General features: G+C 62.9%; 103 protein-coding genes, 1 tRNA gene and 2 pseudogenes (2 of these 106 cut by a window edge). 54 read left to right on the forward strand and 52 right to left on the reverse strand.

Features of this window, described 5'->3' with window-relative positions:
- The 7 genes from pknB to ACFT1A_RS00545 all read right to left on the reverse strand — a co-directional run.
- Nucleotides 1-438, reverse strand: the 5' end (the start) of a protein-coding gene (gene pknB / locus ACFT1A_RS00515; protein ID WP_378445305.1) for a Stk1 family PASTA domain-containing Ser/Thr kinase. The gene continues 1,488 nt to the left of window position 1, outside the view; the window shows 438 of its 1,926 coding nt (coding positions 1-438); its start codon is at nucleotides 436-438; its stop codon lies beyond the left edge, outside the window.
- Nucleotides 435-1,793: a protein kinase gene (locus ACFT1A_RS00520; RefSeq protein ID WP_378445307.1), complete on the reverse strand. Its 1,359-nt coding sequence runs from the start codon at nucleotides 1,791-1,793 to the stop codon at nucleotides 435-437. Before ACFT1A_RS00520 ends, pknB begins: the two co-directional genes overlap by 4 nt.
- 3 nt (nucleotides 1,794-1,796) lie before the next feature.
- Entirely contained in the window at nucleotides 1,797-3,263 is a 1,467-nt protein-coding gene (locus tag ACFT1A_RS00525; protein WP_378445309.1) for a peptidoglycan D,D-transpeptidase FtsI family protein, read from the reverse strand.
- The gene (locus ACFT1A_RS00530; RefSeq protein WP_007735775.1) at nucleotides 3,260-4,711 is read right to left on the reverse strand and encodes an FtsW/RodA/SpoVE family cell cycle protein; all 1,452 of its coding nucleotides are present in this window, start codon (nucleotides 4,709-4,711) and stop codon (nucleotides 3,260-3,262) included. Before ACFT1A_RS00530 ends, ACFT1A_RS00525 begins: the two co-directional genes overlap by 4 nt.
- A complete protein-coding gene (locus ACFT1A_RS00535) occupies nucleotides 4,711-6,132 on the reverse strand; it encodes a protein phosphatase 2C domain-containing protein (RefSeq protein WP_378445311.1) in 1,422 nt (473 codons plus the stop codon). The genes ACFT1A_RS00530 and ACFT1A_RS00535 overlap by 1 nt, the downstream gene beginning before the upstream one ends.
- Nucleotides 6,129-6,593 (reverse strand): FHA domain-containing protein, encoded by a 465-nt coding sequence (locus ACFT1A_RS00540; protein ID WP_003943418.1) that lies wholly within the window; start codon nucleotides 6,591-6,593, stop codon nucleotides 6,129-6,131. Before ACFT1A_RS00540 ends, ACFT1A_RS00535 begins: the two co-directional genes overlap by 4 nt.
- Before the next feature lie 186 nt (nucleotides 6,594-6,779).
- Nucleotides 6,780-8,198, reverse strand: coding sequence for a DUF3662 and FHA domain-containing protein (locus tag ACFT1A_RS00545; RefSeq protein WP_020905627.1), 1,419 nt, complete (start codon nucleotides 8,196-8,198; stop codon nucleotides 6,780-6,782).
- A 253-nt stretch (nucleotides 8,199-8,451) separates the two neighbouring features.
- On the opposite strand from ACFT1A_RS00545, the gene ACFT1A_RS00550 reads away from it, so the two are divergent.
- A tRNA-Leu gene (locus tag ACFT1A_RS00550) sits at nucleotides 8,452-8,537 on the forward strand.
- A 53-nt stretch (nucleotides 8,538-8,590) separates the two neighbouring features.
- Here ACFT1A_RS00550 and ACFT1A_RS00555 read toward each other — a convergent pair.
- Nucleotides 8,591-8,932: a hypothetical protein gene (locus ACFT1A_RS00555; RefSeq protein WP_378445314.1), complete on the reverse strand. Its 342-nt coding sequence runs from the start codon at nucleotides 8,930-8,932 to the stop codon at nucleotides 8,591-8,593.
- A 495-nt stretch (nucleotides 8,933-9,427) separates the two neighbouring features.
- On the opposite strand from ACFT1A_RS00555, the gene ACFT1A_RS00560 reads away from it, so the two are divergent.
- Nucleotides 9,428-10,642 (forward strand): protein NO VEIN domain-containing protein, encoded by a 1,215-nt coding sequence (locus ACFT1A_RS00560; protein WP_378445316.1) that lies wholly within the window; start codon nucleotides 9,428-9,430, stop codon nucleotides 10,640-10,642.
- Between the two features lie 55 nt (nucleotides 10,643-10,697).
- Here the strand turns inward: ACFT1A_RS00560 and ACFT1A_RS00565 are convergent, their stop codons facing one another.
- The gene (locus tag ACFT1A_RS00565; protein ID WP_378445318.1) at nucleotides 10,698-11,597 is read right to left on the reverse strand and encodes a GIY-YIG nuclease family protein; all 900 of its coding nucleotides are present in this window, start codon (nucleotides 11,595-11,597) and stop codon (nucleotides 10,698-10,700) included.
- 83 nt (nucleotides 11,598-11,680) lie between these two features.
- Nucleotides 11,681-13,120: a phytoene desaturase family protein gene (locus ACFT1A_RS00570; RefSeq protein ID WP_378445320.1), complete on the reverse strand. Its 1,440-nt coding sequence runs from the start codon at nucleotides 13,118-13,120 to the stop codon at nucleotides 11,681-11,683.
- 556 nt (nucleotides 13,121-13,676) lie between these two features.
- Here ACFT1A_RS00570 and gltB point away from each other — a divergent pair.
- From gltB to ACFT1A_RS00585, 3 genes are all read left to right on the forward strand, one after another.
- Nucleotides 13,677-18,275: a glutamate synthase large subunit gene (gene gltB, locus ACFT1A_RS00575; protein ID WP_378445322.1), complete on the forward strand. Its 4,599-nt coding sequence runs from the start codon at nucleotides 13,677-13,679 to the stop codon at nucleotides 18,273-18,275.
- Nucleotides 18,268-19,719, forward strand: coding sequence for a glutamate synthase subunit beta (locus tag ACFT1A_RS00580; protein ID WP_378445324.1), 1,452 nt, complete (start codon nucleotides 18,268-18,270; stop codon nucleotides 19,717-19,719). The genes gltB and ACFT1A_RS00580 overlap by 8 nt, the downstream gene beginning before the upstream one ends.
- Nucleotides 19,720-19,902: 183 nt before the next feature.
- Nucleotides 19,903-20,799 (forward strand): cutinase family protein, encoded by an 897-nt coding sequence (locus ACFT1A_RS00585; RefSeq protein ID WP_378445326.1) that lies wholly within the window; start codon nucleotides 19,903-19,905, stop codon nucleotides 20,797-20,799.
- On the opposite strand, the gene ACFT1A_RS00590 is transcribed toward ACFT1A_RS00585, so the two are convergent.
- Entirely contained in the window at nucleotides 20,800-21,354 is a 555-nt protein-coding gene (locus ACFT1A_RS00590; protein WP_378445328.1) for a DUF732 domain-containing protein, read from the reverse strand.
- A 212-nt stretch (nucleotides 21,355-21,566) separates the two neighbouring features.
- On the opposite strand from ACFT1A_RS00590, the gene ACFT1A_RS00595 reads away from it, so the two are divergent.
- Together ACFT1A_RS00595 and ACFT1A_RS00600 are read left to right on the forward strand one after the other, a co-directional pair.
- Nucleotides 21,567-22,439, forward strand: coding sequence for a hypothetical protein (locus ACFT1A_RS00595; RefSeq protein ID WP_378445330.1), 873 nt, complete (start codon nucleotides 21,567-21,569; stop codon nucleotides 22,437-22,439).
- A gap of 150 nt (nucleotides 22,440-22,589) precedes the next feature.
- A complete protein-coding gene (locus tag ACFT1A_RS00600) occupies nucleotides 22,590-23,315 on the forward strand; it encodes a hypothetical protein (protein ID WP_378445332.1) in 726 nt (241 codons plus the stop codon).
- A gap of 1 nt (nucleotide 23,316) precedes the next feature.
- Here the strand turns inward: ACFT1A_RS00600 and ACFT1A_RS00605 are convergent, their stop codons facing one another.
- Nucleotides 23,317-24,219, reverse strand: coding sequence for an SDR family NAD(P)-dependent oxidoreductase (locus ACFT1A_RS00605; protein ID WP_378445334.1), 903 nt, complete (start codon nucleotides 24,217-24,219; stop codon nucleotides 23,317-23,319).
- A 71-nt stretch (nucleotides 24,220-24,290) separates the two neighbouring features.
- Here ACFT1A_RS00605 and ACFT1A_RS00610 point away from each other — a divergent pair, with 71 nt between their 5' ends.
- Complete coding sequence (locus tag ACFT1A_RS00610; protein ID WP_003943546.1) at nucleotides 24,291-24,581, forward strand: putative quinol monooxygenase; 291 nt, start codon at nucleotides 24,291-24,293, stop codon at nucleotides 24,579-24,581.
- Nucleotides 24,582-24,755: 174 nt separating this feature from the next.
- Nucleotides 24,756-26,375: an ABC transporter substrate-binding protein gene (locus ACFT1A_RS00615; RefSeq protein WP_378445336.1), complete on the forward strand. Its 1,620-nt coding sequence runs from the start codon at nucleotides 24,756-24,758 to the stop codon at nucleotides 26,373-26,375.
- A 57-nt stretch (nucleotides 26,376-26,432) separates the two neighbouring features.
- On the opposite strand, the gene ACFT1A_RS00620 is transcribed toward ACFT1A_RS00615, so the two are convergent.
- Nucleotides 26,433-28,745, reverse strand: a complete 2,313-nt coding sequence (locus ACFT1A_RS00620; RefSeq protein WP_378445338.1) for a pyruvate dehydrogenase — start codon at nucleotides 28,743-28,745, stop codon at nucleotides 26,433-26,435.
- A gap of 292 nt (nucleotides 28,746-29,037) precedes the next feature.
- On the reverse strand, nucleotides 29,038-29,358 hold the full coding sequence (locus ACFT1A_RS00625; RefSeq protein ID WP_378445340.1) for a UBP-type zinc finger domain-containing protein: 321 nt from the start codon (nucleotides 29,356-29,358) through the stop codon (nucleotides 29,038-29,040).
- Nucleotides 29,359-29,384: 26 nt separating this feature from the next.
- Between ACFT1A_RS00625 and ACFT1A_RS00630 the strand changes: the two genes are divergently transcribed.
- The 6 genes from ACFT1A_RS00630 (at nucleotide 29,385) to ACFT1A_RS00655 (ending at nucleotide 37,065) form a co-directional block, all read left to right on the forward strand.
- Nucleotides 29,385-30,980: a Na+/H+ antiporter gene (locus ACFT1A_RS00630; protein WP_378445342.1), complete on the forward strand. Its 1,596-nt coding sequence runs from the start codon at nucleotides 29,385-29,387 to the stop codon at nucleotides 30,978-30,980.
- 193 nt (nucleotides 30,981-31,173) lie between these two features.
- Nucleotides 31,174-32,793 carry an ABC transporter substrate-binding protein gene (locus ACFT1A_RS00635; protein WP_378445344.1) on the forward strand — a complete coding sequence of 540 codons (1,620 nt, stop codon included), beginning with the start codon at nucleotides 31,174-31,176 and terminating at the stop codon, nucleotides 32,791-32,793.
- A 145-nt stretch (nucleotides 32,794-32,938) separates the two neighbouring features.
- On the forward strand, nucleotides 32,939-33,895 hold the full coding sequence (locus ACFT1A_RS00640) for an ABC transporter permease (protein WP_283305698.1): 957 nt from the start codon (nucleotides 32,939-32,941) through the stop codon (nucleotides 33,893-33,895).
- Nucleotides 33,888-34,982 carry an ABC transporter permease gene (locus tag ACFT1A_RS00645; protein ID WP_378445764.1) on the forward strand — a complete coding sequence of 365 codons (1,095 nt, stop codon included), beginning with the start codon at nucleotides 33,888-33,890 and terminating at the stop codon, nucleotides 34,980-34,982. Before ACFT1A_RS00640 ends, ACFT1A_RS00645 begins: the two co-directional genes overlap by 8 nt.
- Complete coding sequence (locus tag ACFT1A_RS00650) at nucleotides 34,979-36,076, forward strand: ABC transporter ATP-binding protein (RefSeq protein WP_378445346.1); 1,098 nt, start codon at nucleotides 34,979-34,981, stop codon at nucleotides 36,074-36,076. The genes ACFT1A_RS00645 and ACFT1A_RS00650 overlap by 4 nt, the downstream gene beginning before the upstream one ends.
- Nucleotides 36,076-37,065: an ABC transporter ATP-binding protein gene (locus tag ACFT1A_RS00655; protein ID WP_378445348.1), complete on the forward strand. Its 990-nt coding sequence runs from the start codon at nucleotides 36,076-36,078 to the stop codon at nucleotides 37,063-37,065. Before ACFT1A_RS00650 ends, ACFT1A_RS00655 begins: the two co-directional genes overlap by 1 nt.
- 6 nt (nucleotides 37,066-37,071) lie before the next feature.
- On the opposite strand, the gene ACFT1A_RS00660 is transcribed toward ACFT1A_RS00655, so the two are convergent.
- The 4 genes from ACFT1A_RS00660 to lysX form a co-directional block, all read right to left on the reverse strand.
- Nucleotides 37,072-37,671, reverse strand: coding sequence for a histidine phosphatase family protein (locus ACFT1A_RS00660; protein ID WP_378445350.1), 600 nt, complete (start codon nucleotides 37,669-37,671; stop codon nucleotides 37,072-37,074).
- Nucleotides 37,672-37,676: 5 nt separating this feature from the next.
- Nucleotides 37,677-39,086 (reverse strand): diguanylate cyclase, encoded by a 1,410-nt coding sequence (locus ACFT1A_RS00665; protein WP_378445352.1) that lies wholly within the window; start codon nucleotides 39,084-39,086, stop codon nucleotides 37,677-37,679.
- 78 nt (nucleotides 39,087-39,164) lie between these two features.
- Nucleotides 39,165-40,055 (reverse strand): alpha/beta fold hydrolase, encoded by an 891-nt coding sequence (locus tag ACFT1A_RS00670; RefSeq protein WP_378445354.1) that lies wholly within the window; start codon nucleotides 40,053-40,055, stop codon nucleotides 39,165-39,167.
- A 13-nt stretch (nucleotides 40,056-40,068) separates the two neighbouring features.
- Entirely contained in the window at nucleotides 40,069-43,425 is a 3,357-nt protein-coding gene (gene lysX, locus ACFT1A_RS00675; RefSeq protein WP_378445356.1) for a bifunctional lysylphosphatidylglycerol synthetase/lysine--tRNA ligase LysX, read from the reverse strand.
- A gap of 88 nt (nucleotides 43,426-43,513) precedes the next feature.
- Between lysX and ACFT1A_RS00680 the strand changes: the two genes are divergently transcribed.
- Nucleotides 43,514-43,741, forward strand: a complete 228-nt coding sequence (locus ACFT1A_RS00680) for an RNA-binding S4 domain-containing protein (protein ID WP_003943569.1) — start codon at nucleotides 43,514-43,516, stop codon at nucleotides 43,739-43,741.
- A gap of 15 nt (nucleotides 43,742-43,756) precedes the next feature.
- On the opposite strand, the gene rraA is transcribed toward ACFT1A_RS00680, so the two are convergent.
- Nucleotides 43,757-44,233, reverse strand: coding sequence for a ribonuclease E activity regulator RraA (rraA, locus tag ACFT1A_RS00685; RefSeq protein WP_003943552.1), 477 nt, complete (start codon nucleotides 44,231-44,233; stop codon nucleotides 43,757-43,759).
- 72 nt (nucleotides 44,234-44,305) lie between these two features.
- On the opposite strand from rraA, the gene ACFT1A_RS00690 reads away from it, so the two are divergent.
- Nucleotides 44,306-45,292 (forward strand): DUF2332 domain-containing protein, encoded by a 987-nt coding sequence (locus ACFT1A_RS00690; protein WP_378445358.1) that lies wholly within the window; start codon nucleotides 44,306-44,308, stop codon nucleotides 45,290-45,292.
- On the opposite strand, the gene ACFT1A_RS00695 is transcribed toward ACFT1A_RS00690, so the two are convergent.
- A complete protein-coding gene (locus ACFT1A_RS00695) occupies nucleotides 45,289-45,909 on the reverse strand; it encodes a TetR/AcrR family transcriptional regulator (RefSeq protein ID WP_378445360.1) in 621 nt (206 codons plus the stop codon). The genes ACFT1A_RS00690 and ACFT1A_RS00695 overlap by 4 nt on opposite strands.
- Before the next feature lie 124 nt (nucleotides 45,910-46,033).
- Between ACFT1A_RS00695 and ACFT1A_RS00700 the strand changes: the two genes are divergently transcribed.
- From ACFT1A_RS00700 to ACFT1A_RS00710, 3 genes are read left to right on the forward strand one after another with little or no spacing between them, the layout of a single operon-like run.
- Complete coding sequence (locus ACFT1A_RS00700; protein ID WP_378445362.1) at nucleotides 46,034-47,242, forward strand: phosphotransferase family protein; 1,209 nt, start codon at nucleotides 46,034-46,036, stop codon at nucleotides 47,240-47,242.
- A complete protein-coding gene (locus ACFT1A_RS00705) occupies nucleotides 47,239-48,402 on the forward strand; it encodes a hypothetical protein (protein ID WP_378445364.1) in 1,164 nt (387 codons plus the stop codon). The genes ACFT1A_RS00700 and ACFT1A_RS00705 overlap by 4 nt, the downstream gene beginning before the upstream one ends.
- A 37-nt stretch (nucleotides 48,403-48,439) precedes the next feature.
- On the forward strand, nucleotides 48,440-49,384 hold the full coding sequence (locus tag ACFT1A_RS00710) for a tyrosine-protein phosphatase (protein ID WP_378445366.1): 945 nt from the start codon (nucleotides 48,440-48,442) through the stop codon (nucleotides 49,382-49,384).
- 10 nt (nucleotides 49,385-49,394) lie between these two features.
- Here ACFT1A_RS00710 and ACFT1A_RS00715 read toward each other — a convergent pair whose 3' ends face one another.
- Complete coding sequence (locus tag ACFT1A_RS00715) at nucleotides 49,395-49,970, reverse strand: hypothetical protein (protein ID WP_378445368.1); 576 nt, start codon at nucleotides 49,968-49,970, stop codon at nucleotides 49,395-49,397.
- A gap of 150 nt (nucleotides 49,971-50,120) precedes the next feature.
- Here ACFT1A_RS00715 and ACFT1A_RS00720 point away from each other — a divergent pair, with 150 nt between their 5' ends.
- Together ACFT1A_RS00720 and ACFT1A_RS00725 are read left to right on the forward strand one after the other, a co-directional pair.
- Nucleotides 50,121-50,585, forward strand: coding sequence for a GNAT family N-acetyltransferase (locus ACFT1A_RS00720; protein WP_378445370.1), 465 nt, complete (start codon nucleotides 50,121-50,123; stop codon nucleotides 50,583-50,585).
- A complete protein-coding gene (locus ACFT1A_RS00725) occupies nucleotides 50,582-50,719 on the forward strand; it encodes a hypothetical protein (RefSeq protein WP_378445372.1) in 138 nt (45 codons plus the stop codon). Before ACFT1A_RS00720 ends, ACFT1A_RS00725 begins: the two co-directional genes overlap by 4 nt.
- 48 nt (nucleotides 50,720-50,767) lie before the next feature.
- Here the strand turns inward: ACFT1A_RS00725 and ACFT1A_RS00730 are convergent, their stop codons facing one another.
- Nucleotides 50,768-51,664, reverse strand: a complete 897-nt coding sequence (locus tag ACFT1A_RS00730; protein WP_378445374.1) for an oxygenase MpaB family protein — start codon at nucleotides 51,662-51,664, stop codon at nucleotides 50,768-50,770.
- Nucleotides 51,665-51,835: 171 nt separating this feature from the next.
- Between ACFT1A_RS00730 and ACFT1A_RS00735 the strand changes: the two genes are divergently transcribed.
- Complete coding sequence (locus ACFT1A_RS00735; protein WP_230816135.1) at nucleotides 51,836-52,294, forward strand: hypothetical protein; 459 nt, start codon at nucleotides 51,836-51,838, stop codon at nucleotides 52,292-52,294.
- A 149-nt stretch (nucleotides 52,295-52,443) separates the two neighbouring features.
- Nucleotides 52,444-52,827 (forward strand): helix-turn-helix domain-containing protein, encoded by a 384-nt coding sequence (locus ACFT1A_RS00740; protein ID WP_378445376.1) that lies wholly within the window; start codon nucleotides 52,444-52,446, stop codon nucleotides 52,825-52,827.
- On the opposite strand, the gene ACFT1A_RS00745 is transcribed toward ACFT1A_RS00740, so the two are convergent.
- Together ACFT1A_RS00745 and ACFT1A_RS00750 are read right to left on the reverse strand one after the other, a co-directional pair.
- Entirely contained in the window at nucleotides 52,773-54,221 is a 1,449-nt protein-coding gene (locus tag ACFT1A_RS00745; protein WP_378445378.1) for a histidine-type phosphatase, read from the reverse strand. The two genes, ACFT1A_RS00740 and ACFT1A_RS00745, sit on opposite strands and share 55 nt — an antisense overlap.
- 379 nt (nucleotides 54,222-54,600) lie before the next feature.
- Nucleotides 54,601-54,916 (reverse strand): annotated as a pseudogene (locus ACFT1A_RS00750) (long-chain fatty acid--CoA ligase); the annotation flags it as partial.
- A 121-nt stretch (nucleotides 54,917-55,037) separates the two neighbouring features.
- Here ACFT1A_RS00750 and ACFT1A_RS00755 point away from each other — a divergent pair.
- Nucleotides 55,038-55,151 carry a hypothetical protein gene (locus ACFT1A_RS00755; protein ID WP_378445380.1) on the forward strand — a complete coding sequence of 38 codons (114 nt, stop codon included), beginning with the start codon at nucleotides 55,038-55,040 and terminating at the stop codon, nucleotides 55,149-55,151.
- A 94-nt stretch (nucleotides 55,152-55,245) separates the two neighbouring features.
- Complete coding sequence (locus ACFT1A_RS00760; RefSeq protein ID WP_378445382.1) at nucleotides 55,246-56,925, forward strand: oleate hydratase; 1,680 nt, start codon at nucleotides 55,246-55,248, stop codon at nucleotides 56,923-56,925.
- Between the two features lie 7 nt (nucleotides 56,926-56,932).
- On the opposite strand, the gene ACFT1A_RS00765 is transcribed toward ACFT1A_RS00760, so the two are convergent.
- Nucleotides 56,933-57,310 (reverse strand): DUF5313 family protein, encoded by a 378-nt coding sequence (locus ACFT1A_RS00765; protein ID WP_003943558.1) that lies wholly within the window; start codon nucleotides 57,308-57,310, stop codon nucleotides 56,933-56,935.
- Nucleotides 57,311-57,340: 30 nt separating this feature from the next.
- The gene (locus ACFT1A_RS00770) at nucleotides 57,341-58,312 is read right to left on the reverse strand and encodes a GlxA family transcriptional regulator (protein ID WP_378445384.1); all 972 of its coding nucleotides are present in this window, start codon (nucleotides 58,310-58,312) and stop codon (nucleotides 57,341-57,343) included.
- 71 nt (nucleotides 58,313-58,383) lie between these two features.
- On the opposite strand from ACFT1A_RS00770, the gene ACFT1A_RS00775 reads away from it, so the two are divergent.
- From ACFT1A_RS00775 to ACFT1A_RS00785, 3 genes are all read left to right on the forward strand, one after another.
- Nucleotides 58,384-59,700 carry an MFS transporter gene (locus ACFT1A_RS00775; protein ID WP_378445386.1) on the forward strand — a complete coding sequence of 439 codons (1,317 nt, stop codon included), beginning with the start codon at nucleotides 58,384-58,386 and terminating at the stop codon, nucleotides 59,698-59,700.
- 78 nt (nucleotides 59,701-59,778) lie between these two features.
- Nucleotides 59,779-61,332 carry a succinic semialdehyde dehydrogenase gene (locus ACFT1A_RS00780; RefSeq protein WP_378445388.1) on the forward strand — a complete coding sequence of 518 codons (1,554 nt, stop codon included), beginning with the start codon at nucleotides 59,779-59,781 and terminating at the stop codon, nucleotides 61,330-61,332.
- Between the two features lie 3 nt (nucleotides 61,333-61,335).
- On the forward strand, nucleotides 61,336-61,779 hold the full coding sequence (locus ACFT1A_RS00785) for an SRPBCC family protein (RefSeq protein WP_378445390.1): 444 nt from the start codon (nucleotides 61,336-61,338) through the stop codon (nucleotides 61,777-61,779).
- 61 nt (nucleotides 61,780-61,840) lie between these two features.
- Here ACFT1A_RS00785 and ACFT1A_RS00790 read toward each other — a convergent pair whose 3' ends face one another.
- A complete protein-coding gene (locus ACFT1A_RS00790) occupies nucleotides 61,841-62,797 on the reverse strand; it encodes a proline dehydrogenase family protein (protein WP_378445392.1) in 957 nt (318 codons plus the stop codon).
- A gap of 115 nt (nucleotides 62,798-62,912) precedes the next feature.
- Between ACFT1A_RS00790 and ACFT1A_RS00795 the strand changes: the two genes are divergently transcribed.
- Complete coding sequence (locus ACFT1A_RS00795) at nucleotides 62,913-63,404, forward strand: hypothetical protein (protein ID WP_378445394.1); 492 nt, start codon at nucleotides 62,913-62,915, stop codon at nucleotides 63,402-63,404.
- A gap of 9 nt (nucleotides 63,405-63,413) precedes the next feature.
- Here the strand turns inward: ACFT1A_RS00795 and ACFT1A_RS00800 are convergent, their stop codons facing one another.
- The 4 genes from ACFT1A_RS00800 to ACFT1A_RS00815 form a co-directional block, all read right to left on the reverse strand.
- A complete protein-coding gene (locus ACFT1A_RS00800; RefSeq protein ID WP_283305732.1) occupies nucleotides 63,414-64,229 on the reverse strand; it encodes a siderophore-interacting protein in 816 nt (271 codons plus the stop codon).
- A 144-nt stretch (nucleotides 64,230-64,373) separates the two neighbouring features.
- A complete protein-coding gene (locus ACFT1A_RS00805) occupies nucleotides 64,374-65,612 on the reverse strand; it encodes a DUF222 domain-containing protein (RefSeq protein WP_378445396.1) in 1,239 nt (412 codons plus the stop codon).
- A gap of 312 nt (nucleotides 65,613-65,924) precedes the next feature.
- Entirely contained in the window at nucleotides 65,925-66,542 is a 618-nt protein-coding gene (locus ACFT1A_RS00810; protein ID WP_003943536.1) for a response regulator transcription factor, read from the reverse strand.
- Nucleotides 66,539-67,741 (reverse strand): sensor histidine kinase, encoded by a 1,203-nt coding sequence (locus tag ACFT1A_RS00815; protein WP_378445399.1) that lies wholly within the window; start codon nucleotides 67,739-67,741, stop codon nucleotides 66,539-66,541. The genes ACFT1A_RS00810 and ACFT1A_RS00815 overlap by 4 nt, the downstream gene beginning before the upstream one ends.
- Before the next feature lie 114 nt (nucleotides 67,742-67,855).
- Here ACFT1A_RS00815 and ACFT1A_RS00820 point away from each other — a divergent pair, with 114 nt between their 5' ends.
- From ACFT1A_RS00820 to ACFT1A_RS00830, 3 genes are all read left to right on the forward strand, one after another.
- The gene (locus tag ACFT1A_RS00820; protein ID WP_378445401.1) at nucleotides 67,856-68,902 is read left to right on the forward strand and encodes an ABC transporter permease; all 1,047 of its coding nucleotides are present in this window, start codon (nucleotides 67,856-67,858) and stop codon (nucleotides 68,900-68,902) included.
- Nucleotides 68,899-69,639: an ABC transporter ATP-binding protein gene (locus tag ACFT1A_RS00825; RefSeq protein ID WP_214887181.1), complete on the forward strand. Its 741-nt coding sequence runs from the start codon at nucleotides 68,899-68,901 to the stop codon at nucleotides 69,637-69,639. The genes ACFT1A_RS00820 and ACFT1A_RS00825 overlap by 4 nt, the downstream gene beginning before the upstream one ends.
- Before the next feature lie 111 nt (nucleotides 69,640-69,750).
- The gene (locus ACFT1A_RS00830; protein WP_003943598.1) at nucleotides 69,751-70,191 is read left to right on the forward strand and encodes a PAS domain S-box protein; all 441 of its coding nucleotides are present in this window, start codon (nucleotides 69,751-69,753) and stop codon (nucleotides 70,189-70,191) included.
- Between the two features lie 6 nt (nucleotides 70,192-70,197).
- Here ACFT1A_RS00830 and ACFT1A_RS00835 read toward each other — a convergent pair whose 3' ends face one another.
- Nucleotides 70,198-70,824, reverse strand: a complete 627-nt coding sequence (locus ACFT1A_RS00835) for a TetR/AcrR family transcriptional regulator (RefSeq protein ID WP_283305739.1) — start codon at nucleotides 70,822-70,824, stop codon at nucleotides 70,198-70,200.
- 52 nt (nucleotides 70,825-70,876) lie between these two features.
- On the opposite strand from ACFT1A_RS00835, the gene ACFT1A_RS00840 reads away from it, so the two are divergent.
- Nucleotides 70,877-71,845, forward strand: coding sequence for a hypothetical protein (locus ACFT1A_RS00840; protein ID WP_378445404.1), 969 nt, complete (start codon nucleotides 70,877-70,879; stop codon nucleotides 71,843-71,845).
- Here ACFT1A_RS00840 and ACFT1A_RS00845 read toward each other — a convergent pair.
- The 5 genes from ACFT1A_RS00845 to ACFT1A_RS00865 all read right to left on the reverse strand — a co-directional run bounded on the left by ACFT1A_RS00845 (nucleotide 71,795) and on the right by ACFT1A_RS00865 (nucleotide 76,939).
- Nucleotides 71,795-73,087, reverse strand: coding sequence for a YcaO-like family protein (locus ACFT1A_RS00845; RefSeq protein WP_378445406.1), 1,293 nt, complete (start codon nucleotides 73,085-73,087; stop codon nucleotides 71,795-71,797). The genes ACFT1A_RS00840 and ACFT1A_RS00845 overlap by 51 nt on opposite strands.
- Complete coding sequence (locus tag ACFT1A_RS00850; RefSeq protein ID WP_378445408.1) at nucleotides 73,084-74,424, reverse strand: YcaO-like family protein; 1,341 nt, start codon at nucleotides 74,422-74,424, stop codon at nucleotides 73,084-73,086. The genes ACFT1A_RS00845 and ACFT1A_RS00850 overlap by 4 nt, the downstream gene beginning before the upstream one ends.
- Nucleotides 74,417-75,832 carry a CocE/NonD family hydrolase gene (locus ACFT1A_RS00855; protein WP_378445410.1) on the reverse strand — a complete coding sequence of 472 codons (1,416 nt, stop codon included), beginning with the start codon at nucleotides 75,830-75,832 and terminating at the stop codon, nucleotides 74,417-74,419. The genes ACFT1A_RS00850 and ACFT1A_RS00855 overlap by 8 nt, the downstream gene beginning before the upstream one ends.
- 11 nt (nucleotides 75,833-75,843) lie before the next feature.
- Nucleotides 75,844-76,656, reverse strand: coding sequence for a hypothetical protein (locus tag ACFT1A_RS00860; RefSeq protein WP_378445412.1), 813 nt, complete (start codon nucleotides 76,654-76,656; stop codon nucleotides 75,844-75,846).
- A gap of 94 nt (nucleotides 76,657-76,750) precedes the next feature.
- Nucleotides 76,751-76,939: a streptamidine-related RiPP repeat protein gene (locus ACFT1A_RS00865; protein WP_003943543.1), complete on the reverse strand. Its 189-nt coding sequence runs from the start codon at nucleotides 76,937-76,939 to the stop codon at nucleotides 76,751-76,753.
- A 92-nt stretch (nucleotides 76,940-77,031) separates the two neighbouring features.
- Between ACFT1A_RS00865 and ACFT1A_RS00870 the strand changes: the two genes are divergently transcribed.
- The 5 genes from ACFT1A_RS00870 (at nucleotide 77,032) to ACFT1A_RS00890 (ending at nucleotide 81,891) form a co-directional block, all read left to right on the forward strand.
- Nucleotides 77,032-78,291, forward strand: a complete 1,260-nt coding sequence (locus ACFT1A_RS00870; RefSeq protein WP_378445414.1) for an MFS transporter — start codon at nucleotides 77,032-77,034, stop codon at nucleotides 78,289-78,291.
- 84 nt (nucleotides 78,292-78,375) lie between these two features.
- Nucleotides 78,376-79,443 carry a FecCD family ABC transporter permease gene (locus ACFT1A_RS00875; protein ID WP_378445416.1) on the forward strand — a complete coding sequence of 356 codons (1,068 nt, stop codon included), beginning with the start codon at nucleotides 78,376-78,378 and terminating at the stop codon, nucleotides 79,441-79,443.
- Nucleotides 79,440-80,234, forward strand: a complete 795-nt coding sequence (locus ACFT1A_RS00880) for an ABC transporter ATP-binding protein (protein ID WP_378445419.1) — start codon at nucleotides 79,440-79,442, stop codon at nucleotides 80,232-80,234. The genes ACFT1A_RS00875 and ACFT1A_RS00880 overlap by 4 nt, the downstream gene beginning before the upstream one ends.
- A complete protein-coding gene (locus ACFT1A_RS00885) occupies nucleotides 80,231-81,211 on the forward strand; it encodes an ABC transporter substrate-binding protein (RefSeq protein WP_378445421.1) in 981 nt (326 codons plus the stop codon). The genes ACFT1A_RS00880 and ACFT1A_RS00885 overlap by 4 nt, the downstream gene beginning before the upstream one ends.
- Complete coding sequence (locus tag ACFT1A_RS00890) at nucleotides 81,208-81,891, forward strand: SagB family peptide dehydrogenase (RefSeq protein WP_378445423.1); 684 nt, start codon at nucleotides 81,208-81,210, stop codon at nucleotides 81,889-81,891. The genes ACFT1A_RS00885 and ACFT1A_RS00890 overlap by 4 nt, the downstream gene beginning before the upstream one ends.
- A 1-nt stretch (nucleotide 81,892) precedes the next feature.
- Here ACFT1A_RS00890 and ACFT1A_RS00895 read toward each other — a convergent pair whose 3' ends face one another.
- The 4 genes from ACFT1A_RS00895 to ACFT1A_RS00910 all read right to left on the reverse strand — a co-directional run bounded on the left by ACFT1A_RS00895 (nucleotide 81,893) and on the right by ACFT1A_RS00910 (nucleotide 85,445).
- Nucleotides 81,893-82,177 (reverse strand): SHOCT domain-containing protein, encoded by a 285-nt coding sequence (locus ACFT1A_RS00895; RefSeq protein WP_378445425.1) that lies wholly within the window; start codon nucleotides 82,175-82,177, stop codon nucleotides 81,893-81,895.
- A complete protein-coding gene (locus tag ACFT1A_RS00900) occupies nucleotides 82,174-82,611 on the reverse strand; it encodes a DUF6325 family protein (protein WP_378445427.1) in 438 nt (145 codons plus the stop codon). The genes ACFT1A_RS00895 and ACFT1A_RS00900 overlap by 4 nt, the downstream gene beginning before the upstream one ends.
- Nucleotides 82,612-82,614: 3 nt before the next feature.
- Nucleotides 82,615-84,261, reverse strand: coding sequence for an MFS transporter (locus ACFT1A_RS00905; protein WP_378445429.1), 1,647 nt, complete (start codon nucleotides 84,259-84,261; stop codon nucleotides 82,615-82,617).
- A 68-nt stretch (nucleotides 84,262-84,329) separates the two neighbouring features.
- The gene (locus ACFT1A_RS00910) at nucleotides 84,330-85,445 is read right to left on the reverse strand and encodes a hypothetical protein (RefSeq protein WP_378445431.1); all 1,116 of its coding nucleotides are present in this window, start codon (nucleotides 85,443-85,445) and stop codon (nucleotides 84,330-84,332) included.
- Nucleotides 85,446-85,473: 28 nt separating this feature from the next.
- On the opposite strand from ACFT1A_RS00910, the gene ACFT1A_RS00915 reads away from it, so the two are divergent.
- The gene (locus ACFT1A_RS00915) at nucleotides 85,474-86,061 is read left to right on the forward strand and encodes a DinB family protein (protein WP_378445433.1); all 588 of its coding nucleotides are present in this window, start codon (nucleotides 85,474-85,476) and stop codon (nucleotides 86,059-86,061) included.
- A 1-nt stretch (nucleotide 86,062) separates the two neighbouring features.
- Here the strand turns inward: ACFT1A_RS00915 and ACFT1A_RS00920 are convergent, their stop codons facing one another.
- Both ACFT1A_RS00920 and ACFT1A_RS00925 read right to left on the reverse strand, forming a co-directional pair.
- Nucleotides 86,063-87,625, reverse strand: coding sequence for a YfcC family protein (locus tag ACFT1A_RS00920; protein ID WP_378445435.1), 1,563 nt, complete (start codon nucleotides 87,623-87,625; stop codon nucleotides 86,063-86,065).
- Nucleotides 87,622-88,998, reverse strand: a complete 1,377-nt coding sequence (locus ACFT1A_RS00925) for a M20/M25/M40 family metallo-hydrolase (RefSeq protein ID WP_378445437.1) — start codon at nucleotides 88,996-88,998, stop codon at nucleotides 87,622-87,624. The genes ACFT1A_RS00920 and ACFT1A_RS00925 overlap by 4 nt, the downstream gene beginning before the upstream one ends.
- A gap of 150 nt (nucleotides 88,999-89,148) precedes the next feature.
- Between ACFT1A_RS00925 and ACFT1A_RS00930 the strand changes: the two genes are divergently transcribed.
- From ACFT1A_RS00930 to ACFT1A_RS00945, 4 genes are read left to right on the forward strand one after another with little or no spacing between them, the layout of a single operon-like run.
- Nucleotides 89,149-89,784 carry a TetR/AcrR family transcriptional regulator gene (locus ACFT1A_RS00930; protein ID WP_214887201.1) on the forward strand — a complete coding sequence of 212 codons (636 nt, stop codon included), beginning with the start codon at nucleotides 89,149-89,151 and terminating at the stop codon, nucleotides 89,782-89,784.
- A 25-nt stretch (nucleotides 89,785-89,809) separates the two neighbouring features.
- Nucleotides 89,810-91,507, forward strand: a complete 1,698-nt coding sequence (locus ACFT1A_RS00935) for an AMP-binding protein (protein ID WP_378445439.1) — start codon at nucleotides 89,810-89,812, stop codon at nucleotides 91,505-91,507.
- Nucleotides 91,504-94,701, forward strand: a complete 3,198-nt coding sequence (locus tag ACFT1A_RS00940; protein WP_378445441.1) for a carboxyl transferase domain-containing protein — start codon at nucleotides 91,504-91,506, stop codon at nucleotides 94,699-94,701. Before ACFT1A_RS00935 ends, ACFT1A_RS00940 begins: the two co-directional genes overlap by 4 nt.
- 56 nt (nucleotides 94,702-94,757) lie before the next feature.
- The gene (locus tag ACFT1A_RS00945; protein ID WP_378445443.1) at nucleotides 94,758-96,128 is read left to right on the forward strand and encodes a sulfatase; all 1,371 of its coding nucleotides are present in this window, start codon (nucleotides 94,758-94,760) and stop codon (nucleotides 96,126-96,128) included.
- Here the strand turns inward: ACFT1A_RS00945 and cysC are convergent.
- From cysC to ACFT1A_RS00985, 8 genes are all read right to left on the reverse strand, one after another.
- Nucleotides 96,125-98,005, reverse strand: coding sequence for an adenylyl-sulfate kinase (gene cysC, locus ACFT1A_RS00950; protein WP_378445445.1), 1,881 nt, complete (start codon nucleotides 98,003-98,005; stop codon nucleotides 96,125-96,127). The two genes, ACFT1A_RS00945 and cysC, sit on opposite strands and share 4 nt — an antisense overlap.
- Nucleotides 98,005-98,919 carry a sulfate adenylyltransferase subunit CysD gene (gene cysD / locus ACFT1A_RS00955; protein WP_378445447.1) on the reverse strand — a complete coding sequence of 305 codons (915 nt, stop codon included), beginning with the start codon at nucleotides 98,917-98,919 and terminating at the stop codon, nucleotides 98,005-98,007. The genes cysC and cysD overlap by 1 nt, the downstream gene beginning before the upstream one ends.
- Nucleotides 98,916-99,725 (reverse strand): Stf0 family sulfotransferase, encoded by an 810-nt coding sequence (locus tag ACFT1A_RS00960; protein WP_378445449.1) that lies wholly within the window; start codon nucleotides 99,723-99,725, stop codon nucleotides 98,916-98,918. Before ACFT1A_RS00960 ends, cysD begins: the two co-directional genes overlap by 4 nt.
- 122 nt (nucleotides 99,726-99,847) lie before the next feature.
- Complete coding sequence (locus tag ACFT1A_RS00965) at nucleotides 99,848-100,789, reverse strand: copper resistance D family protein (RefSeq protein WP_378445451.1); 942 nt, start codon at nucleotides 100,787-100,789, stop codon at nucleotides 99,848-99,850.
- 4 nt (nucleotides 100,790-100,793) lie between these two features.
- Nucleotides 100,794-101,312 carry a copper resistance CopC family protein gene (locus ACFT1A_RS00970; protein WP_283305760.1) on the reverse strand — a complete coding sequence of 173 codons (519 nt, stop codon included), beginning with the start codon at nucleotides 101,310-101,312 and terminating at the stop codon, nucleotides 100,794-100,796.
- The gene (locus ACFT1A_RS00975; protein ID WP_378445453.1) at nucleotides 101,312-101,980 is read right to left on the reverse strand and encodes a YcnI family protein; all 669 of its coding nucleotides are present in this window, start codon (nucleotides 101,978-101,980) and stop codon (nucleotides 101,312-101,314) included. The genes ACFT1A_RS00970 and ACFT1A_RS00975 overlap by 1 nt, the downstream gene beginning before the upstream one ends.
- 52 nt (nucleotides 101,981-102,032) lie before the next feature.
- Complete coding sequence (locus ACFT1A_RS00980) at nucleotides 102,033-102,548, reverse strand: hypothetical protein (RefSeq protein WP_378445455.1); 516 nt, start codon at nucleotides 102,546-102,548, stop codon at nucleotides 102,033-102,035.
- 14 nt (nucleotides 102,549-102,562) lie between these two features.
- Nucleotides 102,563-103,216: a DUF6474 family protein gene (locus ACFT1A_RS00985; RefSeq protein ID WP_378445457.1), complete on the reverse strand. Its 654-nt coding sequence runs from the start codon at nucleotides 103,214-103,216 to the stop codon at nucleotides 102,563-102,565.
- Between the two features lie 124 nt (nucleotides 103,217-103,340).
- On the opposite strand from ACFT1A_RS00985, the gene ACFT1A_RS00990 reads away from it, so the two are divergent.
- From ACFT1A_RS00990 to ACFT1A_RS01025, 8 genes and pseudogenes are all read left to right on the forward strand, one after another.
- Nucleotides 103,341-104,897, forward strand: coding sequence for a TM0106 family RecB-like putative nuclease (locus ACFT1A_RS00990; RefSeq protein ID WP_378445765.1), 1,557 nt, complete (start codon nucleotides 103,341-103,343; stop codon nucleotides 104,895-104,897).
- 346 nt (nucleotides 104,898-105,243) lie between these two features.
- On the forward strand, nucleotides 105,244-105,576 hold the full coding sequence (locus ACFT1A_RS00995) for a hypothetical protein (RefSeq protein ID WP_378445459.1): 333 nt from the start codon (nucleotides 105,244-105,246) through the stop codon (nucleotides 105,574-105,576).
- Between the two features lie 217 nt (nucleotides 105,577-105,793).
- Nucleotides 105,794-106,381, forward strand: a complete 588-nt coding sequence (locus tag ACFT1A_RS01000) for a hypothetical protein (RefSeq protein ID WP_378445461.1) — start codon at nucleotides 105,794-105,796, stop codon at nucleotides 106,379-106,381.
- 52 nt (nucleotides 106,382-106,433) lie between these two features.
- Nucleotides 106,434-106,670: pseudogene (locus tag ACFT1A_RS01005) on the forward strand (ribonuclease H-like domain-containing protein); the annotation flags it as partial.
- Nucleotides 106,671-106,897: 227 nt separating this feature from the next.
- Nucleotides 106,898-108,547 carry a hypothetical protein gene (locus ACFT1A_RS01010; RefSeq protein ID WP_378445463.1) on the forward strand — a complete coding sequence of 550 codons (1,650 nt, stop codon included), beginning with the start codon at nucleotides 106,898-106,900 and terminating at the stop codon, nucleotides 108,545-108,547.
- Between the two features lie 25 nt (nucleotides 108,548-108,572).
- On the forward strand, nucleotides 108,573-109,319 hold the full coding sequence (locus ACFT1A_RS01015) for a hypothetical protein (protein ID WP_378445465.1): 747 nt from the start codon (nucleotides 108,573-108,575) through the stop codon (nucleotides 109,317-109,319).
- A 56-nt stretch (nucleotides 109,320-109,375) separates the two neighbouring features.
- Nucleotides 109,376-109,768, forward strand: a complete 393-nt coding sequence (locus ACFT1A_RS01020) for a hypothetical protein (protein ID WP_378445467.1) — start codon at nucleotides 109,376-109,378, stop codon at nucleotides 109,766-109,768.
- 109 nt (nucleotides 109,769-109,877) lie between these two features.
- Entirely contained in the window at nucleotides 109,878-112,205 is a 2,328-nt protein-coding gene (locus tag ACFT1A_RS01025) for a putative bifunctional diguanylate cyclase/phosphodiesterase (RefSeq protein ID WP_378445469.1), read from the forward strand.
- 55 nt (nucleotides 112,206-112,260) lie between these two features.
- Here the strand turns inward: ACFT1A_RS01025 and ACFT1A_RS01030 are convergent, their stop codons facing one another.
- Nucleotides 112,261-113,028 (reverse strand): SDR family NAD(P)-dependent oxidoreductase, encoded by a 768-nt coding sequence (locus ACFT1A_RS01030; protein WP_003944195.1) that lies wholly within the window; start codon nucleotides 113,026-113,028, stop codon nucleotides 112,261-112,263.
- A 158-nt stretch (nucleotides 113,029-113,186) separates the two neighbouring features.
- Here ACFT1A_RS01030 and ACFT1A_RS01035 point away from each other — a divergent pair, with 158 nt between their 5' ends.
- On the forward strand, nucleotides 113,187-113,777 hold the full coding sequence (locus ACFT1A_RS01035; RefSeq protein ID WP_378445471.1) for a hypothetical protein: 591 nt from the start codon (nucleotides 113,187-113,189) through the stop codon (nucleotides 113,775-113,777).
- Nucleotides 113,770-114,056, forward strand: the 5' end (the start) of a protein-coding gene (locus tag ACFT1A_RS01040; RefSeq protein WP_378445473.1) for a DUF6308 family protein. 364 nt of this gene lie beyond the right edge of the window; 287 of the gene's 651 nt are visible here — the first part of the coding sequence; the start codon lies at nucleotides 113,770-113,772; its stop codon lies beyond the right edge, outside the window. The genes ACFT1A_RS01035 and ACFT1A_RS01040 overlap by 8 nt, the downstream gene beginning before the upstream one ends.

Genomic DNA, 114,056 nt, shown 5'->3' on the forward strand with positions numbered 1-114,056 from the left:
GATCATGATGTTGGCGGGCTTGACGTCGCGGTGCACGATGCCGTTGCGGTGGCTGAAGTCCAAAGCGGCGCAGACGTCCGCGATCACTTCCATCGCCTTGCGCGGAGTCATCGGCCCGGTGCTGCGCACGATGTCGCGCAACGTGTCGCCGTCGACGTACTCCATGACGATGTACGGCAGCGGCCCGGCGTCGGTCTCGGCTTCACCGGTGTCGTAGACGGCAACGATTGCGGGATGGTTCAGCGCGGCAGCGTTCTGCGCCTCACGACGGAACCGCAAGTAGAACGTGGGGTCGCGCGCGAGGTCTGCACGTAGCACCTTGATCGCGACGTCGCGGCTGAGTCGGAGGTCGCGCGCCAGGTGAACCTCGGACATTCCGCCGAAGCCGAGAATCTCACCCAGCTCGTAGCGGGAGGAGAGATTGCGGGGTGTCGTCATTGGTCTTGTCCTAGCGGTTCTTCAGCGTCTCCGGGATCCGCCAACGGCTCAGTGGTCGTTGTGGTCGTCGTTGTCGTCGTGGTGGTGGTTGTGGTCGTCGGAGTGGTTGTTGTCGTGGTCGGCGTTGTTGTGGTGGTTGTGGGCTCGGTCGTGGTTGTCGTCGGCCGAGTCGTCGTTGTTGTCGGCTCGGTGGTCGTCGTCGTCGGCCGAGTTGTTGTCGTGGTGGGCTTGGGCGTCGTCGTGGTCGGCAACGTCGTGGACGTGACGACGGGCGGCGTCGGGTCGCTCGGACCGTCGGTCGCGATCCAGACTCCACCGATGATCAACGCCAACAAGATCAATCCGCCGCCGGCCCATGCCACGGCCTTCTGCCCACTGGTCATTCCGCCGGCTGCCGCGTCGTCCGCTGCAGCTGCGCCCGTCACCGGGCCCGCGTACGTCGGCGGCATGACCTGCGTGGCACCCGTCGCCGGCAACGCGCTCGCGGCGCCGGTAGCGAGTACGCCAGGAGGCGGTGGACGCCTACCCGCGCGGACAGCTGCGACGGCGTCGGCGAATTCGCCACCACTGGCGTAGCGGCCGGCCGGATCCTTGGTCAACGTGATGTCGATGAGCTCGCGGATGTTCGGCGGCAGGTCGGCCGGCATCGGCGCCGGAGTTTCCTGCACGTGCTTCATCGCGACGGTCAGCGCGCCGTCACCGGTGAACGGGCGTCGACCCGAAAGTGCTTCGTATCCGACGATTCCCAGCGAGTACACGTCACTCGCCGCGGTCGCGTCCTGACCGAGAGCCTGCTCGGGCGCGATGTACTGGGCAGTGCCCATCACCATTCCCGTGCGCGTGACAGGTGAGTTCTCGACGGCCTTGGCGATGCCGAAGTCCGTGATCTTCACCTGGCCCGTCGGTGTGATGAGGATGTTGCCCGGCTTCACATCGCGGTGCACGACACCGGCGTCGTGTGCGACCTGCAGAGCGCGGCCGGTCTGCTCGAGCATGTCGAGGGCATGCGGAACCGCCAGGCGGCCGACGCGTGCCAGGACAGCGTTGAGCGGTTCACCGTTGACGAGTTCCATCACCAGGTACGCCGTGGAATCACCCGAGCTGTCGCGGGTCTCGCCGTAGTCGTAGATTCCGGCGATACCGGGATGGTTGAGCTGTGCGGTGGTGCGGGCCTCGAAGCGGAAGCGCTCCAAGAACTCCGGATCGGAAGAGAACTCGGACTTGAGTACCTTGACGGCGACGCGACGGTTGAGCCGGGAGTCGGTGGCTTCCCACACCTGACCCATCCCACCGGTGGCGATGAGACGGATCAATCGGTAACGATCGGCGATCAAAGCGCCGTTGTTCAACGCCACGGTTCAGCCCCCTTGGATTCCGGCTGCGATGACTGCACGACCGATCGGCGCAGCAACCGAGCCACCGGTAGCGACAAGTCCGCGGTCACCACCGTTCTCGACGATGACGGCCACGGCGACCGTCGGATTCTGCGCCGGTGCAAAAGCGATGTACCAGGCGTGCGGCGGAGTTTCCCGCGGATTCACGCCGTGCTCCGCGGTACCGGTCTTGGACGCGATCTGAACGCCGGGGATCTTGCCGTCACCGCCGGTGAAGTTCTCCGAGCCGATCATCAGATCGGTCAGCGTTGCGGCCACTGCCGGCGAGATCGCCTGACCCATCGACACCGGTGACGGCGTACTGAGATCGGTCAGATCGGGCGCCTGCAACTGGGAGATCAGGTTGGGCTGCATCCGCACACCACCGTTTGCGACGGTCGCGGCGATCACCGCATTTTCGAGCGGGGTCACCGCAACGTCACGCTGGCCGATGCTGGTCTGGCCGAGGGCAGCGTCGTCGGAGATGTCGCCGACGGTGCTGTCTGCGACCGGCAGCGGGATCGCGGGAGTGTTGGGACCGATGCCGAAGGCGCTGGCCTCGTCCTTGATGGCGTCGGCGCCGTCCTTGATGCCCAGTTCGACGAAAGCCGTGTTGCACGAGCGCGCAAACGCCTCACGCAACGACGCCGTCGGATTGGGGCCGCAGGTGCTGCCGTTGTAGTTCTCGAGGGTCGTGCTGGTGCCGGGCAGCGTGATCTGCGGCGCCGCGGTCAGCTGGTCTTCCGGGGTCGCGCCGTTGCCCAGAGCTGCGGCCGTGGTGAGCACCTTGAAGGTCGAGCCGGGCGGGTAGGTCTGCGAGATCGCGCGATTGACCAGCGGATCGTTGGGGTCCGCGTTGAGCTCGTCCCACGCCTGCGTGGTTTCGGCGCCGTCGTGGCTGGCAAGCAGATTCGGGTCGTAGCTCGGGGTGCTGACCATCGTCAGGATGCGTCCGGTGCTCGGCTCGATGGCGACCACGGAACCGGTGTAACCCTTGCTGGTCAACTGGTCGTAGGCCACCTGCTGCATGGCCGGATTGAGCGTCGTGACGACGTTGCCACCGCGCGGATCGCGTCCGGAGACCAGGTCGAAGAAGCGCTGGCTGAACAACCGGTTGTCCGAGCCGTTGAGAATCGGATCCTCGGTGCGCTCGAGGCCGGCGCTGCCGTACTGCATCGAGTAGAAGCCCGTGACCGGTGCGTACGGGTACGGATTCGGATACTGGCGCAGGTACTTGTACCGGTCGTCGGTGGCCTGGGAGGCCGCCAGTACCTGTCCGGCCGCCGAGATCTGACCTCGCTGGCGTGAGTACTCGTCGAGCAGCACCCGCGAGTTGCGCGGGTCGGCTCGCAGGTCGTCAGCTTTGATGACCTGTACGTACGTGGCGTTGGCGAGGAGGGCGACGACCATCACCATGACGGCCATCGCGACGCGGCGCAGTGGAGTGTTCATACGCGCGGCATCATCTCGGTATTGGCGTCAGCGATTGGGGGCGGACCTTTCTTCTTCGTCACTACCGGCGCACGTGCCGCGTCCGAGATCCGGACGAGGATGGCCAGCAGTAGGTAGTTCGCGAGCAGCGACGAGCCGCCGTACGACATGAACGGTGTTGTCAGACCCGTCAGCGGGATCAGCTTGGTGACGCCGCCGACGACGACAAAAATCTGGATCGCGATCGTGAACGACAGACCGGCGGCGAGCAGTTTGCCGAAGCTGTCGCGCACTGCCAACGCCGTACGCAGGCCGCGCACGATGAGAAGCAGGAACAGCATCAGCACAGCGGCCAGGCCGATCAGGCCGAGCTCTTCGCCGATGGTCGCGATGATGAAGTCCGTCTTCGCGAACGGCACCTGATTGGGCCGGCCACTGCCCAGACCTGTTCCGGCGATACCACCGGTGGCCAGGCCGAACAGCGATTGCGAGATCTGATAACCGGTATTGGCGTAGTCGCCGAGCGGGTCCAGCCAGGTGTCGACGCGCACGCGCACGTGTCCGAACATCTTGTAGGCGAAGAAGAATCCGATGGCGAGCAGTCCGCCGCCGATCACCAGCCAGCCCACTCGCTCGGTCGCGATGTAGAGCATCACCAGCACGGTGCTGAAGAGCAGCAACGACGTACCGAGGTCGGTTTCGAAGACGAGAACGCCTACCGAGACGATCCAGGCGAGCAGGATCGGGCCGAGGTCGCGGGCACGCGGAAAGTCCATGCCCAGGAAGTGTTTACCGGCCGAGGTGAACAGGTCGCGCTTGGCGACGAGCACTGACGCGAAGAAGATGATGAGCAGGATCTTCGCGAACTCACCTGGCTGAATGCTGAATCCAGGCAGGCGAATCCAGATTTTTGCGCCGTTCACGCTCGAGAACTTCGCCGGCAGGATCGCAGGAATCGCCAGGAACACCAGGCCCGCGAGGCCAAGCGTGTAGCTGAACCGCGCCATCAGGCGGTAGTCCTTCAAGAACACGAGCAGCAACACGAAACCGGTGATCGCCAATGCAGTCCACATGACCTGCTGGTTCGCATCCGGAGACGGTGCCTCGACGCCGTTGTAGAGCGCTGTCTGTTCGTCGGCGAGGTCGAGTCGGTGGATGAGCACCAACCCGAGGCCGTTGAGCAGGGCGACGATCGGCAGTAGCAGTGGATCTGCGTACGGCGCATACCGCCGAATTGCCAAGTGCGCGATCAGGAACAAGCCCGTGTACGCGAGCGCGTACTTGGCCAGATCGAGAGTGATCTTCTGTTCCTGGCTCGCCTCGACGAGCAGAAGCGAGACCGTCGTGATGATGACGGCAAAGCCCAGGAGCAGTAGCTCCATGTTTCGACGGGTTGACTGGACCGGCGCCGGGGCAAAACCTCCGGGCGGACTCGGAAAAGCCGTCCCCGCAGCTGCGTTGGACGACATCAGTTGACCGTCCTGCAAGTCTGACCGGGAACTTCGGTCGGCGTAGGCGTAGTTGTGGGTGCCGTCGTCGGCGCAGCAGGATCCGCGGGCGGTACGGGGGGCGGCGTGGTCTCCGGTGCCGGCGGGGGAGTGGGCGCGGCCGTCGTTGTCGGAACCGGCTCACAACGAGGCAGCAGATCGCCGCCGATGAGACGGATCATCTGGCTCTGCGCATCTTCACGCTTGCCGGACGGCAGCCCGGCGCGCACCTGTTCCTGCGCCGACGGCTGCAGATCCGTCACTTCGAGGATGTTGCAGTTGCTGGGAATCGCATCGGGGGAGACGAGGGTCAGGACGTCGTCGTCGCCGACGCAACCCACCAGATCCGCGTCTTGCAGCGAGTAGCCGAGCACCGAACCGGGGATGCCGCGCAGCACCGTCACGCGGCCGTTGTCTTCGCCGACGTAGTAGTTGTTGCGGATGACGGCGCGGCCGATCACGGCGCCGACGCCGACCAGCGCGATCAGCACCACGGCGAGAACCACCCACCACAACCGGTTCCGCTTCTTCTTCGGTTCCGGTTCGGGTTGGGAGACAACTCGCTTGGGCGTCGCGCGCGGCGGACGCATGGCAGCGGCGCGGCCGGCCGCGGTGTTGGGGGGAGGGGCGTCCTCTTCCTCTTCCGTCGACGCGGCGCCCGCGACGATGGGATGAGACTGGCCGTAATCGAGGTCGATGACATCGGCGACGACGACGGTGACGTTGTCAGGACCGCCGCTGCGCAGCGCCAATTCGATGAGACGATCGGCGCACTGCTCCTGCGAGCCTTCGCGCATCGTGTTCTCGATGGTCTCGTCGCTGACCACGTCGGAGAGGCCGTCGGAGCAGAGCAGGTAGCGATCGCCGGCGCGGGCTTCGCGCACGGTGAGCGTCGGCTCGATCTCGTTGCCGGTCAACGCCCGCATGATCAGGGATCGCTGCGGGTGAGTGTGTGCCTGCTCGGCGGTGATCCTGCCTTCGTCGACCAGCGACTGAACGAACGTGTCGTCGCGGGTGATCTGCGTCAGGTGGTCGTCGCGCAGCAGGTAGGCGCGCGAGTCGCCGATGTGTACGAGACCGAGCTTGCTGCCGGAGAAGAGGATCGCGGTGAGCGTGGTGCCCATGCCGTCGAGTTCGGGTTCTTCCTCGACGTGATCGGCGATGGAATCGTTGCCCTCACGGGTGGCTGCTTCGAGCTTGCCGAGCAGATCCTCGCCGGGTTCGTCGTCGTCGAGATGCGCCAGAGCGGCAATCATCAACTGCGACGCGACCTCACCGGCCGCGTGTCCGCCCATACCGTCGGCCAAGGCCAACAGGCGGGCACCGGCGTACACGGAATCTTCGTTGTTGGAGCGCACGAGACCGCGGTCGCTGCGCGCCGCGTAGCGGAGAACAAGGGTCACGGGCGTAGCTCGATTACCGTCTTGCCGACGCGAACCGGAGTGCCCAGCGGCACGCGCACTGCAGTGGTGACCTTGGCGCGGTCCAGATAGGTGCCGTTGGTCGACCCGAGATCCTCGACGTACCAATCAGCTCCGCGCTGCGAGAGCCTCGCATGGCGCGTCGACGCGTAATCGTCGGTGAGAACGAGCGTCGAGTCGTCGGCGCGGCCGATCATGACGGGCTGAGAACCGAGGGTGATGCGGGTACCGGCGAGGGCGCCCTGCGTGACCACCAGGTACCGAGGCACCTTCGCCTTGCCCAGCGAGGGCAGGACCTTTCCGGCGCGGGTGTACCGCGGCGGAACCCTGACCCCGGAGCCGGCATAGATGTCGGAGCGGAGAGTGCGGAGGACTGCCCAGACGAACAGCCACAGTAGGAGCAGGAAGCCCGCCCGTGTGAGTTGCAGAATCAGGCCCTGCACGGCTGTCCACCTCCTTCTATGGCTCGAGCCCCGCCGCAGCGGGGTTCGAGCATTGTCGACTGGCAGCATCATAGGGGGCTCTGGGCCCCGAAGATCACGATACTGACAGCCGCGTGACGGCGGCGCGCCGACGGACCGCCGAATGTTCGATTGTTATCGGAAAAATCCTGGCGTCCGTTTCTCAGCTCAGAGAATGCGAACCAGAATCTCCGAGTGACCTGCGCGAATGATGTCGCCGTCTGCCAGCTGCCAGTCCTGGACCGGTGCTCCGTTGACGGTGGTGCCGTTCGTGGATCCCAAATCGGACAGCATCGCGGTGCGGCCGTCCCAACGGATGTCGATGTGGCGACGTGAGACGCCGGTGTCCGGGAGGCGGAACTGAGCTTCCTGGCCGCGGCCGATGACATTGCTGCCGTCGCGAAGCTGGAAGTGACGTCCGCTGCCGTCTTCGAGCTGCAGGGTTGCCGTCAGGCTCTGGGCCGTCGGTGCGTAACCGCCCTGCGGCTGGGCGTAGCCCTGCTGCGGGTAGGCCTGCGTCTGCTCGAAGTTGCCGCCCTGCTCGTAGCCGGCCTGCTCGTACGGCTGCTGTGTGTACGCCTGCTGGTCGTAGCCGCCCTGCTGGTAGCTCTGCTGGTCGTAGCCCGGCTGATCGTAGGACTGGCCGTTGTAGGGCTGCTGGTAACCCTGCTGGTCGTAGCCGCCCTGCTGGTAGCCCTGCTGGTCGTACCCACCCTGGTACGCCTGCTGGCCGTAGCCCTGCTGGTCGTAAGGCTGCTGCTGGTAACCCTGCTGGTCGTAGCCGCCGCCCTGCTGGTCATAACCCTGCTGGTCGTAACCGGCTTGCTCGTACGGCTGCTGCTGGTTCGGGTACGCCTGCTGGTCGTAGCCACCCTGCTGCTGGTTGTAGCCCTGCTGGTCGTCGCCCGTGCGGTAACCGTCGCCGCGGTCGTAACCGTTCTGGTACGGCGCTTCCTGGCCCTGCGGAGCGGCGTAACCGCCGTCGTCGTGGGAGTACCCGTTCCGTGCCGGCTGCTGCGGTTCGGGCTGGCGACCCGCCGGTTCGCGGCTTGGTTCGTAGCCTGAGTTCTGCGTCATGGGGCCGGCTCCTGGTTGTGACGGGACTGGATTGGAAACAGGGGGAACAATCGGTGCGGGTCGCTGAGGCGGCCGTTGTGGAGGCCGCGACGAAACCTGCGGAACATGCGACGGCGGTGATGCCTGCTCGGCGTCACCATCCGGGTCGACGGTTCCGCGGGTGCGGAACTGACCGGTGTGGAGCGTAGGCGAAGGCTCGAAAGTGACCGAGATGTCGCCGTACGTCTGCCAACCCTGATCGCGGATGAAATCCTGCAGGTGTCGGCTGAAAGCCTTTGTCGTCAGTTCGCGATCAGCTGCCAACTCTTCGTGATCGGAGTTGTTGATGGTGATCACGTAGTTGTTGGGGGCGAGAAGGATTCCGCCGCCGAGGTGCTCGACGCGGTCACGTGCCTCCTGCTGGAGCGCCGCCTCTACTTCCTGCGGCACAACACCACCACCGAAGACCCGCGCGAATGCGTCGCCGACAGCTCCTTGGAGCTTTCGTTCGAAACGCTGCACGATGCCCATCGGGCCCTCCTCTCGCCTCGCATCACGACGGCTAAATGCTCGGCAAGTAGCGCCGGCACCGCCTTGTCGCGTGTCGTCCAAACTGCTGTACAGGTTCCACGGTACTGTCAAATGTCGCTTCGGCAGTACCTGGCCGCTGTTTCAGCATGGTATCGGTTCTGGGCTTTTGGGTGCTCGGTGTTCATCGATTCGTGCCCTGATCTGCACGAATAGAACTTTCAAAGTTTGTCGTGATAATGTTTCGGCGTTGCTCGGGCGAGTGGCGGAATGGCAGACGCGCTGGCTTCAGGTGCCAGTGTCCTTAGGGACGTGGGGGTTCAAGTCCCCCTTCGCCCACCACAAGACGAGGCTACAAACTCTAGCGAGTTTGTAGCCTCGTTTTTTGTTGTCGGCTATCTGGCCGCAGCCTGAATGAAGCTCAGAACGAAGTCCAGTGCGGTGCCTTCAAAGGAGTCGTTGACTGGTTGAGTGGCCGCGGCGGGCACAGTGATCTGAGGGTTCATCATCCCTGGCGGCAGTGTGCCGGGTGGGAGATTGATGATGGCGTTGATGTCGTAGATGGTGTTGTCGGGACCGTTGGTCACCGAGAACGAGATACTGCCGAAGTCGACGATCGGAGTGTCGGCCGATGCAGTACCAACTGCGCTGCCGAAGGTGATCGCGGCAGCGAGTGCGCCGACACCGAGGGCCGCGGTGGTCCGGGACAAACGAGTAGGCGTTTCGGGTCCATTCACAGATGTGCTCCCTTTCGTGGTGACAGCATCCGTGCACGGACGCCGAGCAGCCAGGAGATTGCAACCACTATCGAGGAAGATAACGGACAATCACCCCATGGCGGGGTGGTTCGGCACGAAGTCCTTCGTCGTTCTGGAGCTATCGGGATGGGGGTTGCAGCCTGATCACCGTTGCAGGACTTCACAATGATGTGTTTTGTAGTCACCGCTTTGATCGTGGTTCGCCAACCGTGTACGGCGGCTAAGAGGGATACGGCACCAGCGACAGATTGAAGAACCGGTTGGCAAGGTCAATGAAGATCGCCTAGAGCCAATGAAGAATGTGGCTAGTTGTATGGGCGCGAACATTTGTTACACGATGCCGGCGGGGCCTCTTGGTCCATTGCGGAAATGAAGAAGGTGCGATTAGGGCGTTGTGACTTTGTCGGTCATGGGATGTAGATATTTGCACTTTTGGCTCTGTCTCCGCGATCATCTGTAGTCGATCCAAATATCGTGGAGGAAATCTTGTACGGATGGTGGGAGACGTTCGAGCACTATTGCGTGCCAGGGTCGTCGCCGGTGGCAACGTCATCAGATCTTATGCGTATCGAGGAGCATGCCCGAGCCGAGAGCAAGTACCCACGAAAGCAAAAGGTTATTGGTCGGCGAACAGGAAATGACTGGCGGATAGCCTATGTGATCCGCTCTAGCGGTCTCCACGAACAGAATGCACAGCAAGCGGCACTTTACGACAAGGCCCGCCAAGGCGGATCGCGCGGCAATCTTGCTGAGATTCCACCGCAATCGGAGACGGTGATCAATACGCTCAATCTGGACCAGCCCTCTATGGAAGTTTTTGATAGTCGTGGAGCACTGATCGTGACGTGGAATCCAGATCAATGGGATTGGGGCGCTGATTATTACGACGCCATAGAACGGACCGCGATGGGCGAGAGCGTGCCGGACAGTTGGTCCACCGGTGGGCGAAAGAGCGGGGTCGATCCGGAGGACCGGGTCTTCCTGCTCCGTCAGGGGGCACACGGCCGAGGCATAGTTGCTTGTGGCTCGGTAACCAGCGAAGTTTACGAAGACGACCACTGGGATGGGTCCTCGCGCTCGGCGAACTATGTTCGAATCGAATGGTCCACTGTCCTTGCCGTCGAAGACATGTTGCCGACCGCGGACCTGGAAGCAGCTATGCCGAAACAGCATTGGAGCCCTCGAGGTGGCGGAATAATCCTGACGGCGACCGCGGCGTTGGAGCTGGAAGAGTTGTGGTCGCAGCACTGTGACAGCCTTGACGTCGAATGTGAAGGTCGGCCCGGCCGCGGGGCGATACAGGGACGCGAATTGGATCCGGTGCTCCGAAAGAAGATTGAGGACGCTGCACAGGATCGACTGATGGAGCACTACCGCTCACGTGGGTGGAAGATAACGGATACCCGGATTGGTAACCCATTCGACGCGACGGCGGAAAAGGACGGAAAAATCCTGTTCTTGGAAGCGAAAGGCACACAGACACTTGGCGCTGCGGTCTTGGTGACGCAGCGCGAAGTTGAGCATGCGCGAGTGCATGCTGATTCGACGATAATGGGGATTTGGTCAGGAATCGAATTCAACGATGACGGCGATGTTGATCAGACCTCAGGAAAATTTCGCATTATCCCCTTCAATCCGGAATCTGGCGAGTTGACTCCCGTGACGTTGAAGTGGTGTCCGAGCAACTAAGCGGCGATATATCCGAAATGTCGTCCCCATGGGGACGACATTTCGGACTTCACCTTCAGGTCAAGGCCGGAACATCTTCGGACAGAGCTAGGGCTTCGATCTGATTGATCGAAAGCCCTGCAGCGCTCTTCCATCCCTCTCGTCCCTGTGTACGGCGACCAAGGAGTATCGCGCCGGCTCCGCCAGGAGTCTTGAAAAGATGATCCTTGACGAACACCAGTTCAGCGCCGTCGATTGTCACAACGCCGTCCGCTTGCAGAGATTCGCGAGTGCGGATAGTCCAGGAGTCCGCGTTTTCGCTCACCTCGGGTCGCCCTTTCGAACCGGCGCACACGAGCATCCCCTCCGGCGTCATGTAACCCGCCGCCTCGCATCCAGATTTGTGGAAGAAGAGTTGGTCAGCGACGTTCCCTTGATCAGTCGCATCGACTGTTGCGGACGTTCTGCGGAGCGGCTCGAGGATGGGTTCGCCCAAAGTTGCCAGTAATACCGCGATCGTTTCAAGATATTCGAAGCAATCGGCTTCCAGTGGCTCCGGTGTATGGGGGTTCGACGCCTGATTGCCGTTCTGAAGCGCGTACCGATCGGCTTTGGAGGCCCTGTCGATCGACAACCATTCGATGTAGGCCACGTGAGTGGAGGTCCACTCGTTTGTGAGCGAAACAGCGACCATCGCCTTGGTCCAGAACTCTTTCTTAGGGGATGCCGCGTGCTGCTGAAGGCGTGCGCCGACGTTGCCCGACTGGCCGATGTATGCCTTGGGTGCCCCATCAGTGTCGTCGCCGAAGAGGTAGTAGACACCGACCTGGGAGGCTTCTCGGCGGCCCAGAAAGTCTTTCAGCAGTGGGCGAGGAACTTCGAAGACGCGGACGGTTCTGGTGGTGATGCTCGCAATCCGGATGCCGGCGGGGTTTCCAGTCGGAAGGTGGATTTGGATTGTCTGCGCCCGCGCCATTAGTTGAGTTCTTTCTCTAAGTCTGTAATTCGTTGTGTCACATATCGGTTGGGTAACCTTAGTCGAACGGGTCTTGGGACGCCTCAGCCGCGCGCCTTCAGCGCCGCCCGCGCAGCATTGAACCCACCCATCCCGTGGACCCCGCCGCCCGGGGGAGTCGCGGACGAGCAGAGGTAGACGCCCTCAACCCCAGTGGCATAGGGGTTGAGCCCGAACCGGGGGCGCGCGATGATTTGCCGCGCAGTGTTCGCCCCCGCGGAGATGTCGCCGCCCACGTAGTTGGGGTTGTACGCCTGCATTTGCGGCACATTGCGCACGTGAACGCCCACGATCCGGTCCCGGAATCCCGGCGCAAAACGCTCGATCTGACGCGTCACCGCATCGGTGGCGTCACCCGGATAGCCATGCGGCACATGCGCATACGCCCACACGGGATGGATGTCTCCGACGGAACGGGAAGGGTCGGCCAAGAACTGCTGGCCCAACAGAATGAAGGGCTTATCCGGCATCTGACCCTGAACGGTCTGGCGTTCGACAGCTGCAGTTTCCGAAATCGTCCCGGACAGATGCAGGGTGCCGGCCTTGCGGGCATGCGGATTCGTCCACGGCACGACGCTCCCGTCGGAATCACCACGCACGGCGTAGTCGACCTTGTAGGCGGCGGTGCCGTAGCGGAATTTGCGGTAGGCCCGGGCAATACGGTCGGGCTGCCGGCCGTCGAGCAGACGACCGGCCGCGTCTGGTGCGATGTCGAGCATCACGATGTCGTAGTCGGCGATCTGGGAGTAGTTGGTGACCCAGTTCCCGGTTTCGATGGTGCCACCGAGGCTGCGCAGGATCGAGGCGAACGCCGCGGCGATGGATCCTGAACCACCCTGTGCCACAGGCCAACCGTTAGCGTGGGCGGCCGCGGTCAGCATTGACGCGACAGCACTGGACAGGGGGAGGTTCAGCGGCCCGAACATGTGCGCCGCGACGCCACCGAACAGCGCCCGGGCTTGTGGGGTCTTGAACATCCGAGCGAAACCCGTCGCGGGAAGCAGAGCGCCCGTCCCGAAACGGGCGAGCATCAGCGGGTGCTTCGGGACGTGGACGATCGGCTTGAAAACGTCCTGCACCAACTCGTCGAAGTTCTCGGATAGGTATCCGAAGACGTCGAGCCACCTCTTACCGTCGACACCCAATCCCTCAGCGGTCCGGTTGATATCGCGCCACAGAACCCCGGCGGTGCCGTCGTCGAGTGGATGGACCAGTTGGATCTCGGGCCACAGCCACGTCAGGCCATGTTTGGCGAGCCCGAATTCGCGGTCGAGTTCCTTGAAGTAAGGAGAAGCCAAGGCCGTGGGATGGAAGGCGGAGCAATCGTCGTGGACGAGTCCGTCGACTATGTATTCGCTACTGCGGGTGCCACCGCCGATCTTGTCCGCACCCTCGATGACATGGACGTCGATTCCTGCGCGGGCGAGTTCGATCGCCGCTGCGAGGCCGTTGGGGCCACTGCCCACCACTACTGCTGTTGTCATTTGCTCTTTGCCACCCGTCTTCTCAGGTGTGAGCCTACGGAAATTACAGCGATGGCATTCTGCGAGCAAACAATTCAGGCCTAGACCTTGGTTGATCGATCAACTTTTGTTACAGTTCGAGGCGCACTGGCCGCAGCTGATTCTTATCGCTGCGGCCAGTTGTTGCATTTATCGCCTGTCGCGCCTGTTTCCTGCGGATTCGGTATCCTGTGAATCGGAACTTCTCTGCACAGACGCAGCTCCGAAATCTGTCGAGGGGCCTTCTGGCTCCCTGCATCGCCGCAGTTCAGAGCAATTATAGGGCTACCTTAGTTGCGCCCGTGCCGGGGTTCTGAATTATCGTTTTCGTTACACGGTTGACTCACAAAAGTTTCAACCGACCGAAGACTCACGTCGCCGGGTGCCAGAACGCACACCATCGCGTCTGCGCAGGGCGGCTACTTCGGTGGTACCGAACACATCGTCGTGTCGGTGCTTTGAAGGACTTGCATTGCAAGTTGATGGCCATCAGCGCTGCTGGTCGTCGGTGCATCTTTATGGCATACGAAGGCTGGGTATGAAGCAACTTCCAGGCCCCCAGGGCCTCTATCACCCGTCCAATGAGCACGACTCCTGTGGAGTCGCATTTGTTGTCGACATGCATGGTCGCCGCAGCAGGGACATCGTCGAAAAGGCGATCACCGCTCTGGTCAACCTCGAGCATCGCGGCGCTGCCGGATCCGAACCCAACACGGGTGACGGTGCGGGCATTCTGCTGCAGGTTCCCGACAAGTTCTTCCGAGCTGTCGTGGACTTCGCGCTGCCCGCCGAAGGTGCGTACGCAACCGGTATCGCATTCCTCCCGCAGGGCGACGCCGATGCACACGAGGCTGCTGCTGCAGTCGAGAAGATCGTCGTCGAAGAGGGCCTGAAGGTTCTCGGCTGGCGCGAGGTCGGAACCGACGACTCATCGCTGGGCGCACTGGCGCGCGACGCGATGCCGACGTTCCGTCAGATCTTCATCGGCTCCGAGGGTGACAAGTACACCGGCATGGATCTCGAGCGTCGTGCATACGTGGTGCGTAAGCGCACCGAGCACGAACTCGGCTCCGAAGGCGCCGGCAAGGGTGGCCCGGGTAGCGAGACCGTGTACTTCCCCAGCCTGTCCGGCCAGACGTTCGTCTACAAGGGCATGCTCACCACCCCGCAGCTCAAGGGTTTCTACCTCGACCTGCAGGACGATCGTGTCGAGAGCGCACTGGGCCTGGTCCACTCGCGCTTCTCCACCAACACGTTCCCGTCGTGGCCGCTGGCGCACCCGTTCCGCCGGGTCGCTCACAACGGTGAGATCAACACCGTCACCGGCAACGAGAACTGGATGCGCGCTCGCGAGTCCCTGATTGACAGCGACGTCTTCGGTGGCCGCGAGAACCTGGACAAGATCTTCCCGATCTGCACCCAGGGCGCCAGTGACACCGCTCGTTTCGACGAGGTGCTCGAGATGCTGCACCTCGCCGGCCGCAGCCTGCCGCACGCAGTTCTCATGATGATCCCGGAAGCCTGGGAGAAGCACGAGAGCATGGACCCCGCCCGTCGGGCGTTCTACGAGTACCACTCGGCACTCATGGAGCCCTGGGACGGACCGGCGTCGGTGTGCTTCACCGACGGCACCGTCATCGGCGCCGTGCTGGACCGCAACGGTCTGCGTCCGTCGCGTCTGTGGATCACCGAAGACGGCCTCGTCGTCATGGCGTCGGAGGTCGGCGTCCTGCCGATCGATCCGTCCACCGTGGTCCGCAAGGTCCGCCTCCAGCCCGGCCGCATGTTCCTCGTGGACACCGCGCAGGGCCGGGTCATCAGCGACGACGAACTCAAGTCCGAACTCGCTGCCGAGCACCCGTACCAGCAGTGGATCGACGAAGGTCTGATCCACATGGACGACCTGCCGGACCGCCCGTACACGTACATGTCGCACGAGCGCGTCGTCCTGCGTCAGCAGCTCTTCGGTTTCACCAGCGAAGAGGTCAACCTGCTGGTCAAGCCGATGGCACTCTCCGGTGCCGAGGCTCTGGGTTCGATGGGTACCGACACTCCGATCGCCGTGCTCTCGTCACGTCCCCGGATGCTGTTCGACTACTTCTCACAGCTCTTCGCTCAGGTCACCAACCCGCCTCTCGACGCGATTCGTGAAGAGGTTGTCACCAGCCTCGGCGCGACCATCGGCCCCGAGGGCGACCTGCTGCACCCGAATGCGGACTCCTGCAAGCAGATTGCGCTCCCGCAGCCGATCCTGCACAACGACGACCTGTCGAAGCTCGTTCACGTCAACGACGACGGCGAATTCCCGGGCTTCCGCAGTGTCGTGATCCGCGGCCTGTACCCCGTCAAGGAAGGCGGCGACGGTATCCGTCGTGCGCTCGAGGGCATCAAGTACCAGGTCTCGCAGGCAATCGAGGGTGGCGCACGCATCGTCGTGCTCTCGGACCGTGAGTCCACCGAGGACTACGCGCCGATCCCGTCGCTGCTCCTCACCTCGGCTGTGCATCACCACCTGGTTCGCGAGAAGTCGCGCACCAAGGTCGGTCTCATCGTCGAGGCCGGCGACGCCCGCGAGGTGCACCACATGGCGCTCCTCATCGGCTTCGGTGCCGCAGCGGTCAACCCGTACATGGCTTTCGAGACCATCGACGAGTTCCTGCAGAACGGTGAGCTCGAGGGTCTGACCCTCGAGAAGGGCATCGCGAACTACATCAAGGCAGCCGGCAAGGGTGTCCTGAAGGTGATGTCCAAGATGGGCATCTCGACGCTCGCGTCGTACACCGGTGCGCAGCTGTTCCAGGTCATCGGCCTCTCACAGGAGCTGACGGACGAGTACTTCACCGGTCTGCAGTCGCAGCTCGGTGGCATCGGCCTCGACCAGATCGCAGCCGACGTCCAGGCACGTCACGCCGTTGCATACCTGGATCGCCCCGAAGAGCGCGCTCACCGCGAGCTCGAGGTCGGCGGCGAGTACCAGTGGCGTCGTGAAGGCGAGTACCACCTGTTCAACCCGGACACGGTCTTCAAGCTCCAGCACGCAACTCGCACAGGTCAGTACGAGGTGTTCAAGGAGTACACGACCATGGTCAACGACCAGTCGGAGCGCCTTGCCGCTCTGCGTGGTCTGTTCGACTTCAACATCGGCAAGCGGCCGTCGATCTCGATCGACGAGGTCGAGCCGGCCAGCGAGATCGTCAAGCGTTTCTCGACGGGTGCGATGAGCTACGGCTCCATCTCCGCCGAGGCTCACGAGACTCTCGCGATCGCGATGAACCGTCTGGGCGCTCGCTCCAATTCCGGTGAGGGCGGCGAGAACCCGTCGCGCTTCACGCCGGACGAGAACGGCGATCTGCGACGCAGTGCCATCAAGCAGGTCGCGTCGGGACGCTTCGGTGTCACCTCGCACTACCTGAGCAACTGCACGGACATCCAGATCAAGATGGCGCAGGGAGCCAAGCCCGGTGAGGGCGGCCAGCTTCCGGCTCACAAGGTGTACCCGTGGGTGGCCGAGGTTCGGCACTCCACGCCTGGCGTCGGCCTGATTTCGCCGCCGCCGCACCACGACATCTACTCGATCGAGGATCTCGCTCAGCTGATCCACGACCTGAAGAACGCCAACCCGCAGGCCCGCATCCACGTGAAGCTGGTCTCCGAGGTCGGCGTCGGAACCGTCGCGGCCGGTGTCTCCAAGGCACATGCCGACGTCGTTCTGATCTCCGGTCACGACGGTGGCACCGGTGCCACCCCGCTGACCTCCGTCAAGCACGCGGGCGCACCGTGGGAGCTCGGCCTCGCCGAGACCCAGCAGACGTTGCTGCTCAACGGTCTTCGTGACCGCATCGTCGTGCAGGTCGACGGCCAGCTCAAGACGGGTCGCGACGTCGTCGTCGCTGCCCTGCTCGGCGGCGAGGAGTTCGGCTTCGCCACCGCACCGCTGGTGGTCTCGGGCTGCATCATGATGCGCGTCTGCCACCTCGACACCTGCCCCGTCGGTGTCGCGACGCAGAACCCGTTGCTGCGTCAGCGTTTCAGTGGCAAGCCGGAATTCGTCGAGAACTTCTTCATGTTCATCGCCGAAGAGGTTCGCGAGCTTCTCGCGGAACTCGGTTTCCGCACGCTGCTCGAAGCAGTCGGCCAGGTCGACATGCTGGACACCAAGCGCGCCCTCGAACACTGGAAGGGAAGCAAGGCAGGCAATCTCGATCTGTCGCCGATCCTCACCCAGGTCGAGTCCGCGTTCATGGACCAGGACGTCCACTGCACCGGCACGCAGGATCACGGTCTCGACAAGGCGCTCGATCAGCAGTTGATCGTCTCGGCCCGCAACGCACTCGACAAGGGTGAGGCGGTCTCCTTCGAGTCCGCGATCACCAACGTCAACCGCACGGTCGGCACCATGCTCGGCCACGAGGTCACCAAGGCGTTCGGTGGAGAGGGCTTGCCCGAGGGCACCATCGACATCACGTTCACCGGTTCCGCCGGTAACAGCTTCGGTGCTTTCGTGCCCAGCGGTATGACCCTGCGCCTGCACGGCGACGCCAACGACTTCGTCGGCAAGGGCCTTTCGGGTGGACGCATCGTCGTACGCCCGCCGCTCGATGCAGCGGAAGGCTTTGTCGCCGAGGACAACATCATCGGTGGCAACGTCATCCTGTTCGGCGCCACCAGTGGCGAGGCTCTGCTTCGCGGTGTCGTCGGCGAACGCTTCGCAGTCCGTAACTCCGGCGCCACTGCCGTCGTCGAGGGTGTGGGCGATCATGGTTGCGAGTACATGACGGGTGGAAAGGTGGTCATCCTCGGAGCCACCGGACGTAACTTCGGCGCCGGCATGTCCGGTGGCGTCGCGTACATCTACAACCCCGACAAGGCATTCGAGAAGAACCTCAACACCGAACTGGTGGACCTCGAGGATCTTTCGGGCGACGACTTCACCTGGTTGAAGGGCGCCATCGAACGTCATCGCGACGAAACCGGCTCCGAGGTTGCCACGCGCATCCTCGCTGACTGGTCGCAGCAGGTGGGTCACTTCGCAAAGGTGATGCCCCGCGACTACAAGAAGGTTCTTTTGGCCATCGCGGCCGCAGAGAAGGATGGCAAGAACGTGGACGAGGCAGTTATGGAGGCAGCTCGTGGGTGATCCAAGCGGCTTCCTGAAGCACACGTCGCGCGAACTTCCGGTTCGCCGGCCGGTGCCGTTGCGCCTGCTCGACTGGAAAGAGGTCTACGAGGAGTTCCCGAAGGAAACCCTCAAGACCCAGGCCAGCCGTTGCATGGACTGTGGAATTCCTTTCTGCCACAACGGTTGCCCTCTCGGAAACTTGATTCCCGAGTGGAACGACCTGGTCTACAAGGACCACTGGCACGACGCCATCGAGCGTCTTCACGCGACCAACAACTTCCCGGAGTTCACCGGTCGTCTGTGCCCCGCACCCTGTGAGGCGTCCTGTGTCCTGGGCATCAACCAGGATCCGGTCACCATCAAGCAGGTCGAGGTCGAGATCATCGACAAGGCCTTCGACGAAGGGTGGGTCAAGCCGGTTCGCGCCGCGCACGCCACCAACAAGAGGGTCGCAGTTGTCGGCAGTGGTCCGGCCGGTCTGGCTGCAGCGCAGCAGCTGACCCGCGCCGGTCACGCAGTGACGGTCTTCGAGCGGGCAGACCGCATCGGCGGCCTGCTGCGCTACGGCATCCCCGAGTTCAAGATGGAGAAGCGGCACATCGACCGCCGTCTCGAGCAGATGGAAGCCGAAGGCACCGTCTTCAAGACCAACGTCAATGTCGGCGTGGACATCACCGCGGACGAGCTGCGCGAGCAGTTCGACGCAGTGGTTCTGGCCGGCGGCGCCACCGCTGCTCGCGATCTTCCGATCCCGGGCCGCGAGCTGGACGGCATCCACCAGGCGATGGAGTTCCTGCCGATCGCCAACCGCGTGCAGTTGGGTGACCTCGACGCTCCCACCATCACCGCTGAGGGCAAGAAGGTTGTCATCATCGGCGGCGGCGACACCGGAGCCGACTGCCTCGGCACCTCGCACCGCCAGGGTGCGGCCAGCGTCCACCAGTTCGAGATCATGCCGCGTCCGCCGGAGACTCGCGCCGAGCAGACTCCGTGGCCGACGTACCCGCTCATGTTCCGCGTGGCTTCGGCTCACGAGGAGGGCGGCGAGCGTCTGTTCTCCGTCAACACCGAGAACTTCGTCGGTGAAAACGGCAAGGTCACCGGACTCAAGGCTCACGAGGTCGAGATGAAGTCAGGTCGCTTCGAGAAGGTCGAGGGCTCGGACTTCGAGCTCGAAGCCGATCTCGTGCTCCTGGCCATGGGCTTCGTCGGTCCCGAGAAGCCGGGTCTGCTCACCGATCTCGGTGTCGACTTGAACGAGCGCGGCAACGTCGCCCGCACGTCCAAGTGGAACACCAACGTCGACGGCGTGTTCGTGGCCGGCGACATGGGCCGCGGTCAGTCCCTGATCGTCTGGGCCATCGCCGAGGGACGTTCCGCAGCAGCGGCTGTGGACACCTACCTCGAGGGTGTCACCGCCCTTCCGTCCCCGATCCACCCGACAGCGGCTCCGCAGCGCTAGAGGCTCTTACAAGTCCGCACCCCACCGCAACGGTGGGGTGCGGACTTGTTTCTGCCCGTAATTCGTACGATCTGTAACAAACCTTCATCAATCGTGCATCGGACAGACATACCGCCCAGGCAGTATGATTCCTGAGCATCGACAGTGGTGTAAGGGTTGTTTCAGGTAAATCAGGGGAGTTTCATGCGTGCGAGGCGTCTCGTTGCGGTGTTGTCGGCACTTGCTGCGGCAGTAGTGGTACCGGTTGTCAGTGCTCCTGTGGCGTCGGCTGATCCCTGCCCCAGCCTCTACGTCGTGGCCATCCCGGGAACGTGGGAGCCCTCGGGCACCAGGCCCGGCGCCGGCATGCTTGCCCCGGTGACCAACGGGCTTCCGGGCTCCGTGCGCACCGATTACGTCACCTACTCGGCGACGGCGTTCCCCTGGGAATCCAACGTCTACGCCAAGTCGAAGCAGCAGGCCGTCGACAATGCCCGCGGCATGATCGGCGCCATGGCAGCCTCGTGCGGTGACACTCGCTTCGCCATCGTCGGATACAGCCAGGGTGCCGACGCGGCAGGCGATCTCGCCGCCGAGATCGGAACCGGCATCGGCGTTGTCCCCCCGACTCGCGTGGAGGGCGTCGGCTTGCTGTCCGATCCCCGTCGATCCGAGTCCGACGTCCTGATCGGACCCGCTGTCGGTGGTAGTGGTGCAAGTGGCCCGCGCATCGGTGGGTTCGGTTGGCTGTCAGGCAAAACGGTGACGCTGTGCGCGGTCGGTGACCTGTACTGCTCGACGCCCAAGGACGATTTTGTGATGCGTCTGGCCGGATTCATGGCTCAGGCGTCCGATCCCACTCCCGCAAGTGCGCTCGCGCTGCGCGACGAGGCCGCCGTGATCGTCAACGATCTGGTGACCGCTGGTGGGCTCCCCGCGCTGATCGCTCAGCTCGATCCGGGCGCGAATTCGCGGCGCGTTGATCAGTTGGTCGACTTCTACGGCTCGCAAGTCCACACCGACTACACGCGTTACGTCGTTGACGGCGCGGGCAATTCGGCTACATCCTGGCTGCACGGCTGGTTGGCCGGCAAGGCCTGATCAGCAGTACGTCTGCTGCGCGGTGTCGACGTAGATCTCGGCGATGCGCTGCGAGGACATCGGTGTGATCTGCGAGTACACCTCGCCCACGGAGTTGAACTCCGCCAGCACCTCGGACCGAGGCATGCCGTCGGCAAGAGCCTTGCACGTGCCGTCGGCGTAGAGGATCTCTGCGGAATCCATTCCGGCGGGAGGGATCCCGGCCAGGCGCAGAGCGGCGATGTACCGCTGCCCCTTCTCGCCTGCGTTCGCGACGATCTCTTCCGGTGAGCGTGCGTCGATCGGTGCGTTTGGCAGTGGCACTGCGTTCGCCGGTGGCGCTACCGGTGGGGGCGTCGATTCGACCACGCTCGGCGCGGCTTCCGGAGTTGCCGCGGGTGGGCTGGTCGCCAGCGCCGACAGGGACTCGGGGGCAGTCGAACTCGACGTTGCCGCCACAGTAGTGCTGGTGGCAGCAGATGTGGATTCCGCTGCATCGCTGTCGGATTGGCTGCTGCAGCCGCTGAGGAGTAGGCCCGCTGCCGCGACGCAGAGGACCAGTCTGTTCGTGTTCATCACCCGTGAGTGTTACACACCGTACCGCTTAGTTTGTCCGTTTTAAGGAAACTCCCTTTTGCCCTGTTTTTAAGTCGAAGTCCTGTGATATACATCTGTCCAGTTGTTACTTGTGAGTAGGAGCACTCCGCAAGCCCTCGTCGGCGGCGGTCGAAACACAAGCAATGACTGCGAGTTTCGTCCCCCATCACATAAACGGCAGGGAGAATTCAGTGCAGAAATTTCACAAGAACGGCAACAGACGTCTCGGCACGCGCGTGGCCGTTATTGCAGGTACCGCGGGCGCGGTCCTCGCTTTTGCGGCACCGATGGCCTCGGCTCAGGATCCGGTCGACAATTCGGTACCCGGCGCCGCAGTGTGTCCGGCTACTGCCGAGTCCTGTGTGTCGGTTGTGGTTCAGAGCGGGACCTTCGACAACAACGGCTTCAACCTGCCGATCGGAAAGGGCGACATGATCATTGCCGCCGAGGCCGGGTCCGGCGAGGGCGAGACCACCGTCCTTCTCCCGCGCGACGACGGACATAACGGTGTCTACTCCAAGCCGTTGACCGTTCCGGGCGGAGTCCTTGGAATCGACCTGCCGTTCGGCAATCTGTTCGGCCTGGCCGCCGTCACCGCCGAGGTGCAGGCAGTAGAGGCGCCGACCCTGAACGGCATCATCACCGACATGGATCTGAGCATCCCGGTCCGGATGAAGATCAACAACGCGTTCCTCGGCGACAACTGCTACCTGGGTTCCGAGGCGGCGCCGGTGAATCTCCGTCTCTCGCCTGACCCGTCGGTGGTCCCGACCTACACGGTGCTGCCGTCGACTGCGCTGAAGGTGAGCCCGGTCGGGAACGAGGCCACCGGCTTCGCGCTGCCCGCCGCCAGTGGTTGCGGACCGTTCGGCGTCCTGAATCCGATCGTCAACTGGCGAGCAAAGGTGCCGGCCACGTCCGGAACCTCGCTCAGCACGATCTCCGACGCCTACCTGTACCCGGGAGGGCTCACCGGTAGCGATCCTCTCGACGATCTCGGCGGCGGAACAGGTTCCAGCGGTTCCAGCGGCTCGAGCGGTTCGTCCGGAAGCTCCGGTTCCTAGAAATTCGGATGCCCAGACGCAGCGGTGGTGACGGAATGTCACCACCGCTGCGGCGTCCGACCTGTAATAACCTGTGCCTCAGGGTGGGCGAAGGCGGCACTCCATCAGGAGGAACTGCGCGGCCACGAAATCACAGGGGAGTCCTCAAACATGTTTCGAGACAGCGTTCTTGCCAGTCCGGTCCTGCGTCGGGGTGTGACGGCACTGGCAGTGGCGGCCGCGGCCACGATGTTTGTCGGCACTGCAGCAACGGCGGAGCCCACAGCGGTCGCCGGTGAGGTGTCCGCGGACTCCATCGCGGTGGCGCGCACTCAGGCCATCGGAACGACGGTCACCGTCGTGGGAACCGCAACCACACCGTCCGGAGTGTTCGAATCCAGTTTCTACGACAAGGGCTTTGGTCTCCAGAGCGGCAATTCGGGCATTTACATCAGCGATCCGAACAACTCCGGGATTGCTCTCGGCGATCAGGTTCAGGTCACCGGAGTCCTCGCGGATCAGGAAGGACTGCTCGTCGTCCGCCCGACTGCCGTCGAGGTAATCGGTACAGCCACCCAGATCAGCCCGGCGCGATTGCCACTCAATGCAATCGGTGAGAGCAGCGAAGGGCGCCTCGTGACAGTGTCCGGGATCGTGAGCGGACCCGTCGTCGACGATCTGCCGTACGGCCACAAGATCCTGGTCTCGGGCGTCGACGGAAACACTGTCATCTTCGTCAACACCCAGACCGGAATCGACGTCGACGCCATTGCGGTGGGACGCCCGATCACCGTCACCGGTTTCAGTGGTCAGTACGCCAGCACCTACGAGGTTCTTCCCCGTTCGGAAGCCGATGTGCAGCAGGGCTTCACGGGCAGCCTGAGCTTCGGTAGCTGACCTAGATCTCGAACCGAGCTCCGACGCGCATCGATCCGGGCGACAACCGGCTGATCGTGCGTCCGAGCTTGGCTTCGACGGTCACGGGTACGACGGCTTTGTTCGTGCGAACTGCTTTCACGATGGCGCTGGCGACTCGATCAGGCGTGAAGTTTCGCTTCCGGTAGAAGTTGTCGACCTTGGTCTGGTTCTCGAGCTGCTCCTCGGCGGTGGTCCCGGCGAACTCGGTGGTCTTGAGGATGTTCGTGTGAACGAGGCCGGGGCAGATGGTGCTGACGCCGATGCCGTGTGGAAGCAGTTCTGCCCGTAGGCAATCCGAGAGCATGAATACCGCTGCCTTGCTGGTCGAATACGCGGTGAGCGCCTTCTGTGGCGTGTACGCGGCGGCCGAGGACAGATTGACGACGTGCCCGCCGGTTCCTCGGTCGATCATCATCGGGGTGAAGGCGCGGCAGCCGTAGACAACTCCCCAGAAGTTGATGTCCATGACGTGCTCGAACTGGCGTTGCTCGGTGTCGGCGAACGTTCCCGAGAACCCGATTCCGGCGTTGTTGACGACGATGTCCGGTACGCCGTGATGTGCCGCGACCGTCTCCGCGAAACGAATCACGGCCTGTTCGTCGGACACGTCGACCTGGTAGGCGTGCGAACCTCCACCGAACACCGCTTCGGCTCCGCTGGCCTGAGTGGGTGTGTTGATGAGCGCCGCAGTGTCCTGCGCGCTTTCGAGGTTGATGTCGGAGACGACGACGATTGCTCCCTGGGCCGCGAAGGCGAGGGCCGTTTCACGCCCGATGCCGCTGCCCGCACCGGTGATCACCACCAGCGTGCCGGTGAGATCGCGCAGTCGACGCTGCAACTTCGCTCCGCGTCGCCAGCCGGTGACGTCCTTCAGTAGCCCCATTGGTTGCCCTTTTCGTGTGTACGTTTGTGGCGTGTGTCTCTAGCTGACTTCCCCCCTGCGAAAGGTATCCGATGAGCGAGCTTCGTGTAGTTGCAACCATCCCGGCCAAGTCCGGTTCCGAGGACGACGTCCGTTCGGCTCTGACAACTCTCGCGGAGGCGAGTCGGTCCGAGGACGGCTGTGTGTCGTACGAACTGTTCGAGTCAGCGGCTGCGCCCGGCACCTTCGTCACGATCGAAACTTGGCGCGGGCAAGAGGAGTTGGATGCCCACATGCAGTCCCCGCATTTGCAGGCTGCGCTTGCCGCTGCCGGTCCGCTCCTCGACGGCGCTCCGGCGATTCATCCGTTGAAAGGCGCCTGAATCAGAATGAATTCCTGACCTTCGCTAAGGGCCTGACCTGCGAATGTCGCTGGAAAACTGACCAATTGTCGCGCTTCATTCCACTGAGCGGGACCTGCGACTAATACCTGTGCCTTAAGTCACAAACTGTCTCGACAATGCTTCACATCACAGTTTCTGACCTGGAGGTTTTGAATGAGTCGCAGTTCTCGGCGCGGTCACCGCAAGGTTGCCGCCGTCGCGCTGGCTGTCTCCGCCGGCCTGTTCGTCTCGTCGTGCGCTGACAGCGGGAACGGGGGTGGGAGCGGCGACGCACCGGACTCCGGTTCGGGGTTGTCCATCGGCCCGGTCAACGAGCAATCCGGCGACGGTGACGCGGTCAAGGGTGGCACGCTCACGTTCAGCGGGTACTCCGCCGTCACGAATCTCGATCCCGCGAAGACGCAGATCGCCGGTTCGGTCGCCGGTTCGGAGTTGGGCGCCATCTACGACACGCTCTTGCGGTACGACCCGGCGTCCAAGGAATTCGTTCCGAAGCTCGCCGAGTCGATGGAGCCGAGTTCGGACTTCAAGACGTGGACCCTCGAGCTGCGCGACGGTGTGAAGTTCAGCGACGGTACTGCGGTGGATTCGGCGGCCGTCTCGGCGAGCCTGAATCGCTACGTCACCAACAAGGGACCGCAGTCGAGCCTTTATGCGTCGAAGGTTGCCTCGGTCGACACCCCGGATGCGTCGACGGTCGTCTTCAATCTCGTTGACCCGTGGACCGGCATCGAGTCACTGCTCTCCACCGGCCCCGGCATGATCGTCGCGCCGAGTGCCCAGCAGGGTGATCAGTTCACCCCGATCGGCGCGGGTGCGTTCACCCTCGAGAAGTTCGCTCCCAACGAGGAATTGATCCTCGACGCTCGGGAGGACTACTTCGACGGCGCCCCGAACGTGGACAAGCTGCGGTTGATCAGCATCGTCGGTTCGCAGTCCACCACCGAATCGCTCAAGAGCGGCGGCACCGACGTCGCATACATGCGTTCGCTACCGAACGTGCTGGATCTGATCGACTCCGGCTACCCGGGCTTTGTCGACATCCCGTCGCTGTCCTACTTGTCGCTGGTCAACACGGCTCCCGGTCGTCCCGGTGCCGACGTGCGGGTGCGTCAGGCGTTGGCGCTCGCAACCGATCCCGTCGCACTCGACAACCGGCTCAACGAAGGTAAGGGTCTGCCCGGGCAGGTCATCTTCCAGGACACCTCCCGCTGGCACAACGACGTTGCTCCGATCGGCGTCGACACCGCCAAGGCGAAGCAGCTTCTCGACGAGGCCAAGGCGGACGGTTTCGACGGCAAGATCACATACCTGACGCTGCAGGAGAACTCGGCGCAGGCGATGGCTCTGGCACTGCAGTCGATGGCCAACGCCGTCGGTTTCGATTTCCAGATCGAATACGTCAACTCGGTTGCCGATGTCGTGAAGCGTTTGTACGCCGACCGCGACTTCGACATGGCAACAGGTTCCGCCAACCTCGCGGAAGCCGATCCTTTCGAGCGTCTGTACTCGAACCTCAAGTCGGGTGGACGAAACAACGCCACGAGCTTCTCCGATCCGGAGATCGATTCGCTGCTTGATCAGTTGGGTGTAGCGACGTCGAACGACGCGAAGATCGAGGTGCTCGCCAAGATTCAGGAGCGTGCCAATGAGGTTGTGCCGTGGCAGGTTTACGGCAACACCCCCTGGCTCGGTGTGTGGGGACAGAACGTCCACGGCATTCAGCAGAGCCTCGACGGAATCATGTTCTTCGACAAGGCCTGGAAGAACTGACTAGACCCGAGAAGCGTCCCTGCGGGGACGCTTCTCGGCATCAGAGAGTGTGATTGATCAAGAAGTGAGATCGAGGGCGGCGCGGACGATGCTGTCGGAGTCGAGGCCGTGGTACCGGTAGACGTCCTCGAGCGAACCGACCTGACCGAACCGGCTCACTCCGAGCGCAGCGCCCGGGACGTTGTTGATTCCCGTCAGGAACGCGAGGGTGTGCGGGTGTCCGTCGAGAACGGTCACCATCGGCGCGGATCGGCTACTCGGAAAGACCTGATCCAGGATCCACGACGGGCCGTCCGCGAGGCCACGCCGAGACTGGAGCGCTTCGAAGAGCAAGCCCGGGCTGGTCACGCACACCACGTCAGCGGAAATTCCCTGCTCGCCGAGTCTTTCGGCTGCAACCAGTGTTTCGGTGACGGTGGCACCCATACCGACCAGAGTGACGGCAGGATCAGGATTCTGTCGCAGAGTGTAAGCCCCGGCGACCACCTGACGTCGACGGCGTTCACGCGCCGCCGGATCGGTCGGTACCGCGGCCAGGGCCTGATCGACCGGTCGGGTCGACAGACGCAGGTACGACGAGCTGCCGTCCGGTCGGCCCAGGCGTCCGATGCTGTCGAGGAGCGTCCACTCCACGTCGACGGCAAACGCCGGTTCGAAACTGACGCACCCCGGCTGTTCCAGTCCGATGGACGGGGTCTTGATCGACTGGTGCGCACCACCTTCGGCAGCCAAGGTGACGCCCGACGGAGTGCCGACCATGATCGACTGTCCGCCGGCGTAGATGCCGTACGACCACGGTTCGAGAGCCCGCTCGATGAAGGGGTCGTACATCACGCCGATGGGGAAGAGTGGCTGGCCCCAACGACTCCACGTCGCGCCGAGTTCGCCCATCAGCCCGACCAGGTTGGTCTCGGCGATGCCGAGTTCCATGTGCTGACCGGTGGGCTTCTCACGCCAGTGCATGATCGTTTCGGCGTCGTCGGCAAACCAGTTGTGCCGCTCGTTGGGGGACCACACGCCGACCTTGTTCAGCCACCCCGCCAGGTTCGTGGTGGAACTGACGTCCGGGCTCAGTGTGACAACACGTTTCGCGGCGTCCGGTGCTTCGCGGCTGAGGTCGAGTAGTACCCGGCCGAGTGCTGCCTGAGTGGTGGACGTGCCGGAGGGCGTACGCCCGATGTCTTTCGGAACTGCCGGGGGCACCAGGTGCTCCACCTTCGGGCGAGCCAGGCGCCCAGCGGTTTCGGCGCAGATACGGCCCGACGGGCTGTCGGTCTCGAACCGTTCCCAGGGCTTCGACGGATCCATGCCGAGCTCCGCCGCCAGGTGCTCGTACTGCTCGGTGGTGAGCAGCGACGAATGGTTCTGCGGGTGGCCCTGCGTCGGCAGGCCTCGGCCCTTGATCGTGTACGCGATGATCACGGTGGGGCGGGTGTCGTCGATCTGCGCGTAGGCCTCTCGCAGAGCGTCGAGGTCGTGGCCACCGAGATTGCGGATGGCTTCGAGCACCGTGGCGTCGTCGAGGTCGTTGATCAGCGACGTGATCGCGTCGGCGTCCGCCGCGTCGCCGGGCAGTCTCAGACGAACCTCGTCGGCCGTGCATCGCAGCAGACGCTGGTACTCCGGATTCGGCATGTCCAGGATTCGTTCGCGCAGCGCGGTGCCCCCTGGCCGGGTGAACAGTGATTCCAGCAAAGCGCCGAACTTCACGGTGATGACCTGCCAGCCGGCACCCGAGAACATGCGCTCGAGGCGAGTTGCCGCGATGTTCGGCACCACCCGGTCGAGTGATTGGCGGTTGAGGTCGACGATCCACACGATCTCACCCAGTTCGGCAACCGAATGATCGAGAACTGCTTCCCACACAGCGCCCTCGTCGAGTTCGGCGTCACCGACGAGGGAGTACTGGCGCCCGGTTCCGGCGCCGCCGAGGGAGGCGTCGACGTACCGACGTGCAATGGCGCCCCAGATGGGAGCCGTCGCGCCGATGCCCACCGATCCGGTCGAATAATCCACCGGATCAGGATCTTTTGATCGACTCGGGTAGCTCTGCAGGCCCCCGAACTCGCGCAGCGTCGTCAGGTAGGACTCGTCGAGTTCACCGAGCAGATAATTGATGCCGTGGAGCACCGGAGCCGCGTGCGGCTTGACGGAAACCCGGTCGCCGGAACGAAGTTGGCCGAACCACAGCGACGTCATGATCGAGACCATCGACGCGCACGAGGCCTGATGGCCGCCGACCTTGAGCCCACTGGGATTCGGCCGAACACGGTTGGCGTGATGGATCATCGCGGTCGACAACCACAGAACGCGCTTCTCGATCTCCGCCAATGACTCGGGAGCGTTCTGGTTGATGCTGGGGCTGTTCACGGCCGGTCCTGCCTTCAATAGTGGACATCGATCACCGCACCGCCTGTACCCCAGATCGTGGGGCCGACGATGTGGTTGTGATGTATGGCAGGACTTCCTGAGGCCGAACCGTTCGGTGCGGCAAAATCCAGCCGCACCTGTCGATCTGTTGTGCAGATTCTGCGTCAAAGTCCATCATCGGCATACAGATTGGGCAATAGCTACCCACTGGATTGAGCAATGTGCGCAACACTGAGGGCTGTGTGCCGCGACAGGTGGGCACAATGCTCAGTGCACTGCGAGTCGCGCGCGGTCACTCCATCAGATCGTGGACGTAGCACCAGCGCCAGGATTCGCCGGGCTCGTGCGAGCGCATGACCGGGTGCCCGGTTTCGCGGTAGTGATTGGTTGCATGCTGGTGAGGGCTGGAATCGCAGCATCCGACGTGGCCGCAGGACAGGCACATGCGCAGGTGAGACCAGTTATCCTCGCCCAGTTCGGCGCACCCCTGGCAGACGCCGGGCGTCAGCGCCGCCGGGTCCGTTTCGGGCGCATTGGTTAGTTCCTCGCAACCGGTCGGAGCGGGTGCGGGCTGCTGCGTGCGAGCTGCTGCTCGCTTCAGGATTTTCTTCATCGCCTTCCATACTGCATGCTGCCAGGGTGAACGGCATATTACTGGGGGTTGTAGTAGCGGCGTTGCTGGTGGCGGCGGTCGCGCGAAGGTTCGGGCTGTCTTCGCCGCTGATCCTTGTCCTGGTCGGTTTGATCGCCTGCCAGATACCGGGTGTTCCGGAGTTGGAACTCGATCCCGACCTCGTCCTGTTTGTCGTGTTGCCCCCACTTCTGTACTCGGCAGCGCTGGACAGTTCATACCTGGCTTTGCGCTCGAATCTGCGTCCGATCGGATTTCTCGCGGTGGGGCTTCCCCTGGCGACGACGGCCGCGGTGGGCTTTGTCGCCTATCTGATCGTGCCGGAGTTCTCGATAGCGGCTGCGCTGGTTCTCGGCGCCATCGTGGCGCCGCCGGACGCGGTGTCCGCGAGCGCAATCGGACGCAAGCTCGGTCTGCCACGCCGAATCATGACCCTGCTGGGCGGCGAGAGCCTGCTCAACGACGCCACCGCTCTGACGGCGTACAAGGTCGCTCTCGCGGCTGCCGTCGGTACGGGTGCGACGCTGATCGGCGGCTTCGAGACCTTCCTCGTCGCGGCGGTCGGTGGAACGGCGATCGGCCTCGCCGTGGGGTTTGTCATCTCGAAGGTTCGCGGCAAGCTCCAGGATCCGGTGATGGAGAGCGGAATCGGACTGGTGGTGCCCTTCTTCACCTACCTGGCTGCGGAGGAGGTCCACGCGTCGGGCGTCATCGCGGTTGTCGTGGCCGGGTTGTTCCTCGGCCAGCGCTCCACCCGTGCGAGCTATGCGACGCGTTTGCAGGACACGGCAGTGTGGAAGGCCGTCGACCTGATTCTGGAGTCGTTCGTCTTCCTGCTGATCGGTCTCCAATTGCCCAGCGTCGTCAACGGATTGCAGGGGTACAGCACCTCGATCGTCGTCTGGGCGTCGGTTGCCGTTCTCGTGACCGTCGTGGTGGTGCGGATCGCCTGGGTGTTCCCGTTCACGTACGTACCGCGCTGGCTGTCTCCCCGCATCCGGGCGAGGGAACCGGAGATTTCGGCTCGGGCAGTGTTCGTCGTGTCGTGGGCCGGTATGCGAGGGGTCGTGTCACTGGCGGCTGCCTTCGCGATTCCGTTGACTGTCAACAGTGGCGAAGACTTCCCCGGCCGTTCGCTGATCCTCTTCCTGACATTTGTCGTCGTGGTCGGCACGCTACTGCTGCACGGTCTGACGTTGCCGTGGGTCATCCGTGTCCTCGGCGTGCAGGGCAACGAAGCGCAGTCCGACGCGCGCGCTGAGGCGGCCGCACAGGACAAGGCTGCGCGGGCTGCTGCGGCGCGGCTGGACGAGTTGGTCGGAGACGACGTCGACGACGTCCCACAGGTTCGGGATCGTGCCGCAGACATCTTGCGAAGCTGGAACACCCACCGGGCGAACTCGGCGTGGGAGCGACTCGGGCGCAGCGACGAGGATCTGGGGGAGAGCCCGTCGAATGCCTTCCGCTCGCTGCGCCTCGAGATGATCGATGCCGAGCGAGGTGTCTTCATCGCCGAGCGCGATGCCGGCCGGATCGACGACGAGGTTCTCCGAAAGGTACTTCGAGAGCTCGATCTCGAGGAAGCGACGCTGGATCGCGACTAGATCTGGACTAGACCGGCTGGTCTGATCTCGGCGAGGGTATTCGCTGGCCAGGGTCGGTTTACCCGACCGTTGAGGCCTGCAACTTAACCGATTCCACTGAGCGAGACTCGATCCAATTTTCTGTGCCTCCCGTCACAGACTGTTTCGTGTTCAACATCACGTCATGGTCTTACCCCGCCTTGGAGGCATTCGAATGAGTCGTAGTTCCCGCCGCGGAAGTCGCAGATTGGCTGCGGCTGCGCTGGCGATCACCGCAAGTATGTTCCTGGCATCGTGCGCCGACAACGGCTCGGGCAACGGCGGCGGCGAATCCGCTGATTCCGGTTCCTCGCTGAAGATCGGCATGGTCAACGAGCAGGCCGACCCCGGCACTCCCACCAAGGGTGGCACGCTGACCTTCAGCGGCTACTCCGCGGTCACGACTCTCGATCCCGCGAAGGCTCAGGTTGCCGGCGCCACCGGTGGCAGCGAGCTCAGCGCCATCTACGACGTGCTCATGCGCTACGACCCCATCGGGCAGAAGTTCGAGCCCAAGCTCGCCCAGTCGCTCGAGGCGAGTGCGGACAGCAAGACCTGGACGCTGAAGTTGCGCGACGGTGTGAAGTTCAGCGATGGAACAGCTTTCGATTCCAAGGCCGTCACCGACAGCATCAACCGCTACGTCACCAACAAGGGACCGCAGTCGAGCCTCTGGGCTTCCAAGGTTGCCTCGATCGACACCCCGGACGCGACGACGGTTGTCTTCAACCTCGTTGATCCGTGGACGGGCATCCAGTCGATGCTCGCCACCGGACCCGGCATGATCGTTGCCCCGAGCGCCCAGCAGGGTGACCAGTTCACCCCGATCGGTGCCGGCGCGTTCACCCTCGAGAAGTTCGCTCCCAACGAGGAACTGCTCTTGGCTGCTCGCCCCGACTACTACGACGGCGCACCGAACATCGACAAGCTCAAGCTGATCAGCATCGTCGGCGCTCAGCCCACCGCCGAAGCCCTCAAGACCGGCGGCATCGACGCTGCCTACATGCGTACGCTCACCCCGATCCTGGATCTGATCGAGTCGGGTTACCCCGGCTTCGTCGACATCCCGTCGCTCGGCTACATCGCGAACGTGAACATGGCCCCGGGTCGCCCGGGATCGGATGTCCGTGTCCGACAGGCGATGGCGTTGGCCGTCGATCCGGAGACGCTCAACACGCGCGTCAACAACGGCAAGGGGCTGCCCGGCCAGGAGATCTTCCAGGACACCTCGCGCTGGCACAACGACGTCGCACCGATCGGCGTCGATCCCACCAAGGCGAAGGAACTGCTCGATCAGGCCAAGGCCGACGGGTACGACGGCAAGATCACGTTCCTGTCCATCCAGGAACCGTCCGCGCAGGCAACGGCTCTGGCCATCCAGGCGATGCTCAACGCAGTCGGCTTCGACGCTCAGATCGAATACGTCACCGGTGCAGGTGATCTGGTCAAGCGGATGTATGCCGATCACGACTACGACATGAGCACCGCAGCACTGAGCCTCGCCGAGGCCGATCCCTACGAGCGTCTGTACACGGGCATCAAGTCCGGTGGCCGCAACAACGCGACCGGCTACTCCGACGCCGAAATGGATGCTCTCCTGGACAAGTTGGGTGTCGCAACCACCGACGAGGACAAGAAGGCAGTCCTGGCACAGATCCAGGAACGCGCCAACGAGACCGTGCCGTGGCAGGTGTGGGGCAACGTCGCCGCACTCGACGTGTGGAACCAGAACGTTCACGGACTCGAGCAGAGCCTCGACGGAATCGTGCTCTTCGACGGAGCTTGGAAGTCCTAGGGCGCCCGGAAGTCCTGGAGAGCCTGAAGTTCACGGCCGGCCTCGCGCCCATATTTCAGCGGATCGGGGCCGGCTGCGAACGAAGAAATGAAATCAGAGGAACTGCTGTGTATTGCGAGCTCGCTGTCCGAAGGAGACGAAATCGATGAACATCGGCGCAATAGGTAAGAAATTGGGCCAGCTCGTCATTGTGATCCTGATCGTCAGCTTCGGAACCTTCGTGCTGGCATCACTGATCCCCGGCGATCCCGCTGTCTCCGTCCTCGGTGAGGGGCGCACGCCCGCCGAGTACGAGGAAGTTCGCCAGCAGCTCGGTCTTAACGATCCACTCCTGGTTCGCTATTGGGACTGGTTGACCAGTGCTCTGCAAGGCGACCTCGGTAACTCGCTCGTTCCCCCGCAGCAGGACGTCCTCACGGCGATCAGTTCCGCTCTCCCCGTCAGCGTGCAGTTGGCAGTGATGGGTCTGGTCATCGCCCTCGTCGTCGCCGTGCCGCTGGCACTCTGGTCGGCACACCACGAAGGCGGCGTCATCGACCGCGTCATCAGCGCCGCGACGTTCGGTGTTCTGTCCATCCCGAGCTTCCTTGCCGGTCTGTTGCTGATCATGGTCACCGTCAACTGGCTCGGCTGGTTCCCGCGATCACAGTGGGTGCGCATCGGTGACAGCCTCTCCGGAAACCTTTCACACGCAATACTTCCCGCGATCACCATCAGCCTCCTCGAGATGGCGATGTTCACTCGCGTTCTCCGCTCCGACCTGGTGACGACGCTCCGTGAGGATTACATCCTCGCGTCGAAGGCCAAGGGAATGCCCACGCTGCGAGTGCTTTTCAGTGACGCGCTTCGCCCGTCGTCGTTCTCGCTCATCACGATGATGGGTCTGGCTCTCGGCGGCATGATCGGCAGCACCGTGATCGTCGAGACGCTGTTCTCACTGCCCGGAATGGGCACGCTCATCGTCCGCGCAGCGCAGCAAGGTGATTCGCCGATGCTGCTGGGCGCGGTGGTCGTGATCGCCGTCATCTACGTCCTCGTCAACAGCGCGATCGATGTTCTGTACACCTATCTTGACCCGAGGAGTCGTCGTGTCCATGTCTGAAGTGACGCCAGACGGAGCGGCCCCGTCGCCGGCCCCGTCCGAGGTGATGACATACCGGCAGCAGACAGTCCTGCTGGCTCCCGGTCCCGTCGAAACGCTGGAACAGCCGAAGAACCTGGTCCTGATCGGGTCGATTCTCACGGTGGTCGGCTTTGCGCTGCTCGGCACCGCACTCTTCGGTTCGGCCATCATGATGACCGTCCGGATCGTGCTCGCGCTCGTTGCCCTGGTTTTCCTCTTCAAGGGCCTCGGCAAGCTCGGTACGTCCAAGTGGGGCAGTCAGTTCGATCTCTCGTACTGGTTGGCGTGCATCTGGCTGGTCGCCCTGATCCTGGCCGCGATCTTTGCACCGCTGCTGCCGCTCGGTGAGTACAAGGACACGGTCAAGACCTTGGCCGAGCCGGGCTTCGCCTCGCCGAGCCTGTTGTCCGAGCACCCGTTGGGTACCAACAACTTCGGTCTCGACCTCCTCGCCCGCGCCTTGTTCGGGGCTCGAGCATCCTTGACCGTGGCAATCTGCGCCGTACTGATCGGCATGATCATCGGTGGCACCATCGGCGTCATGGCCGGCTATTTCCGCGGCAAGGTCGATGCCGTCGTCGGAATCCTGACCAACTCGCTGCTGGCCATTCCTTCCCTGGTCCTGCTCATCGCACTGGCCGCGGTGCTGACGTCGAACCTGCGCAACATCACGCTCGCACTCTCGATTCTCTGCATTCCCAGCATGGTTCGAATCGCGAGGGCCAACACCATCGTTGTCGCCCAACGGGAGTTCGTGCTTGCCGCGCGTGCCATGGGCGCCACCAAATGGCGTGTCATCTGGCGCGAGTTGGTTCCCAACGTCCTCGTTCCCGTCGCTGCGCTCGGCTTGGTGGCCGTCTCCGGTCTGATCGTCGCGGAAGCCTCACTGAGCTTCCTCGGACTCGGTATCGCACAACCCGATCCGACCTGGGGCAACATGATTGCCGAAGGCCAGGGCGGGATCGTGGAGAAGCATCCGTTCATCGTCCTGGTGCCAGGTGTCTTCCTCTTCCTGACGGTGTTCTCCTTCAACCTCATCGGTGAGAAGTATCGGAGTAAGCTGTGACCACTTCATCTCAGAACGGCGTTCCGCTGCTGCAGGCGGACAACATCAGAACCGTATTCGCCACTCCGCGTGGCCAGTTGCGAGCAGTCGACGGTGTCTCGATCCACGTCTCCGCTGGTGAAACTCTCGGCATCGTAGGCGAATCCGGTTCCGGCAAGTCGGTTCTCGGGCGCACCATCATGGGTCTGCTCCAGAAGGGTCCGGCCCTCGACATCACGGGAACGGTGACGTTTGCCGGCCGCGACATGTCGACGATGAAGAAGTCGGAGATGAAGCACTTCTGGGGACCGGAGATCGCCATGGTCTTCCAGGATCCGATGACCTCGCTCAATCCGTTCAAGCGCATCGGTACGCACATCACCGAATCCTTGAAGTTCCACCTTGGTCTGAAGAAGGATGCGGCCCGTGATCGCGCTGCGGAACTCCTGTCGATGGTGGGTATCCCCGAGCCCAAGCGTCGGCTCGATCAGTACCCCCACGAACTTTCGGGCGGTATGCGACAGCGTGTGGTCATCGCCATGGCGCTGGCCTGCGAGCCGAAACTGCTGATCGCCGACGAGCCGACCACCGCCCTCGACGTGACGGTCCAGAAGCAGATCCTCGATCTGCTCGCCTCGCTCAACGACAAGCTCAACATGGCCGTCATCCTGATCAGCCACGATCTCGGTGTGGTCTCGGGTCGATCGGATCGCGTCGCTGTCATGTACGCCGGTTCCGTCGTGGAGACGTCGGCAACCGAAGAGCTGTTCACTCGTCCGCGTCATCCGTACACCGAAGCGTTGATGGCTGCGATTCCGCGACTCGAATCGCCGACGCACACAGTGCTGCAGACAATTCCGGGTGGACTTCCGGACATGACGAAGCCGATCACCGGTTGCCGCTTCGCTGCTCGCTGCCGCTATGCCCAGGACGACTGCCTGACCGGCGACCCGGCTCTGGCCCCCGGCGGTCCGGGAGACAACACAACCGAAAGTCACACGTTCGCGTGCCACTACCCGGTCGATACCCCGGAAGGCACAACGGCATTGGTCGCCAACGAGAAGGCCGGCACTACCGCAGCGGGCCTGACGCTCGCGGTGAAGGAGATGGTCTGATGACTGCATCAGTGGATACCAGAACGCCCGAGACGGTGGACGCGGCCTTGACGGTCGAGGACCTGGTCGTCGAATTCAACGTCGGCAAGGGTCAGACGGTTCACGCCGTGTCCGGGATCAGCTTCACCGTCGCTCCGGGTGAAACCTTGGGTGTGGTCGGTGAATCCGGCTGCGGCAAGTCCACGGCGGGCCGGGCGATCATGCAGTTGCCCTCACCGACGTCGGGATCCATCCGCCTGGGAGAGACGGAGATGACGGCACTCGGGGCGGAGGAGTTGCGTCGCAGCCGCACTCAGTTGCAGATGATCTTTCAGGATCCGATCTCCTCGCTGAACCCGCGACGCAAGGTCAAGGCTCTCATCACCGAGGGTCCGTCGATCTGGGGCGGAAAAGACAAGGCCGCCATCGAAGCTCGGGCGCGCGAGGTTCTTGCCGAGGTCGGGTTGGACCCGGACATGGTGTGGGACCGGACGCCGCGCGAGCTCTCGGGCGGACAGTGCCAGCGTGTGTGCATCGCCCGCGCGTTGATGCTCGACCCCAAGGTCCTGATCTGTGACGAGCCGGTCTCGAGCCTCGACGTGTCCGTGCAGGCGCAGATTCTGAACCTGCTCGAGGACGCGAAGAAGCGCCACGGGCTGTCTCTGCTGTTCATCGCGCACAACATGGCCGTCGTGAAGAACATCAGCGACCGCGTGATGATCATGTACCTGGGCCGCGTGTGCGAAATCGTTCCCGCAGAAGACATGCAGAACCGCGCGCTGCATCCGTACACGCAGCTACTGCTGGCGTCGATTCCCGATCCCGACGCCAGCGTCACCGCGGCGCAGAACGTCGAGCAGAAGGTCATTGAACTGCCGTCGCCGCTCAATCCGCCCAGTGGCTGCCGCTTCCGCACGCGGTGCCCGCTGGCCACTGATCTCTGCGCCGAGGAAGTTCCCGAACTTCGTCTCGTCGAGGGCGGCCATCAGGTGGCGTGCCACCACGTATGAGTTGAGCTAGACGCGCAACATGTTGCGCACGTGACCTGTTTCGTTGATCGACCCGACCCTTCGGCTTCCACTGCGGGAAACAAGAATTCGCGTGACGGAGACGTACTCGATCGGGAAGGTCAACGGACGCTCCAGCCCGAGCAGTTCCTGCAAAACGATGTTGACGACGCCGCCGTGGCAGAAGATCGCCACGGTGGCGTCGTTGTCGGTCGCCGCGACTATCTCGTCGATCGCACAGAGGACTCGCGCACGAAAAGCGTCGCCGTCCACCGACTCCGGCAGCCAGCCGGCTTTGATGCGCGCATAGGTTTCCGGTGCCCGCTCCAGGACCTCGTGCATCGGGATGTAGTGGGGCTGCTCGTAGTCGTATTCCGCCAGACCCTCGAGCTGGGTTACCGGAAGGTCCACTACCTGCGCGACCGGGGCCGCGGTCTCGAGTGCGCGCTTCTGCGGGCTGCTGAAGAGTCCGGTGATCCGGTACGGCGCCAGTGCTGCGGGCAGCCGAAGTGCCTGGGCACGGCCTTCGTCGGTCAGCGAGGGATCGGCGCGGCCTTCGGTGACCTCGGCCAGTTCGGGGAGCGCGTGTCGGATCAGGAGTAGTTGCACCTACGTCACCTTGCCATGTAGAGATCGAACGCCACCACGAGGTTTCGTCCTTCGCGTTTTGCCTGGTACATCGCGTTGTCGGCAATGTCGAGCAGGGTCTCCATGTCCGGCATCGCCCGGTCGACCCAGGCGACGCCGATACTGACGGTGCCCGCGAAACCGCGAATGGATCGTGAGTGCGCCTCTTGCGCCTCTCTGATGCGCTCCGCGAGCTGGATGGCTTCTTCGAAGGTGCAGTCGGCGGCGGCGACGGCAAATTCCTCACCGCCCAGTCGACCGGAGAGTCCCAGCCCTTCGGTAGTGGCGAGGAGGGTGTTTCCGAATTGTTCGAGGACCGAATCTCCGGTGAGGTGGCCGAGGTTGTCGTTGATCGATTTGAAGTGGTCGAGATCGAGCATCATGACGGCGATCGATTTCCGCGCTGTGTGCTGGGTGTCGAGGAGTTCCTGCGACCGGGTCCAGAACGCGTGTCGGCTCAATGTTCCGGTCAGGGCGTCGCACTCGGCGATGCGTTGGAGTTCTCGCTCGGCGCGTCGCTGTGCACCTGTGGCGACGGCTACGGCGATGGGGGAGAGTGCCATCAGGATGACGGAGATCCGGGTGGTCACGTCCTCGCTCAGCAGGTGAACCGGATCTGCCAGTGCCAACCGCCCCTGGCCTGCCATGACCAGTGCCCACGCGCTCCATCCGGCTGCCAGGAGCGAAGTGCTGAACAGTGAGACCCGCATTGCGCACCACAGGAGCGCCGGCATCGGCAGCAGCAGGGCGAGGGCTCCCTGAACCTCCAAGGCGAGTGGCAGGCAGACCAGCAGTGCGGCCAGTGGTGCGAGGATCTGGGCGAGCCGCCTGAGTCGCAGGCTCTGCCTCACGGACGGCCCGAAAGTCTTACGAATGTGTTCGAGTGTCGGTGCCGACAGAACGATCGGCAGCACGATCAGATACGTACACAGGTCGGCGAAGAACCACCCCACCAATTCCGTTGCCGCACCGCTACCTTCGTGGAGCTGAGTGCGTAGTGCACTGGCGGACCCGGCGGTCAGAGATGCAAGAACCGAGACGAGGAAGATTCTGGCCGTGTACTTCGTCTCGGGGACCCGCCTCGGGAAGCAGCCGAGCAAGTTCGCGGCGATCAAGCCAGTGGTCACCCCGACCAGATTGATCGCATTCAATTCGAGGGCCCGCTGCACCGAACTTCCGGTCGAAATATCCGCCGTCAGCAGCGCGGCGCCGCCGACGGCGAGTCCGATCGGCGCAAACGAGCGAGGGTTACGGAGGAGAATGCCCAGAAGGATCGCGTTGGCGGGCCAGAAGGTGGACAGAAACCCGGGGGGGCGGGCGGCGATGCCCGCCAGGGCGACAACGAGGATCGCCACGAAAATCAGGCACGAGCGCACCCGACGTGTCGAACGGTCCATGGTTAGCCTGTCGTAGATAGCAGAAGCTGTCCGAGCCTAGCAATGATCCGGCTACTGTCCGAGTTGTAGCTTTAAGTGTCATCCCCGACGGTTCGGCTGCGTGAGACGCCGAATCAAGTTCGCCAACTCCTCGGGTTGGTCGATCATCGCGTGGTGATGTGCCGGGCGCAGGACGTGAAAACTCCCGCCGAGGTAGGTGGCGAGTTTCTGCTGCTTTGCCATCCAGGCGATGGCCCAGGGAGTGGTGTGGCCCGTGTGCGCGGCGACGACGCTGAGGTCGATGTCGGGCAGGGGGTGCTTGCTCGACCGTCGTAAAGCGGTGAGCTCCAACGCCATATCGGTGTATGCGACGTATTCGACCATCGCCGCTTCCAGATAATGAGGTTCGCGGTAGATCTTCCGGACCCATTCGAGCGTCGCGTCCGAGGAGCCGCTCGGCGGCACGGACTGGTTGAGGATCTTGCGCGTCGTGGTGCCGAGGAGGCGTTGCAATCCGGTAGTGCTGAAGGAGGCCGCGGCGGCCCGGGAGGCGATCAGCAGTAGGTCGCGGGGGAAAAGACGTTTCGGCTCTTTCTCGGCACTGGAATCGAGGAGGAGCATGCCCGCTGCGCGATCGGGGAACAGGCGCGCGAAGCCTTCGACGTAGAAGCCGGCGATGGAGTGACCGACCACCACCGCGGGCCCCGCCAACCCCAGAGCGTCGAGAACATCGAGGATCCGCTGAGCTTCACCGTGCACGGTCGGCACTTCGGACGACGGCTCACTGAGTCCGAAACCCGGGCGATCGAACCGGACGACGGTGTGGTCCGACTGGAGATGACGTGCGCAGTCGTCCCAGTCGAACCAGTTGCCCGCCAGCCCGCCGCACAGGACGACGACGGGGCCGTCGCCTTCGGCAAGAACATGCAGTCGGCTCTCGCCGACCTGCAAGATCTCGCCCGGTGGTTTCACGTGGAACAATTCCGGCACGCGAGAATCCGGACTACTGACGCGGTTTCGCGAGGGGGAAGGCCAGCGTCTCGCGGATGCTGCCACCCGTGATCAGCATGACGATTCGGTCGACGCCCATCCCGAGACCACCCGTCGGCGGCATCGCGTGTTCGAGGGCTTGGAGGAAGTCCTCGTCCAATTCCATCGCTTCGGGGTCGCCGCCGGCCGCGAGCATCGACTGCTCGGTGAGCCTGTTGCGCTGATCCACGGGGTCCGTCAGCTCGCTGTACGCGGTTCCGAGTTCGACACCCCACGCCACCAGGTCCCACTTCTCGGCGACGCCGGGGATGCTGCGATGAGGCCGGGTGAGCGGCGACATCGAGGTGGGGAAGTTGGTGTAGAACGTCGGGAACTCGGTGTAGTCCTCGACCAGGTGCTCGTACATTTCCTGCGCGATGGCGCCGGTGTCCCAGCTGGACTGGTACGGGATCTCGTTGGCGTCGCACAGCTTCTGCAGGTCTTCGAGACTCGTCTCGGGGGAGACGTCGACACCAAGTTTTTCGGCGACGGCGCCGTGCATCGTCTTCACCGGCCACTCGCCGGAGATGTCGACCTCGACCAGTTCGCCGTCCGGTCCGGGTCGCATGATGATCTCGCGACCGAATGCTGCGACGGCCGCCGCCTGGATCAACTCGCGGCACATCCGCATCATGCCCTCGTAGTCGCTGTGCGCCTCGTACGCCTCGAGGATCGTGAACTCGGGATTGTGTTTGAAGTCGACGCCCTCGTTGCGGAACACGCGGCCGATCTCGAACACCTTCTCCATACCCGCGACGCACAGGCGCTTCAGGTAAAGCTCGGGTGCGATGCGGAGATAGAGGTCGAGGTTGTACGCGTTGATGTGTGTCAGGAACGGAGCGGCGTTCGCGCCGCCGTGCACCTGCTGCAGGATCGGCGTCTCGACTTCGAGGTATCCGCGACCACCCAGTGAATCGCGCAGCGACTTCACGACGGCGCTTCGGGCCTCGAGCAGTTCGCGGGCCTTCGGGTTGAGAGCGATGTCGAGGTACCGCTGGCGGACGCGGGTCTCGGGATCCGAGAGTCCCTTCCACTTGTCCGGCAGCGGGTGCAGGCACTTGCCGTTCATGCGCCACTCGACGGCGATGAGCGACAGTTCGCCCTTGCGGCTGCGCCCGATGGTTCCGCTGACTTCGATCAGGTCACCGAGATCGAACTCGGCGGCGAACTCCGCCAACTTCTCGCGGCCGACGTTGTCCTGGTCGACCAGGACCTGAATGTCGCCGGACCAATCGCGTACGTCCGTGAACACCACTCCGCCGTAGTCGCGGACCCGCAGGAGGCGTCCCGCGATTCGCACACGGGTGCCCTCCGGTGACTTCGCTGCGGCCGCGATCGTGTGCGTCGGCGGATACGCGACGGGGTACGCGGCGATTCCTTCGTCGGCCAGTTGCGCGAGCTTGTTCATGCGCACGCGGACCTGCTCGGGTCGACGCGGACCGTTGGTCGTGAACGACGGCGCCGAGTCCGGCGGACTGCCGTCGGCATGCAGTCCTTCGGACGTCACCAGAGCGGCGGGCACCGCCACATGCGTGCCGGTGTGCTTGACGACCTGGCTCGACTTGCGCCCGAAACTGGGCAGCACCACAAAGCCTTCGGCGATGGCCGACGCGAATCCGACGCGCGGCAGTTCGCGGTTGTCCTCGAAGCAGAGGAAGCGAGGCTCCCAATCAGGCTGGTACTTCACATTCGAGCGGTACAGGGCTTCGAGCTGCCACCAGCGCGAGAAGAAGACGAGCACCGAGCGCCAAATGCGGAGGATCGGGCCGGCGCCGATGCGCGAACCTTCCTCGAATACCGAGCGGAACACGGCGAAGTTGAGCGAGACCCGTACGACGCCGATCTCGTCCGAGCGTGTGGCCAACTCCGCGACCATCAATTCGACAACTCCGTTGGGCGCCGTCGGCTTGCGGCGCATCAGGTCGAGCGACACCCCGTTCGGTCCCCACGGCACGAGCGAGAGCATGCCGACGACGCTTTCGTCCTCGGTGCCTTCACCCATGACGGCTTCGACGAGGAGGCAGTCGCCGTCGAGGTGATCGCCCAGTCGGCCGAGCGCCATGGAGAATCCGCGCTCGGTGTCGGTGTCGCGCCAGTCGTCGGCGCGGATGATGACGGCCGCCATGTCCTCGGGCGGGATGTCGCGATGGCGTCGCATCCGGACGGTGACGCCGTGGCGCCTCACGCGGGTGACGGCCTGACGGACCGGACGCATGTCGCGTCCGTTGAGATTGAATTCGCGGGTACGCAGGATCGCTTCGTCGCCGAGTTGCAGGACGCTCAAGCCGGCTTTCTTGTACGCCGTCGCTCCGGTTTCGCTGGCGCCCATGACGGCCGTCGCCCAGCCGTACTGCGACGCGAGTCCCTGCCACGCTTCGATGGCGTGCGGCCAGGCTTCGGGATCGCCGATGGGATCACCACTGGCAAGGCAGACGCCGATTTCGACGCGGTACGTGATCGCGGCCTTGCCGCTCGGCGCGAAGATGACGGCCTTGTCGCGGCGGGTGGCGAAGTAGGCGAGCGAGTCGTCGGCGCCGAAGTTCTGGATCAATCCGCGAATCGCGGACTCGTCGTTTCCGGTGAGGGCGTTGTTGGAGCGTTGCGCGCGGAAGAGCGTCATGACTGCGGCGAGTAGCGCGATGGCGCCGAGGAGACCGAGGATCGTGTTGACGAAGACGCGTGGATGACCGTCGAACACCTCGTTGTCGACCGATGCCGCAGCGGTGACGCGGTTCAGAGCCCACAGGAATCGCTGGTTCTGCGGCAGGTCACCTGGGAAGAGTTCGACCAGGCCCCAACCGATCACGGTCGCGACAGCCATGCCGCCAATCAGTACGCCGAGAGCTTTCCAGCCGGCACCGCGTCGTACGCGTGTGTAGAACTCGGGCCTCGCGGCGATCAGGATTCCGATCACGATCAGCAGAACCACAACGGCCACGGCGTTGTTCGGGTTCTTGTCGACGATCGCGGAGGCGATGTTGGTGAGGGTGATCAGCGCCAGGTAGATCGTCAACAGCCACCAGGCGATGCGCTTACGGCTTGCGAGAGCGGCGGCGAGCAGGGCGACGACGAGCGCCCACGACAGGCTCGTATCCGGTGCGTCGAAGTAGTAATTGTCGATGTATTCGCGTGGGACTCGGAGGATGTGCCGCAGAACCGGCGAGATGCTCCACAGGAACACCAGTACGGAGAAGACGCCGAGGATCAGTCCCGAGATATGGGGAACCTGGCTGAACCGCCCTTTGCGGAATCGACGCGCCTGGCGCGGATTTTCGGGTGGCGATTCCACCAACTCTGCAGTGGTGTCCGATACCTCGGTCAATGGTGCCATCGAGCTTCCTCTCCTACCGGTCGATCAGATCCTCACGCTAAGTGTGGTCTGTCGTGTCCAGTTTTGTGGGAGGAGGAAGATGATTGACATGACCGACAACATTCCAGCAGTACCCATCCGCGACGAAATGATTCGGCTCGGTCAGTTTCTCAAGCTCGCGAACCTCATCGAATCGGGCGCGGAGGCCAAGGAAGTGATCGCCGACGGCATGGTTTCGGTCAACGGTGAGGTCGAAGATCGCCGTGGCCGTCAGCTTCGTGACGGCGATGTCGTCGAGATCGGCGGGATGGCCGCCAAAGTGGAAGCCCCCGCCTGATCCCGCGACTTCTGACTAGCTTTCGCGAACTACGACGCCGTCCTGGTCGCTGTAGACGATCTCGCCGGGGTTGAAGGTGACGCCGCCGATTTCGATCGGCACGTTCTTCTCACCCGAACCGGTCTGAGTGCTCTTGCGCGGGTTGGTACCCAGGGCCTTGACGCCGATGTCGAGGGTGCGCAGGATCGCCGAGTCGCGGACAGCTCCGTTGACGATGACGCCGGCCCAGCCGTTGTCGACGCCGCGGCCGGCGATGATGTCGCCGACCAGGGCGGTGTGGATGCTCGCGTCACCGTCGACGACGAGGACTCCGCCGTTGCCCGGTTCGCTGAGGGTCTGCTTCACGAGCAGGTTGTCCTGGAAGCACTTGATGGTGGTGATGGGGCCCGCAAAAACCTCACGTCCACCGAACTGGGTGAACTGCGTGTCGCAGCTACGGATGTCGGGTCCGATCTCGTCGGCAAGGTCAGCGGTCGCTACAGGCTCGGTCATGCCCCACAGGATAGTCGGCAGCGAGCCGACCACGGGTTCCCAGACCTAGGTCGCATCCGGTAGACATCGACGGTGGACACATCGCGCTGGTACCGATCGTTCGCGGAAGTGGAAGCCAAAGGGAACTCCGAGATCTACGAGGAATGGGGCCTCGGCGTATCGGAGGATCCAGCAGTCCTCGCTCTGATCGACCGACTTCCAGAACCCCGCAGGCAACCCAACCTGATATTCGGGGCGAGCCGTCACCTCGGTGCCCCGGTCGCGCCGTACGCGTCGTTTCGCCGATGGCTGAGGGAGAACTGGTCCGAGGTGGAACACCTCGCGCGGATCCGGACTACGCAGACCAATGAAGCCGGCCGCGCTGCTGTGTTGCTTCCCGTCCTCGGGTTGTTGAAAGGCCCGCTCTCGCTTGTCGAAGTCGGTGCCTCGGCGGGCCTGTGCCTTTATCCGGACCGCTACAGCTATCTCTACGACGGCGAAAAGTATCTGCATCCATTCGATGGTCCGTCCACCGTTCTGCTGGAGTGCGCGACGACTGGCAATCCGCCGATTCCGGAGAAAGTCCTGGACGTGGTCTACCGGGAGGGCATCGACCTCAATCCACTTGATGTAGGTGACACCGACGACATGAAATGGTTGGAGAGTCTTGTGTGGCCGGAACAGGACCACCGCCGTCAGCGATTGCGCGACGCTGCTGTCCTTGCGCGTGCGGATCCGCCTCGTCTGGTTCGCGGAGATCTCACGTCGGCTGTTGCCGATCTCGTCGAGCGTGCGCCGCTCAACACCACGATCGTCGTCTTTCACAGCGCAGTCCTCAACTATCTGATCCCTACTGCCAGAGTGGAATTCACAGAAGTTGTTCGCGCTTTGCCATGTCACTGGATTGCCAACGAAGGTATTGGCGTTCTGCCTGAAGTCGACGCCAAGCTGACCGTGTCACCTGAGGAATGTCGCGGCAAATTTGTTGTCTCTCTTGACGGCACGCCCCAGGGACTAGCCGGTGGCCATGGGCAGTTCCTCGACTGGATAGGCCAAACCACTACGACGCCGGCGGATTAGCTTTCGGGGAGTATGCCGTTCAGCACTATGTCGGCGAGTGAGTCGGCATACGGTCCCGGGTCTGGGACGTCCCGAACCGACATCGCGAAGATGGCCGCACCCGCCATGATGTCGAGAAGAGCGTCGGCGTCGACGCCGCTTCGGATGTCGCCTCGTTCCCTCGCCGCTTCCAGTCGACGGTTCAGCTCGACGCGGACTCCGGCCAGTTGCCGCACCACCAGAACCTCACGCAGTTCCGCGTTTGTTCGCACTTCGCTCATCAGTCCGGGTGCAGCGGCTCGCGTGGCGGGAGCTGCGAACAGTGCAACCGCGCCGTGCACCAGCGCGCGGATCTGATCCGTGATCGTGCCCTCGGTGCCGAGTTCTGAGTCGATGTCGGCGCCCTGTTCGACGTCGAGCACCGGGTAGATCGCGTCGTTGACGATGTGCGCCTTCGACGGCCACCGACGGTAGATCGCCGGGCGCCCCACTCCCGCGCGTGTGGCTATGGCGTCGATGGATGTGCCTGCATACCCCTTTTCCTCCAACAGTTGCCTGGTCGCGTCCAGTACTGCGTCGTCGATTGCAGGGTTTCGCTGCGGGCCCAGGCGGTGCTGAGTTTCGGAATCTTTGGACATTTTTGGCAAATCCCTTGCGGTATCGCTGTGATGGCCGTTACATTCTGTCACGGCTTTAGTCGATACATATTGTATCGACTATCGGCACGTGCGCATCGGCGCCACCGAACCACGAGGAGTGGTGATGAACCTTCGAACCGAAACAGAAACCTCAGGCGAGAATCCCGACTACGCCGAATTCGCCAGACCCGGCGAATCCCGCAACGACCCGACCGAGATGCGGCGCAACCTCGAAAGCTGGCTCGCTACCGTGCTGTGGCGAGGTTCGAAACCTTCCGTGACCTCGGTCGAGGTGCCGGCCGCGAACGGCATGTCCAACGAAACTGTGCTCTTCGATGCGACGTGGATCGAGGACGGGGTTCGAGCAGAGCACCGCCTTGTCGCCCGAATCGCACCGCGAGACAGCGCGGTGCCGATCTTTCCGTCGTACAACCTGGACCAGCAGTTTCGGGTCATGAGCGCCGTCGCCGCACACACGTCGGTGCCGGTCCCGCGGGTGTACTGGTCCGAGAGCAATCCGGACGCGCTCGGCGGCGAGTTCTTCGTGATGGAGCGCCGCGACGGCGAAATTCCGCCCGACGTCATGCCGTACACGTTCGGATCCTGGCTCTCGGAGGCTTCAGTCGACGACTGTTCTCGACTCCAGCAGTCATCGGTCCGTGTACTCGCGGAGCTGCACGCGATGGCCGATCCGCACCTCGCACTGCCCGAACTGTGCCGCGACGGCGCCGAACCGACTGGCACAGAGGCACTTCGCGCCCACCTCGAAGAGCAGCGAAGCTATTACGAGTGGGCAACCGCCGACGGACCAGGATCCCCGTTGATCGAGCGCGGTTTCGACTGGATCGAGACGAACTTTCCCGCCGATGCCGGTGCAGCCGTGCTCAGTTGGGGTGACTCGCGGATCGGAAACATCATCTACCGTGACTTCGAGCCGGCGGCGGTCCTCGATTGGGAGATGGCAACACTGGGGCCGCGTGAGCTGGACCTTGGCTGGATGATCTTCCAGCACAGGTTCTTCGAGGATCTTGCGGCCATGGCCGACCTCCCCGGAATGCCGGACTTCCTGCGCCGTGAGGACGTGGCAGATGCCTACCGGTCGCTGTCCGGACACCAGGTAGCGGATCTCGATTTCTACATCGTGTACGCCGCGTTGCGGCATGCGGTGATCATGTTCCGAGTCCAAAGCCGCGCAGTGGCTTTCGGTCAGGCCGAGTTCCCCGACAACCCGGACGAAATGATCCTGCACCACAAGACACTCGAAGCCATGCTCGACGGCACCTATTGGGCATCGCTCGAAACAGCCCCCGTCACGACAGGAGAATCGCGATGACGCTGTCCCCGCTCGACGACTACCCGGTACATCAGATCGCCGAGACCATCCGCCACGTGGGCACCTCGGATCGAAACTTCTACGATCGCTACTACTTCAACGCTCATGCCGGCGTCGACGGAGACACCGAGCCGCTGTTTCTCATCATCGGTCTCGGTCAGTACCCCAATCTTGGTGTGTGCGACGGCTTTGCGGTTCTTCGGTGCGGCGAAGACCATATAGTCTTCCGGGCATCCCGAGCCTTGGGTGACGATCGAATGGACCTGTCAGTAGGCCCGCTGCGAATCGACATCATCGAGGGTCTGCACCGCCTACGTGTGGTGTTGGAACCGAGCCCCGAGGCACCGGATCTGAGCTTCGACCTCACCTTCGAGTCCGACGGTCCGGCCAATCTCGAGGCCAGGCATTTTCACCGTCAGCTGGAACGAGTCACCTTCGACACCCAACGATTCGTGCAGACAGGCACGTGGTCCGGATCTCTGACCGTGGACGGCGACGTCATCCCGGTCAACCCGGAGACGTGGCGGGGTAATCGCGATCGGTCCTGGGGTGTTCGACCGGTCGGTGAAGCGGAACCACCTGGGCGCAAAGCGGATCCGGCGATAGCAGGCAGTCAGAACTTCTTCTGGATTTACTCGATCATGCAATTCGGCGACTTCACCATCGTCACGATCGTTCAAGAAGATCAGCAGGGACGCCGAATCCTCGAGGATGCCACTCGCGTCTGGGCGGACCGCTCGCGGGAGCCGGAGTGGTTGGGTCGACCGGACCACCAGCTCACCTTCATTTCCGGTACACGCGAGGTGAAGAGCGGAACTCTGTACTTCCGGCGTCCCGGTGCACCAGGCGAGTCCGACCATATTCTGGAAATCACCTGCGAACCGATTCTGCCCAACTACATCGGTGTCGGCACGGGCTACGGACTCGAGCAGGATTGGCGTCACGGGATGTGGCAGGGCGAACTGGTGGTTCAAGGCCTGCGAGAGAAGGTTTCGGACATCGAACCGTGGAAGAAGATGCTGTGCCCAGTCGACAATCTGGCCCGGTTCACCCTCGTCGAGGACGGCGTAACCCGCACCGGGACAGGCCTGTTCGAGGTAGCAGTGATCGGACCTCACCAGCGATACGGATTCACCGGCATCGGTGACGTCGCACCTTGACTACAGATCACCAAACCACAAAGAGAGGTACTGCCACATGTCCACACGCACACGAATATTGTTCGCTCGCACTGCGAAGGCCGCCGCACTGGTTGTCACCGGAGGTCTGTTGTTTGCCGCTCCCGCTACGGCCATCCCGCTCGACTTGGGTTCTCTGAACACGGGATCGCTCGGGTCGGTCGATCTCGGCTCGCTCGAACCGGTGCTCGCGCCGACACCGAACTTGGCCTCCGTGGCGAACTTTCGCGACATCGCAGGAAACGACGGGAGGGGATACGCCACCGCAGATGGCTCGCACCTCAAGCGCGGCGTCATCTACCGGTCCAATGCGCTGACCGCGACCAGCGACGCCGACAAGGCGACACTCACCGGCCTCGGACTTGCCGACGCCTATGACCTGCGCGGTGCAACCGAGATCTCCAACCCGTTCATCGGTGGCGCAGATAAGCTTCCGGAGGGCGTGACGTACACGAACATCCCGATCGAGTTCAAGGATCTCACCCAGCTCGCCACAACCATCAAGTCGCCGGAAGAGGCTAAGCAGTTCTTGGTCGACACCAACCGCAGTTTTGTCACCGATCCCGTTCGCCGTGCCGGCTTCAAGCAAATCCTCTCGGACATCGCTGCGAGTGACGGGGTGCAGTTGTTCCATTGCACCTCAGGCAAGGACCGCACGGGTTGGACCGCGATGTTGTTGCAGTCCATCGCGGGTGTCCCCGCCCAGACGATCATGGACGACTATCTGTTGAGCAACACCTACCTTCAGGCGACCAACGAGAAGATCCTTGCGCAGATCTCTCAGGCCTTGAGCCCGCAGGTAGCGACCAATCTCGAGCCGGCCCTCGGTGTCGACGCGTCGTATTTGGAAGCTGGACTCGCGCAGATAGCCAGCGATTACGGAACCGTCGACGGTTATCTCACCGAAGGTCTCGGACTCACCCCGGACACGATCGCGCTTCTGAAGTCAAAGCTGGTCGGCTAGTTTCACGCTGCTAAAACGCTTGAACGAAGGTGTACCAGTCGCCGTCGAACTCCTGGTAACCGATCTCGCCGTCGCGGCGGGGCTTGCCGAGATATGGTGCGCCGTCAGGTAAGTACGCCAATCCGATCGAATCGATCAGACCACCCTCGATGTGGAAGCGGCACCCGTTGCCGACGGGCCAGATCTGGAGGACCCGATAGACGCCGATTGTTTGGTTGTCCATCGACTTCTGGCAATCCGCGGCCACTGCTTCGAGGGAATCTTTCGACAATGCAAACGCAACACGCGAAGGGACGGACAACGTCACGAGCGCGCCGGTGACGAGGACTATCACCGGCGCGATTGTGCTCAAACGCAGTGTCTTGTACTTCATCCAACCAATCAGGCTGAGTATCAACCACACTCCGCCCAAACCGAGCAGTACTGAGGCGGCGAGCGCAAAGAACGGAAAGTACACAACCGGCGGCATGAAGGACCACACGATGACGCCGCACGTGAGGGCGACAAGCACTGCGGCGACAATCGCTGTCACCTTCCACCAAGATGCCGGGCCTCCACCGTCGGTCGTCGGATCGCCGCTAGTCATCGGATAACCCTTGCACAGCTGATTGTCTGCGGAGCGGCAACGAATCGAATTGTTCTCACTGATTTATGTCGAGGCCGTCGTGCGTAGATCCGCGAATTGAACATCTTCGGCGCCGGACAGTCCTCTATTGCCTGAGGGTATGGTCGGATTGTGAACCAGGATCTGACCATTCGCCGCTACCAGCCCTCGGATGAGGACGTGGTCGTCGACCTGTGGTCTCGTGCAGCCCGCGAAGCCCATCCGTTCCTTGCGGGTGAGGGGACCGGTGAACGGGAGCAGAAGATGCGAGAGGTGTATCTGATTCAGGCCGACAATTGGGTGGCTGAGCACAGTTCCGAAGTCGTCGGCCTGTTGGGAATGATCGGCTCCGAAATCGGGGGACTGTTCGTCGCGCCGGCATCACAAGGGTTGGGTGTCGGGCGGGCGTTGGTCGAACACGCTGCCACCCTGCACGGCGAGGTGACACTCGAGGTTTACACCCTCAACGATCGCGCCCGCAGGTTCTATGAGCTGATGGACTTCGAAGAAGAGGGGCGTCGACACGACGCCGAGACGAACCATGAATTGATCACCCTGCGTCGTACTGGTCGCGACTCCTCCCGCATTCAGGCATGAGAGAGGCTATTCAGCCCAGCGCGGGGTGCCAGGAGTTCCACCACTCCACGATGGGAATCAACCAGGGAGTCCAGATCTTCCAACTGTCGCCGAGTCCGTACGGCGGTATCGGAATGATGACCATCACCTCCTGAACGTTCCGCGGACAAAATCGTCCGTGAATCCGATGCGTTCCAGCGCGTCTACGCTTGGGCCTGCTGGTCTGCCTGCAGGTGCTTGACCGGACATCCGGCGGGGAAGGTGCCGAGGTCTTCGACCTTGTAACCGCTCGGGTAGCTGCGGATGTTGGGCAGTTCGCGGGCGAATTTCCGCTTCGTGCGCACCGGGAAGAACCGCAGCAGACGCGCTCGGACCTTCAACGCTCCGCGTGAGACGACGCGCATCGCGGTGCTCGGGTGCTTGTAGTGGAAGGCGTCGAGGAGATGATCGTCCATGAGGGCGAATGCGAATCCCTTGACCAGAGCCTTCGGAGCCAGGTTGTTGGGAGGGAAGGTACACATCAGTTCGAGGGTGGAATCGGCGACGGCTCGCGCGCCGGGGTCGAATGAAAAGTGTTCGCGCTCATAGTCGTCGAGAAGTTTGACGAACCCCTCGTAGGTGTCAGGCGTGTCCTTGATGTTCATGTACCGACCCAGGTGGCGGTAGTAGTTCGTCGACCCGACGATCTCGTTCTCGGTCATCTTTCGCCAGCCGTACGCGTCGAGCCATCTGACCGGCGTGACGACGAAGGTGGCCAGGACGTAGAGCATGTCGTCGTTCGAGATGTCGTACGAGCCGTGCATCTGATTCATTCGGCGCACGCTCTTGCGGCCTTCGGTGCTGCTGAGGCCGTGCTCGAGGATGGCGTCGAGGATCAGGCTGGTGTCGTCGTAGCGTTTCTGAACCTTGTCGGTGAACTCGCCCGTGGAGAAGAGGAGCTTGCCGATGGAGGGGACTGCGTACGTGCGAAACAGCGCGAAGCTGAGCGCTTGATTGATGTCCCAGGGAAACTCCTGTGCCGCGAGAATGCGCGACATCTCTTCGTAATCGGTTTCGGGATCGAGTCGATCCGTGCGACTGCGGAGGTCGTAGCGCTTCATCTGAACACTCCATGGGGCTGGTCTGCATGCGGCAGAGGTAGGTGTGAGCTGCACCACCGACTGTAGTTCTGACAACACGCGTTGTCTAGGGGGTGTGAATAGTCGACTTTCCTTCGTTTCGGGCGTTGTACCAGGGGTATCCGGAAAGTGTTGTCGACCCGAGGAGCAGCTATGAGCGTCACACGCACGGCCGGGGTTTTTGCGGCCATCGGACTACCGATTGCCGCGAGCGTCATGTTCGCCGGAGTCGCCTCGGCTGATCCGCCACATCCTTTCGGCGGTGCCGCCGTCACCATCGGGTGTCCGAATCAGGGGTCGCTGGCTTCGTTGACCGGTCTCACCGGCCAGTCCGGACCAGAGGCCAATCCGCCCATTGCCAAGGGCGACATTCGCTTCGATTCGTTCCCGGCAGCTGCGCCTATCCCGGCGGCCGGACAGGTCACCGTTGCGTGGGTCAATACAGACACCGGCAAGTCCGGAATCGTCGACCTGGTAGGGACTTACCCGTACCTCTCCGCGACGGTGAACACCGGGGTCGGCAATGTCGTTGCGACGGCTTTCGGTTCGATCAACTGGGGCAGTAGTCCCATCTGCCAGTCGAATCCGACGATCGGCAGGTTCATAGCCTGATGGTCACAGGGTTCACAGCCTGATCAGGCACAGAGTTGGCGGTATCGCGTGATTATCTGTCATCTCGGAGATACCGCCGCGCCCGTCCCATCCCATATTCTGAAACATGTTAGGTGAAGGCATATTTCAGGGATGGAAAAGGTGGCGACGTGAACGGGTCGAGCGCGCGTCAGTTGATGAGCCAGATGCTCGTCGAGAAACGAAACAGCCTTGCACCCGAAAAGGTCGGCATGCGATGCGAGGGTGCTCGCCGCATGCACGGCCTCAGTCGGCGTGATGTCGCACAGATTGCCGACATCAGTTTCAACCACTATCAACGGTTGGAACAGGGTACGTCCGTGGGTGTTTCGGCTCCGGTCATCGTGAGGATCTGCGACGCCTTGTTGATGGAAGACGACGAGAAGGCGCGCATGCTGGCATTGCATCAGGCATGGGCGCGCCCTCGTCGACCGCTGGTTGGATCCCGAGTTGCCGGATCTCAGGCCGCTGGTGAAATCTCCGGTAGGCAGCGGGCCAGTTCGTCCGGCGTATAGAAGAAACTCCCGGCGCTCACCGGAGCGCACGGCGCCGCAAAGGCTGTCTCACGCTCGTTGTAGAGCATTCGGACCAGACGCTTGCCGTCCAGCCCGGCGTAGACGTCCCACTGCACGTTGGCAGCCATCGGGCTGACCTGCGATCCACGCCAGGGGTTGTTCGCGTAGGTGTAGAGGTCGCCCTCCGCCTGCGAGACGGTGCTTCCCGGCAGTTTCAAGAGCGCCGCGAAGGGGATGATCGTTTCTGCGTGTGCAAACCGGAAATCCGCTCCCGGGACGGCGTCGTCGCCGGTGTGTTTCTGCAAGCCGCGCAGGAACTCGTCGCGCAGTACGGTTGCCATCCGGTAGGTGACGTCTTCACCGGTGAAGCCCGGGCCCTTGGCGTAGAAGTCCTCGGCATCGTTCGTGTACGCAAGCCATTGCGCGTCAGCAGGTTCGATGAACCGCTCGAAATTCCACTTGCCTTCTTCGGCCATGCCCGGAGTGATGATGTACGTGTTGTACAGCATGTATGCAGCGTCGACCTCGTTGTCGATCGTGCTCGAACCCTTGCCGCGGTCGACGAGTGAGAACTCGCCCGCGCTCAGGCGGTTGACGAAGTCCTCCGAGTAGAGCCTGAGCATCATGTGCCGCGAGACCTCGCGGGTGCGCGGCAGATCGGAGATCTGGTCGTCGACGGCTTTCAGCCGAGGATCGGACTCTTCGTAGTCCTTGTAGTCGGCATTTGCGTCGGAGTCGTGGAAGTAGAGGAGATCGGCATCCGTCGTCACCGGTGCAACATCGCCGGCGACGGCTGGAAACGCACCGGTCAGGCCCTGAGCGAAGTTGTCAGCGCTGTCCACGGCACGGTCGACACCCGACGAGGTCAACGTGATGGTTCCCTGTTGCGCTGCGATGGCGTCGAACAGTTGGGGGAGGCGTTCGGTGACCCGCGCTCCGAGCTGCCTGTGTTCGGTGACCCCGAGCCCGCTGAGGTTGCCGTATCCGAGCTTTTTGTTGGCGGCCATGAGATCACGAAGCGCTGGGCCGAACTCCTTGCCGACGGGAGTCAATGCGTTCTCGGCTTCTGCGATTTCCCACAGCTGCAGGCTCAGGTCGTCGTACTTCAGGCTCGACAGTGCCCGGGATCCGTGGCGCGCAACGCTTTCCGTGTACACCGGGGTGTATCCCGTCGGCGGCGCCTGATAGTCGGCGATGCGTTGGCCGGGGGAGTACGGCGTCTTGGACGTGAAGCCGCCGTCGGTCGACGCCGGGGTCTCGGCCGAGCCGGAACTCGAACCAGCGTCGAGCGAACCGAACGGTGACGCCGTGGCGATGGACTGGACGCTGCTGGTGACAAGCACTAGTCCGACAGCGCCGGCAGCGGCCAGCACGCCGAAGCGTGAGCTTCGCATGGTGAGTTGATCCTCTCCGTCGGTGCCGAGGTGACACGACGGAAGGAAAGTTAGAACAGCTAAGCGTCCGAATTGCACTTATTTGCCCATGTGCAGATGGACGCGGGGTTACAAGTTTCGGATTCGCAGAGCTCAGGAGGGTTTGGCGGCAATCCCGATCGACACGGAGAGCGACAACGCTATGAGGGTCATGGCCAGCCACTGGTAGCTCTTGGGCGTCGGCTGCTTCTTACGTCCGAACTTGCTCACTGATGTCTCCCGTTTGTCCGTGGGTACTCAGCACATATTACTGTTCCATTACCCCAATGGCGCGGCCGACCGGAAACTGTGCGCGATCAGACAGCAGGCAGGCCGAAAGAGGCCCGCCCACCGATGTCGATCAAGGGGTCGTGCGCAGTTCCCGTCGCAGGATCTTGTCGGTGACGGTCTTGGGCAGTTCCTCCACGAGCACCACGGATCGTGGGTATTTGTACGCCGCCATCCGCTGTTTGCAGTGATCGATCAGTTCGTCCGGCGTCACCGATGCCCCCGCGACGAGACTGACAAACGCCTGCGCCCTCTCACCTCCCGTCGCCGGTGTGGGACCACCCGTCACGGATCGCCGACGCACTCTCCGGCTTGTTCCAGTAACCGTGCACCATCTGTGGACCCCAGACGGCCAGTTCGCCGATCTCTCCGACCGGCAGGACCGCACCGCCCACCACGTTTCCAGCAAGCAAACTTGTTCCATATCTATCGCCGCGATCAAGGTTTCCTCGGTGCCAGCGAAATGCGCAGTCTCACAGACGAGAACAGGTTGCGCGTGCAATCGTCGTGATGTGTGTCTCTGTCGCGCAATGGTATCGGCCGAGCGGACCACAAACGCCCGAGGAAATTGCGCGCGACTATGCGCGTTTTGCGCTCGATCTGGTGCGCAGCCGACGACCGTGACGGACGTCATCCGGTTCGGGTGATGCGCCTGCGGGCAAACGGGTCCATGCTTGGAAGGTATCCGTACCGCGACTCGAGTAAGGAACGAAACACAATGTCTTCCAAGCTGTCTCACAAGGCCTACATGATCGGCGCCGGCATCGGAAACCTTTCGGCGGCGATCTATTTGATTCGAGACGGTGAGTGGGATGGTGCGGACATCACCATCATGGGCCTGGACATGCACGGAGCGAACGACGGCGAATCTGCCGCTACCTTCCAGCACCAGTACGGTCATCGCGAGCTCGGAAACGACGCGGGTTTCATCAACCGTGGCGGTCGCATGCTCAACGAGGAGACCTACGAGAACCTCTGGGACGTGCTGAGTGCGGTTCCGTCGCTGGACAACCCGGGAAAGTCGGTGACGGATGACATTCTCGATTTCGACCACGCACATCCGACGCACGACGTTGCACGGTTGATCGACCGAGACGGCATTCGCAACAAGGGTGAGAACGACTACAAGCACATGCAATTCGACAACAAGGATCGCTACTTGTTGACGAAACTGATGACGATGCCGGAGTCGGACGAGGCAAAACTGGACGACATCAGCATCGAGCAGTGGTTCGAGGACACTCCGCACTTCTTCACCACCAACTTCTGGTACATGTGGGAGACCACATTTGCTTTCAAGCGGGTGAGTTCGGCGATGGAGCTTCGCCGGTACATGAACCGAATGATTCTCGAGTTCAGTCGCATTCAGACGCTCGCGGGTGTCACCAGGTCTCCGTACAACCAGTACGAGAGCATCATCTTGCCGATGCGGACCTTCCTCGAAGACAAGGGCGTGAAGTTCGTCAACGAATTGAAGATCACGGAGTTCGTGTTCAAGGACACTCCGCTTCGGGACGAGATCATCGTGACGGGACTCGACTACGAAAACGTCCGCACTGGTGAGAAGGGCCGAATCGACGTAGCGGAGGGCGATTTCGTCTTCGACACCAACGGCAGCATCACCGACAGCTCGTCGATCGGCGATCTGGATACCCCGATCGTGGAAGACATGAGGTACGCACCGAGTGCGCTGCTGTGGAAGCAGGCCACCGAGCATTTCTACGACCTCGGGAATCCCGACAAGTTCTTCGGTGATCGGGAGCAGAGTGAGTGGACCAGTTTCACCGTCACCACGTCGTCACACGAACTCATCAACGAGATTTCCCGAATCACCAAGCAGCTCCCCGGAAATGCGCTCAACACGTTCGTGGACTCGAATGTCCTTCTGTCGATCGTGGTTCACCATCAACCGCACTACCACGCGCAGAAGGAGAACGAAGGGGTCTTCTGGGGCTACTGTCTGTTCCCGCGCAAGAACGGCGACTACGTGAAGAAGCCGTTCATCGAGATGACCGGCCGGGAAATGCTGGAAGAGACGCTCGGACACCTCGAAGCGCTCGACGAGAGCGGTGCGCTGGCCGCGCGCCGACAAGAGATCACCGGCAGCGTCGTCAATTCGATTCCCAGCCATATGCCTTACGCCAGTGCACTGTTCAATCGGCGCGCCGTCGGTGACCGGCCTCTGGTGGTGCCGAAGCACTCCAAGAACCTGGCCTTCATCAGTCAGTTCGCGGAGCTGCCGTTCGACATGGTGTTCACCGAGCAGTACTCGGTGCGCTGCGCTCAAGTGGCCGTCTACAAGTTCCTGGGGATTCCGGAAGACAAGCTCACCAAGATGCATCACTACGAAAAGGATCCGAAGGTCCTCGCCAAGGCCGCAGTGACGATGTTCCGCTGAGGGGTGCTCAGCGACCGTGCCGCTTCTCGTAGTCCTCGCGAGTGCGATCGGCGCGGCGCTGGGCCTTCTCGTCGAGCAATTCAGGATCGAGGCCGTGGCTCAGTAGGCGGTGACGGCGGTAGATGGTGCCGAGCGCCACGACGAAGTACGCGAGCGGGATGAGCAGCAAGGCCATCATGGCCAAGGGGATCCAGATCGGTCCGGGAATCAAGAGGAACAGCAGGAGAATCAGCGTCGCCGGCACTGTGAAACGAATGATGTAGCGCGCCTGGGCGCCCGGGCCCACCAGATCGTTCCGAACCCAGTCCTGATACCGGTCGGGGAGTGTCTTCCCCAGGAGGTATCCGCAGTACTGAGGAAAGTTCGGGCGAGTCTGTTCGGCCATGGCCTCCAGGATAGTGCCTGGTACTGCCGCCTACACCGGTGCCTTGAACGTGCGGCGGTACGCGCTCGGTGAAACGCCGAGGGCCTCGTTCATGTGTTGACGCATCGATGTCGCTGTCCCGAAGCCGGTTCGAGCGGCAATTGCATCGATCGACAGATCGGATTCCTCCAAGAGTTCACGTGCGCGATCGACGCGTCTGCTGGTCAACCAGCGGTTCGGTGTCGTTCCGACTTCGTCGCGGAATCGGCGACTGAACGTACGGACGCTCATGTTGGCGCGCGTAGCCAGGTCCGCCAGGGTGATCGGGTCGCCTAAATGTTCGAGGGCCCAATGCCGAGCGTCGGCAGTCGATTCCGAAGGCTTGTCGGCCAGTGGGCGCCGGATGTACTGCGCTTGGCCGCCGTCGCGCCACGGCGGTACGACGCAACGCCTCGCGACGGTGTTCGCCACTTCCATGCCGTGGTCGCGCCGCACGATGTGCAGGCAGAGGTCGACCCCGGACGCCACCCCAGCCGAGGTCAGGATGTGACCTTCGTCGACGAACAGCACGTCGGGATCCACGTTCACCTTGGGGTAGACACGCTGGAAATGGTCGGTGTTGCGCCAGTGCGTCGTGGCGCGGAGTCCGTCGAGCAAACCCGCCGCGGCGAGGATGTATGAACCGGTGCAGATCGAGACCAGCCGAGTGCCCGGCCGGATGTGTTGGAAAGCTGCGGCCAACTCGGGGGAGAGGTAACCGTCTTCGTAGGCCGGACCCAACTCGTACGACGCGGGTATGACGACGGTGTCGGCGGTGGCGAGCAGTTCACTCCCGTGGTCGACCGAGATGCTGAAGTCTGCGTCGGTCTGCACGGGATTGCCGTCGACGGTGCAGGTCAGGATCTCGTACAGCGGTCGATCCTCGACGTCGAGGGCGCGCCCGAAGATGCGCGCCGGGATGCCGAGTTCGAAGGGTATGACTCCATTCAGAGCCAGTACGACTACGCGATGCGGACCAGACATGGCTTGATTCTTTCATATATTGGCAATCTGGCCACTGTTCTCGATCGAATCCGAACTGCAGAATTCTCTCTGTGACTTCTGAGACCGCTCTCCCCGAATCAGGCCCACAGCAGGTGAGCCCGCCGCGCTTTCACCGCGCCTGGTCCGTCGCGATCGTGGCCTTCCTGGCATTGGTCGGTGCAGCGAGCTTCCGCGCCGCTCCTTCGGTGCTGATCGATCCGCTGCACGAGGATTTCGGTTGGTCGCGCGCCAGCATCTCCGCCGCAGTCTCGGTCAACCTGATTCTGTACGGGCTGACCTCTCCGTTCGCCGCTGCCTTGATGGAGAGGTTCGGTATCCGGGCGGTCGTCACCTCGGCGTTGGCGCTCATTTCACTCGGCAGTGGTCTCACGATATTCATGACCTCGAGTTGGCAGCTCATCCTGCTGTGGGGCGTCTTTGTCGGCCTCGGTACCGGTTCGATGGCGCTGGCGTTTGTCGCCACCGTCGTCGATCGGTGGTTCGTCGAGAAGCGCGGTCTCGTGACCGGCATCCTGACGGCTGGTGGTGCGGCCGGTCAGCTGGTGTTCCTGCCCGTCCTGGCGAAGATCGCTGAAACCTACGACTGGAAGAGCGTCGCATTCACGGTCTCGTTCGCCGCATTGGCCGTCGTGCCGTTCGTTCTGTTGTTCCTACGCAACTATCCGTCCGACGTCGGAACGACGCCCTACGGCGCGCCCGCCGACTACACCCCACCGGCTAAGCCTGTCTATCAGCGCGGCGGCGCCGGAGCCCGCGCGATCTCGGTGCTGGTCATGGCGTCGAAGACCAAGGTGTTCTGGCTTCTCGCCGGTACCTTCGCGATCTGCGGCGCGAGCACCAACGGCCTGATCGGAACGCACTTCGTTCCGGCGTCGCACGATCACGGAATGCCGATCACCACGGCCGCGTCCCTGTTGGCGTTGATCGGAATCCTCGACATGGTCGGCACCATCGCTTCGGGTTGGTTCACCGACCGCATGGACTCGCGAAAACTTCTCGGCATCTATTACCTGTTCCGCGGGATCTCGCTGCTCTTTCTGCCGTTATTGCTCGCCAATACCGTGAATCCGCCGATGATCGCGTTTGTCATCTTCTACGGGCTCGATTGGGTGGCGACGGTTCCGCCGACCGTCGCGTTGTGCCGTCAGCACTTCGGCGCCGACGCTCCCATCGTGTTCGGTTGGGTGCTGGCATCTCATCAGATCGGTGCGGGTCTGGTGGCCTTCTTGGCCGGCCTCGTTCGCGACCAGATCGGCTCGTACGACGCCGCGTTCCTCGTGGCCGGCGCGCTGTGTGCGATCGCTGCAGTCATGTCGTTGTTGATCGCAAAACGTCCGAAAGAGGCAGTATTGGTTGACTCTGTCTGATTCGGCACTGTGATCGGTACCACCGACGGGGTAAGTTGTGTGTAACTCCAAGAACTACTCACCAGTAGGGGTACTGAAATGCCTGCTCCGTCCGCTGCGACCTTCTCGCGGCTCGCCGATCTGATCGCCATCGACAATGTTGCCGATCGCCCGACGAAGTCCATCACCGAGGTGTTCACCGGCAAAGAGCTGGCGACCATCCCCGTCGGCACCGCCGATGACGCACTTGCGGCCATCGCCCGTGCGCGCGTCGCCCAGAAGGAATGGGCCAAGCGCTCAGTCCTCGATCGCGCTGCCGTCTTCCACCGCTACCGCGACCTCATCCTCGAAAACCGCGACGCACTCATGGACATGGCCCAGGCCGAGACCGGAAAGTCGCGTACCGCAGCTCAGGAAGAAGTCCTCGACATCTCGATGACGTCGCGTCACTACGCACGCGTGGCGCCGAAGCTGCTCCGTCCGCGTCGCGTCTCCGGCATGCTCCCGGGCCTGACGAAGACCGTCGTCCGCTACCAGCCCAAGGGTGTCGTCGGCGTCATCTCGCCGTGGAACTACCCGATGACGCTGGCCGTGTCCGACGCCATCGCCGCGCTGCTCGCCGGTAACGCCGTTGTCCTCAAGCCGGACAGCCAGACGCCGTACTGCGCGCTCGCCTGCGTCGAACTGCTCTACAAGGCTGGTCTGCCCCGCGACCTCTTCGCCGTGGTTCCCGGACCGGGCTCCGTCGTCGGCACCGCGCTGGTCGAGAACACCGACTACCTCATGTTCACCGGTTCCACCGCGACTGGTCAGCTCCTCGCCGAGCAGGCCGGCCGTCGACTGATCGGCTTCTCCGCCGAACTCGGTGGCAAGAACCCGATGATCGTCGCCGCCGGCGCAGACCTGCGCGAGGTCACCGACGCCGCTGTACGTGCGTGCTTCTCCAACTCCGGTCAGCTGTGCATCTCCATCGAGCGCATCTACGTCGAAGAGTCCATCGCGCCCGAGTTCATCCGCATGTTCGGTGATCGCGTCAAGAAGATGAACCTCGCCGCCGGTTACGAATTCGGAATCGAGATGGGCAGCCTCGTCTCCGAGGCACAGGTCAAGGCAATTTCCGCTCATGTCGACGACGCAGTCGTCAAGGGCGCCACCATCATTGCCGGCGGCAAGGCCCGCCCGGACATCGGACCGCTGTTCTACGAGCCCACCCTGCTCACCGGGGTTCCCGAGGACGCCGAGTGCTACCGCGACGAGACCTTCGGGCCGCTCGTCTCGATCTACCCGGTCAAGGACGTCGAAGAGGCCATCGCTCAGGCCAACGACACCGAATACGGACTCAACGCCAGTGTGTGGGCGGGAAGCAAGGCTGCCGGTGAAGCCATCGCAGCGCGCATCCACGCCGGCACCGTCAACGTCGACGAGGGTTACGCTCCCACCTGGGGTAGCACCGCTGCACCGATGGGCGGCATGGGTGTCTCGGGCGTCGGTCGTCGTCACGGCGCCGAGGGTCTGATCAAGTACACCGAACCGCAGACCGTTGCCACCACTCGCGTCATGAATCTCGGTGGACCGCGCGGACTTCCGGCCAAGGTGTGGGCAAAGCTCATGCCTCACGCCATCAAGATCATGTCCTGGGTTCCGGGCCGGTAACGGGTGGAAACCGCCAGCGCGTACATCGAGGCAACGCCGGTGTCGGTGTGGAAGGTTGTCAGCGACATCGAGGGTATGGGTCGCTTCAGTCCTGAAAACACCGGCGGCACGTGGACTTCCGGAACTCCGGGCACCGTGGGTGCAAAGTTCAAGGGCACCAACAAGCATGGTCTGATTCGCTGGAGCACGCACTGCACGGTGGTCGACGTCGTCGACTGCCGGAAGTTCTCCTTCGAATCGGACGAGCCGAAAGCGCGGTGGACCTACGTGCTCGAGCCTTCGGGAACGGGCACTTTGCTCACCGAGACTCGTGAGATCTATGCGACGCCTGCGCTTTACGTGCGCATGATGTCGGGTAGCGGCCTGCTCGGTCGGGGTCGAGATCAGCTGATGCAGACCGGAATGGAAACCACTCTGGCGCGTATCAAGGCGTTTCTGGAGAGCTAGAAACTGACACAAGTGGGGCTGCACTCGATTCGAGTGCGGCCCCACTTCTGTTGTTGGAGATCTAGTTTGCAGTGCTGATGAGCGCAGCGTCGATGAGCGCGGTGTAGACACGCTCCGGCTCTTCGGCGATGCGATTGAGTACGTACAGCCACCACTGTGTTCCGAAGATGACGTATTCGCGTGTGGTGAAGCTCGCTGCTCGGAGGGCGTCCAGCTGCTCGGTGCCGAGGCCGAGCAGCATCTCGAACTCGACGTGCTCGTCTCTGAGCTTCGAATCATGCTCGGCGCGTAACGCTTCGAGGATGTCGCGGTCATGCGTCGCGATGGAAACCTGGTGACCCGAGTCGACGATCCGGGCTGCGTAGTCGAGATACGCGCCGCGCAGTTCGGCACTACCGCGCGGGTAGGCGACGGATTCGGATTCGAGGAAGGCGCCCTTCACGAGCCGGATGCGACCGGGTCGGTCCAGCAGAGCGGTGAGATCCTTTGCCGTGCGGTGCAGTCGGGCCTGAACGGTGATCCCCACGTGCGTGAACCGCTCGGCCAGTCGCGCGTGCATGTCGAGGACCAGGTCGGTGCGGTCGGACGCTTCGGCGGAGATGATCAGCTCGGCACCCGCGCGTTCCGTGGTCTCGGCCAGGCGCACGACATTGCGAAAGCACTGCTCCGGATCGATCACCAAGCCGATGTGCGAGAGGTCGAACGACACGGTGCTGTCGACGCCCGACGTTCCGATCCGATCCGCCAATTCCACGAACACATCGGTTTCGGCGTTCGCGAGTTCGGGATCCCGGACGCTTTCCCCGGTGTATTCGATGCTCGCCTTGTGTCCTCGGGCGAAGATCGAGGGGAGTCGGTCGAAAGCGTCGTCGATGGTTTCGCCGCCGATGTAGCGAGCGGCGACTTTCCGTGCGAGTGCTGCCGTCGCAGCGTCCGCCATGGTGCGTTCTTTCAGGGATTCGTCGAGTGCGAGGCGGCGAAGGACGTCCGCGGCCTGGGCTTGTAGATCCGTGTTCACGGCTTCAGCGTATCCGGACAATGGTGCGGGAATTATTCTCCGAATCCTTGCGTTCGATCTATTGTCGATATATCGTCGATACGTCAAACAAACACAGACAGTCCAGGAGGACAACATGTACGCCCCACACAACAACCCAGAAATGCAAGAACGTCGCGAGGATGGCCGCCGAGGCCCGCATCGTGGACACGGTTTCCGTCGAGGATTCGAGGGAGAGCGACCCGAGGGTCGCTTCGAAGACCGAGAAGAAGGTCGCCCCGAAGGCCGACGCAGTCGCGGCGGTCAGCGTGGATTCGGCCGGCCCGATCAGCGTGGATTCGGCCGGCCCGACCAGCGTGGATTCGGCCGGCCCGACCAGCGCGGACACGGCCGCCCTCACTTCGGTGAAGCCGGCGCAACTCTCCGCCCCGCGATGGGCCTACTCCGAGGTGCCGCTGTCGCGGTAGCCGCAGGTGGGACCGCTGAGCAGGTAGCCAAGGCAGAGGCAATCCTTGCCGAGGCACGCCGAGCACTGTTCGAGATGCTGGCGGAAAAGCCGGTCGATGGAGAACCGACTGACGCAGAAGCTACAGCCGCAGAAGCTACCGACACACTGCCGGCAGAGTGATCACGGCGCTCAGGCGCCGACGGTGACTTCCTCGCTGTTCATGCCGGAAACGTGGCCGTCGGCGCCCTCTCGCCAGTACCCGACAACATTGTGCTTGTCGCGAGCAATTCCTCGAACTTCCCTCAGATGCTTACGAATACGACGGCTGGTTGCGCTTTCGCACGCCACCCACGCGTAGACGTCGGCCGTTTCGGATTCGGGAAACTCGACCTTCTCCACAGCTTCGAAGAGCGCGCTCGGCGCCTTTCCGAGGCCACTCCCCACGAGCCACGTGTACGTGACATCGCCGCGAGTGACAAGTTCCTGTCGATCCTCTTCGGTTTCGACCTCGATGATCGCCTGTGCGACATCGCCTTCACGAAGTTCTTCGACAATCCTGCCCAGTCCAGGGAGACCCGTGGCGTCTGCGACCAGCAGCTGCCAGCGAGGACCCGCCGGAGCTTGGTAATGGGAACGAGAACTGTCCGACCAGAAAACGCCGAGTAGGTGACCTGGTTCGGCCCGCAGGGCCCAATCTGCTGCAATACCGCCAGGGTGCACGACGAAGTCGATGTCCAGACGTCGGCCGCCGTCGTGCACCTTGCGCACGGTGTAATGCCGCCACGGTGGCTCGGTTCCGAGGTCGGCCTTGCCGTAGTCGGGATTGTTGAAGTAGTCGTATTCTGCTTCTGTTTCACCGGGTTTCGGGAACGCGAGGTCGATGCGCTCGTCGCCCTGTCCGCCGGTCGGCCAATGCCAGTCGCCTTCTGCCTCGATGCTGATTCGCCGCATGTGCGGGGTCAGGGACGTGACGGTGACAACGCGGGCGGGTTCGCAGAAAGACATGCCTCGACCCTATGGGTCCGGCGTGTCGAAGTGGAGACAGATGCTGTCGCAAGACGGACATCGAGCGCAGCCGAAAAGGCCAGCGTATGCCCCGGGGCATGATTCTTCCCCGGTGCACACGCTGGCCTTTTCAGTTATGTCGGTTCACGCCGCTGTCGGTGGGCTGTTCCCGCCGATCGGATGCTGGAACGGATCGATCGACATCGGTGGATAGAACACCGTTTTTCGATCGGGGCCGATCTCGACACGCCATTCGGTGTGGTGCAGTGTCCGATGATGATGACCACACAACAAGATCAGATTGTCGAGATCCGTTGGGCCACCATCATTCCAGTGAACAATATGATGAGCATCGCACCACCCCGACGGTGTCCCGCACCCCGGAAACGCACACCCACCATCCCGAACGGCCAACGCCCGCCGCTGGGGTACCGTCGCGGTCCTTGCTTCCTTACCACAGTCGAGCGGAACACCGTTCTCATCCAACAAAATCCGCGTCACCGTGCAATCACACGCCAACATCCGGGCAGTATCGATGCTGATCGGGCCCACCCAATCCGTCCACGCGAACCCCAACTCCGCCGTCGACGGCAGCAGATCCTTCAAGGCTTTGAGGTCCGTCATGTCCTTCGCCGAAGCAGTCACCGTGATGTGCGGTTTCACCCCACCCTCGATCGGACCCAACCCCGCCCGCTCGTACCGGCGCAACAACTCACAAAACCCATCCGCCCGCCGCAACGCCGGAGTGCGGGCGTCTTTGACTCCGTCCTTCTCCGGCGTCGGCGCCGACAGACTCGACAACAACGTGATCAGACGTGCACCGTTCACGGCATCCAAATCGCCTTTCACGCTGACCCGCCCGTACAAGCCTTTCGAGGCATAGAACTCGTTGCGCTCCGAATCCTCCCCGACAGGGACGCCGTCCTCACGTGTGCCGTACTGCTTCTCGATCCGCCGGATCGCTGCCCGCACAGCATCACAATCGGCAATGTTCTTCGACGCCAACTCCAACAGGATCCCGCGGGCCTTGTCCACATCCGCCGGGGTCATGTTCTTGGGCGGATGCTGACAAAACATGGCCACCTGACGGGCCTTCAACGCATCAACGTCACCGCGGTGGAATGCATCGGCGACAACAGGTTCGAGCAACAGTAACCGCGCCAGACTGACCAGCAGGCTGCACTCACCGATCTCCAAATTCGTCGAACCATGCAGCCATTGCGCGATCGCCCGAAAACCCTTCCCGCCGAGAACCTCACGGGAAAACATCTCCACGATCAACAACACCATCCGCGACTGCAACTCGTGCCGGACACGCACCAGATCCAGAACCTCACTCTTGAGGTCCTCACCATCCAGCTGCCACGCTTCTCGACTGTCCATACCGGAAGTTTAATCGAACATATTTTCGATTACCAGAGACATAACGGACAACTTCAATAACGCTCAGCTCTCGAGAGTCGTTGAAATGCATAGTTATTCGAGTGCCCCTCGCCAGGGCGCGCGTGTTCCCTTCTGAAAGATTGGGATTCGGCATGGTCGACCGAATGGCGGATCCGGTAGGTGCGTGGGGCCTCACCTACTCGATCGGAAGGTAGATCCGTTGAAGACGTTGACCTGTCTTGTGTCTGCCTGGCGCCAATCAGGTTGGCCGACGATATCGGGTAAGTCCCGCCCGTCTGTCGGTTAGCCAGGTCAGATCGAACCTAACTCGCGCGCACGGGCGACGGCCGACGTCCTCGACTTCACTCCCAACTTTCCGAAGATGTGGACCAGATGCGATTTGACCGTGGTCTCGCTGAGGAACAGTTCTTTGCCGATCTCTCGGTTGGACCGACCTGCCGCCACCAGTTTCAGCACTTCGATTTCTCTTGGGCTGAGGCTGGTTTCGGGCTTACGTACGCGGGTCATGAGCTTCGACGCAATGGCGGGGGAGAGAACGCTGTCCCCGCTCGCAGCGGCGCGAACGGCTGACAGCAACTCGACCGGTGGTGTGTCCTTGAGCAGGTATCCGCTGGCTCCGGCTTCGACAGCGCTCAAGATATCGGCGTCCGTGTCGTAGTTGGTCACGACGAGTACGTGCGGCGGATTCGGCAGCGCGCATACCGCGCGGGTGGCGTCGACGCCCGTCTTCCCGGGGCCGAATCGCAGGTCCATCAGCACGAGGTCGACCGGCGTCGTGGCGCAGAAGGCTATGGCTTCCTCGGCGGTGCCCGCTTCGCCGACTACCTCGATGTCGGCTTCGCTTTCGAGCAGCGCTCGTAGCCCGGCGCGCACGATCGCGTGATCGTCGGCGAGCAGCAGGCGGATCACTGTTCACCGACTTCGAGGGGAAACGTCACTGCGACGGCCGTGTGTCCCGGCTCGGACTCGATGGAGAAAGTCCCGCCCTGCAGTTCGACGCGTCGGCGAATTGCATTGAGACCAAAAGATTCCGCCGGACCACGTTCGAGAACCGCCACGTCGAAGCCGCGACCGTTGTCGACCACGTCGAGGCTGACGGTATCGTCGGAATAGGTCAGTGTCACAGCCATTCTGGTTGCATCCGCATGGCGGAGGACATTGGACACCGCGCCCTGAGCGATGCGTACCAGTGTTGCTTCGAGGGGCATCGGCAGCCGGACTGCCTCGCCTTCGACCACGGAGCGCGCTTCCAGTTCCGGGCTGCTCGCGCGTTCGCAGATGCGACGAAGCGCGTCGGCGAGCGACTGACCGTCGAGGACCGCGGGTGTCAATTCGGCTATGAGTTGGCGGGTTTCGGCAAGACTGTCCGCGGCAGTTTCCCTTGCGAGGCTGATCTGCCGGATGGCCGGGCTGCCCGGATCGGCGCGCTCGGCAGCGTGAAGGAGCATCTGAATGCTCGAAAGTCCTTGGGCCACGGTGTCGTGAATCTCGGCCGCGAGCCTTTCGCGTTCTGCGAACTTTCCCGCATCGCGGGACGTCGACGCCAATTCTTCACGGGTATTCATCAATTCGTCGATGAGACGTCCGCGCTCAGCTGCCTCGCGGTACAGCGCTTGATATCCGAGGCCGATTGCAACGGCTACGGCAGCGCCGATGATCGGACCGACGGCGCCGGCAATCGTCCATCCACGATGCAGGCCGGTGCCGATCACGGCGACAGCCGTTGCCGCGGTGACGGCGAGAAGGCTCCAGGGGCGTCGCAGAAGATGGAGATAGAGGAAGAAGAGCCCGAACGCGAGGTAGGCGGCGTCGGCGGATACCGCCATCGTCGCGATCCAGACGAGGGTCAGCACGCCCAGCCACCAGCGGGCAGCGTTGCCGCGCAGCCTTTTGGCGACCCCGAACAGATAGACGGCAACAAAGATCACGGACAGTGCGGTGATGGTTGCGGTCAGGTCGGATTCGTCGATCAGCGCTCGGAGAAACACGACACCGGCCAACGCCATGACAAGGACATGCAGGCCCAGTTGTAGGCCGGCGAAGACAGGCGTGAGCGGAGATCTGTGCATCTCGCCCAGCTTAGCGAGGTTCGGCCTCGGATCATCCATCAAAAGTTGTAAACCGGGATGGTTCTTTCGAGCGCTGGAATGTCGATCCGAGGTGCGATGGAAAGAGTCTGCATCCGCGGGAGCGTAGAGGCAAGCACAGGAAAGGAATTCACAGTGTTTGTCGCAATGAGGGACTTACGGGCAGCGCGAGGTCGATTCGCGTTGATCTCCGTGGTGGTTCTGTTGGTTGCACTTCTGGTCAGTTTTCTCAGCGGATTGACTGCGGGACTTCGCCATCAGAACGTGTCTGCCATCGAGGCCATGAATGCCGACACGGTGGTGTTCGCCGATACTGGCGCGGGTGCGTCGTTCGACGAATCGGCGCTCACGCAGGACCAGGTCAACGCCTGGACCTCCACGTCGAAGGACGTCGATCCCATCGGAATCGGCCGCGGGAAAGCAGGATTGGCCGGCGGAAATCAGAAGTCGGTCGCCCTGTTCGGTGCCGACGGCGGTTTCGGGGACGTGACGCCGTCGGCGCCAGGCACGGTGGTGTTGAGCGAAGGTGCCGCCCGCGATCTGGCGGCGAGCGCCGGCGATCAGGTGAGCGTCGGTACGCAGCAGTTCACCGTCAGCGCCGTTCGCGGTGACGACTGGTACAGCCATTCACCCGTCGTCTGGATGACGCTTGACGACTGGCAGGCGGCCAATCCGCGCGGCGGAGTCGCGACGGTGCTGGCTGTGAGCGGAGCCTCTGACGCTTCCGCAACTGACAAGTCGGCCGCGACGACGTCGACGACGGTCAGCGGTTCGCTCGACGCGATCGGTTCGTACAAGTCGGAGAACGGGTCGTTGACGTTGATGACGCTCATGTTGTTCGCGATCTCGGCCCTGGTGATCGGTGCGTTCTTCACGGTGTGGACGATCCAGCGAACCCCGGACATCGCGACGCTGAAAGCACTCGGCGCGACTACCGGTTCTCTGGTGCGCGACGCTTTGGGTCAGGCACTCATCGTGCTGATCGCCGGAGTCACCGTCGGGATCGGGCTGACAGCGGTGGCCGGTTCGCTGATCGGTGATGCCATGCCGTTTGTCCTGGATGCATCTACGACCGTCGTACCTGCCGTGGCATTGATCGGACTCGGTCTGCTCGGCGCGGCCTTTGCACTTCGATTCCTCTCGACCACCGATCCACTCACAGCATTGGGGAGCGCACGATGACCATGACTACCGGCACCACAGTTCTCGACATCCAGAACGTCGACCTGACGTTTCCCGACGGGCAATCGCGGGTGACGGCGTTGGACGACGTTTCCCTGCGGCTGCACCGCGGCGAGATCGCCGCGATCACCGGGCCCTCGGGTTCGGGTAAGTCCAGCCTGTTGGCGGTGGCGTCGACCCTGATCCGTCCGGATTCCGGGCACGTCTACCTCCGGACGCCGGAGGGCAGCACCGACATCGCGGCGCTCAGTCGGCGGGCTGCGTCGGAGCTGCGACGCTCGTCGATCGGGATCGTCTTCCAGCAGTCCAACCTGGTGTCGTCGTTGACGGCACTGGAGCAGCTCGAGGTGATGGCGCATCTGGGGCAGTCCGTGTTCACGTCGCGGGCCCGTCGCAAGGCCGTGAAATCAAAAGCGATGGATTTGCTGGACGCTGTCGGACTGGCGGATCAGAGCGGAAAACGGCCGTCCCAGCTGTCGGGCGGGCAGCGGCAGCGGGTCAATCTCGCGCGGGCATTGATGAACGATCCGCAGCTTCTGGTGGTCGACGAGCCCACCAGCGCGCTCGATCAGGAGCGCGGTGCTGCCGTCATGGATCTGATCATCGGGGTGGTGCGGGAACACGAGGCGGCAACCCTTCTCGTGACACACGACCGAAGTCACCTGTCTCGGATGGATACTGTCTATCGTGTTGTTGACGGTTCCTTGGCGGAGGACCAGGAGGCGCTCGCGGCGTAACTCAGGCGGGCACGATTCGGGCATTCGTCACTGCATCCGGGCGGGAAGTCAACCCGCGATTTGCTGGGCAGTTAGACTGTTGTCGACTCGGGCAACTTGAGAGGACGTGTTATGGAACGCCGCCGCAACGTTGCGCAGCCGCCACAATCGCCGATTGCGGATCTGGAGCAGATGCCTGCCCTGATTCTCCTCGACAGGCTTCCGGTGCCGGTCATGGCCGTTCACCGCGACGGCAGCATCGTTTTTGCCAATCCGTCCTTCGCTGACATGCTGGGATACCCCAAGAAGGCCGTCTCGGCGTTGCGTTTGCAGGACATTCTTTACGACAAGGATGCCGACGACGTCAGTGCCGAGCAGGCCCATCGTGAACTGAGTTCCGAACCGGGCTCGGTCAAGGAGTTCGTGCACTCGGACAGCACTTTGGTGCGGGCGACGGTCAGCCAGTCGCTGCTTCGCCGGGACGACGACACGATCACCCTTGCCGTCCTCCACGATCTGACGGAACGCCTGTGGAACAACCCACGGCACATCGACGACAAGCCCACCAAGTAGTTCGAGTTACTTCCTGGATTTGACGGTTCGGTCCAGGCCGAGGGTTGCAGCAAGGGTGTTGACCACCCATTCTTCGTACTGTTGGCCGGTCCAACCCGCGCCGACCACGAGGTCTGTGTACGTCTCGGGGCTGAGCAGTGTGAGTGCCACGTTCACGGCTGTTTCGAGGTCGACCGTCGGTGCTTTTTCGACAATGCCGACCATCAGATGTTCCTGCACCGTGCGTCGCTGCGTGCGGTTGATTTGCCACAAACGGGCGGCGTCGTCGTCCGCGGAAGCGGCGGCGCGTAGTGCCAACAGGATGTCTGCGGTGCGCTCCAGGATGAGTCGTCCGTGGTGAACCTGAATCCGGAGTTGCCCGAGGGGATGTGGGGCGCCGAGTGCCGCCGCCACCCACGGTCGGTCCAGAGTTGCCGTCTTTTCCTCGTCGCCCGCCACAGCCACGTCGAGCAGTGCTGACAGCACGCTCGGCTTGTTGCCGAACACGAAATAGACACTCTGCACCGACACGCCCGCCGCCGCGGCAAGTTGTTTGATCGTGGCGGCCGCGTAGCCGGGATCGACAAAAACTTCGCGCGCTGCCTCGATGATCTTGCGCCGCGCCGACGTATCTTCCCGAAGAACCTCAGTCATGATTAGAGTTTAACTCTAGAGTCGAACTCTAGCGACTCGGGAGGCGAAAAAAATGACGAAGGTTCTTGTACTCGGTGGCTACGGCGCCGTCGGGATTCCCCTGATGAGACAACTCGCGAAGGTCCCCGAAATCTCCGCGTTCTCGGCCGGGCGCGATCCAGTCCGCGCTGACGTCGTCGTTGATCTTAAAGAACCAGGCGCGTTTTCGGCAGTGGTTCGAGACTTCGATGTCGTGGTGAACGCGTCGGGTTTCGAGGACGTTGGCCTGGCCGAAGAAGCGGTACGTAGTGGGGCAGCATTTGTCGACGTCACGGCGACCTCGAGCTACTGCGAAGAATTGGAAGCGGTCGACGGACCCGTCCTGATCGGCGTCGGCTTGGCGCCGGGGTTGACCAGTGTCCTCGCAGCAGCGGTGCACCGACTCGGCGACGGGCCCGTGGATATCGTGATCGGACTTGGCGGCGGAGAACTACACGGACCAGCCGCGACGGCGTGGACGTACGGGATGTTGGGCACCCGCTTTCCCGACGCCGACGGTCGATCGATCCGGAACTACTCCGGGATGAAGACGTTTCGAATGCCGGCCGACGCGACCGGGTACCGCACCGGTCCTGCTGTGCGGGCAGATTTTTCGGACCAGCATGCGTTGACGCGCGACCTCGGCGTGCCAGTCAGGACGTACCTGCGATTGGACACGTCCGCTGCGACGCTCGGGCTCGCCGCCATGACGTGGGCACCCGCGCTCGAGAAGGTAGTACCGAAGAAGCTGTGGGGCTCGGATCGTTGGGTCGTGATGGCCAGAACGGATAACGGTCCGGCGCTGTGGGTTTCGGGACGGAGCCAGTCGGCTGCGACGGCAACCATCGCCGCACGAGCCGTGCAGGTGATTCGGAACGCCACGATCTCGAAGCCGACGTGGTTCCACTCGGTGGAAACCGTCGAGTCGTTGCAAGCGGCGGTTCCCGAACTGTCAGTGCGGCAATGGGATGGTGCGAGCCGGACGTCCGGCAAGACTGTCTAGTAGTCGGGACGAGCCGAGAAACGGCAATCCAGCGGCCGCATTGGTGAGACAGCCGGGAACGACGACACGGACGACATGCAGGCCGGCGCGGAGAACATCAGTTGTGGTGAGATCGACCCATGCCGGTCTGAAACCAGCTGTGGTCAGTGCGCTTTCGGTGTCCGTGTGTGAGGTCAGAGAGTTGAGTTCCACCTCGCCGCCGACGGCATCTGCCAGCTCACTCTCGAATCGTGTTTGGATCTCCGGGTCCAGGTGGAGCTGCAAGTGGCACCCGTAATCAATGACGTCGGCAAAGTCCGATCGGTAGACCTCCGCATAGCGGCGGTCCGACCGCCAAGGCGCAAGCGGGCTGGTCGGGGAGGCCGCGGCTCGGCCGATGCCGCTGTCGGGGTCGTCGTAGTCGGCGGAAAGGAGTTGCAGCTGAAGCGCTTCGCCGAGTGACTTGAACGCAGCGGTCTGCGCGTCCTCGTGGCAAGCGGTACCCATGGTCGAGTATCCGGTCAGTCGGTCGCAAACCAGGGCACCCAGGACGGGGATCCCGAAATCACTCTCGAATGAAATCCACCTGGTCGAGAGGCTGTCGTGATTCCCCAGCCGACGAAGCACCTCGGGAACGCCGGCGACAATCCGAACACCACGCCGCCCGGTCCAGGACAGCGTCATCGCGTCTCGTTCGACTATCTCGCGCAAGGCATTGTCGATGGCGAACTTCACCGAGGGCCCGGCAGCAAGACCCGCCTGAGCCACTGGCGAGATCACACGTCCGGTCCGGGCGACGTAGTGCGGATACGAACCCCAGACGAGTTCGGCCGGTACCCAGACATCCGAATCCGTGGTCAGGTCGATTCCGCGAGTCCAGTCCATCTCGAGATTCTCAGTTGGTTCGACAAACGGGAACGCCGGCCGCGCGTACTGGGTGGCGTCGAAACGCGCGAGCTGAGAAAGGTCGATGCTTGCTCCGATCAACGCGGTAGCGGACCCGCGGACGATCGGTTTGGCGACGATGTTGCCGCAATATCGTTCCACCGCTTCGCCTATCGCGGCAGCGGTGGGTCGAGCACGGTTGCCGAGGTCGAAACAGTATCCGGCACCGGCCGAGTCACTGGACCAGGGTGAAAAGCGTGTCGAATCGCAGACATACGAGTGAATCAGCTTGAACTCGGGTGGAAAGTGCTGGGGAACAACGGCGTCGACGAGCTCTCGAATGATCCCGGTCCGACGGTCCACGAGCGAAGACCTCATGCGAGGGGCACCGGCAGGTGCAGACGGGTGGTCGATGCGCTGGTCAATCTGCTACCTCCAAGAAGGGGAAAGGCTGCCGGGGCATTGTTGTACAGGCCCGGAGTCAGGACACGGACGACATGCAACCCGGCAATCGAGATGTCGCCGGTGGTGAGATCGACGGAAATCGGCTGGTGCCCTCGAGATGTCAGAAGCGCCACCAGGGAAGCCAGATTCAGCGGCGCCTCGTCGGGAATCTCTGATACCGAGCGTGTTTCGGTGTAGTCGAAGAGATGTTCCTCCGCGGCTAGCGCCATCGTGGGATCAAGATACAGCTGGGCGACGGTCGGCAGATCGACGACGTCCTTCCATTGTGGATCGAACTCTTCTCGGTAACGACGGTCGGCCCGAAAGGGTTTGTACAGGTGCGCCGGCAGGGTTCCGTCCGCCACGCTGCGCCAGGTCGGTCCGTCGGGGTCGGCGAGGTCGATCGTGATGGCCAGTACGGCGTACGCCTCGACAAGAGCCTTCGACACCGCAGCTTCCACCGTTGGTCGACAAGCCGTGCCCAGCGCGACCAGTCCACGTCGATCATCCCGGATCCAGACTGCAGCGACGGGGATGCCGAAGGGAGAGGGAAGCAACAGCACTCGAACGCTCCGGGTCTCGCTCTCCAGGTCCCCGAGCTGGCGGTGCGCGGGCAACCGCGCCCAGTCGGCAAGTTCGATTGCCGGCTGTGACCGGTCCCCGCACCACCACAGTGCGGTGGCATCGCGTTCGAGAAGCTCCAGCAGAGCTGACATCTCGGCTTCGGCGCGGGAACGTCCCGCGGCAATGCCGGCGTACTGCAACGACGCGACCGGTGGTTCGCCGCGACGGGTGCCCGTGTAGTACCCGAGATAGGTCAGGGCCGCAGGCACGTAGGTGGGCACCTTTTCGTCCATGGTGTGACCCAACGCCCAGCGAATGTTCAGATCAGAGGTGAAGGGAACAAAGGGGAATCCGGGAAGGCGGTACTGGTCCTCGCTGTACAGTGCAAATCTCGCCGGATCGACGACCTGCGCTCCGGAAAGTTCCAGCGCTGCTGCACTGCTGCGGACCAGATTTTCGGGGACCACGTTGCCGCAATATCTTTCGACGGCCTCACCGGTTGCAGCTCCGCGAGCTGCTGCGTCGTCGCGTATCGAAGCCCCGAATCCGTAGGGGTCGGCGCGAAACCGCGAACCGCTCCCGCCGAAGTTGCGGGTGTCGGCCACCTTCGCGGCCCACCCGACCCAGCCCGTCGGCATGTCCGAGCGAATGTGTGGTTCCAGTGAGGTCAGTACGCCGCTCCGAGCGTCGACCAGCAAGTCATCCACGGTCGGTTCCTCCGAACATCGGCAGGGTCAGCGACCCGGAAAATGATTGGTGCAGTGCAAGACTGCGTGTTTCTCGATAGCGATCGCCGTCTCCCAGATTGCGTGCGAGGCGGGGGAAGTCCGAGCCGGCGATCTGCAAGGACAGAACGTCACCGGGGTGCACGGTGTGGAGCACAGGATCGAGATCGATGGTCAGCGTGCCGGATCGAAGGCTGACGCCCGCGCCGCGTGCGATCGACCTGGTGACTCCAGCGGCATCTACGACGCTCAGCTCGACGATCCAATCGGCTTCGCCCTCGGGCGAGTGCACTTTCAGCTCCACCGAAGGTGCTCCGGACAGCACACACTCGATTTCCATGTCGAAAGTCCAGACAACACAGTCGTTTCGGCCCTCTTCCACGTGGTGCGTGAAGCTGAAGGGCGCCGTCCTCGGATCTGGTTCGAGACGAACGCAATTCGCACCCGTGACATACGGCGCGATCGACCAATTGCCCGCGCCTCGGTCGAACACCCGATTGACGGTCAGGGGCCGCGCCGAGAATACCGATTCCATCCACTCGACCTGAAGGCGCCCGAAACTTGTCTCGCCGACCATGCCGGGGCGGAGATCATGCGCCCAGGGGCCCACGATCAAACTTTGTGGCCCGCGCCCCCCGGATGCGAAGTGTCGCAGCGTCTCCCGAATCATCGCATCGTCCCAGCCGCCGATGTGCAGACCGGCAACATCGAGCTCGGACAATTCGCCTGCGGAGACGAGATCGTCGCTGCCGTACGGTTCGCGTTCACGAGCCCGGCTGATCGGCGTCCACCAACCTGGTGAATCGGAAGTGAGGCCGACTTTCTCGATCATCGACTGCACCGGGAGATGTTCCAGCAAAGCGGAATCCGAACGCATCAGAGCAGGGATGAAACCCTCACGAGAGGAAGCCGAATCTCCGTGCTCGCCCCACCACGCCAGATGCTCGGCGAGGAGAAGTATCCCCGAGGGATCACGTTTGACGCGATCGCTTCCGATGGTCGGCACTTTGGAGACGACGCCGCCAACGCGAAATGGTCGATCGGCGCTGTTGGTCTCGGCGGCAAACGCCCAGGCAGTTCCTGCCGCGTATGAAGCCCCGCTTGCGATAACGCACTTCGGAGTCCACGGCTGATCCTGCAGCCACTCGGCGAGGGCGGCGCCGTCCTCGCGCTCGTGGACGTACGGTTCCCAAGAACCGGCGGAATCGTGTCGTCCGCGTACGTCCTGACAGATGAAGGCAATCCCTCGCGATCGCCATTCGATTCCCTCGGCCAGATGCCACCCGCGCCCGTACGGGGTGCGGATCACGATCAGCCCCCGAGGTGAAGACTCTGGTGGGAGAAGCACATCCGTAGCCAGCGAAGAACCGTCTGCCGCTGGGATCTTCACGCCGAGTGAGATCACCGGAGCGTCGGCGAGGGTTCGAGAACGCCGCCTGGCAGTGGTAGCACGGGATGGCGAGTCATCATGAGGGTTCGCGGATTCATCCGGATCTGGTGGTGAAGGTGTGATGGCGGTGCGCCATGCGCAGCAGCCACGACATCCGAACATGCAAGCGCACTGGCCATTACGGCTGCGGTGGGTGAAAGTTCAAGCGGGCGAGGGTCGCTGCCGGCGAGGTGATTCCACAGCGCCTGCAGATGCTCCGGGACACGCGACGCGGCAAGCCGTCGACCGCAGACGTCCCGGTAGCTTGCGCTGTCGATACCGTCGAAGAAGGGGCCGATGCAGATCTCACCCAATTCCGTATGGACGCGTTGCCACGGTGTTTGGTGTCGACGGCACCAGGTATCGAGTTCCGACCAGTCGTCGTGAGGAGGAGCGTCGGCAACCGAGAGGACGAGGTCCGACGATGCCACGTCGGTTTCGTTAGGCGCAGTGGTGGATACGACTTCGAGATCCGGAAGAGCCTTGGAGAGCAGAGCGATGCAGGCATCGGCTACGGGGCCGATCCCGTCCATCAGCACACGCTGTGGACCCGGAATCTCCGGCGCTTGACCTGGAACAACCAGCACGCCGCGAGCGACGAGAGCGTCGGCGATCTCGCTCGCTCCCGCGCCGAGCGGCGAGTCCGACCGCCGGAGGAAGTTGTCGAGTTCTGCGAGATCTTCGGCAGGAGCACCGATCGTGACTGCGTTCTCGTCGGGTGTCAGGTAATGCCAAGTACCGTCCGGTGTCGGATACAGCTGGTGTCCGTCGGCGAGGGCGTACACGGATCTCCTTGTCGGTGCCCGCACCCGACGAGTCGGATGCGGGCGGGGTCATCGGCAGATCAGACTGTCGAAACAGTCTGGATCAGGGAAGGTTTCAGCTCTGGAAGCTGAACGGGTTGTCGACGAGGGCGTTGGTGCCCACACCCTGCAGAGCGTGTGCGGACGTCGCCTCGGCAACCGGCTCGAAGGTGAACGGGTTGTCGACGAGGGCATTGGTGCCGACGCCCTGGAGTGCATTGGCCGGAGCCGAGTTGGAGACGCTGTCGAACGAAATGTTGCTCATTGTCATCCCTTCCGTAATGGAAACCATTTCCATTACGATGCCACCGTACGAAAGATCGCGACGGAGAGCAACAGGTACAAGAGAGTGCATACATGAGCGAGACCCCGACGACGGGATCCGCCGAAACGCAATCACATGTGTTTCGGGACAGATCGTTTCGATTGTTCTTCACGGCTCGTACCATTGCCGTGGCCGGTGCGGCGGTCACCGGCGTGGCCATGCCGATTCTGGTGTTCGACATCAGTCGGTCTCCGTTTCTCACCTCGCTCGCGGCTGCGGGTACGGTTCTGCCGTACCTCGTGTTCGGCTTGTTCGCCGGCGCCGTGGCAGACCGAGTCAACCGGCGGACGGTCATCCTGTGTGCGCAGGCCGTTGCTGCTCTTGCCTTGGCGAGTATTCCGGCGGCGCAGGCACTGGGCGTATTGACTGCTTGGCATGCCGTCGGCGTATCGATGTGCATCGGAACGTGTTTCGTGTGGTTCGACGCCGCCGCTTTCGGAGCGCTGCCTGCGCTGGTCGGAAGGCGCGCGATACCGGCCGCCAACAGTGCGCTGTGGACGTCAAGCACGTTGATCGATGTTGCGTTTCCGGCGATCGCGGGAGTGCTTGTGGCCTCGATCGGCCCGGCCTACGCATTAGGCGCTGATGCGCTGGCCTACGTATTGGCTGGACTGGCCATGGCGTCGATCGGAGCCTCGTTCTCGGTTGCCCCTGCTGCGGCGCAGAGGTCGGAACCTGGAATTGCGCGGGACATACGCGAGGGCCTCAGCTTCCTTTGGCGCTCGCCCCTTCTGCGAGCCTTGACCGGCGTCGGCTTCGTGAATTCGCTGACGCAGGGTGCAGTTACGGCTCTCCTCGTGGTGTACGCGTCCGAGAGGCTGGGGATTTCGACGTCGAGTCCGATGATCGGCGCCGTGTGGACGGCCGTCTCCGTGGGTGGAGTGGTCGGCGCCCTCGTGCTTCCACGGCTACCGGCGCAGTGGCCGGTCGGGGCGATCACGATCGGTGCGCTGACGATCGCCCCGATGGTGCTGTTCGTCGTTGCGACAACCGGCAACACCGCCGCCGCGATCACGGCGCTCGCTGTCTACTCCGGCTGTGCGACCGTCACCATCCTCAACGGCATCGGTGCACGTCAGCGGCTGACTCCGGATCGTCTTCAAGGCCGGGTGAACACCACGGCGAGGATGGTCGCCTGGGGTGGTTCACCGGTCGGCGCCCTGATTGCCGGGGCAATCGCAGGACGCTGGGACATCGGCACCGCCTACCTCGTTGCGTGCATCTTTGCGCTGGTCGGGGCGCTCTTCGCGTGGGCGAGTGCGCTGCGGACCGACCCTTACCCGCACAGATGAGCATGTGACTATTAATGAAAACGACTGTCGTTATGGTTAGATCCACCTGTTCATGACTGCGAACCCCACCTACTCAGGAGTGCGATGACGCTGACCAGCGAGGCAGCACCGCGAGTGCCGTCGCGTGCACACCCCGTCGGCGAGCGCGGGTACGTCCCGTTTCTGTTGGCCACGACGGTTGTGCTCGTCGCGGTCTCCATAGTCGCGGTGTGGTCGGGTGCCGCGTCGGTCTCCTTTGCCGACGTATTCGCGGTGCTGTACGCGCACGTCGGTGGTCCGCCGGTCGACCCGCTGCTCGATCGGATCGTGTGGGGATTGCGGGTACCGCGCATTCTGATTGCGGCATTGGCGGGCGCCGGGCTGTCGCTGGCCGGCGCCGTGCTGCAAGCGTTGGTGCGCAACCCGATTGCCGATCCATACATTCTGGGCGTGGGTTCCGGAGCATCCTTCGGTGCAGTACTGATCATGACGACCGGCATCGGCACCGGCCTGTCGATCGGTGTCCCGGTGGCAGCCTTCCTGGGGGCCATGGTCTCCCTGATCGCGGTTCTCGTCCTGGGTAGGCGAGAGGGAATGCTCGTCCCGCTGCGCATGGTCCTTGCCGGAGTTGCCATTGGCTATCTGCTCTCGGCTGCAACAAGTTTTGTGCAGTTGCGCGCCGATCCGAGCCAGCTTTCGGGAGTGCTCTTCTGGTTGCTGGGCTCGGTGAGCGGGGCAAGTTGGTCGGATCTCGGTGTGCCCGCTGCGGTTATCACCGTGTGTGCGGCGGTGCTGTTGACACAATCGCGCCAACTCAACGCGCTGGCTATGGGCGACGAGAGTGCGCAATCGGTAGGCGTGGACGTGCGCCGGACCAGGTTGCTACTGCTGGTGATCGCGTCGTTGCTGACCGCGGTTGTCGTATCCGTTGCCGGCGGAATCGGTTTCGTGGGATTGCTCGTGCCGCACGCCGTACGACTTCTGGTCGGATCCGATCACGGCAAACTGCTCCCCGCGACCGCGTTAGTTGGTGCCACCTTCCTGGTGATCGTCGATCTAGCGGCTCGAATGTTGGATGCGCCCAACGAATTACCGCTCGGGATCATCACCGCCGGATTGGGCGCCCCGTTCTTCCTCTGGTTGCTTCGACGGGACGGCGGTGCGCAGTCATGAGATTGTCGGCCAGCGGAATTCACGTCGTTCGGGGCGGACGCCTGGTGGTTTCGGGTGTAGACCTGAAAGCGCCGGAGGGAAGTGTGGTCGGGCTCGTCGGGCCGAACGGCAGTGGAAAGTCCTCTCTCCTTCGCGCGTTGTATCGCTCGATGAAGCCTCAAAGCGGAATCGTGAAGGTGGACGAGGTGAACGTGTGGGACGATCTCTCGCCCCGCTCGGCAGCACGCATCATCGGTGTTGTGGGGCAAGAGCATTCATCCGATTTCTCGTTCAGCGTCCGCGAGGTTGTTGCAACGGGTCGGACGCCGCATCACAGCGCGTTTTCTCGACTCGGTGAGATCGACCGAGACATCGTCAGCGCAGCACTGGTGCGAACCGGCATGCAGGGCTTTGGATCACGACTCTTCGCCGAACTGTCCGGCGGTGAGAAACAGCGTGTGATGTTGGCCAGGGCGATCGCTCAGCAGCCTTCGGTGCTGGTCCTGGACGAGCCCACCAACCACCTCGACATCCGTGCTCAGCTCGAATTGATGGAACTGGTCACTGAACTCGGCACCACGACGGTTGTTGCGATTCACGAACTTGCGCTGGCCGCTGCGTACTGCGACTACGTGTGCCTGCTTTCAGAGGGTGCAGTTGTCGCATCCGGACCGACCGCCGAGGTCCTGACCGAGGATCTGCTGTCCGAAGTCTTCGGGGTTCAGGTGCATCTCGGCACTCATCCGTTGACCGGGCGCCCCTTGCTCTCGTTCGCCCCTCCTCTCCTACCTACGAAAGAAGCAGTCTCTTGAAAACCTCGATACGTACTCCCGCGCTGTTCTGCTCGGCCGTGGCCACCGCCGCGGTACTGACCGCGTGCGGGAACTCCACTGCCGATTCGGCGGCAGCCTCGTCCGAGAAGATCACCGTCACCAATTGTGATCGCGACATCACGTTGCCCAAGACGGCCGAAAGGATAGTCTCGCTGTATCCGTCGATGACGGAGCTACTCATTCAGCTCGGTGCTGCCGACCGCATTGTCGGACAATCGAATACCGACCTCTCACCGCCGAGCCCCGATCTCGCGCAACAGTTCGCCGCCGTGCCGGTACTGAGCACCGGAGTTCCCGCGAAAGAAGCACTGCTCGACGCCCGTCCAGATCTGATCGTCTCCGACGGCGAGTACTGGTTCGACGGTGACCGATTGCAGAGCATGGACGAATTGCGCGACCTCGGCATCCCGATCTTCGTTAACAGCGGGTATTGCCACAAGGCAGTCACCGAGGGACGGATCGACGACGTCTGGTCCGACATCGACGGTCTCGGTACCCTGACCGGAACACGTGACGAGGCAGCAACTCTCCTGGCAGACGGCAAGAAGTCGCTCGCAGCGACCGAGGCATCTGTCGCCGGGAAAGAGCCGGTTCCCACTGTGATGGTTCAGGTTTCGGAGGGACAGTCCTATGCTCTGGCCAGAGGCCTCTACAGCAGTGTGCTCGAGGCCGCCGGGGGAAGCAATCTTTTCGAGAACGACCTTCCCGACGGAAAGTACTTTGGCCAGGTAGCCACCGAATCGGTGCTCGCGAAGTCGCCGAAGGCAATCCTCGTCGTCTACTCCACCGAGTCGACGCGGGAATCTACCCTGGATGCTGCGCGCACGGCATTTGCCGGGACCCCCGCCGCGGCATCGAATGCGATCTTTGCCGTTCCGGAGGCGTGGTTCGCCGGCGAGTTGGTCTCGATCGACGGGGCTGGCGAGGTGTCTCGCCTGCTGTACCCGGGTTCGTGACCGCACTCGAGCGGATCGAGGCCGTCGTATCGCTGCATGCTGCGCTGGACCGGACGGTGAGTTCGTCGGAGCTACCGTTCGACGCGGACGCACTGCCGCCGGTGACGTGTGAAGTCGTGGAACTGCCGGCCCCGATGCCACTGCCCGCCTGCGGGTTCCCGGACGTCCTGCAGGCACGACGGAGCCGCTACAACCCGGCGGCAGATGCGTTGGGAGCCGACGAAATATCAAATGTGCTGCACCACAGTCTTGTCAGCAGCCCGACCGCCGGCGGGATGCGCGAACTGACGCTGTCGTTTGTTCTCAGCCGACCCGGAGACGAGCTCGGAGCCGGGGTGTACCGATATGCCCGAGGTCATGCCGAGGTTGTCCGACTCGGCGACGTACGAGAGCACCTTCGTGCGAGCCTTCTCCAGCCCGAGTTCGCCGACGTGTTCCCGGTTCTCCTGTTCGTCGTCGCGAACGTGGAAGGGCCGCTCGAGAAGTACGCGATGCGGCACTATCGCACGATGCACGTGGATGCCGGTGTGCTGGTTCAGAATCTGTACCTCGTGACCGAGGCGATGGGACTTGCGGGCTGCGCCATCGCGGGATTCACGGATGGGCGCGTGGCATCTCTGTTGAATCTCGCGACGACGCAGCTTCCCGTCATGGCTTTTGCATTGGGGCGGCCCAGTTAGTTCAGGCGAGGATACGCGCCTTCTGGATCTCGAACTCGGCGTCCGTCAGCACGCCGGCATTTTTGAGTTCGCCGAGCTTGGTGAGCTGTTCGAGCTTTGAGTCCATCGATGCTGTCGGAGCTGCCTGCGGCGGCAGGGGTGGTAGATCGGGAATCGGTGGCACTGGCTGGGCCTGCGCTGCACGAGCCTGATCTTCGGCGGCCCAACGGTTCCGCTGACGGCGCTGAACGTTTCCGTGAATGGAGCTTGCGACGGCTACCCGGCCGGCTCGCCTCAAGAAACTCATGCGTCCTTCTCCGTATTGTCGAGTGCAACAGCAAGTTCGTCCAAGGTCAGGTGACCTTCGGTGACAATCTTTGCGCCGCTGCGTGTCCACGCGTCGATCACCGGCAGTATGGCCAGTTCCTCGTAGACGAGCACGGCGGCAACACTTCCGGCGGCCAACTCTTCACCAACGGCGGTGATGTCTCCGGCATCGAGCAGTCCGGAGGCAGCGCCGTCGAACTGAGCCAAGTCGAAATCCGCAAGCTCGAAGGTCGACGCTGGTACGACGGCCACTGATCCATCGGCGGCTTTGGTGACGAACTCGAGGTCGAGGATGCGGATCACGCCGGTGTCGACGAGAGTGAGCAGCTGTTCGAATCCTGCCGAAGTCGGTGCACCGCCGGGAAACTCGACGGCTACGTATTCGATCGGGCCGAATTGGTCTTGGTTGGACATCGGTTACTTCTTGCCCTTCGTGAGTTTCGGTTCTTCCAGAGCAGGTACTTCGTTGGGCATGCGGCCGGCGGGAATGATGGCGAGCAGGGAGAGCCCGGCGAGGACGAGTAGCGAGGTCCGCAGCGCACGCAGGCGTGCTTCGGTGTTGATCCGGATGGCTTCGTCGATCTGCGCCTGTGTTGCCGACGTGTTTTCGAGCGTCACGACGAGTTGATCGTTGGGGACGAAGTTGACCTGATCGAGGTTGATCCCGGACTCGACCTTGAGTGACGCCGGGATGGTGGGGTTGTCGATCAGCTGCGAGCTGACCAGAGAACCGAGGATTCCGACGGCGAAGACGCTGGCCACCGCGATGCCGACGCTGCCGGACATGTTGTGTACCAGTCCTCGCCAGGCGCCGACGTCACCGGCGAGTTCCTTGGGAGCTGCGGTGAGGAGGGTGTTGAACACCAATGCGACGATGGCGCCCTGTCCGAGGCCGAGTGTGATCAGGCCGATGACGACAAAGATCTGATGCCAATCGCCGCGGATGGTGAAGGCCAACAGAATGAGTCCGGCGGCCACGACGACAAACCCGGCTCGTGCGATCAGACGCGGGGAGTACGTCTTGTAGAGACGTGCGACGACGGTGCTCGCGATGAAGATCGAGAGTGTGTACGGGATGATCGAGAACGACGTCTGCAAGCTGCTGCGGCCCTGGATGATCTGCATGTACAGCGGGATGAGGAAGTTGGCCGCGGTTCCGACGAACATCATCGTGGCCATGCAGATCGTGGTGGCGCGCTCGGCGCCGGTCTTGAGAACGTCTAGGTTGAAGAGCTGAGGCTTGTTCTGAGCCTTGCGGTTTCGCGTCCACTGGAAGAAGCCCTGCGCGCAGATGGCGCCGAGGACGATCAGGATGGACGCGGGTGAAACACCGATGACCGAGAACGGCGCAGCGTCGGTGGCGAGGATGACGCCCCACGAGTTGAGGCCGCTGAAACCGAAGCTGAGCAGGATGACGGCAACGGCAGCAATGGCGGCGCCGGCCCAGTCGATGGTGACGTCCTTCTGCGGGGGAACAGGTTTGACCCGGAAGCTCAGGATCAGGTTGACCACAGCGAGAGCCACGACGAGGGCGAACGAGTAACGCCACCCGATCGTCGTCGCGAAGGAACCGGCGATCAGGAGTGCCAGCACACCGGCTGCGGGGATTGCTGCTGCCAGGTAACCGATGGCCTTTGCCTGCTGATCGCCGCTGAAGTTCGTGGCAATGAAGACCGTCAACGCGGGAGCGATGAGAGCGATCACAGCGCCGGACGCAGCTTGCGCCACGAACAGCATGGCCGGGCTCTGACTCAGGGCGACCGCGGCCATCGCGAGGCCGTGAATCGCGACGGCAATCTGGAAGACCAAACGCGTTCCGTAGCGGGCGCCGATCTTGGCTCCCAGCAGAATGAAGGCCGCCATGGCGAAGGTGCCCGCGGTGATCGCGGTGCCGACACTTGTTGCGGGCGTGTCGAGATCGGTGGTGATGCCGGCCATCGAGACGGTCAGAGCATTGACGGCGAACGACGCTTGAATCTGGGTGAGGACTACCACGATGAGTGGTAGCCAGGAGGCGGTGCTCACGGCGGCCGATGTGGCGGCCGCGCCAGGCTTTACGGACATGATGGGTCACGCCTTCCTCGACACTGCGTGTACTCGCGACGTGCCCGGATCAGCCACGCACGGTTACATTAGCCGGAATTGTGCTGAATGGTCGCCTGCGGGCGGTTGGTTTCTTCGCGGTAGACCACCATCTCCCGTTGCAGGGCGCGTCGGAAGCGTGGTTGGTCGGCCAGCAGTACCGCCAGGACGGTCAGCAACAGCCAGGTCGCCGCCGCGCTCGCGAGGAGCAAGAGGACCGGAATCCACGGCCCGCCCATCTGCTCGAGCAGCGTCGTCTTGGCCCAGACTCGCCAGTAGAGCATCAGATTGACGATCAGTCCGACACCGTACGAGATGACAAAGGACAGCAGGAACTGCTTCCACGTGCCGTCGTGGCGCCGCGCCGTCATCGGTTCGGCCCGCAGCGGCAGGCTCACCGACATCACGTTGGCGACTCCCAACCAGAGCAGGATCATGGTCAGCACCTGGCCGCAGGCCTTGACCAGATCTGTACTGCTTCCGGATCGCCACGCGAGGATGACGCTGAGCAGGAACCCGGCGCTGCCGACGAGGAGCAGCATCACCGCGTTCTTCGCGACGAGCACGTGCCAGAGCCTCGTTCCACCGGACAGCGCAGCGCACACGCGGCCGGCGTCGAAGCTGAGCGCATTGGTGCACACGACGCTTCCGACCACACCCGAGAGTGCATACAGCGCAAGGTAAGGCAGTCGATCTTCCTTGGCGTCCCACTGGAAGAGGCGAATGAATGCCAGGTACGCCAAGCCCATTCCGAGGCTCAGCCCCAGCCGAAAAGCGATCGACCGAGGCTTACCACTCACGACGTGCCGGGTTTCCTCACGGATCCGGGAGCCGAGATCCTGCACATGCCGGACGACGGGGTTGCCCGAATTCAGCGGGACGTAACCACGGATCGCGGCGGCGACGGTATCGGTGTCACTGGCGTCGCCGGGCAGTGGCGGCTGCAATGTCGTGAACAGTTCGAGTTGGCGAGCCATGTGCGGTGACGGCGACAACCCGCTGTACGACGGTCGGCTCAGCGCTGATCGTTCGTCGTCGAGCGAATCACGGACGGCCGCGGCAGCCTTGCGGACGGCTGCCGGGTTGTGCCAGCGCACCGATCTGGCGTCACGCTCGGCGGCGACGGCCCGGGAGGCAACCTCGGTCAGATCCTCCACCGCTGTCACTTTTACTCCACTCGGTTTAGGTTGGTTCATGGCCACCAACTCGGAAAAGGAAGATCTCCAGCGCTACCTGCAGGCCGCGCGCGACGCACTCGTCTGGAAGCTCGACGGGCTGTCGGAGTATGACATTCGGCGTCCGATGACCCGGACAGGGACAAACCTGCTGGGTCTGGTCAAACATATGATCGGCGTCGAGCTCGGGTATTTCGGCCCGACGTTCGGCCGGCGTGTTCCCGATCTGCCTGCGTGGTTGCGTTCGGAGGAACTCAACGTCGACATGTGGGCCCGCGCCGACGAGTCCAGTGTCGATATCGTCGAAACCTACCGCCGGACATGGGCTTTTGCCGACGCCACGATCGAAGAGCACGATCTGGATGCACCTGGTTTCGTCAAGCACTGGCCGGAGGACCGCCGCGACGTCACGCTGCACCGGATTCTCGTTCACGTTGTCACCGAGATCCATCGGCACGCCGGCCACGCGGACATCGTGCGGGAGCTGATCGACGGCGCCGCTGGGATGAAGGCGGGCGACAACAACCTGGCTCCCGGTGATCAGGCGTGGTGGGCCGAGTACAACGACCGTCTCGAGACGGCGGCACGCGAGGCCCACCACGCCTGAACTATTCGAATACCGCTGCCGCGCCGATCACCACGACAACGATCACGAAGTTGATCAGTAGCAGTGGCCAGACGAAGCGCAGGAACTTGTCGTAGCCCACCTTCGCCATGGCCAACCCGCCGACGACGACGACGTTGGTCGGGGCGACCATCAGCATGAGGCCGTGGCCCATCTGGAAGGCGGTGATGACGAGTGCGCGACTGACTCCGGCGAAGTCGCCCAGCGGTGCGAGCAGCGGCATCGCCAGGGTGGCGTGACCGGAACTGGACGGGATCAGGAACGCCAGCGGGATGTTGACGAGCATCACCAGGATCGCGAAGACCCCCGCCGAAGCACCGCTGACCAATTGTTCCATCGCGTTGAGGATGGTGTCGAGGGTTTCGGTGTTGGTCATGATCACCGAGACGCCGCGAGCGAGCAGGATGACGATCGCCGGTCCGACCATGTCGCCGGCTCCACGCGTGATCAGGGAGACGATCTTCTTCTCACCCATCTTCGCGACCACGCCGACGAGAACGGCGGCGAGGATGAACAGCATCGCCAATTGCGGGAACCACCAGTTCAACTCGAACCAATAAGGCTCGGTGGTGGTGACGTGGTACGCGTCGTACTCGGCCGGCCCGGTCGTGGCGCCGAAGATGCTCGACCACGGGATGACGGAGAAGATCATCAATCCGAACGTTAGCCCGGTGATGAGCAGCACCAGCTTCTGAGTTCCGGTGAGCTTGCCGTCGATGTCCACCGGCTCGGCCGGTTCTTCGTCTTCGTCGTCCTCGATGCCGAAACCGACGAGCGACTTCGTGGGGTCCTTCTTCACCTTCGCGGCGTAGCGGAGAACGAATGCCACTGCCACCGCGGTCAATACGATCCACAAGATCACGCGCAACACGATGCCGTCACCGATGGAGACGCCTGCCTCACCGGAGGCGACGCCGATCGAGAACGGATTGACGGTCGACGCCATGTTTCCGACCAGAGCACCGAGGATGATCATCGTGGCCGCGACCATGCGGTCGTAACCCAGTGCCGTCATCAGCGGGATGAGCAGGGCGTAGAAGCCGAACGTCTCGACCGAGAAGCCCATCGTCGAACCGAGTAGCGAGAACAGCACCATGATGACGGTGATGAGCAACCAGCCCTTGTCGCTGAGCTTGGTAGCCAGCTGGGAGACAGCGGTTTCCAGGCTGCGGGTGGCAAAGCTGACCGAGATGAACGCACCGAGCGCCATGATGAAGAGGACTACGCCGACCGAACCGAAGAGCCGTCCGATGTTGTCGGTGTCGACGAACCCGGTGATCGAATCCTGTACGCCGTACAGGCCGTTCACGGGGGAGAGGATCAGTTGCTGGATTCGTTCCCAGAACGAGAGCGGAGACGTGACGGTCTCGAAGCTGCCGGGAACGGGTGAGCCGTCCACGTCGACGCCGAAGCGTCCGGCCGGAATGAACAGTGCCGCAACCCAGACCAGAATGGTGACGATCGCGAGCATCGCGACCGCACCGGGAAACTCGAACTTCTTCTTGGCCGGCGTTTGCGCGGATCCCGTATCGGTCTCGGTGCTCATTTCTTCCCCTCGAAGGTGTCGGCGTACTCCTGGAAGAACAGTGCTTTGGCGACGACGGCCTTCTCGAACTCGTCGAGCAGTACACGTTCGTTGGGGCCGTGGATGTTCGCGTAACCGTCGGTGGCGCCGAACAACAGCTTCTCGGCGGTGGGCACCGCTGTATCCAGAGCCATCACGAGGGGGATCGAGCCGCCGCCTGCCATCAGCCCGGCCGGCTCACCCCACGACTGCGAGAGTGCCGACAGCGCTGCGTCGAAGGCCGGTCCGCTTTCGGCTGCCGCGAATCCGTCGCCGGTTTCTCCCGCGGTGACGGTCAGTTGCAAACCGAAGGGGCGCAGGGCTTCCAGATGCCGTATCAGGGCAGCTTGTGCCTCCACCGCCGGCTGACGCGGATGCACGCGCAGATTGATCACGGCGCGGGCTGTGCTTGCGACGGCGTTGACCGCACCGTCCACCGGGGGAGCGTCTATACCGGTCACGGTGATTGCCGGGCCCGACCAGATGCGTTCGCCGATGCCGCCGGTCCCGAGCAGGGGGAGCCCGTCGCGGATCTCGGCGAGGGCGCGGAACTCTTCCTCGGTGTACGAACTACCGGTCCACGGTTCGCGTAGGAGGCCGTCGACTGCCACGTCCCCGTTGTCGTCGTGCAGAGACGCCAGTGCGCGGATGAGCGCGAGGCGGGCGTCCGGTGCGGCGCCGCCGTAGAGGCCGTTGTGCTTGTCGGCGCCGAGAGTGGTGAGTTCGACGATCACCTGGGCGGATCCGCGCAGTGCGACGGTCAGGGTCGGTGAGCCGGGGCGAACGCTGCCGACGTCGGCGATGACCATTGCGTCGGCCGCAAATAATTCGGGGGCTTCCGGCGGATAGTTGTCGAAAGGGCTGCCGAATTCTTCCTGGCCCTCGATGACGAGCTTGACCGTCACCGGCGGCTTTCCGTCGAAGACTCGAAGTGCACCGATCATGCCGATGACATTTGCCTTCGAATCTGCCGTACCGCGGCCGTAGATTGCGCCGTCACGCTTGGTCGGTTCGAAAGGCGGAGAATCCCAGAGTTCGACGTCGTCGGCGGGAACGACGTCGTAATGCGAATACATCAATACCGTCGGGGATCCGGCGGGGCCGGGAACTGTCGCAATGATGACGGGCGCGGTTTTACCTGTTATTTCGAGTTTCTCTATCGTCGTGACTCCGGATTTTTCCAATAGAGAAACGATCAGATCGTGAGCCTCGAAGAGGGGTTCGCTGGGGAAACCCTCGGTCGCTATCGACGGGATGCGAACAAGTTCGACTAGTTCCGACTCCAGAGTCGGCATCAAACCGGCAACTGTTTCCTTGATCGTGGAATAGGAGGGTGACGCGGATTCTTCCGGCACGGAACTGACTCCTTCTGGAAAAGGCGAAAAGCATTAGAGGCAGAGTCTTACACCCGATATATGGGCTGTGAAAGGGCAACCCGAACAAAAGGCCGAAGTCGGTCGTCGGGGCTGCGATTCTTGACATTGACGTCAACGTCAACACACACTGTGACGGTGACCACCAGCGAAACGCAGGAGCGAGCGCGGACAGCCCGCAAGCTCGGGGACGGTCCACGCCGTGCCGGCTTGCTCGATACCGCGGCGCTCTGTTTCGGCGAACTCGGATACGACGCCGTGACGGTCGAGACGATCACGACCAGGGCCGATGTGTCCCGGGCGACCTTCTACGCGTACTTCTCGTCCAAGGACGAGGTCTTCCGCGCCGTCGCCGAAATGATGTGCCGACGGTTTCTCGATGCCCAGCACATGGAGGGGCCAGCGGCCGAGGATCTACGCGAAGTTCTCAGAACGACCACATCGGCGTTCATCACGGCCGTGTACACCTATGGGGACCTGCTCGCGGTCATCGAGCATCGGGCGCGGGTGGATTCCGAGGTCGAGCGCAGTTGGTCGGCGGTCCGCGAAAAGCTCGTGAGCCGCTACGTGCGCTTCGTCGAACGTATTCGACAGGTTCACGACGTAGATCCCTGCGTTTCGCCTCCGGTGCTCGTGCAGATGATCTCGGACGCGCAGATGGCCGGTGGAGCACGATTGAGCAAAGCGAGTGCTGACGAGCAGAACCAGTTCATCGCAGATATGACGACGATGTCCGAGCGGTTGATCGGGTTCGAAGAGTCGAAATAGATTTCTTTTACGAATGGAGTGATCGGTGGCAGAACAAGACGTGCTCGAAGCGGCTCTGGCGGAAATCTCCGCGCTGCAACAAGCGCATTGGCCCGCCGGCATTCCCCGCGCCGTCGAGTATCCGCTCGAAGGCGGGGGGCTTGTCGACTACTTGCGGCATTGGGCGGTAGAGCGGCCGGATACTCCCGCAATCGTCTTCTACGGCCGGGTCATCACGTATTCCGAATACGACGAGCTTTCGGATCGTTTTGCCGGATGGCTGCTTTCGCTCGGCGTCGAACGCGGCGATCGCGTCGGCGTTCACCTGGTCAATTGCCCGCAGTTCCATATCGCGATGCTCGGCATTCTGAAGGTCGGCGCGGTTCACGTGCCGATCAATCCGCTCTTCCGTGAACACGAATTGATTCACGAACTCAACGATGCGGGCGTCACGGTTCTTCTGACGCAGAACACTTTTTCGAAGTTGGTGAAGAAGGTTCGCTCCCAGACTCCGCTCGAACACGTCGCGAAGACCGCAGTGTCGGACATGCTGACCGCGATCCCGACCGTCGAACTGCCCTTCGAGGTGGACGATCCGCGCCTGAGCGACTGGCAGTCGATCATCACCAGTGAGCGGGCGACTCCGGTTGCCACCGATCTCGATTCCCTTGCTGCTCTGAACTACACGGGCGGAACGACGGGAATGCCCAAGGGCTGTGAGCACACTCAGCGCCACATGGTCTACACCGCGGCCACGGCGACGCTTGCCGGCGGTGACCAGGTGGGCGCCAATCCGCCGGTGTCCCTGGTGTTTCTGCCGATCTTCTGGATCGCGGGTGAGGACTTCGGCATCCTGGTTCCGCTCGTCAACGGCGGAACCGTTGTCTTGCTGAATCGTTGGGATGCGGAAACCACGCTCGACGCGGTCGAGACGTACGGCGTGACCTCGCTGGTCGGAACCGTCGACAATTACGTCGAACTGATGGATACACCAGGATTCGCGGAGCGAAATCTCTCGACACTCCAGAACGCCATGGCAGTCTCATTTGTCCTCAAACTCGATCCGGCTACACGCCAGCGGTGGCGCGAGGCCACCGGCGGTGTTCTGCGCGAAGCGAGCTACGGCATGACCGAAACCCATACCGCGGACACGATCACCCTCGGCTTCCAGGACGGTGACTACGACCTGAAAAGCGAGCCGGTGTTCTGCGGAATACCGGTGCCCGGCACCGACGTTCTGATCGTCGATCACGACGGCAGGCCGGTTCCCGTCGGTGAGCACGGACAGATCATCGTGCGCAGTCCGTCGATCCTTTCCGCGTACTACCGCAACGACGCTGCGACGGCCGACGCCATCCGTGACGGCTGGTTGCAGACCGGCGACGTCGGAAAGTTCAGTGAGCGTGGTGGTTTGCACTACCTGGCGCGGAACAAGGAAATGATCAAGACCAACGGCATGAGCGTCTTCCCGTCCGAGGTGGAAGCGCTGCTCATGCTGCACCCGGCGATCGAAAAGGCTGCGGTGGTGCCGAAACCGGACCCGGACAAGGGACAGGTGGCTTTTGCGTTTGTCCAGCTGGTCGAGGGCTCGGTAGTCATGGCCGACGAGATCGTCTCGTGGGCGAAGGAGAACATGGCCACGTACAAGGTGCCCGAAGTGGAAGTGCTCGAGGCGCTTCCGATGACTGCGACAGGAAAGGTGCGCAAGGGCGATCTGTTCGAGCGCACTCAGGGGGACAAGTGAGACTGCTGATTGCGAACCGCGGCGAAATTGCGCTGCGGATCATTCGAACTGCCCGTGAACTCGGCATCGAGACGGTGTCGGTCTACGCCGCGGACGACGCGTCCAGTCCGCACGTCGCGGCGGCCACGGAGTCGGTGCCGCTCGGAGCGTCGGGCGCTTCCGCCTATCTCGATCAGGGCGGCTTGCTGAAGATCGCGGCCGAAACGGGCGCCACACACGTGCACCCCGGCTACGGATTCCTCAGTGAAAACGCCGAATTCGCGCGGGCGTGCGCCGACGCGGGCATGGTCTTCGTCGGTCCGGACGCCCAGGTTCTCCGGACTTTCGGAGACAAAGCCAGCGCCCGTACTGCGGCTGTCGACTCGGGGGTACCGGTGCTGCCGTCGACATCGGCGAACGCCGCCCTCGACGAGGTGCGCGAATTCTTCGAGCGCAACCCCCGCGGCATCATGATCAAGGCGCTCAGCGGCGGCGGTGGCCGCGGCATGCGCGCGGTGCGTGACCCGAAAGCACTCGACGACGCGTACCGTGTGTGTGCGGCCGAAGCCCAGTCGGGATTCGGCAGTTCGGCACTGTTCGCCGAGGTACTCAGTGAGCACGCTCGGCACATCGAAGTGCAGATCGTGGCGGCACCGGGGCAAGGCGGAACCCATGCGCTCGCTCTGGGTGACCGTGATTGCAGCGTCCAACGTCGGCATCAGAAGTTGATCGAGGTAGCGCCCGCGCAGGGGCTGTCGGGGGCCCTGCGCGAGCGTCTGCACGCCGCGGCCGCGAGGCTGTGCGCCGAGGTCGGCTACCGCGGAATCGCGACGGTCGAGTTCCTCGTCGAGGAACGCGGCTTCGTCTTCCTCGAAGTCAATCCGCGAATTCAGGTGGAGCACACGGTAACCGAGGAGGTCACCGGGGTAGATCTCGTCGCCGTGCAGCTCGCGATCGCGGACGGAGTTCCGTTCGAAAACCTGGACCTGCCAACCGGAATCACCGCTGTCGAGAAGGAGTCGGAGACAGTCGGATCCGTGGCAGTCGCATCGGGAATCGCGATCCAGGCCCGCGTCAACATGGAAACCATGACGCCGGACGGCAATGCGTTGCCGTCGTCGGGCACGCTCGACACCTTCACTCCTCCGAGCGGGCCCGGTGTGCGAGTGGACACCTTCGGCGCCGTCGGGCTCTCGCCGAGTGCACGTTACGATTCGCTGCTGGCGAAGGTGATCACCCACACACGTCGATCGGATTTCCCTGCCGCGGTGCGCAAGTCGATTGCTGCTTTGAGTGAGTTCGCCATCGACGGCGTAGCGACCAACATCGAGTTCCTGCAGGCAATTCTGTCCGACAAGGACTTCCGTGACGGCTTGGTCGACGTCGACTGGTTGGGTTCGCGGTTGGCGGACCTCGTTCCCGAAGCCGGCCCACACACGCCCTCCTCGGCTGTGGACGTGGCACCGGACGAGGATGTGGTTCGTGCGCAGATGGCGGGCATCGTGGTCGAACTCGCCGCCGTCGGTGACGGCGTCCATGCGGGTGGCCAGGTTGCCGTCCTCGAGGCGATGAAGATGCAGCATGTTCTCTCGGCTCCCGGTGATCTCGAAGTGGTCCGGGTCCTGTCGTCACCGGGGAGGTCGGTGGGTGCGGGCGAACCGTTGCTCGTCGTCCGTAGTGCAAGCGCGGGATCGAAGCTCGCCGAGGTCGACGAGGTGAACCTCGACGACGTGCGTCCCGATCTCGCGGAGATCATCGCTCGCCACGAGGTGACCCTGGACGCGGCCCGGCCCGCGGCAGTGGCGAAGCGTCACAAGCTGGGACGCCGGACTGCTCGCGAGAACGTCTACGACCTGGTCGACGACGACAGTCTGGTCGAGTACGGCGCTCTCGCGCTGGCGGCGCAGCGCAGTCGACGCAGCGAGGAAGACCTGATCGCCAACACTCCGGCTGACGGTTTGATCGGCGGAGTGGCGACCATCAGCGGCGGCGAGAGCGTCGTGATCTCGTACGACTACTCGGTGCTCGCCGGTACCCAGGGCATGCGTAATCACGCCAAGACCGACCGCCTGCTCGAGATCGCCGACCGCAAGCGAGTTCCGGTGGTGCTGTTCGCGGAAGGCGGCGGCGGTCGCCCGGGTGACACCGATGCGGGCGCCGGGGCGGGCCTCGAACTGGGAACCTTCCGCGCCATGGCGGCGCTGAGCGGACGGGTGCCCATGGTCGCCGTCGTGTCCGGTCGTTGTTTCGCGGGCAACGCGGCCCTGGCCGGCGCGTGCGACGTGCTGATCGCTACACCGGACGCCAATATCGGCATGGGTGGTCCTGCCATGGTCGAGGGCGGCGGGCTCGGAAACTTCCGCCCCGAGGACATCGGCCCCATCGACGTGCAGCGCCGTAACGGCGTCGTACACCTGGTCGCTGACGACGACGCGCATGCGGTGGCCCTGGCCAAGCAGTACCTCGGCTACTTCCAGGGTGCGAGCGGAGAGTGGACGGCTCCGGATCCGCGGCTCTCCCGGCATGTGGTGCCGGAGAATCGCCTGCGCTCGTACGACGTTCGTGGAGCAATCGACGCAATCGCGGACGTCGACAGCGTCCTGGAACTGCGTCGAGACTACGGACGCGGTGTAGTCACCGCACTCGTTCGCGTCGAAGGAGTTCCGTACGGTGTGCTGGCCAACAGCAGCGAGCATCTCGGCGGCGCGATCGACGCGGAAGCGTCGGACAAGGCCTCGGATTTCCTGGAACTCCTCGAAGCACACCGCATCGCTCTGGTGACCCTGTGCGACACACCGGGTTTCATGGTGGGCCCGGATTCGGAGGAGGAGGCGACGGTCCGAAGGTTCGGCAGGTTCTTCGTTGCCGGTGCTCGACTCACCGTGCCGTTCGGAACGGTCATCCTGCGCAAGGGTTACGGGTTGGGCGCCATGGCAATGGCCGGTGGTTCCTTCCACGCCCCCGAGTTCACGGTGGCGTGGCCGACCGGAGAGATCGGGCCGATGGGTCTGGAAGGCGCCGTGCGTCTCGGTTTCCGCAAGGAACTCGAGTCCGTCGAAGATCCGGTGGCTCGGGAAACACTGTTCGGTCAGTTCGTGGAACTGGCCTACGCACAGGGCAAGGCGCTCATGGCGGCGACCACGTTCGAACTGGACGACGTCATCGATCCGGCCGATACCCGCGGATGGATCAGACAGCTCGGCAGAAACAGTTGAGATCCTGCTGATTCGAGCTGTTGCCGCACGTGGGCGGGGCAACTAGCCTTGCCCACGTGTCGGCTGCGCGAGATAACGTCCTGATCATTCATTGGCACGACCTGGGGCGGCACCTCGCGAGTTACGGTGTCGCCGGGGTCAACAGCCCCCATCTCGACCGTCTGGCGGCCGAGGGCATCCGGTTCACCGACGCACACGCGACGGCGCCGCTGTGCTCGCCTTCGCGCGGTTCGCTCTTCTCGGGCAGGTATCCGCACAACAACGGTCTGATCGGGTTGGCGCATCACGGCTGGGAGTACCACGCGGAGGTGCAGACGCTTCCGCAGATCCTCTCCGACAACGGTTGGTACACCTCGCTCTTCGGCATGCAGCACGAGACTGCGTATCCGAAGCGACTGGGCTATCACGAATACGACGTCACGAACTCGTTCTGCGACTACGTGGTTCCGCGTGCCCAGAACTGGCTACGACGCTTCCCGCCCGAGCCGTTCCTGCTCACCACGGGATTCTTCGAAACGCATCGGCCGTACCCGGCGGATCGCTACACCCCGGCGGACACCGCAGCCCTCGAGGTTCCCGGATACCTTCCGGACGTGCCACAGGTGCGCGAGGATCTGGCCGAATTCCACGGCAGCGTAGAGGTGGCCGACGCCGCGGTGGGTGATCTGCTCGCGACCCTCGAGGAAGAGGGGCTCGACGAGAACACATGGGTCTTCTTCCTCACTGATCACGGCGCGGCGTTCCCGCGTGCCAAGTCGACGCTCTACGCACCGGGTACCGGCATTGCCTTGATCGCTCGGCCTCCGGCTCGGTATCGCAGTGGCGGAAAGGAATACGAGACACTGTTCAGCGGTGTGGATCTTGTTCCGACCATTCTCGATTTGCTCGGAATCGACGTCCCCACCGAGGTGGAAGGGCGCTCGCACGCCGATGCCCTCGTCGATCGCGGAACTGAACCCTCCGAACCTGTCCGGACTTCCCTGTTCACGGAGAAGACCTTTCACGACAGCTTCGATCCCATTCGCGCGGTGCGCACCAAGGACTACAGCTACATCGAGAACTACGCCGTCCGTCCGGCTCTGGATCTACCGCTCGACATCGAGGACAGTCTTTCCGGAAAAGCCCTGGGCACTGAGCATCTGGCGGTACGTGCGCCTCGGGAGCTGTACGACCTACGTGCCGATCCGGACGAGAAGATCAATCTGATCGATCGACCGGAAGTCTCGGCTGTACAGGCGGAATTGTCTTCGCAGCTTCACAACTGGCGCGCCGAAACCGATGACCGTCTGCCCGACGAGGCATTGGGTAGCGCGATGGCCGTGCACCGCATGGCGGCGTACCTCGAGAAGATCGGTGTCCGGCCCAACGTGCGGTCTGCCTACAGCGCGGACCGCGGCTATCTCGAGTCGGACACCGAAAACCCCTAGGTTCGAGCGGTCTCTCGCTCCTGCAACAATGCGATGACCCGCTCGACCAGTTCACTGATGTCAGCGCCGGTCGTGTCGAAAGCCAGATCCGGAGCTTCCGGCGTTTCGTACGGTGCGTCGATTCCGGTGAGCCCCTTCAGCTCGCCGGCCCGAGCACGCGCATACAAGCCCTTGGGATCTCGACGTTCGCATTCTTCGACGGGAGTGGTGACGGCAACTTCCAGGAAGGTGAGTCCGGCAGCTTCGTTGAGAGCCCGCGCAATTGCTCGATCCGAACGCAGTGGCGAAACCATCGACGCGATGGCCACCACGCCGGCGTCGGCGAACAGTCGCGTGAGATGCCCGACGCGACGGATGTTCTCAGCCCGGTCTCCCGGCGAGAACCCGAGATCGTCGGAGATGCCGTGACGCACGTTGTCGCCGTCCAGAAGATACGCGGTGCGCCCGGCCTCGACCAGCGCACGTTCGACAGCCACGGCGACGGTGGACTTTCCGGAGGCAGGCAGGCCGGTCAGCCAGATCGTGGCACCCTGCTGGGTAGTCGACGCCCAGCGTCGTTGACGTTCGAGTGAGGACGGGTGCCATTTGATGTCACTGCGGGTCTGCTCGCCGGGAACAACGACGCGGGGTTCGAGAATGGTGCCTGCGCCGACGGTGTCGTTGCTCTGCTCGTCGATCAGAATGAACGCACCAGAGTCCCGATTGTGGTCGTAGGTATCGGCGACCACCACCGAACTGGTTCGGAGCGTGACCGTTCCGATGTCGTTGAGCCCCAGCTCCACCGGGCTGTCCTGCTCGTCGAGTGTCTCGGGGTCGAGTCGGGTGTGCAGTTCTTGAACCGTCGCTCGCACGGTCCGGGACGTGTGTTTGAGTGCTATCCGGTCACCGGCGCGCAACGGGGTGTTGGACAACCAGCAGATCGTGGCGTCCAGTTCTCGGGCCAGCACGGGCAAATGAGCCTGCGCGCCGCCACTGACGAGTACATCGCCGCGTCCGACGTCGATGTCGTCGGCCAGTTCCACCGAAACCGACAGTGGTGCAACGGCAGTGATGCGGCCTTCGTCGAGAGTGTCCAATCCGATCACGGTGCTCTTCGATCCGGACGGCAGAACCACCACTTCGTCTCCGACGCTCAGCGTGCCTGCCGAAATTCTGCCGGTGTATCGGCGACGGTTCTGCGGATCGGGACGCGAAACCCACTGCACGGGAAGCCGAAGCTCCTCGGTGCGAGTCGCAGGCGCATGGAGTTCGACGCCTTCGAGGTACTCGAGGAGCGTCGGCCCGTCGTACCACGCGGTGTTCTCCGAACGGGTCACGACATTGTCGCCGGCTTTCGCGGAGACCGGGATGGCAAGTACGTCCTCACGTCCGACTTGCCGTGCCAAGGCCCGCAATTCTTCCTGCACCTGAGCAAATCTCGCTTCGTCGAAGTCCACCAGATCGATCTTGTTCACCACTGCCACGAGATTCGGAACACCGAGCAGCGCAGCGATTCTGGCATGCCGACGCGTCTGACGCAGCACTCCGGTTCTCGCGTCGACCAACAGGACGGCAACGTGCGCGTTGGATGCGCCGGTGAACATGTTGCGCGTGTAGCGCTCGTGCCCCGGAGTATCGGCGAGGACGTAACTTCTTGTGGGAGTGGAGAAGAATCGGTAGGCAACGTCGATCGTGATTCCCTGTTCACGCTCGGCGCGCAGTCCGTCGGAGAGTGCGGCCAGATCAGCGACACCATCCTCGTCGGTCACGGAATCGAGGTGATCGGTGGGCAGGCTACCGGTGTCGTGCAACAGTCGGCCGATCAGCGTGCTCTTGCCGTCGTCGACGCTACCCGCCGTTGCCAGTCGCAGGAGTTGGCGAGTGATGGTGGTGGTCATCAGAAATAGCCCTCACGCTTTCGGTCTTCCATCGCGGCGACCGACGTTCGGTCGTCTGCGCGAGTCTCGCCTCGTTCGGATACCGTCGCGGCCGAGATCTCGGTGACGACGTCGTCGATAGTGGTGGCATGAGATCGAACGGCGCCGGTGATGGTCAGATCGCCGACGGTTCGATACCGCACCCATTCTTTTGTAGCCGAGGAGTTCTCGGCATCGATGCTGAATTCGGAAGCGGCGAGGAGCATTCCGTCGCGTTCGAATACCCGCCGCTCGTGCGCGAAATAGATGGACGGCAGGTCCAGTTCCTCCTGGGCGATGTAGCGCCAGATGTCGAGTTCGGTCCAGTTGCTCAGCGGGAAAACACGAACGGACTCGCCGCGTCTGATCCGTCCGTTGTAGAGCGACCACGGTTCGGCACGCTGCGCCCGTGGATCCCACTGGCCGAACTCGTCACGGAAGCTGAGGACTCTTTCCTTTGCGCGCGCACGTTCTTCGTCCCGACGGGCGCCGCCGAATGCGGCGTCGAATCGCCCGCCTTCGAGAGCGTCGAGCAGGGTTCTGGTCTGCAGTCGGTTTCGCGATCCGCTGGTCTCGGTCGACTCCTGCACTCTGCCTTGGTCGATCGAATCCTGAACGGAGGCAACCAGAAGTGTGTGCCCGCCCTCCTTGATCCGACGGTCGCGAAATTCGATGACCTCGTCGAAATTGTGACCGGTATCGACGTGCAGCACGGGGAAGGGAAGCGGCGACGGTCGAAACGCCTTCTCGGCGAGCCGAAGCAGGACTATCGAGTCCTTACCCGCCGAGAAGAGCAGTACCGGTCTTTCGAGTTCTGCCACCACCTCTCGAATGATGTGAACCGCTTCGGATTCGAGAACTCGGAGTTCGTCGACCACATCGGTATCGGTGCTCATGTGACGGGGTATCCGTTCTGTTCGGCGTCGATGCGGTAGCGCTGCACCCATTCGCGGGATCGTCCGTCGCTCTGACGACGCAGCGGCGGTGGTGGGGCCAGTTGTCCGTCGAGACCGAGGGAGATGAGGGTTTTCGCGACCACGGACTGCGGGTCTTCGGTGAGATCGCGGAACCCGATCTCGATGGGAGAGATGTCCTCTTCCGCGAACCAGCGCTTCCATTGGCGTTCCTGCTCACCGAGAATCGTCACCAGGTGCGCGATTCCGAGTGCGTTGTACTGCGCACCGTCCGAGAGATTCGGTGGAGTCGCGTCGTCGCGCCAGACTTGCGTCTGCACGGCGCGCCACATCGACACAGCCTGAGCGACAACATCTTCTCGATAGACGTGTATGAACTGCAGGTCGTGATCGAGGGTGTCGTGGAGCGCGGAACGTAGGTCCGTCCCACTGCGCCACGGCAATCCGGCCGCGCGATCGAGCAGGAGCGGCGTCTGATTCCACATCAGCTTGCCACCCCAGACTCCGTTGGGTGTCCGGCCGAGTTCGAGAAGTTGTGTGCGCCACTGTTCGGAGGTGCGTGTGTCCGGCGTGCCCGGGTGGAACGGGGCGAGTAGACCCAGGACGGACTCGTCCGTCACGTCCTCGAACCACTGCCTCGGTTGCGGCGATCGCGAGGTGTCGGGGAGGTACTGGAAGAACTCTTCCGGCTCACCCGCGACCCCGGTCGCTCGCAGGGATTCGACCAGCAAAGTACTGCCGCTGCGCTGCGAAGCGCAGACGAGAAACGAGCGTTGGGCCTCCGTCATGCGAGCAACGCTAAGGGTGGCCGGAAACCGCCGCAAGCTGGGAAAATAAACTCACGCAGAGGTTAAATCTCGACGTGAAACGTTAAATGTGCGGGTCACGAAATGTCGCGCTGAGGCACGTCTTACGCAGTTGTCGCAAGGGCCGCGGCGAGCCCGAAAGCGATGGCCATGAAGACAACTTCACCGACGGCGCGGCGCAGGGATCCGTCCGCACTGATGCGGTGTGCGGCACTTGCGACCACCCACGTCCGGCGCCACCACCAACCCAGCGCGACGAGCAGTGCGACCGCCACGATCTTGGCGAGGATCACCCGGCCGTATGCGGTGTCGTAGAAGGCGGAGAGCGAGTCGAGTCGCACGACGGCGTTGACGATACCGGTGACGACCAACGCGAGGACGCATCGCCAGGCGAGGGCGGAGTACTTGGGCAACCAGATCGCCCACGCACCGCGCGACGGTACGGCAAGCGCGAGTGCGGCGAGCACGCCGAACCACAAGGCCGCAGCGAGGACGTGAACGGCGTCGAGGATCGATCCGAAGCTCTGCTGCGCCATGTGCCCGGTGATCGGGCGGGCAGCGAGGGCCAACGCGGAGACGACCAATGCCGGTGCGACGGGAACGGTCTCGGGATTGGTGAATCCGTAGACGCCGTAGCAGACGACGGCAAACGCGCACGCGATGATCGCGACGCCGACGCGGCCGACATTGACCTCCGAGACGAATGCGCCGAAGTGCCCGATGGTCAGCGAGGTGACCGGGGCGCCGTCGGCCGCCGCGGCATTGAGTACGAGGAGCGTGATCTCGGCAACGAGCCAGACCGCCGCCGCGGCGGTGAGCTGGGTCCACATGACAGCGGGCTTCGTTGCCGGGCGGCGTTCACCGCGACCCATCCAGGCGAGAGTCGCGATACCGAGCGTCAACGAGCCGCATCCGATTGCGAGGACGCGGACAGTGCTCGACGATTCGGGTCCCGACGGGCTGGCGAGACCCCAGGCGATCAGGACTCCCAGCAGAGCTGTGGGTACGGCAAACAGCAACCACCACCTGTTTGCCGTACCCGTCACGCGATCAGCTCGACTTCGGCTTACGGAGCACGAAGAACAGCGCACCGCCGAATACGACGACGCCGGCGACGATGAAGATCCACACCGGCATGCTGCCGGACTCCGACTCACCCGTGCTCGACGCGGCTGCCGCGCCGGGAGTTCCCGACCCTGCCTCGGTGAGGGTGAAGGTCAGGGTTCCGTTGACGGGGTGACCGTCAGCGGAGGTGACGCGGTACGCGATGGTGTAGACGCCGGTCGGTCCGAGATCGCCGAGGTCTGCACTGACAGTGGGACCTTCGACGGACGGATCGCTCTTGGTCCAGAGGTTGCCGTCCGGGCCGGTGACGGTCAGTGCCGCGAACTGCGCCTGCAGGGCCTCGTTGAACGTGACCGAAACCTTGTCAGGCGCAACTTGAACGGACGCGCCGTTTTCCGGGTTGGAGCCGACCACCGCGGAGTGTGCACTGGCAGTGCCCATTCCGAGCATCGTGGCCAGCATCGCGAGCATGCCGACGGCGATGACCTTGATCCGGGTACTCATCAGCGCTTGCTCCTGACCAGTGCGCCGAGGCCGAGTGCAGCGCCCAACGCGCCGAGCACCAGGCCGACGCCGCCGAGCCAGCGGGCGGTGTTGTCCGAGGAAGAAGATTCGGATGCGGCGGAAGTCTCGGCAGCGTTATCGGCAGAGGGGGCTCCGTGGGCATCGCCGGTGGATGCGGCGAGAGTCAGCGTCGGCGCGGGCTTGTCCGGCTCACTGCCGTCGGCAAGCTCTTCCTGATCCCAGTTGACGACGTTCCCGTCGCTGTACGTCTGGACGGCCTTGAACTCGACCTCTTCCTGCTCCGGCAGCGGGCCTGCCGAAAGAACGAACTGCTGGAACTGGCCGGGTGCGATTCCGACGCCGGGGTCGGCGGTCCAGGTCACGGACTTGGCGACCAACGTGGTGGGGTCCTTCTCCACGACGGCGGTCCAGCCGGGCAACGGTTCGGTACGTGCCGACTTGAGGTCGGGGAGCGCCACCGTCAGCTTGGTGGTCGAAGCGGTGTCGGATTCGGTGGGCACGCGGAACGTGAGAACGGAGTATCCGCCCTGCGTAGCTCCTGGTGCGACGACGCTGACGTGTGCTGAAGCAATTCCGGCGGCCAGCAGCACGGCGCTGCCGGTAGCAACGGTCGTGACAACCGCACGCGAAATCAGGGTGTTCTTCATGTCGGGAAGTGTCCTCTTGGTCTGGTGAAGGGGTGGGGAGTTCTACGAATCTTCAGACCAGGGCAGGAGGACCGCGCCGCGAGATGCTGGCGCGCAGTAGAGCGTCGACGGGTCCGTGATGGATTCCGGTCGAGACGGTGTGACCGCGGGAAGTGACGGCGGCGGGCGCCAGGGGCGCCAGGACGACGTGAAGAGCGTGGGTGACAACCCGGTAGAGGCGCTCGGCGGCCAGGACCGCCACCGCACAGGCGACGGTGGCACCGGCGTGAGCACCGAGCATCACCAATCCCGGAGCGGGCGAATGAGCGTGCTCGGAGAGCGTCATGGTGGTGTGTGCGGCAAGCTGACCCAGGCCGAGAGCCACGATCAGTGCAGCGGGCCCCCGAGAGAGGGCTGGAAGGGTGGCCGTCACAGCGCCGACGGTTGCGCAGACCGCGAGCAGCAGGGTCAGCGACGACGACTGTGGCAGCTCGCCTCCACCGATTCCGTGCGCAGCGACAGCGAGAGCAGCCGAAGCGGAACCGACAGCTGTCCCCCGGAGGGTCGCGGTCTGCTCGGCTGCTCTCACTGGCTTACTCAGGTCTAGCGCACGCCGAGACGTGCGAGCAGATCTGCTTCGACGCCGTCGAGTTCGGAAGAAATTGCCTGATGAGCTGCCTTACGGCGAGCCTGCGGCATCTGCTCCGCAGCGCGAACTGCCGTGCTGAGGTCGCCGAGGCGCTCACGGATGGCGGCGGCAAAACGCTGCGTCTCCGCGTCGTCGGGCTTGCGGCTGAGGATCTCGGTGACCGAGCTCTCGGCACCGGCGATACGAGCGCTCAACTTCGCGCCGTGACCGGTGTAGTCACCGAGCTGGTCGACGGCGATGCCCATCTTCTGTGCACGCGTGGTGTCGAGCTGGGCGCGCACTGCCGTGGCCGCACGGTAGGCGATCGGCAGGAGAACGGGGGCAAGCAGACGTGCCACACCCAGGTACTTACGCACCTTGGCGACGGTCAGGCCCTGATTCGCAGCGGCCTTCTCCTGCGCCTTCAGGGTCGCGATCTGCGCCTTCTCGATCTTGTGCGCTGACTCGATCTCGGCTTTCTCCAGCTTCTTGAGCGACTTGGTCTCGACCTTGTCGCGCTTACGCTGGCTCTTGGCGTTGAGCTTCGCCTCGACCTCAGCCTTGTGCTTGAGAGCCTTTGCCTCCGCCTTGCGGGTGGCACGAGACTTTCGCTTCTTGAACAACCCCATCGAAAAGGACCCCGTTTCCAGGTGTTTGTGTGTTGCCAGGTACCTGCGCTTCGGCTTCAGCCTAGGGGAGCACATAATCTTCGTCATCGTGTGTTCCGTTAACAACCCCGCGCCCCAGCTCCCGATCATCGATTCGGGGGCGTTGACCCGATGCCGTCATCGGGTGCGTCTGGACGGGTTGTTTCCCGGGAAATCGGCTTCGGAACCCGTCGACACCGGCGTGAAGCAGCGCCAGGATGCCGCGATCGCGAAGCGCGCGGAGATCGCCGACCTGGTGATCGGCGCTGCTCCCGAGCGTTGGGTGAAGATCAACCCCGATCAATCGGCGTCGGCGCAGGCTCGCGACACTCTGGCTGCCTGTGAGGCCGGCGCGGACCGGATCTGGGGCGCGGTCCTGCCGGTCGAGCGCGATACCGGCCGCAAGGGCCGCTGCGAAATGCTCATCCGTGACGACGAGGGCGGCGGGTACATCCCCGTGATCGTCGTCAATCACAAGGTGACCGATCCGGGTCAGGGCGCGATCACCTCGGGGCTCTTCGAGTGGGAGCCGGCGGTCGATCCCAAACGCAAGGTCCGCAGTCAGGTCCGCGATCAGATGCGCGTCGCGCAGGTCTATCGGATGCTCGAGCGTCGTGGGCTGGCGAGCCCGTCGCTGACGGCAGGCGCGATCGGATACAACGGAGACTGCATCCTCGTCCACGACCTCAGCGCGATTCTCGACGATTACGACGAGCGTTTCGCCGACCGTATCGCTGTTGCCCGCGGTGAGGTGCTGACGTCTCCGTCACAGGTGAGCGAGTGCAAGTCGTGCCCGTGGTGGACGGAATGCAAGCAGGAGTTGGTCCGCAACCGCGACGTCAGCCTCGTCGCTGTCGGATCGCGGGCCGAGCTTCTGCGCGACGTCGGCTGCAACACGATCGATCAGCTGGCCGCCTGGGACGGTGAGCCGCTAGAGGATTGGCCGCACGGAAATTTCGACGACGCAGTGGTGATCGCCAAGGCGTGGTTGGTGGATGCTCCGTTGGTGCGGCGGTTCGAGAAGATCTCGGTGACTCGGGCGGACATCGAGATCGACGTCGACATGGAGAGCTATCAGGAGCACGGCGCCTACCTGTGGGGGACGTTGCTCAATGTCGGCGGCTTCTCGATGTATCGAGGATTTGCGACGTGGGATCCGCTGCCGACGCGTGACGAGGCGCGGTCGTTCGCAGAGTTCTGGGGCTGGCTGATGGCGGAGCGTGCCGCGGCCGCTGCTTCGGGTAAAACCTTTGCTGCGTACTGCTATTCGCGTTCAGCCGAAGACAAGTGGCTGTTGGACTCGGCGCGCAGGTTTGCCGGTGAACCCGGGATTCCGAGCAAGGACGAGATCCGTGAGTTCATCGACAGTCCACAGTGGGTCGACATCTATCAAGCGGTGAGTGATCAGTTCATCTGCCCGAACGGCAAGGGACTCAAGAAGATTGCCCCCGTCGCCGGGTTCAACTGGCGTGACGCCGAAGCCGGTGGTGAAGCGTCGATGGCGTGGTACCGCGAGGCGGTCGGCTACGACGGTGAGCCGGACGAGACGCAACGGACACGGATCCTGCAGTACAACGAGGACGACGTCATTGCCACCAAGGTTCTACGTGAGTGGATGACGGACCGTGCGGAGAAGGAAATTCCGCTCGCCTCGGACCTGTAAGTCGTCGGCCTCGACGTATACTTGGCCGACGTTGCACGAGTCAGGGGGGCTGACTCGTGCGTCCGAGGGGGGATCGTGGGTACGTTTGCGGCAGATATCGCTGAATTGAAAAGCTTGGGCGGGGTGCTGCACGGGCTCGCGGATGAAGCTGGTCGGCTGAGCGTGGGACCGTCGGCCGGTGCTCCTCCGGCCACTGGTGGCACCTTTGTCCCCATGGCGACTGGGCCCTTGCTCGGGAATTCTTCATTTGCGCCTGCGAATACGGTGCTGACCTCTTTTCTCGAAGCATCAGCGATCTCGCACGAGCTTGTCGAGGGTTTGCTGGTTCCCTCATTGCGGGAACTTGATGATCGATAGTTCGGGGAATTCCTTGCAGAGTGCGATGATCGGGAAGCCTCCGGGTGGGGCAGATCAGGCGGCCCTCAACCCTCCTGATTTTCAGCGTGACACCTACAACATTCTGAGGGGCAGTGCCCGAGATGCCCATGAGATCCGGGATCAGTACGGGAAGTACTTCGACGAATCGGGGCAACTGATGAGCTGGAATCAGATGGTGAAGACTGAGCCCGACGATATCAAGCTTGGTGCGGACTGCGCGGAAATGTTCGAAGTCTTGGGTGGTACCGATGCGGATGGCATTTTGCATGCATATCAAATCGTCGTGCTGACCGATGGATAAGCGCGTTCGGAGCGTAGCGGTTTTGTCTCTATGTGTCGCTCTGGGTGTATCTGCCTGCGGTACATCGGATCCCGAGGGTCGTGGCGAGACCGCCGAAGTGGTCCCGGCCTTCGACAACTTTGTGCCGAACGTGTGGTCAGCAGATGCCGGCGTCGATTTGTTCTCGCGTGGATCGGAACTGCTGCGAGCAGCGTTCGAGCCGAGACGCTACTGGCCTGTGATCAGTGAGGTCGACGACTTCTTTCCAGGCTATACCTCGGCTCTTGTGGAACAACCGCGCCCGGGGCAGAGCACACGGTTCGCTGAGCGGGCAGAGTATCTGGCTCCTTTGGGGGAGACCGTATTTGCTCACATCACCGACTACTCTGCAACGGATACCGAGGTGTCGGGCACGGTGTGCAGCTACATGATCAATACGACGGAGGGGCGAAACTGGTCGGTAGAGTTTCCGGACCACGCGTATCGAATTGTGTTGAAGAATCGGGGCGAGAGTCCGGGTTTGCCGGGCGTTGTCGATTCCGATCCCGAGCGAGGGGAGCCTGGGGACCGTACGCCGTCCTGGGATGTGTTCGGGTCGTGGAAGATTCAGCCTTACGTCTATCTCTCGGGGTCGTCGAATCCCCCTGCGAATGGCGGCAACGGTATTCCGCCAGGGTGCCAGGATTGGTGGTTGCAGCAGTTTCCGGAGCTGATCTATGAAACTCCGACTGCGCAGTTGCGGCGCCAGCCAAAAGGCTTTGTGGCTCCGGTAATGCCCTTGGGTGTGCAGTATCCGGGGTGGATCGGTCCGGCTGATGTGTCATAAGTTTCAGCCCGTTCGTGTTCTGTCAACATTGTCGATGGATATGCAATTTCCGGAGGGACTCAAGAAGATTGCCCCCGTCGCCGGGTTCAAATGGCGTGACGCCGAAGCCGGTGGTGAAGCGTCGATGGCGTGGTACCGCGAGGCGGTCGGCTACGACGGTGAGTCGGACGAGACGCAGCGGACACGGATCCTGCAGTACAACGAGGACGACGTCATTGCCACCAAGGTTCTACGTGAGTGGATGACGGACCGTGCGGAGAAGGAAATTCCACTCGCCTCGGACCTGTAAGCCGGCGGTCTCGACGTATACTTGGCCGACGTTGCACGAGTCAGGGGGGCTGACTCGTACGTCCGAGGGGGGATCGTGGGTACGTTTGCGGCAGATATCGCTGAATTGAAAAGCTTGGGCGGGGTGCTGCACGGGCTCGCGGATGAAGCTGGTCGGCTGAGCGTGGGACCGTCGGCCGGTGCTCCTCCGGCCACTGGGGCACGTTTGTCCCCATGGCGCCTGGGCCCTTGCTCGGGAATCCCCCTTTTGCGCCTGCGAATACGGTGCTGACCTCTTTTCGCGAAGCATCAGCGATCTCGCACGAGCTTGTCGAGGGGGTGCTGGTTCCCTCATTGCGGGAACGGTTGGGCGAGACCGGCGACATCATGATCAACGTCGCCGAACAGTTCCGCAGTCGTGACGAGCAGTCTGCGGCCGAACTTGCCACCACGGACGTGCCGAACAAGGGCGGTCTGAACCTTCTACCCGACAAGATGCGAGAGTCTCTGACTCGGGATGACCTGGTGGTAAACAGCTTTGAAGTAGTCGGCGGATCCGGCCTTCCCAGCATTGCACTCAACGGCGTTGCCGACAATCAGGCGATCGCCGACATCGTTTCGATGGGCGAGGATCAGTACAAGAGCGGCAGTGCCCTCGACTGTGCGCTTCTCGATGTGGGGCAGAAATACCTGGATGCGCAGGTAGCTCATGAACAGAACCCGGAACATAAATTCGAGTACTTCATGGTCGATGGGCGTGGTACCCAGGATATGGCGATCACCGAGCAGATCTTCGCCGCTGTAGGAGATGACAAAATTGCCGTCGATGCCGCCGTGAACAATCCGGAATCCGGCGGCGGATTTGTGAAGGATGTACTGTCGCACAACTGGACTGACGGCGGTAAAGCTGCGTCGACGCTCTTCGATTTCCCGACCGGCGATGCCACAGTCGAAAACCCGAATGATCCCACCGACGCGGCTACGGCAACTCGTACCGGCAGCATCATGTCGGCTGTCGGTGCGGCGGTCAGTACCGACGAAGCGTGGAAACTGCTCTCCAACATTCCCGAAGCCGACGGCCAATCGACCGGTCAGCTCAATCCAGATCTGTTGCAAACAGTTTCACGCAGCATGAGCCCATACATCTTGGATCTTGCTGGGGCCAATCCGGAATATCTCCCTGGCTTCGACACTGCTGGATGGATTGATCCAGATGGAATGCGCCACTTCCAGGGTTCGACAAACGTGTTCGCGCTGATGAATACCGACGAAACGGCTGGTACGGACTTTACGCAAGCGGCGTATCAAGAGATGCTTGCGAAGCAAGGTGCGTACGCACTCGACCCGATGCATCCGAGCTCGACCAATAACCTGGATACGGCAGGAAGGGTTGCAGCGCTGACCGACCGAGGATTGCAGCTCGGCATCCAGGACGGCTACGACGATCAGGCCAGACAGGCTGCCGAAATATATGCGCGCAAGAACAATGCGTACGGAGCCATGATGAGTCTTGGAACCCTCGGTATTGGAATCCTACCTGGCGGGGATCTCATGAACGCCATGATCGGAGCCGGTGGAGATCCGTTTAAGGAGTCGATTATTGGTGCACAACCTTCAGGGGCAGAGGTGGCGACGATCGGTGGGTTTGATTCGGTGAGACAGTCTTACAACATCCTGAATGCTGCAGATTTACCAGCTGATTTCGTGGATACGTACAGATGGGCCTTCGATGAGGATAGAAATCTGCGCCCCTGGTACGAAGTGCAGTCCGGGGCGCTGGGAATGAACGAAATATCCGGTGATTTCCTGACGATGTTTTCCATGTTCGGTAACCCTCGCGATGGGCATGACGACAGAATGCAAGATGCGTATGACGCGGTGGTGTGGAATGCGCACTAGTCGGATTGTGTCTGCGGTGTTGGCGATGATGTGTGTCGCTGGCAGTTCGGCGTGCGGCGGTGGCGGTTCGGAGGCTCCCGCTGAGGTCGTTCCGGTACGTGAGTTTCCGTATACGACTGTGTGGTCTGCGAGTCCGGGTGTCGATTTGTTCGGTCGCGGGGCAGAGTTGATTCGCGCGGCGGAGGAAGCGGCCGTCTACACGTTTGTTGTCGGGCCGGAGGCTGAGTTTCCGGGCTATTTTGATGCGGTTCGTGACAGCGACATCGGGTTGTTTCCTGCTGATCACGATTTTCGTACCGAGAACGGCAAGTACCTTCAGGACAGATATACCTGGTTCCGCAATATCGTCGACTATTCAGCGGATGCCGGCCGGGTGTCGGCGACGGTGTGTACTTACCGCGTGTACGAGGACCCGGCGAAATACCGGAGTGACATCGTTCTTCATGTTGCGGTGCGTATCGCTCTGGTCAATACCTCGGACGTGCCGGGTCGTGCGGGGATTGTCGACACTGATGCGGCTGCGCGTGATCCGCGTGCGCAGCATCCGCCGTCCTGGAACGTCTTCGGAACGTGGAACATTGTCGAATACACGTCATTTCTCACCAATGAAACCCCGCAAGGGTGCATCGATTGGTGGAAGCAGGAATTCCCGATGTTTACCGCAGATAGACTCGGGAGTAGAGCGCTGATTTCGCCTCCTGGTTTTGTCATGCCGACGATGCCGGTGGCTGTGCAGTATCCGGAGTGGATCGGTCCGGCGAATGAGCCATAGTCGGGCTCACTCGCTCCTGACCGCTGCAGTGGAACAGTGATCGGCTGAGGAGTTTCGTGTCTCTCGTGGCGTGCGCGTCGATGTTTGGCGTATCCGCCTGCGGCACATGGGACGCCGATGGCGGTGGAACGAGTCAAGAGGCAGTGTCGGCCTTCGCCAACTTTGTGCCGAATGAGTTGTCGCCATCGTGGGATGTGTTCGAGTCATGGAAGATTCAGCCCTTTGATTATCTCTCGGGGTCGTCGAATCCCCTTGGGAATGGCGGCAGCGGTATCCCGCCAGGGTGCCAGGATTTGTGGTTGCAACAGTTTCCGGAGCGGATCTATGAGGCTCCGACTGAGCAGTTGCGGCGTCAGCCGAAAGATTTTGTGGCTCCGGTAACGCCCTTAGGTGTGCAGTATCGGGGTGGATCGGTCCGTCGTAGCGCCTCCAATGTCCTAAAAGTATGAAATGCCCAAGTTGGCAAGGGGGTTCGCTACCCAATTGTCTCCCACAGGGTGTCTCGACTGCGCGCACGCGCTACCTTCATCTGGTCGGCTCCACGATGGAGGGTGTTGCATGCTGAGCAGGCTGACTTCGAGTGCGAGCGACGCCGAACTGTCCGAAGTAGAGCGGCGCGACCTCTTCTCTCGCCAAGTCCGTCAAGTGACAACGGTCGCTCCGCTGGCCAACGTCGCGAATTTCTTCAGTGCGTGCGCCTTGTTGGCCTATGTCGTGCCTCCCGGGTACGAAGAGTTCCGCCTGATCTGGGGAGCCGCAACGCTCGCGATCATCCTCAACTCGGTGCGTGTATGGCTACCCAGGGTCATTCAGGGGGATAGCTATTCGCCCAAGCACACGACTCGGTACGACTACTGGGCTCTCATGCTCGAAGTGGTACTGCTGGGCGTTCTGTACACGATCCTCGCGGCTCAGATGCTTCCGGTGATAGACGGTTCACGAAAGCTGGTTCTGATCGCGACCATTGCCGGTGTGGTGGGTGCCGGTGCAGTTGCGCTCTCGACGGTTCGGTCGCTGGGGTTGGCCTGGATACTGGTGCACGGTCTGGGATTGTTGTTCGTCATGCTTGCCGGGGCGACAGCCGAATACTTCGTCCTTTCATTTCAGCTCGTTGTCTACATCAGCATTCTGTGCGTCGGCGTCGTCTACCTGTGGGCGTCGTTCCGCAGTCGTTGTCTTGCCGAGTTCGAGGCTGCTGCCGAGCGTCAGACAGTCAGTTTGCTCCTCGACGATTTCGAGGGCGGTTCCCGCGACTGGCTGTGGGAAGTCGACAACACCGGGACGTTGTCGCACACCTCCGCTCGGCTGTCGGAGATTTCGGGCGTGCCCGTTTCCGACCTGCGAACCCTGTCGCTGCGCGGATTGTTGGATCGGCTCGACGTCGGTTCGACGAAGAGCGGTCGAGCCGCGTCCGAGGTGATCGGAGACCATCTGGCCCGCATGATGCCGTTTCGTGAGGTAGTTGTTCCGGTGCGTGTCGGGGGAGTCGACCGATGGTGGTCACTGTCGGGTCATCCCAGGCATTCCGAGGTCATGGAGTTCGTGGGTTGGCGCGGCGTGGGTTCGGACGTCACCGAGAAGTACAGCTACGAACGGCGAATTCTGTGGCTGGCTGCAACCGACGGACTGACCGGGCTTCCGAATCGCCGGACGTTCGGCACGGAGCTGTCCGACGCGCTCGGAACCGTCCGTACAGGCGAGCAGGTTCTTGTCGGCATCCTCGACCTCGACAATTTCAAGTCGGTGAACGACACGCTAGGGCACCCCGTCGGAGACAAATTGTTGATTTCCGTTGCTGCACGGCTCAATTGGGTGGTTGACGGTGCCATGTGTGCCCGAATCGGTGGTGATGAATTCGGGCTCATCGTGCGTGGGTCGCAGGACGGCGGCACGGTGTTCGCACGTTATCTGGCTGCATTGCGCGAACCGTTTTTCGTGCGGGGGAATCGCATCGAGGTTCGGGCATCGATTGGTTATGCCAGTGCACCGGCAGATTCCGAAGACGCCGACACCCTTGTCATGTCCGCCGACCTGGCGCTGCATGCGGCAAAATCCGCTGGTAAGAACCGGGTAGGAAGATACTCACCGGTGCTGCGGGCGCGGGCCAGGGAACGAGCATCGGCCCTGCAAGAGCTTGGGCTTGCGATCGAGTCCCGACAGTTCGAGCTGTACTACCAACCGCAGGTTCTGGCAGACAATGGACGCGTCGAGGGATTCGAGGCACTGCTTCGCTGGAATCATCCGGTGCGAGGAGTGCTCGCGCCGCACATTTTCATCGATGTCGCGGAGGAGACGGGCTTGATAGTCCCGTTGGGGCTCCAGGTTCTGCACATGGCGTGCGCCGAGGCGACGACGTGGCCCGACGACACCTACGTGACGGTGAACGTCTCTCCGGTGCAATTGATGTCGTCCGGCTTCGGATCAGCAGTCAACGATGCGCTGGAGGCAACCGGTCTGTCCAGCAAACGACTTCAGCTGGAAATCACAGAAACGGGAGCGGTGGAGGAGCTTGCCGTCGCCGAGTTGGATCGCCTACGCGCCAGCGGGATTGCGATTGCCTTGGACGACTTCGGAACCGGCTATTCGTCTTTCGAGAGTTTGAAGAAACTGCCATTGGACATTCTCAAGATCGACCGGTCGTTCATCACCGAATTGAGCGAAGGTGATTCGGCAGTTGTCACGTCGGTGGTCGAGGTGGCGAAGGCGCTCGGAATGCAGTCGTTGGCGGAAGGCGTGGAGACAGCCGACCAGTTGAGGCTCTTGCGCACCGCCGGTTGCGAATTGGTCCAGGGCTACTACATCAGTCGACCGATGCCGGCGACGGAAGTGGCCGAGTACCTGAGCGCAACTGCACAAACCTATGGTGGATATTTTCATGCGTTCTGACAGCTGTGCGCCTTTATTAACCGCGGGCGGTTAATAAAGGCGCACAGCAGGGAAGTTAGCGCGGCGCCATGCGCAGTGCGCCGTCCATGCGGATGGTCTCGCCGTTGAGGTAGTCGTGCTCGACGATCATCTGCGCGAGCTGCGCGTACTCGGACGGCTGGCCCAGACGCGACGGGAACGGAACGCCGGCTTCGAGGCCCTTGCGGTACTCGTCGGTGACGCCTGCGAGCATCGGGGTGTCGATGATGCCGGGAGCGATCGTGTTGACGCGGATGCCGAACTGCGCGAGGTCACGGGCAGCCGGAACCGTCATGCCGTGCACGCCGCCCTTGGAAGCGGAGTACGCGATCTGGCCGATCTGTCCTTCGAAGGCGGCAACGGACGCGGTGTTGATGACGACGCCGCGCTGGCCCGACTCGTCGACGGCCTCGGTCTTGGCGATTGCGTCGGCGGCCAAGCGCATGACGTTGAAGGTGCCGAGCAGGTTGACGGTGATGACCGTGCGGAACAGCTCGAGGTCGTGCGGACCCTTCTTCGACAGGATGCGTCCGGCCCAGCCGACACCGGCACAGTTGACGACGATGCGCAGCGGGGAGCCCGACTCGACGATCTGGTTGATCGCTGCTTCGACCTCTTCGCCGCTGGTCACGTCGGTGGGGATGAGGGTGACGCCGGCGGGGACGTTGTCGCCTGCGCGCTCGATCGACGCGGGCAGATCCAGGCCGAAGACGGTAGCGCCGGCGTCGGCGAGGCGCTTGGCTGTTGCGGCGCCGAGGCCTGATGCCGCTCCGGTGACCAGTGCTGCGGTTCCCTTGATTTCCACTTCGTGTGCTCCTCGAGTTAGCGATCGGTAAGGCGGTGGTACGTGTCGAGAACCATAACGCGAGGGTGTATGTGAGGGCGAACGCGCGAGACCCGCGTAGGGCTGGGTACCTTGGACGCGAGGTCTGAGAGCAAAGCACCGGACGAGAGGGGACCTGCGTGAGCAAGGCGCCTGTGCGTCCCGCCGCTTCTGTCGAGAATTTCGAGCGGTTGCAGCGCGACCCGCTCTTCGAAGATCTTGCAGAGCTGATTGCCGAGGTTCTCTCCTACGCGTTCGACGCTCCGGCCACCGTCGAGATCGAACAGTGGACGATCAGTTGCCTGCCGTCGACCAACCGATCGGCGGAGCGCCATCGCTTGTTCACGCTCAATATCGGTCCGATGGAGATTCTGAGCGTCGAGTGCCATCTCGTCGGCGGTGAGCCGATCGAGCACGTGATGTCCGTGTACGTGTCCAGTTCGGCACTGGAATCGCGAACCGGCTGCAGCATCGAAGAACTCGACGCCAAGCACGATCTGGTCGCCATCAGACGCACGGAATTGGCGTCGGCCGACGGCAACGGGACCGTGATCGACTGCAGTCTCGAGGACTCGGATGCGTTGGAGCAGTTTGCTCAACTGCCCGTCGACGTGACGACGGTACGTCCACTCGCGGAGCATCTTGTTGCCAAGGGCAAGGGCCCATTCCGGCAGTATCACAACTCCGGATTTGCCAAGTACGTATTGGAAAGGTCGCTCGACCATGGTTGATCAGTTGCCCATCCGCCTCCCACGTGTGCTGCGTGACGGGGACGATTCCGGCGCGCTCGACGTGTTGGAGGAATACTTCACGCGACCGCTCCGCAAGACGGGGTATCTGCGAACCGGCGCGCTGTGGGATTCCTGGGATCCCAGTGGCAATCGCGAGCGTGATGCAAACATCTTCACCGCGGAAGACCTTGTTGCGGTGACGCTTCTGTCGGTGCAGGTTCCGGCTCAGGGAGCCTTCTTCCTTCTCGGCGAAAACAACGCCGAATTGAACCGCCTTCT

Source organism: Rhodococcus sp. NPDC057135 (genome assembly GCF_042670865.1).
Taxonomy (GTDB): Bacteria; Actinomycetota; Actinomycetes; order Mycobacteriales; family Mycobacteriaceae; genus Rhodococcus_F.

What these genes read in the sequence shown, in the direction of transcription:
- ACFT1A_RS00525 (WP_378445309.1), bottom strand. Translation starts at nt 3,263, where the DNA reads ATGAACACTCCACTGCGCCGCGTCGCGATGGCCGTCATGGTGATGGTC.
- ACFT1A_RS00530 (WP_007735775.1), bottom strand. Translation starts at nt 4,711, where the DNA reads ATGTCGTCCAACGCAGCTGCGGGGACGGCTTTTCCGAGTCCGCCCGGA.
- ACFT1A_RS00545 (WP_020905627.1), bottom strand. Translation starts at nt 8,198, where the DNA reads ATGGGCATCGTGCAGCGTTTCGAACGAAAGCTCCAAGGAGCTGTCGGC.
- ACFT1A_RS00565 (WP_378445318.1), bottom strand. Translation starts at nt 11,597, where the DNA reads ATGGCGCGGGCGCAGACAATCCAAATCCACCTTCCGACTGGAAACCCC.
- ACFT1A_RS00570 (WP_378445320.1), bottom strand. Translation starts at nt 13,120, where the DNA reads ATGACAACAGCAGTAGTGGTGGGCAGTGGCCCCAACGGCCTCGCAGCG.
- gltB (WP_378445322.1), top strand. Translation starts at nt 13,677, where the DNA reads ATGAAGCAACTTCCAGGCCCCCAGGGCCTCTATCACCCGTCCAATGAG.
- ACFT1A_RS00585 (WP_378445326.1), top strand. Translation starts at nt 19,903, where the DNA reads ATGCGTGCGAGGCGTCTCGTTGCGGTGTTGTCGGCACTTGCTGCGGCA.
- ACFT1A_RS00590 (WP_378445328.1), bottom strand. Translation starts at nt 21,354, where the DNA reads ATGAACACGAACAGACTGGTCCTCTGCGTCGCGGCAGCGGGCCTACTC.
- ACFT1A_RS00600 (WP_378445332.1), top strand. Translation starts at nt 22,590, where the DNA reads ATGTTTCGAGACAGCGTTCTTGCCAGTCCGGTCCTGCGTCGGGGTGTG.
- ACFT1A_RS00605 (WP_378445334.1), bottom strand. Translation starts at nt 24,219, where the DNA reads ATGGGGCTACTGAAGGACGTCACCGGCTGGCGACGCGGAGCGAAGTTG.
- ACFT1A_RS00610 (WP_003943546.1), top strand. Translation starts at nt 24,291, where the DNA reads ATGAGCGAGCTTCGTGTAGTTGCAACCATCCCGGCCAAGTCCGGTTCC.
- ACFT1A_RS00615 (WP_378445336.1), top strand. Translation starts at nt 24,756, where the DNA reads ATGAGTCGCAGTTCTCGGCGCGGTCACCGCAAGGTTGCCGCCGTCGCG.
- ACFT1A_RS00625 (WP_378445340.1), bottom strand. Translation starts at nt 29,358, where the DNA reads ATGAAGAAAATCCTGAAGCGAGCAGCAGCTCGCACGCAGCAGCCCGCA.
- ACFT1A_RS00635 (WP_378445344.1), top strand. Translation starts at nt 31,174, where the DNA reads ATGAGTCGTAGTTCCCGCCGCGGAAGTCGCAGATTGGCTGCGGCTGCG.
- ACFT1A_RS00640 (WP_283305698.1), top strand. Translation starts at nt 32,939, where the DNA reads ATGAACATCGGCGCAATAGGTAAGAAATTGGGCCAGCTCGTCATTGTG.
- ACFT1A_RS00645 (WP_378445764.1), top strand. Translation starts at nt 33,888, where the DNA reads ATGTCTGAAGTGACGCCAGACGGAGCGGCCCCGTCGCCGGCCCCGTCC.
- ACFT1A_RS00655 (WP_378445348.1), top strand. Translation starts at nt 36,076, where the DNA reads ATGACTGCATCAGTGGATACCAGAACGCCCGAGACGGTGGACGCGGCC.
- ACFT1A_RS00665 (WP_378445352.1), bottom strand. Translation starts at nt 39,086, where the DNA reads ATGGACCGTTCGACACGTCGGGTGCGCTCGTGCCTGATTTTCGTGGCG.
- lysX (WP_378445356.1), bottom strand. Translation starts at nt 43,425, where the DNA reads ATGGCACCATTGACCGAGGTATCGGACACCACTGCAGAGTTGGTGGAA.
- ACFT1A_RS00680 (WP_003943569.1), top strand. Translation starts at nt 43,514, where the DNA reads ATGACCGACAACATTCCAGCAGTACCCATCCGCGACGAAATGATTCGG.
- rraA (WP_003943552.1), bottom strand. Translation starts at nt 44,233, where the DNA reads ATGACCGAGCCTGTAGCGACCGCTGACCTTGCCGACGAGATCGGACCC.
- ACFT1A_RS00695 (WP_378445360.1), bottom strand. Translation starts at nt 45,909, where the DNA reads ATGTCCAAAGATTCCGAAACTCAGCACCGCCTGGGCCCGCAGCGAAAC.
- ACFT1A_RS00700 (WP_378445362.1), top strand. Translation starts at nt 46,034, where the DNA reads ATGAACCTTCGAACCGAAACAGAAACCTCAGGCGAGAATCCCGACTAC.
- ACFT1A_RS00705 (WP_378445364.1), top strand. Translation starts at nt 47,239, where the DNA reads ATGACGCTGTCCCCGCTCGACGACTACCCGGTACATCAGATCGCCGAG.
- ACFT1A_RS00710 (WP_378445366.1), top strand. Translation starts at nt 48,440, where the DNA reads ATGTCCACACGCACACGAATATTGTTCGCTCGCACTGCGAAGGCCGCC.
- ACFT1A_RS00715 (WP_378445368.1), bottom strand. Translation starts at nt 49,970, where the DNA reads ATGACTAGCGGCGATCCGACGACCGACGGTGGAGGCCCGGCATCTTGG.
- ACFT1A_RS00725 (WP_378445372.1), top strand. Translation starts at nt 50,582, where the DNA reads ATGAGAGAGGCTATTCAGCCCAGCGCGGGGTGCCAGGAGTTCCACCAC.
- ACFT1A_RS00730 (WP_378445374.1), bottom strand. Translation starts at nt 51,664, where the DNA reads ATGAAGCGCTACGACCTCCGCAGTCGCACGGATCGACTCGATCCCGAA.
- ACFT1A_RS00735 (WP_230816135.1), top strand. Translation starts at nt 51,836, where the DNA reads ATGAGCGTCACACGCACGGCCGGGGTTTTTGCGGCCATCGGACTACCG.
- ACFT1A_RS00745 (WP_378445378.1), bottom strand. Translation starts at nt 54,221, where the DNA reads ATGCGAAGCTCACGCTTCGGCGTGCTGGCCGCTGCCGGCGCTGTCGGA.
- ACFT1A_RS00755 (WP_378445380.1), top strand. Translation starts at nt 55,038, where the DNA reads ATGTGTGTCTCTGTCGCGCAATGGTATCGGCCGAGCGGACCACAAACG.
- ACFT1A_RS00760 (WP_378445382.1), top strand. Translation starts at nt 55,246, where the DNA reads ATGTCTTCCAAGCTGTCTCACAAGGCCTACATGATCGGCGCCGGCATC.
- ACFT1A_RS00765 (WP_003943558.1), bottom strand. Translation starts at nt 57,310, where the DNA reads ATGGCCGAACAGACTCGCCCGAACTTTCCTCAGTACTGCGGATACCTC.
- ACFT1A_RS00770 (WP_378445384.1), bottom strand. Translation starts at nt 58,312, where the DNA reads ATGTCTGGTCCGCATCGCGTAGTCGTACTGGCTCTGAATGGAGTCATA.
- ACFT1A_RS00780 (WP_378445388.1), top strand. Translation starts at nt 59,779, where the DNA reads ATGCCTGCTCCGTCCGCTGCGACCTTCTCGCGGCTCGCCGATCTGATC.
- ACFT1A_RS00795 (WP_378445394.1), top strand. Translation starts at nt 62,913, where the DNA reads ATGTACGCCCCACACAACAACCCAGAAATGCAAGAACGTCGCGAGGAT.
- ACFT1A_RS00800 (WP_283305732.1), bottom strand. Translation starts at nt 64,229, where the DNA reads ATGTCTTTCTGCGAACCCGCCCGCGTTGTCACCGTCACGTCCCTGACC.
- ACFT1A_RS00805 (WP_378445396.1), bottom strand. Translation starts at nt 65,612, where the DNA reads ATGGACAGTCGAGAAGCGTGGCAGCTGGATGGTGAGGACCTCAAGAGT.
- ACFT1A_RS00815 (WP_378445399.1), bottom strand. Translation starts at nt 67,741, where the DNA reads ATGGATGATCCGAGGCCGAACCTCGCTAAGCTGGGCGAGATGCACAGA.
- ACFT1A_RS00825 (WP_214887181.1), top strand. Translation starts at nt 68,899, where the DNA reads ATGACCATGACTACCGGCACCACAGTTCTCGACATCCAGAACGTCGAC.
- ACFT1A_RS00830 (WP_003943598.1), top strand. Translation starts at nt 69,751, where the DNA reads ATGGAACGCCGCCGCAACGTTGCGCAGCCGCCACAATCGCCGATTGCG.
- ACFT1A_RS00835 (WP_283305739.1), bottom strand. Translation starts at nt 70,824, where the DNA reads ATGACTGAGGTTCTTCGGGAAGATACGTCGGCGCGGCGCAAGATCATC.
- ACFT1A_RS00840 (WP_378445404.1), top strand. Translation starts at nt 70,877, where the DNA reads ATGACGAAGGTTCTTGTACTCGGTGGCTACGGCGCCGTCGGGATTCCC.
- ACFT1A_RS00845 (WP_378445406.1), bottom strand. Translation starts at nt 73,087, where the DNA reads ATGAGGTCTTCGCTCGTGGACCGTCGGACCGGGATCATTCGAGAGCTC.
- ACFT1A_RS00865 (WP_003943543.1), bottom strand. Translation starts at nt 76,939, where the DNA reads ATGAGCAACATTTCGTTCGACAGCGTCTCCAACTCGGCTCCGGCCAAT.
- ACFT1A_RS00870 (WP_378445414.1), top strand. Translation starts at nt 77,032, where the DNA reads ATGAGCGAGACCCCGACGACGGGATCCGCCGAAACGCAATCACATGTG.
- ACFT1A_RS00875 (WP_378445416.1), top strand. Translation starts at nt 78,376, where the DNA reads ATGACGCTGACCAGCGAGGCAGCACCGCGAGTGCCGTCGCGTGCACAC.
- ACFT1A_RS00880 (WP_378445419.1), top strand. Translation starts at nt 79,440, where the DNA reads ATGAGATTGTCGGCCAGCGGAATTCACGTCGTTCGGGGCGGACGCCTG.
- ACFT1A_RS00895 (WP_378445425.1), bottom strand. Translation starts at nt 82,177, where the DNA reads ATGAGTTTCTTGAGGCGAGCCGGCCGGGTAGCCGTCGCAAGCTCCATT.
- ACFT1A_RS00900 (WP_378445427.1), bottom strand. Translation starts at nt 82,611, where the DNA reads ATGTCCAACCAAGACCAATTCGGCCCGATCGAATACGTAGCCGTCGAG.
- ACFT1A_RS00905 (WP_378445429.1), bottom strand. Translation starts at nt 84,261, where the DNA reads ATGTCCGTAAAGCCTGGCGCGGCCGCCACATCGGCCGCCGTGAGCACC.
- ACFT1A_RS00915 (WP_378445433.1), top strand. Translation starts at nt 85,474, where the DNA reads ATGGCCACCAACTCGGAAAAGGAAGATCTCCAGCGCTACCTGCAGGCC.
- ACFT1A_RS00920 (WP_378445435.1), bottom strand. Translation starts at nt 87,625, where the DNA reads ATGAGCACCGAGACCGATACGGGATCCGCGCAAACGCCGGCCAAGAAG.
- cysC (WP_378445445.1), bottom strand. Translation starts at nt 98,005, where the DNA reads ATGACCACCACCATCACTCGCCAACTCCTGCGACTGGCAACGGCGGGT.
- cysD (WP_378445447.1), bottom strand. Translation starts at nt 98,919, where the DNA reads ATGAGCACCGATACCGATGTGGTCGACGAACTCCGAGTTCTCGAATCC.
- ACFT1A_RS00960 (WP_378445449.1), bottom strand. Translation starts at nt 99,725, where the DNA reads ATGACGGAGGCCCAACGCTCGTTTCTCGTCTGCGCTTCGCAGCGCAGC.
- ACFT1A_RS00970 (WP_283305760.1), bottom strand. Translation starts at nt 101,312, where the DNA reads ATGAGTACCCGGATCAAGGTCATCGCCGTCGGCATGCTCGCGATGCTG.
- ACFT1A_RS00975 (WP_378445453.1), bottom strand. Translation starts at nt 101,980, where the DNA reads ATGAAGAACACCCTGATTTCGCGTGCGGTTGTCACGACCGTTGCTACC.
- ACFT1A_RS00985 (WP_378445457.1), bottom strand. Translation starts at nt 103,216, where the DNA reads ATGGGGTTGTTCAAGAAGCGAAAGTCTCGTGCCACCCGCAAGGCGGAG.
- ACFT1A_RS00995 (WP_378445459.1), top strand. Translation starts at nt 105,244, where the DNA reads ATGATCGATAGTTCGGGGAATTCCTTGCAGAGTGCGATGATCGGGAAG.
- ACFT1A_RS01015 (WP_378445465.1), top strand. Translation starts at nt 108,573, where the DNA reads ATGATGTGTGTCGCTGGCAGTTCGGCGTGCGGCGGTGGCGGTTCGGAG.
- ACFT1A_RS01025 (WP_378445469.1), top strand. Translation starts at nt 109,878, where the DNA reads ATGCTGAGCAGGCTGACTTCGAGTGCGAGCGACGCCGAACTGTCCGAA.